This is a genomic window from Rhizobium sp. NRK18 (genome assembly GCF_024385575.1).
In the GTDB taxonomy this organism is placed as follows: domain Bacteria; phylum Pseudomonadota; class Alphaproteobacteria; order Rhizobiales; family Rhizobiaceae; genus JANFMV01.
This window is the reverse complement of the sequence record NZ_JANFMV010000001.1, coordinates 1993757-2107351: the sequence shown is the minus strand read 5'-3', so window position 1 is coordinate 2107351 and position 113595 is coordinate 1993757. Positions and strand designations below refer to the sequence as shown.

Here is a 113595-nt window from a genome sequence, read left to right as displayed (position 1 = left end):
CCTGAGAGGAACAGGCAAGGCAGAATCCTCCGGGTTTCTGCCTTGTTTCTTTTCAAGCCTTTCCCGATCACGGACCAGCACCAGCTCACCGATGTCGCCTTTCGACCAGAACAACAGACAATCGCCCGGCCTTCTCGCCTGGGCCATCTTCGTCGCCGTGCCGATCTTCTTTTCGAGCAATCTGATCTTCGGCCGCGGGATCATCGGCGACATTGCGCCGTTCATCACGGCCTTCATCCGCTGGGCCGGATCGGCGCTGATCATGCTGCCCTTCATGCTGGCCGACCGACGCGCGGCGATCGCATTCGTGCGCGGCCATGTCGGCCTCTGGCTGCTGCTCGGCATTCTCGGAATGGGCATCTGCGGCGGCTTCGTCTATTGGTCGCTCACAAGAACGACGGCCTCCAACGCGACGCTGATCTACACCACCTCATCGCTGTTCATCATCCTGTTCCAGTGGCTGTTTGCCGGCGGCAAGATCAGCAGCCGCGAACTGGCCGGCATGGTCGTCGCCTTCGCCGGTGTCGTCGCCATCGTCCTCAAAGGCGAGCCGCAGGCCCTGCTCCACATGCAGTTCAACATCGGCGATCTCGGCATTCTTGGCGCGGCGATCTCGTTTGCGGTCTACTCGCTGCTGTTGCGCCATCCGGCCGTGCGGACCGTCAAGCCGCTGACGCTCTTCGGGCTGATCGCCACATCCGGTGCGATCGTGCTGCTGCCGCCGGCGATCATCGAAACCGTGGCGGGCGGCAATCTGCCGGATTCCGGCAGCGATTTCCTCAAGCTTGCCGGCATCATCTTCTTCGCCTCGCTCGCCGCCTTCTACTGCTTCCAGCACACGGTCCACGTCTTCGGTCCGGCTATCGCCGGCATCACTCTCTACATGATGCCGCCGATCTCGATCGTCATGGCCGTCCTGTTTCTTGGCGAGACCTTCGAGACCTATCATGCCTACGGAATCGTGCTGGTGACGGGCGGCGTGATGCTGGCGACCGCACCGGCCGCGCTTTTCAACAGGAGATCGTGATCTCACGGCGGTGTCAGGCGCCAGACCCTTGATATCATGGCCTGTCCAACCCAAATATTTGAGGGAAAGGACAAAGCCCATGAAGATCCAAAACGCCAAGTACAATATCGGAGATGTCGTGCGTCACCGGATATTTCCCTTCCGGGGCGTTATCTTCGACGTCGATCCCGAATTCGCCAATTCGGAAGAATGGTGGAATTCCATTCCGGCCGAAATCCGGCCGCGCAAGGACCAGCCCTTCTACCATCTGTTGGCGGAAAACGATGAGTCCGAATACGTGGCCTACGTGTCGGAGCAGAACATCGTGGTCGACGACAGCGGCACGCCGCTGCGCAATCCCAATATCGCGCAGATCTTTGATCGCGAGCCCTCAGGATCGCTGAGGTCCAAGCTGATCATGGCACACTGACGAGACGCGAACGGCCCGGTTTCCGGGCCGTTTGGTTGTTTCAGGCGAAAACAGCGCGCGGGACGTAGAACGAGACGACCCAGTTCGGCGCATCCACGATCTCGGAAATTCGCAAGTCCCCACAAACCGAGCAGAGCATGTAGGCATCCTCGGCGCTCATCTTCCGGCTCCGCCCCAGAAGGTCGATCATGCCGGACACGGCATCGCGGCATGCCGTCATCAGATCGGGTCCTATTCCGGTGGTGACATCATAGCCGGCGCAATCGATATGGCGCGTCACCGGACCTGCAGTTTCGAACCGCGGAAAGCGTAGAGGCTGGTCCTTGATCAGGTCGATCTTGACGGTGACGGACATCGCGCTCTCGATCGCCGTACCACACACCTCGCCGTCGCCCTGCGCGGCATGCGTATCGCCGATCGACAGCAACGCACCCTCCACCTCCACCGGCAGATAGAGCACGGAACCGGCCGACAGGTCGCGGATATCCATGTTGCCGCCGACCCGGCGCGGCGGGATGACCGAGTGCGTTCCGGGCTCGGCGGGCGCCACGCCGATCGTGCCGGTGAAGGGTTTCAGCGGCACGCGGGCATGGTTGCCGAACATCGCCGGCACCGTCAGGTCCCGCTCGTAGTTCCACAGGTGCAGGCGGGCATCCTGGAACTGGTCAGCGAGAAGCCCGAAGCCCGGAATGATTGCCGTCCAGCCGAAGCCGCTCGGCGCGAAACTCTCGAGCGTGATCTTCAGCACGTCGCCGGGCTTGGCGCCATCGACGATGATCGGCCCCGTGACGGGATTGATGGTCGCCGGGTCCTGTCCGCCGACATCGGCCGAGGTGCTGTCCGCGGTGTAGTATCCGCCGGAGGCGTCCTTGCATTCGAATGTCAGCGTCTGGCCCGGTTCCGCCGTATGGGCTGGCGGAAAGGCGTTGTTCCAGCCGCAATGACAGTTCCGGCTGTGGATCGTGTAAGACGGACAGGTCATGATGTCTCCTTTTGCGATCATTTAGGGCACAACGACGACCGCTGTCCAACGGCACCATGCAGACGGTGCGAAAGGCTTGTCTGATTGTCGGTCGCCGAGGCCCTTTTTTCACCGCCCGCCGCCTTCATTTCCGCCGCGCTTTGCTTTAAGGAACGTTCACAAAAATGTTTCCTGTGCCCGAAAAAGCAAACGGGTGCAGCATTGTATGACGAGGAAGACACCGGATGTTCCAGTTACTGAGACGCGCGTCGCAGACATGGTTGGCGAAACTGCTGATGATCGTGCTGGTGGGCTCGTTCGGCATATGGGGCGTCTCGACCTCGCTGCTTGCACCGACATCGAACACGGTCATCACCGTCGGCGACCAGAAGGTCTCGGTCTCCGACCTGCACTTCGCGTTTCAGCGCCAGATGGCGGCCCTCAGCCGGCAGTTCGGCACGCAGTTGACGCTGGAGCAGGCCAAGGCCTTCGGCGTCGACCGTCAGGTCTACGCACAGCTTTCCGCCGGCGCGGCTCTCGACCAGCTCGCTGACGACATGGACCTCGGCCTTTCGCAGGATCGCCTCGCCGGCTTGATTGCCGACGATCCGGCCTTCAAGTCGCTGAACGGCTCTTTCGACCGGCAGCAGTTCACCGCGCTGCTCCGCAATGCCGGCATCCGCGAACAGGACTACATCAACGAGCGCAGCAATGTCGCCGTCCGCAGCCAGATCATCGACGCCGTGGGCAGCGGCTTCACGCCGCCGCCGGTGCTGATCGACGCGCTCAAGCAGTATCGATACGAGACCCGCTCGGTCGATTACCTGCTTCTGACCGATGCCAATATCGAGCCGATCAAGGCGCCTGCGGACGACGTGCTGCAGAAGTGGTTTGACACCGTCAAGGCCCGCTACCATGCGCCGGAATTCCGCAAGATCGCCTATGTCAAGCTGGAGCCGTCCGACATCGCCGATCCGAGCGCCGTCACCGACGATGCCGTCAAGCAGGATTACGAGGCGCACAAGGACCGCTATACGACCGCCGCCAGCCGGACGATCGAGCAGCTGACCTTTGCCGACGAGGCCAAGGCCGAGGCCGCCGCCAAGGAACTCCAGGACGGCAAGAGCTTTGATGATCTGATCAAGGAACAGGGCAAGACGGAAAATGACGTCACGCTCGGCACCTTCACCAAGGATCGGGTTCCGGATGCGGCGATTGCCGATGCCGCCTTCGCTCTCGACACGGACGGCGCGACCTCCGGTGTCGTCAAGGGCGCATTCGGTCCGGTGATCCTGCGCGTCAAGGATATCAAGCCGGCGGTGACCAAGACCCTCGACGAAGTGAAGGATCAGGTTCGCAAGGACCTGGCGCTGAACAACGCGCTCGACGAAATCCAGTCGGTTCATGACCGCTACGAAGACCTTCGCGGCGGCGGCTCGTCGCTGGCCGATGCGGCCAAGGAACTCGGCCTGAAGGTCGTCACCATCGACGCGATCGATGCCGACGGCAATGGACCGGACGGCAAGCCGATCGCAGATGTGCCGACCGGCAAGGATCTGGTCTCCGAAGCATTCCAGACGGATGTCGGCGTGGAAAACCTGCCGATCAACGTCGGTCGCAACGGCTATCTCTGGTATGAGGTCACCGATATCACGCCGGATCGTGACCGTACCCTCGACGAGGTGAAGGCCCAGGCGACACAGGACTGGACCGAAGAGCAGCAGCGGGAGGCCCTCGGGGCGCTGGCGGAAAAGCTCAAGCAGCGCGTCGAAAAGGGCGAGACGCTGCAGGCGATCGCCGACGAGCTAAAGATTGCCGTCGAGCAGAAGACCGGCCTGACCCGCCATTCCAACGATGCGATCATCGGTTCCTCTGCCATCCAGGAAGCCTTCTCCGGCCCCGTGGGGACGGTTGCCACCGGCGCGACCAGCGACGGCAGCAATCAGGTCCTCCTGAAGGTCACCGCGGATGATCCGAAGCCCGCGACGACCGCACTCGACAACCAGGACCAGACGATCGACCAGATGGCTAAGGCCGCCGGCGACGACATCCTCGACGAGATGGTGAGTGAGCTGCAGGCGAAGTACGGCGTATCGATCAATCAGCAGCTCGCCGAACAGGCGCTGGTCCGGTAATCCGGAACAAGGGGAGCTTTCAGGCGATGGCAGAACTCAAACCCTTTATCGCCAAGGCGGCCGCCGGCGACGCCCTGAACCGCGAGGAAGCCCGTCAGGCCTTCGATATCCTGATGTCGGGCGAGGCAACGCCGTCGCAGATCGGCGGCTTCCTGATGGCGCTCAGGGTGCGTGGCGAGACGATCGACGAGATCGTCGGCGCGGTTACCACCATGCGCTCCAAGATGCTGACCGTCGAAGCGCCGGCCAATGCCGTCGATATCGTCGGCACGGGCGGCGACGGCACCGGCACCTACAACATTTCGACGCTCGCCGCGATCATCACGGCGGGCGCCGGCGTTCCTGTCGCCAAGCACGGCAACAAGGCGCTGAGCTCCAAGTCCGGGGCGGCCGACAGCCTGTCGGCACTCGGCGTCAAGCTGGATATCGGCCCGGAGATCATCGCCCGCTGCATCGCGGATGCCGGCATCGGTTTCATGTTCGCCCAGCTGCATCATTCCGCCATGCGCTATGTCGGCCCGACACGGGTTGAGCTAGGCACGCGGACGATCTTCAACCTTCTCGGCCCCCTCTCCAACCCGGCCGGCGTGAAGCACCAGCTGCTCGGCGTCTTCGCGCCGCAATGGCTGCGCCCGCTGACGGAATCGCTGAAAGACATGGGCTCGACGACGGTCTGGACGGTGTTCGGCGACGGCATGGATGAAATCACCACGACCGGTGTCACCAATGTCGTGGCGCTGGAAGACGGCAAGATCCGCGAATTCGAGCTGACCCCCAAGGATTTCGGCGTCGCGCCGGCGGCACTCGCCGATCTCAAGGGCGGCGACGGCATTGCCAACGCCAAGGCGCTGCGCGAGGTGCTGATGGGCAAGAAGAACGCCTATCGCGATGTCGCGCTCTGCAATGCCGCGGCCGCGCTGGTCGTCGCCGGCAAGGGCGAGACGCTGGCCGATGCCATGAAGATCGCTACGCATTCGCTCGAAGACGGCGGCGCATCGTCTGCGCTCGAAAAGCTGGTCGCCGTTTCCAACAGCGGCGAATGAGGATAGGCTAGAGACATGACCGACATTCTGCGCAAGATCGAGGCCTACAAGCGCGACGAGATCGCCGCGGCGGAATCGGCCGTGCCGCTTGCGGAGCTGAAGGCCATGGCTGCCGACCAGGCGCCACCGCGCGGCTTCTACAAGGCGCTTGCCGCCCGCAAGGCAGATGGCACCTTCGGCCTCATCGCCGAGATCAAGAAGGCAAGCCCGTCCAAGGGCCTGATCCGTCCCGACTTCGATCCCCCGGCCTTAGCCAGGGCTTACGAAGACGGTGGTGCGGCCTGTCTGTCCGTCCTCACGGATACACCAAGCTTCCAGGGTGCGCCGGAATTCCTGACGAAGGCCAGAGAAGCCTGCGCGCTGCCGGCGCTGCGCAAGGATTTCATGTTCGAAACCTATCAGGTCCATGAAGCGCGCGCCTGGGGCGCCGATTGCATTCTGTTGATCATGGCGTCGCTCTCGGACGATGACGCGCGGCGTCTGGAAGACGAGGCCCTTGGCCTCGGAATGGATGTTCTCATCGAGGTCCATGACGCGCCCGAGATGGAAAGAGCACTCCGGCTCTCCTCCCCGCTCGTCGGCATAAACAACCGCAACCTGCGCACCTTTGAGGTCAGCCTGACCGTCAGCGAGGCGCTGGCGCCGATGGTGCCGGACGACCGCCTGCTCGTCGGCGAAAGCGGGATATTCACGCATGCCGATTGCGAGCGGCTGAAGGCTGCCGGCATCTCGACCTTCCTCGTTGGCGAAAGCCTGATGCGGCAGGACGACGTCACCGCGGCGACCCGGCTCCTGCTGAACGGTGCCTCGGGCGCGATGGCAGCCGAATGACGGCCGAGAAGGCCGGCCTGACCCACATCGGCGCGTCCGGCGAAGCGCACATGGTCGATGTCGGCAGCAAGGCCGAGACCGAGCGTGTCGCTGTTGCCGAAGGCTATGTCCGCATGCGTGCGGAAACACTGGCGCTGATCGCAGAGGGCAACGCCAAGAAGGGCGACGTGATCGGCACGGCGCGCATCGCCGGCATCATGGCCGCCAAGCAGACAGCCAATCTGATACCGCTCTGCCATCCGCTGATGCTGACCAAAGTCACCGTCGACATCGTCGAAGATTACGGCCTGCCCGGTCTGCGCGTCACTGCAACCGCCAAGCTGACTGGAAAGACCGGTGTGGAGATGGAAGCGCTGACGGCCGTCTCCGTGACCTGCCTGACGATCTACGACATGGCCAAGGCGGCCGACAAGGAAATGGAGATCGGCGGAATCCGTCTGATGGAAAAGACAGGCGGCAAGTCCGGTCACTTCCGCAACCAGAAGGCCTGATGACATGAGCCTGCTCCCGGTCGAAGATGCCCTTGAACGCCTTCTGCGTGCGGCGAGCGCCGTCACGGCAACGGAAGCACTTCCTCTCGATATGGCAAGCGGACGCGTTCTGGCGAACGATCTCGCGGCCCGCCTGACCCAACCGCCCTTCGACGCCTCCGCCATGGACGGCTATGCCGTAAGGGCCGAAGACATCAAGGCAATCGGCACAGAGCTCTCCGTAATCGGTACATCCTCGGCCGGCCACGCCTTCGACGGCGAGCTCGGCAAGAACGAGGCAGTGCGCATCTTTACCGGCGCACCTGTGCCCGCCGGTGCCGATACCGTGCTGATCCAGGAAGATGCCGAGATCACCGGTGAAGGACGTATCCGCGCCAATTTCCAGCCCGAAGAGGGACGGCATGTCCGTCCCCGCGGTCAGGATTTCACCGAGGGCGAGGTCATTCTTCAACGTGGCACGGCGCTGGACTTCACCAAGCTGACGGTCGCAGCCGCAATGAACCACGACCGGCTGACCGTTTTCCGCAAGCCGGTGGTCGCCATCCTTGCCACCGGTGACGAACTGCTGACACCCGGCTCGACGCCCGGCCCGAGCCAGATCATCGCCTCCAATACCTTCGGCGTCGGTGCACTATTGCGCGGCGCCGGTGCGGACATCCTCGATCTGGGAATTGTCCCGGACGACGAGGCGGCGATCGCCGCTGCCATCGGTCAGGCGCAGGCCGCCAATGCGGATGTCCTGGTGACGCTCGGCGGCGCCTCGGTCGGCGACCACGATCTCGTGCAGAAGACCCTGAAGAATTGCGGCATGGAGCTCGACTTCTGGAAGATCGCCATGCGCCCCGGCAAGCCGCTGATGGTTGGCCGGCTGGGTGCAATGCAGGTGCTGGGTCTCCCCGGCAACCCCGCATCGAGCCTCGTCTGCGCGCTGCTTTTTGCCGAGCCGCTGATCCGAAAGCTCGCCCACCTGCCGGCGCTCCACCGCAAGGCGACCGTCCTCTCGGCAAGCTCGCTCCCGGCCAACGGCCAGCGCCAGGACTACATGCGCGCGCGACTCATCAGGGACAGCAGCGGCCATCTGTTGGCCGAGCCCTTCGGCAAGCAGGATTCGTCGATGATGAAGGTTTTTGCCGAGGCCGACTGCCTGATCGTCCGTCCACCGCATGCGCCGGAACTTCCTGCCGCCGCCCCCTGCCCGGTCATCCTTCTCCGTCCTGAACTTGCCTGACAATGAAAAACCCGGCCTTTTGAGCCGGGTTTTGTAATATTGTTGTGCGTCCGCGACCGTCGCGGCTTCAGACCAGGCGGCTCTGCTCCAGCGCCGCCTCGACGAAGCTTGCAAACAGCGGATGCGGTTCCAGCGGCCGGCTCTTCAGTTCCGGATGATACTGGACGCCGATGAACCACGGATGGTCCGGATACTCGACCGTTTCCGGCAGCAGGCCGTCAGGCGACATGCCGGCGAATTCCAGACCGCAGCTTTCCAGCCGGTCCTTGTATTCGGCATTGACCTCATAACGGTGACGATGGCGCTCGGAAATCTCCGTCGAGCCGTAGATGTCGGCGATCTTGGAGCCCTTCTTGAGCGCCGCGCGATAGGCGCCGAGGCGCATCGTGCCGCCGAGGTCGCCGGAGGTAGACCGCTTTTCCAGCTGATTGCCGCGCATCCATTCCGTCATCAGGCCGACCACCGGTTCCGATGTCGGGCCGAATTCGGTCGACGATGCCTTCTCGATGCCGGCCAGATGCCGGGCCGCCTCGACAACGGCCATCTGCATGCCGAAGCAGATGCCGAAATACGGCACCTTGCGCTCGCGGGCGAACTTGGCCGCCTGGATCTTGCCTTCCGACCCGCGCTCGCCGAAGCCGCCGGGAACCAGAATACCATGCACCTTCTCGAGAAAGGGCGCCGGGTCCTTTTCCTCGAAGATCGAGGATTCGATCCACTCGATGTTGACCTTCACCTGATTGGCGATGCCGCCATGGTGCAGCGCCTCGATCAGTGACTTGTAGGCGTCCTTGAGCTCCGTGTACTTGCCGACGACGGCAATGGTCACTTCGCCTTCCGGATTGTGGATGCGGTCGGCGACCTGCTCCCACGCCGCCATGCGCGGCTTCGGTGCCGGTTCGATGCCGAATGCGGCCAGAACCTCGTTGTCGAGGCCTTCGCGATGATAGGCCATCGGCACGTCGTAGATATTGGCGACGTCGAGCGCCTGGATAACGGCGGACGGGCGAACGTTGCAGAACAGCGACAGCTTGCGGCGTTCCGCTTCCGGGATCTCCCGGTCCGCACGCACCAGCAGGATGTCCGGATGGATGCCCAGCGCCTGCAGTTCCTTCACCGAATGCTGTGTCGGCTTGGTCTTCAGTTCGCCGGCTGCCGGAATATACGGCATCAGAGTCAGGTGAACGTAGACGGCAGTGCCACGCGGCAGATCGTTGCCGAGCTGGCGGATCGCCTCCATGAACGGCATCGCCTCGATGTCGCCCACAGTGCCGCCGATTTCGCACAGGACGAAATCATAGTCGTCATTGCCTTCGAGAACGAAGTCCTTGATCTCGTTGGTGACGTGGGGAATGACCTGCACCGTCGCGCCGAGATAGTCGCCGCGCCGTTCCTTGTCGATGATGTTCTTGTAGATGCGACCCGTGGTGATGTTGTCGGTCTTGGTCGCCGAACGGCCGGTAAAGCGTTCGTAGTGACCGAGATCGAGGTCCGTCTCCGCGCCGTCGTCGGTCACGAACACTTCCCCATGCTGGGTCGGGCTCATGGTGCCTGGATCGACGTTGAGATAGGGGTCGAGTTTGCGAAGCCTGACTCTGTAGCCACGGGCCTGCAGGAGTGCTCCAAGAGCTGCGGCCGCAATTCCCTTACCAAGGGAGGAAACCACGCCGCCGGTGATGAATACATATCGCGCCATGGGATTCACCGGATACCGTTTCAAAACTGATTCCGCTAGCCCCTAAATTCCGCTTCCCGAAATTTTAGGTGGACAAGCAAAATACGCACAAAAGAAAACCGGCAGGTCATTGACCTGCCGGAGAGTGATGCTGGTGACTGGCCCTTACTGACCGGTCGGGACGCCCGAATTATCGGCCGGAGGGGTCTGTGCCGGGGCTGTGGAGCCCTGCGCAGGCGTTTCAGCGCCCGCAGCCGGAGCTGTGGTCGACGGAGCCGTCGTTGCCGGCGCAGTGGCGGCCGGAGCCTGCGTCGTGCCGTTGGCGGCAGGCGTCTGGCTGTTGACCGAACCACCCAGCTTGTCGAGAACGCCGGCGCCGTTCCCGGTGCCATCCGTCGAGGTCGACTGCGGAATGCGGTCGAGAATGTCGGTCGGATCGCCCTGATAGCGGGCCAGGATGCTCATGCCCAGCGACGTGATGAAGAACAGCGTCGCGAGAATGGCGGTCGTGCGGGTCAGCGCATTGGCCGTGCCGCGGGCCGACATGAAGCCGGAGCCACCACCGATGCCGAGGCCGCCGCCTTCGGAACGCTGTATCAGCACCAGCCCGACCAGCGCGAGCACGATCATCAGATGGATTACGATAAGAACAGTCTGCATGATTTTCCGGTCCTGCCCGCGAATGGTCTCGGGCATACGAAATGATTGGATTGCGGCTCTTTACATGAGCCGCGCTCGCATTCCAAGCCCTTTGACGCGGTCTATTGCCGCATTTCAGGCGGTGAGTTCCTCATAGACCGACCATATGGCGAGGAAGTCACTGGCTTTCAAGCTGGCGCCGCCGATCAGCGCACCGTCGACATTGGCGACCCCCATCAGCTCCTTGGCGTTGCCTGGCTTCACCGAACCGCCATAGAGAATGCGCATCGACATGCCTTCCGCGCCAAAGCGCGCCGTCAGTTCGGCTCGCATGAAGGCGTGCGCCTCGGCAACGTCGCCGAGCGTCGGAGTAAGGCCGCTGCCGATCGCCCAGACCGGCTCATAGGCAATCACCGTGTTTTCGGCGGTCGCACTTGCCGGCACCGAGCCGGAGAGCTGACGCTTGAGGATGTCGAGCGTCTGGCCGGCTTCGCGTTCGGCCTGCGTTTCGCCGATGCAGATGATCGCTGTCAGACCGGCGCCATAGGCCGCCTCTGCCTTTGCGCAGACGAGATGATCGGTTTCGGCATGGTCCGTGCGGCGCTCGGAATGGCCGACGATCGCATGGGTGCCGAAGCAGTCCGCGACCATTTCGGCGGAAATATCGCCGGTATGGGCGCCTGAAACGTTCTGGTGGCAATCCTGCGACCCGATCGCCAGCGGACTGTCGGTCGCCAGCGAGGTCGCGACATAAAGCAGTGTCGCCGGCGGGCAGATCAGGCTGTCGACCTTGTCGGACAGCGGCGTGTTCACGCCGGCTGCGATCGCCTTGATCTGGTCAAGCGAAGCGCGCGTTCCATTCATCTTCCAGTTACCCGCAACAAGCGGTCGGACATTCGGGGTCATCCGCAAATACCATCCTTAAATTTGTGGGGCAGTAACAACATGATGCCAGGACAGGCGCTGCGCCATCGATCCGAAGGGTTTCAGCGCAGCTGATGCCTGGTGAATGAGAGGCCCCGCCCTTCCCTCTTCTTCAACCGGAGACGGGCATCCGTCCGCACCCAACTCCATCATCAAACTTATTAAAGGAGCCGGCCCGGAATGCAAAGCTGAGGAAAGCGGTTTGCTTTAAATTTTTCGCCAAATTTGCAAATTTCTTTCGCGTTTCACCACCAAGGCGCGAAAAATCCCACGTCACCGCGCGGTGACGAGCCAGTTGAGGATGCGTTTCCAGTCACTCATGCGAACCGGCGTGCCATGCGAGCCCGTGTTGAACAGATCGAAGCGCGTCGGATACCCCTTGCCGTGCAGCGCCTCGTAGAGTGCGACCTGATCCTTCGCCGCATAGACCGGATCATTGCCGCCATGGGTGAAATAGATCGGCAGCTTCGACGTGTAGGCCACGCTCTTTGAAAAATCGGGGTCGGTCGCGCCACCGAGGATGGCCATGCCTTTCAATTCGGAAACGGACGTCGGATCCTTGGCGACCGCCCAGCAGAGAAAGCTCCCCATCGAGGCGCAGCTGAGGATGACCGGCGATGCGGGGGCCCGCTTCTTGGCATAGTCTATGAGCGCCGTGACGCGATCGACGCCGGACTGATCGAAGACAGGAATGCTCGGAGCGTAATATGTGCCACCGTTGCGGTCGGCGAGGTTCTTCAGGCGATTGAAATTGCCGCCGAAGGAGTTGTCGTTCATTCCGAGCCGCCGGTCGCCGCCCCGGCCATGGATGAAGATCACCGTGAACCGCTGGCCGCCGTCCGGCCCCACCCGTCCGACATCGAGCTTGATGTTGCCAAGATCGAGTGTTTCCATGACCTGCTTGCGTCTAACGCCGAGAGACTGGTATTCGGACTTCACATAGCGTTCGGGTATGCGGTCGCGACCGTTGATGTCGCGCATTTCCTGATAGTCGATCACGCGGAAATCGCCATTGTCGCGGCTTTCGAGCACGGCTTGATCAGAAAAGAGCGTGTCCTTGTAGGGTCCGACGAGATCGGCGGCCATGGCCGTTTCGGCCGAAAGCGCCAGCAGGATGCCGACACCGGCCCGAAGAATGAAATGAACTGTGGACATTGGCATGCAGCCGCGCTCCCTACCCCTTATTGCCTTGCCATCGGGTCCGCGCGAAAGCAAACCTTGAACGAAAAACGTGCCGGGAATCGCGCGCATCCGCGCTTTCTGGCAGAATTGAGTTGATTCGCATCCGAGTTGCAAAATGCGACTGAAATATGGGATGCGGGTGCTTCTCTCACAGACAGAGCCTGGAATTCGAACGGTCATATGGACGACAGCAACGATCTCTTTTCGACCCTCGCACCCGGAACACCGGCCAGAAGCGACGAGGCAATCCCGCCTGCCCCCAAGGCAGCGGAAGTGAAGCCGCGCCCTGCACCGGCCGCGCCGCCCGCTCCCGTGCCTGTCAGCGCCTCGTCCGACAACTACGACGCCTCCGCCATCCGCGTTCTGGAGGGTCTCGAGCCGGTGCGTATGCGCCCGGGCATGTATATCGGCGGCACGGACGAAAAGGCGCTGCACCATCTGTTCGCCGAAGTCATCGACAACTCGATGGACGAAGCCGTCGCCGGACATGCCAATTTCATCGAGGTCCACCTCGATGCGGAAGGCTTCCTGACGGTGACCGACAACGGCCGCGGTATTCCTGTCGAGAACCATCCGCAGGTGCCGGGCAAGTCGACGCTCGAAGTCATCCTCACCAAGCTGCACGCAGGTGGCAAGTTCGACGGCAAGGCCTACGAGACTTCCGGCGGTCTGCATGGCGTCGGCGTCTCGGTCGTCAACGCGCTGTCCGACAGTCTCGAGGTCGAAGTGGCACGCAACCGGCGTCTCTATCGCCAGCGCTTCTCCAGAGGCGTGCCGCTCGGCGGCATCGAAGACCTCGGTGACGTGCACAATCGGCGCGGTACGAGGGTCCGGTTTCATCCCGACGCAGAGATTTTCGGAGCGGCCGCGAAGTTCGATCCGGCCCGCATCTTCCGCATGGCCCGCTCGAAGGCCTATCTCTTCGGCGGCGTGGAGATCCGCTGGGCCTGCGACCCCGGTGTGCTGCCGGAAGGCTCGGACATCCCCGACAAGGCGGTGTTCCACTTCCCAGACGGCCTGAAGGACTATCTGAAGGCGACGCTCGGCAAAGACTTCACCGTCACCCGCGAAATCTTTGCCGGCAAGACGGAAAAGACCGGCGGTCACGGCGCGGTCGAATGGGCGGTCACCTGGTACGGCGGCGACGCGCAGCTGCATTCCTATTGCAACACCATCCCGACACCCGAAGGCGGCACGCACGAGGCGGGTCTCCGCATGGCGCTGCTGCGTGGCCTGAAGAACTACGCCGAACTGACGCAGAACAAGCGCGCCGCCCAGATCACCACGGACGACGTGATGATCTCCGCCGTCGGCATGCTCTCGGTCTTCATCCGCGAGCCGGAATTCGTCGGCCAGACAAAGGACAGGCTGGCGACGATCGAGGCGCAGCGCATCGTCGAAAACGTCCTGCGCGATCCCTTCGACCACTTCCTGACCGACAATCCGGCCGAAGCCGAAAAGCTGCTCGACTGGGTGATCGAACGTGCCGAGGAGCGTCTTCGCCGCCGCAAGGAACGCGAGGTCAATCGCAAGACGGCCGTGCGCAAACTGCGCCTGCCGGGCAAGCTTGCCGACTGCTCGCAGAACGTCGCCCAGGGCGCCGAACTGTTCATCGTCGAAGGCGATTCTGCCGGTGGCTCCGCCAAGCAGGCGCGCAACCGCGCCAATCAGGCGATCCTGCCTTTGCGCGGCAAGATCCTCAACGTCGCCAGCGCCGGTCGCGAGAAGCTGACCGCCAACCAGCAGCTGGCCGATCTCATCCAGGCACTCGGCTGCGGCACACGGTCGAAATACCGGGAAGAGGACCTGCGCTACGAACGCATCATCGTCATGACCGATGCCGACGTCGACGGCGCGCATATCGCCTCCCTGCTGATCACGTTCTTCTATCAGGAAATGCCGGAGCTCATCCGTCAGGGCCACCTGTTCCTCGCCGTGCCGCCGCTCTACCGTCTGTCGCAAGGCGGCAAGACGCTTTATGCGCGCGACGATGCGCACCGCGCTGAGCTCATGGAGACGGTTTTCAAGGGCAAGAAGGTCGAAATCGGCCGCTTCAAGGGTCTTGGCGAAATGCTACCGGGACAGCTCAAGGAAACCACCATGGATCCGGAGAAGCGCACGCTGCTGCGCGTCGACATCGACGAGGTGGATTTCGAGGGCACGCGCGATGCGGTTGACAGCCTGATGGGAACGAAGCCGGAGGCCCGTTTCCGCTTCATTCAGGAGCGGGCCGAGTTCGCCGACAATCTGGATATCTGATGCCGGAGCCCAGGCCGGACGTCAGGACAGCCTCTTTTCCATGAACAGGCTCAGCGGATCAGGGGAATAGTCCGCAAAGGGCTCGATCTCGACATAGCCGAAGCGACGGTAGAGCCCGATCGCTTCCGGCTGGTGGATGCCGGTTTCGAGCCTCAGAACCGGCAGCCCCGCCTCGATTGCCAGTCGCTCGATTGTTTCCAGCAAGCGGACGCCGATCTTCAATCCGCGGGCGTCCGGGTCGACGAACATGCGCTTGATTTCGCCGTAACCGTCATGGGCGACATATCCGCCGCAGCCGAGCACCTTCCCGTCTCCCCGCGCCACAAGGAAGGTCACCTTCGGACGCTCCAGCGTCGCGATGTCGAGAAGATGGTTGCTCTCCGGCGGATAGAGAGACGCCATGTAGGCGTCCGACAGCGCGATGAGGCGCAGGATGTCCGCCTGACGCGGCGGTTCGGTTGCTATCGTTATCTGCACGTCGTGATTCCCGCTGGCTTAACGGCCAAATATGATTCCAGATTTTACATTGCCCGCCTTGGTTTTGCGGCAATGTCTCCCCTATAAGCAATAGCAACACGGCAACCAAAGAAAAAAGGTCGGCAGTCATGCAACCTGCAGCATTGGTGATCATGACCATCCTTGGATGTGACGACACCGCCACCAAGTGCAACTACATCGCCACGGCGAACCAGCAATGGACGACGGTGGCCGCCTGCGATCAGGACACGGCGAATATCCTCGACGGCTATTCCGACGCCGAATTCCCGATGGTGATTGCAGTCTGCCAGGCGGACGAACCCGGCTCCATGCAGGCAGCCGCTGCCGCCGCCAAGGCCAGTTCCGAAGCAGCACCGGCCGCGACCACTCAAAAACCTGCCGTGCCGGGCGCAACGCCTAAGCAGCAGACCGCAACGGCTCTGCCGTCACAGGTTCCCGTTCCGACGCCGGCGCCGGAACCAAAGGCAGACGCGGTTGCGAGCGCAGGCTCTCAGGCCGCCCCGCAGGCAGGCGACACGCCGCCGGCAGCCCCTGCTCCGGTCGTCGTGCCGATGCCGCCGGAAGAGGAAGATCCAGGCTTCGCCGCCCGTGCGATGACGCGAATCAAGAAAATTCTCCCCAGCGGCAAGGATTTCAAGAAGATCGTCGAAGCGCCGGTCCATGTCGTCACCGACAGCTATTCCTGGGTCGCGCGCAAGGTCACCAAGAACGACAATCCATGACGGATTGCATCGCCGTCACTGACTGATCGCCTCCAGCACGGAAATGATCGTCTGCTTGCGGTCGAGATTGTAAGCATCGGCAACGGTCAGCTGTTCGTTGACGGCGCTCGTCAGCGTCGCATACCGCTCCGCTGCCGCGAGATCGCCCGAATGCGCCGCATGACGGGCCCGTTCCATCAGCTCCGCGCCGATATGCGCCGTGAAAAACGTATAGATCGTGTCCGCGCCTTTCTGCGACAGCGCATCCGCCAGCCGATGCATCGCTTGGCGTGCGGCCGGTCCTTTCTGCGCCAGTACGTCCTGATAGGCCGAGATGATGTCGCCACCGCCGTAGTTCAGAAGCTTCAGGGCTTCCGATACGCTGCCCTTGGCAGCCGCCAGAAGGCCGCCGGTAGCGCCCGGCTCCACACGCACCTGCAGGTGGTCCAGAGCCTTCTGCAAGGCCATGTCATCGAGCGGTGACAGGCGAAGCGACAGGCAGCGCGACCGGATGGTCGGCAACAGCTTGCCCGGCGCATGCGACAGCACCAGGAACAGCGCCCGCTTCGGCGGCTCTTCGAGAATTTTCAGGATGGCGTTGGCGGCGCTCCGGTTGAGGTCGTCGGCCGGGTCGAGAATGATGATCCGCCAGTTGCCGCTGCCCGATGTCTGGGCGAAGAACTTGCCGGCCCGCCGGACCTCGTCGACCGTGATAGCGGTCTTGAACCGTCCGCTCTTCTCGTCGTAGGGCCGCTCGAGATGCAGGAGATTGTGCGACGCGCCGCTGGCAAGCTGACGGCTCACCGGACTGTCGGGATCGGGATCGGAGATGTGATCCGGTGCATTTTCCGGTTCGGGGTGAGTGAGAATGTGGTTGGCGAACCGGTAGGCGAGCGTCGCCTTGCCGATGCCTTCCGGCCCCTCGATCAGGATGGCATGGTGCCCCTTGCCGGACCGATAGGACTGCGCCAGGAATCGCTCTGCATCCTCATGGCCGAACAGCTTCGTGTTGCGCGCCGGCGCGATCGCACCGTCGAGAATACGCTCGCTCTCTTCGCTCATTGCACGGTTTCCGTATGGGGCGCGGCAGCCGGGGTTACCGCACCGAGCAGCGGCTCGACGATGTCGCGGACGTCGCCGGCGATCTGCTCCTCGCTTCTTTGCGCGTCGACCACGCGGCAGCGCTCCGGCTCGTTGTAGGCAATCTCGAGAAAGGCCTCGCGGCGCTTCTCGTGGGTGTCGATCTTCTCGCGTTCGAACCGGTCCGGCTCCACCGGCAGGCTGCCCGCCGCCGCGTCCGCCCGCTTGCGGGCCCGCTCCAGCCCGATCGATGCGGGGATATCGAAGATAATGGTGCAGTCGGGAACGGTGCCGTTGACGGCAACGCGCTCCAGCGATTCGATGAATTCGGGCTCGAGATTGCCGGTGACACCCTGATAGACGCGCGAGGAGTCCATGAACCGGTCGCAGAGCACGATGACGCCGCGTTTCAGCGCCGGCCGGATGACCTGCTCGACATGATCGGAGCGCGCGGCGGCAAACAGGACGGCTTCCATGCGCACGCCGTAATTCTCGGCGGCGCCGGAAAGAAGCACATGGCGCACCGCCTCCGCCCCCGGGGAACCGCCCGGCTCGCGCGTCGTCAGGACGTCAAAGCCGCGCGACCGCAGCCAGTCGGCAAGCCGGCGAATCTGTGTCGACTTGCCGGCGCCTTCGCCGCCTTCGAAGCTGATGAATAATCCTGGTTCGTTCGCCAATGCGCATTTCCCGTCGTTGGGCTATCCTTATCGTCAATCGCGATCGCGTCGCAACCGTCCTGCACGCAATCCCGCCCTGACCGCCGAAGAAAACGACCGGTTTCTACATCCAAAAGAATATGAGCGATTTCGCGGCATCCATGGCCCGGCTTTCCAGCGAACCGCGGCGCACAGCCTGTCCGGCCAGAAGCGGCACCTCGCCGAGCACCTGGTCGCCGGAGATAATCTGCAGCGACGCCACCTCCCCGCCTTCGTCGACCGGTGCCTTCAGCGGCCATTTGTAATCGATCTTGCCACGGATGCCGGCGCTTTCGGCGACGGGGACGTAAAGATCAAGGGGCTTCGCGACTTTCAGCGCCACAGTTGGCTGAACGCCGCCATAGACGTTTGCCTGACCAACGACTTCGCCGCCATCGAACATGTGCCGTGGCTTGAAGGCGGTCATGCCCCAATTGAACAGCGCCTCCGCCTCGCTTGCCCTGTCCTTCTCGCTCGCCACGCCGCTGAACGCAAGATAAAGCTGGCGTCCGTCGCGCTGCATGGAGCCCACATAGGCGTAGCCATAGCCGTCGGAATAGCCGAGCCCGAGCCCATCGACGCCGCTATCGAGCCGGATCAGAGGATTCTTGTTGCGCTGGAAAATACCGTTCCATTCGAAGGATTCCTCCGAATAGTAGCGATAGTATTCGGGATAGGTCTTCTTCAGATATTCGGCGAGCCTGACCAGATCGCTGATGGTCGTCCGGTTGCCGGGATGCGGCAGGCCCGTCGGATTGGAGAAGAAGGTATTCTTGAGACCGATGGCGGCGGCCCGGCGGGTCATCCGCTCGGCGAACTTTTCCTCCGATCCCTCCATCCCTTCCGCAAGGATGATGCACGCGTCGTTGGCGAGTTGGATCGTTGCCCCACGGATGAGGTCTTCCACCCGGATCTGGGACTTGATCGCCGCGAACATGGTGGTCGTGTGCGACGGCGCCCCACCCGTCCGCCAGGCGTGCTCGGAAACCGGAAACTGGGTGTCGAGCGTGATCTCGCCCTTCTTCAGGGCGTCGAACACCACCTCCATCGTCATCAGCTTGGCAAGCGAGGCCGGCGGCAGTGGACTGTCCGCATTGCGCGACAGGAGAACCGTGCCGGTATTCGCTTCGACCAGCAAAACCCGGTCGGCTTTCGTCTCGAAATTCTGGGAAAGCCCAATGCCTGGCAACACCGCAAGTCCGGCAAGAACGGTCATCAACCGGCAAATCTGTCTAATGCACCATCGTCGCATGATTGTTCAGCTTACGCCCTGCCCCCGTATTCGTGAGGCAGAATGCGGGCTGCAGCCGAAGACGTCAATTGCCGGCGTCTGCGTTTTGCGTCTTGTTGTAAAAGGCGATGATCGAGGCCGGCGTCAGACCGGGCTGCGAGCGCATGACCGCATCAAACGGTGCTTCGGATGACGTTGACGATGATTCGTCCTGATAGCCGGCAACCATGCTGCTGCCGGATGTCGTCATCGCCATGTAGCCGCCGGGACGGGCAAGCGGAATGGGGCCTTCCTCCGGCAGGAGCACGAATTCGTCGAATGCGCTCGTCGGCTCGGCGCTCGGCACCGGCACGTCGCCGCTGTAACCGCCGGTCGGCGTCGGACCCGCATAGGCGGTCTGCGTGTAGAGGCTGGAGGCAGTCGCATCAAACGACGGCTGAGCCGCCGGCAGACGGGCACCCTTCAACGAGGGAACGGGCGTCGGAACCGGCACGTTCTCGCTGTGCGTCAGCGAATTCGGCAGGATCTTGTTGGCGGCCATCATGATGCCGCCGGCCAGATTGCCCGGGAAGCCGTCCTGCGGAACCCGGCCGCCCTTCTTGACGTACGAGGCCATCATGTAGGGCATGTCGTTGCCGTTCAGAGGCGCACGGCCGACATATTCCACCTTCACCTTGGCGGTGCCGGCCTGCTTCATGTCGAGAAGCTCGGCGGCCTTGCCGGATACGTCGATGATACGGCCCGGATGGTACGGCCCGCGATCGTTCACACGGACGATCAGCGAAGAACCGTTTTCAAGATTGGTGACGCGGGCATAGCTCGGCAGCGGGAAGGTCGGGTGAGCCGCGGAAATGAACTGCTGGTCGTAGATTTCGCCGTTGGCGGTCAGGCGGCCGTGGAACGCGGAGCCGTACCAGGAGGCAAGACCGGTCTTGGCGTAGTTCTCGTCTTCCGAGGGGAAGTACCATTTGCCGCGAACCTGATAGGGCTGGCCGACAAGCGCCCGTCCGCCGCCGCGCGGGATTTTCGCCGAAGCGGTCGTTACGCGAGGGCTCGCCTTGACGCCATATTCCTTCTCGGAAAAATACTCTTTCGTCGCGGCGGTCTTGACCGGCTTGGTCTCCGTCGTCGTGCACGAAGCAGCCGCAGCACACATAGCTACCACCGCCAGCCATCGCGCATGCGCGCCGCCTTTAACCCCGCCGATCCGCAATGCTATCTGTCCCCTGCCGCGAAATTCTCTTTTCCGATCAGGTGCTTCACCCGCATGGCGCGTTCGATCGAAAGCTCAGTTTGCAAGACTCGATTACAATATGCAATCACGATATGTAACGCCTTATAACATGGCAAAATTGAGAACGGAACGCCCAAATTGCCGACCATGAATTCCGTTATGGTTAGCGCCTGGTTAACGCGTTCCGACGGCAATATTTTTCATGGTTTCATGACTATTCTTGAATATACATGCGCGAGGCTTGTGCCTATCGTCGCGCCATGGCCGAAACGCTGATCGCTACCCCCGATGACGTGATGATTCCGGTGACGTTGCATTGCCGTGACGGCGTGCGGTTGGCGGGGCATGAATGGCCTGCCCGGACGGGCGCAAACGCCGGCTATGTCATCATCAATCCGGCCACCGGGGTCCAGGCGCGCTACTATCATCGCTATGCCCGGTTTCTGGCCGAAAGCGGCTTCAATGTCCTGACCTACGACTATCGCGGCATCGGCCTCTCCCGGCCGAAAGACCTGCGCGGCTGCGGCTATCGCTGGCGCGAATGGGGAGAACAGGATTTCGACGCCGCCTTGCGACATGTCATCGGCGCCAGAGCGGACGGACCGATCCTGGTCGTCGGCCACAGCATCGGCGGATTCCTGCCGGGCCTGTCGCAAGACGCCGCAGCCATCGACCGCATGCTGACCATGGGCGCGCAATACGCCTGGTGGGGCGACTATGCGGCGCGCCGGCGCCTCGCCTTGTTCTGGAAGTGGCATGTGGTGATGCCGGTTGCCACCGCACTCCTCGGCTACTTCCCGGGAAAGCGGTTCGGCTGGCTGGACGACCTGCCGGCCGGCGTTGCCAATGAATGGTCGTTCCGGGGCCCCCGATTCGAGCGCAGCCATCCGGCGACGGAGCGTGAGGCGGTACTGTCACGCATGGCAGCGGTGAAGGCTCCCATCCTTGCCGTCGCCATGGCCGATGACGAACTCGGCACCCTGCCCGCCATCCGCCGGACGCTCGCCTATTACACGTCTGCGGACCGCCGGATTGCCCACCTCTCGCCCGCCGACTACGGCCGCCGGGCGATCGGTCACTTCAACCTCTTCCACGACAGCCACAGGGACGGCTTCTGGACAGATACGCTGGCTTGGCTGAAGGACGGGCGCAATCCTTGGCCGGAGAAGACAGTGGGGTTTAAGAGGGAACGCAGGTCGCTGCCACACATATATAGAGGATTGAGAAAGTATCCTTAGCCGACTGGACCTAATCGTCGCCTATACAAAAATTACCCTTGCCTGCATTTCCTATTATTTTCTACTCTCTAGCCGTTGCCGCGACCCGTGGGGCTAAATTTTGTCCGCAGCAAATATAGAAGTTACGAAAATTGGACAGTACGCAGCATGGTTTACTCTGGCGTGCTGCGCATCAGGCGTTTCATACGTTATAACATTCAATTATTTATTTTATATCCACGCTTTTTCGCCATTCAAGGCCGCAGACTATTTTGAGATTGGCTTGTCTTTGAAGTCCATTTTTCTAGCAATGTTTCTATTGCTATTTGCAAACACCGCTCTCATAGACGAAGGTGAGGCAATAGAAATTGCCAGAAAAGAAACAATTATCACATTGATAATAATAGTAATATTATCAATTTTTATATTTATAATTGGAAGATATGTATTATATATTTTTCTCGATGAAAATGGGGAGATTAGGACTGGATTCATAACGCTGTTGGGATATTATATACCAGTGGTTTTCATGACTGCACTGCGTCTTTTTGGAATTCAACGCAATCCAAATGGATATGCGCTAATATTCGTCCTTTTGATGGCGTTTTCGGGCGTTCAGACAGCATTTTTCGACCACCAGATCGCAACCAATGGCACCTCGACAGAAGATGTGCATTTTGAACTGTCCGAAAGAATACCATCGGCTGCTAGGTATATCAGATCAAGTGTGGATTATTTAATCTTCTATGACACTTCCAGCCATCGCGTGACCATGATTCCCAAATCGTCGATTCTGCAGGTTAGAAAAGAGCCGTAAGGCAGAATACGATGGCTACGGTCGAAGGCGTCATACTTAAAAAGATGTGAGCTGCTAAATCTAAAGCATTATTGGCGGATGGGGTGGGATTCGAACCCACGGTACGGTCTCCCGCACGCCGGTTTTCAAGACCGGTTCCTTAAACCACTCGGACACCCATCCAATGGCTGCCTTATGAACAATGGCCGGGCGCTTTGCAAGCCGGACATTGAGAGCACAGAATATTTTCGACCGTCAGCGCAGACCGGACAAGACCTTGTCGCCGATGGTGACCCCTGCCCGCTTCGCCGCACCGCCATTGATCTCCAGCACGTAGGCGACCGGCTCACCGGATGGAATGATCGTGTCGGAATACGGTTCGGTGTTCTCGGCAATGGTCCGGATGCTGCCGTCCTTGTCGATAAACAGCATGTCGAGCGGCAGCGGCGTGTCGTGCATCCACATCGAGACCATCCGCGTCGTGCCGAAATCGAAGAGCATGCCGGCGCTCTCGTCGAGCGTCTTGCGTTCCATCAGGCCCCTTTCACGCTCGGCCTGGGTGGCGGCGATCTCGACCTGGAACGTCACCGTACCGCCGCCGGCGCGGGCAATCTTAAGCGCCCGCGTGCCGCCGGCGCTGGCCGTGAAGTTCGAAGCGACCAGCACAAATGAAAACAGCGCCATGACGGCGCTGAAATGCAGAAGCGTTCTGGACAGGAGCCGCATCAGTGCGCGCGGCTGCCCGGATTGGGCATGTCCGGATGGATTTCGGCAGCCATCAGACCCTTGTCGCCGTCGCCGAAGCGCACCAGCACCACCTGGCCCGGACGCAATTCGGTGAGACCGAAGCGGCGCAGCGTCTCCATGTGGATAAAGATGTCCTCGGTGCCCTCGCCGCGCGTCAGGAAACCGAAACCCTTGGTGCGGTTGAACCACTTGACGATCGCCCGTTCGAGGCCGCTCGTCGGCGTGACCTGCACATGCGTCTTGACCGGCGGCAACTGCGAAGGATGCACCGCCGTCGACTGGTCCATGGAGAGAATGCGGAAGGCCTGGAAGCCGCGGTCGCGCTTCTGGATCAGCGCCACGATGCGCGTGCCTTCGAGGATCGTCTGGTAGCCGTCCCGTCTGAGGCAGCTCACATGCAGGAGAATGTCCTGCATGCCGTTGTCCGGGATGATGAAGCCGTATCCCTTGGCGACGTCGAACCATTTAACGACGCCGGTGATTTCGATGAGGTCTACCGGTTCGCCCGCAAGATCTTCAAGCTGCGGTATCCCTTTGGATGAAATCCTGTCAGCCATGCCTTAGTCAGCCCCTCGAATACGCGTTACCACAATAAAGGATACGTGCAATTTTGATTCTTGCAGACGAGATTAACATCCGGTTAACCATAGGGCGCAAGCCCCAGATTGCAATTATCCCATGGGCTTTTTATGGACCATGCCTTGCCTGAAGCTGATTTGCGACCAAATATGCGTTGCAACGAACAAAGGGAGAGGTCATGCGCTATCTGCACACAATGGTCCGGGTCAAGGATGTCGACGCATCAATGCGTTTCTACTGCGAGCTGTTCGGGCTCGAGGAAGTCCGCCGGATCGAAAACGAAAAGGGCCGTTTCACGCTGATTTTCCTCGCCGCGCCGGGTGACGTGCCCGCCGCCAAGGAAAACAAGGCGCCTTGCCTGGAGCTCACCTACAACTGGGATCCGGAAGACTACACCGGCGGCCGCAATTTCGGTCACCTCGCCTATGAGGTCGATAACATCTATGACTTCTGCCAGAAGCTGATGGACAATGGCGTGACGATCAATCGCCCGCCGCGCGACGGCCACATGGCGTTCGTCCGCTCGCCGGACGGCATTTCGATCGAGATCCTGCAGAAGACGGAAGCCCTGCCTTCCCAGGAACCCTGGGCTTCCATGCCGAACACCGGCAGCTGGTAACAATCGCTCGCATCGGCGCTTGCCGAGACGAACCGCTTCAAACCGCACAGTTTAACGCAAGCCCTGCATGCTCAACTGCATTGGCCGCCTTCATATCCGGCAAGGAATGGAGGCGGCCATGTGTTGTTTTGCGGGGATTTCTTCAAGGTGCGGCCGAATCCAGTTTCCATTCCGACCCGTCGCCCTCTGCTTGGCGGCCTGGCGATCCTGATGTCGATTGCGCCCTTGAGCGCCTGCACGACATCCGGCAAGACTGACGTCGATTCGGTGCTGTCGCAGGCCGCAGACGCCGACGCGGCCGAGACGGGCAGCAGCGCCGACGTCACCAAAAACGCCGAGAATGCCGCTCGGCTGCAGACGCCGAATCTGGCCGGGACAGAGGCCGCAACCGACACGCTCCAGACAGCGTCCGTACCGGCTGCGGCCCCCGATCGGGCGCCGTCGTTCCAGGAGGTGGTCATGCAGCCGACCGCGATCAACGCCTCCGCCATGAGCATATTCGCCAACGCACGACCGGGCGCGCAGCCGGTGCAGGCGGCCTCCTATGCGCCCGAAACCGGCACCCGATCCTTCTTCGCTCAGGTCTACTCCATGCCGGAGCATGCCTATGCCAGCTCTCCCGGCCTCTATCAGAGCCTGCAGATCGAATCGCCGAAGGAAACCCATCCGGAACTCTCGACCCGCCTGGCGGTCGATGAGGATTCGGAGGAGGACGACAAGCCGCGCGGCCTCGCCCGCCTGGTTTCGCTGTCCGGCATGACGCGGATCGCCGCCAACGGCCTGGCCATCCAGACGCCGGATATCGATGTCTCCTGTTTCAAGCCGGAATTGATGGGCATGATCCACGACATCGAAAACCATTTCGGCAAGAAAGTGCTGGTGACCTCCGGCTATCGCGACAAGGAAAGGAATCGCCGCGTCGGCGGTGTCGAAGGCTCGCTGCATACCCATTGCGACGCCGCCGACATTCAGGTGAAGGGCGTGTCAAACTGGGATCTCGCCACATATGCCCGCGCCCTGCCCAATCGCGGTGGCGTCGGCACCTATTGCCACACCAAGTCCATTCACATCGACACCGGACGGCCGCGGGACTGGAACTGGACCTGCGACGTCGCTTCGCGAAAGTAGCTTTGACGAAGGCATCTTTTGGGAACCATTAATTCACTGAATTCTCTGTATTTTCTCCGGAATTTCACAAGCGCCTTAGAGGCTGTCATCTTTTTGCAAAAAAATCGGAAATCCCGCTTGCGGGAATCCCGAGACCTGACTATAAGGGCGCCACGTCGCGACGCCCGGCAAGGGTGCAAGCGACCACGGCATGCGCCCTTCGTCTATCGGTTAGGACGTCAGATTTTCATTCTGAAAAGAGGGGTTCGACTCCCCTAGGGCGTGCCACTCCTCCCCCTCAGTATTTGACTTTAACGAACGGCTCTACGGCGCTGATATCTTGGCGTTATCGACGCCTGAAATTCGTCATCGGAAATCTCCGAAAAAATGCGTTTGAGCCGAATTTTTCCCCTTGCGGCGCAGCAAAGCCCTGACTATAAGGGCGCCACACCGCAAGACGCCGATGGTTCGGCGCCTCCGCGGAACGGCATGCGCCCTTCGTCTATCGGTTAGGACGTCAGATTTTCATTCTGAAAAGAGGGGTTCGACTCCCCTAGGGCGTGCCACCCGATTCTCCCTGAAATGACTGATCTCAGAGCGGCCGCGCCGCATCGACGACACGCATCTGCACGCGTCGCGATCCCTGCCATTGATCGGCCGACAGCGAGCCGGCGAGATGCATCTGCGTTCCCCGACCGTTCAGCAGGAACTGCCCGAGCGGCGTCTCAGCCGCGCGGAAGGCAATACCGTCGATCCGGCTGCCGTCGGCGGCCGCAGCGCTGATCTTCACATGGTTCGTGCCGACGACCCGGACATCGGTGATGCGGTGGGACGGAAGCGCGAAAATCGGCTGCGGATGACCCGATCCATAGGGACCGCCGGTCTCGAGCCGGTCCACAAGTTCCAGCGTCGCACCGGATGCAGAGAGCGCGCCGTCCACCTTGAGGGTGCGGTTGTCGGTCAGTGTCGGGACGACCTTTTGCGCGCGCTCGTCGAAGAACTGGCGGAGCTTGCCGAGATTGCTTCGTTCCACCGTCAATCCCGCCGCCATCGCATGGCCTCCGCCCTTGACGAGCAGGCCCTCGTCGACCGCGGCGCGCACCATGCGACCGAGATCGAAGCCGGCAATAGAACGTCCGGAGCCGGTTCCCTTCCCGGACGGATCGAAGGCGATAGCGAAAGCCGGCCGGTGGAAACGGTCCTTCAGCCGCGACGACAGTAGGCCGACTATACCCGGATGCCAGTTGTCGCGCGCCGTGATGATCACCGATGCGGCGGAGCCGTCGCCGTATTCTGCCAGCGCTTCCGCCTCCGCCTCCTCCAGCATCACCGCCTCCATGGCCTGACGCTCGCGATTGAGTTCATCGAGCTCGCCCGCAACCTCTTCCGCGGCAATCGGATCGTCGAGCGTCAGAAGCCGGCTGCCGAGCGCGGCGTCGCCGATGCGTCCGCCGGCATTGATCCGCGGGCCGATCAGGAAGCCGAGATGATAGGGCGTCACGGGACCATTGACGCCCGCCTTGCGAAACAGCGCGGCCAGCCCGGGGTTGGACATCAGCCGGGCGGCCAGCATGCCCTTGACCACATAGGCGCGATTGAGCCCCTTCAGCGGCACGACATCGCAGACCGTGGCGAGCGCCACGAGGTCGAGCAAGGCGAGAAGGTCGAAGCTGCCGATCCGCTTGTCACCGCGCTCGCGCAGGAGCCGCATGCAGGCGACGAGGACGAGGAAGACGACGCCTGCCGCGCAGAGATGCCCCTGCCCCGAGAGGTCGTCCTCCCGGTTCGGATTGACCAGCGCATGGCAGACCGGCAGGTCGTGATTGACCTGGTGGTGATCGATGACGACGACGTCGATGCCGCGCTTGGCGGCTGCTTCCAAGGATGCCTGGCTCGTCGAGCCGCAATCGACGGTGACGATGAGTTGGGCGCCCTCGTCGATCAGCTGGTTGATCGCCTGCGGGTTGGGGCCGTAGCCTTCGAAGATACGGTCGGGAATATAGATATGCGCCTTGACGCCGAAATGGGTCAGGAACCGGTAGAGCAGCGCCGACGAGGCCGCACCGTCGACGTCGTAGTCCCCGAAGATCGCCACATGTTCGCCGCGCTGGATCGCGTCGACGATGCGTTCGGCCGCCTTGTTGCAGTCGGTCAACGTCGAAGGGTCGGGCATCAGGTTGCGAATGGTCGGATCGAGAAAGGCCGGCGCCTCGTCGATCCCGACACCCCGTCCCGCCAGCACCCGGGCGATCAGTTCCGGGATACCGTGCACCTGCGCGATCGCCAGCGCGCGGTTCTGCGCCGCCTGGTCAAGGCGGGAGACCCAGCGCTGGCCGCTGGCCGACTTTTCGACGTTGAGAAAGGCCCGTTGCACGGGATCGGCGGGTTCGTTCATGGCTTTCGTCATATCTGCCCTTCGCTTGACCTTCCTTGTGCTGTTTCCTGGCCCGCCGTCAACACCAACGACGAGAGAAAGATCAGCGGGCAAGGGCCGCGACGGGATCGAGCCGCGAGGCGTTACGCGCCGGAAGGAAGCCAAAGGCGACGCCGATCAGGCAGGAGCAGGCGAAGGCCAGCACGATCGACGACGTCGAAAACACCAGGCTGAAGCTTGGTACGACGGCGTTGAACACGGCGCCGAAGCCGAGCGCCGTGCCTATGCCCAAGGCTCCGCCGATCAGGCAGACGAGAACGGCCTCGATCAAAAACTGCTGCAGGATGTCGTAGCGCCGGGCGCCGACCGCCATGCGCACGCCGATTTCGCCGACCCGCTCCGAAACGGACACCAGCATGATGTTCATCACCCCGATCCCGCCGACGATCAGCGAAATGACGGCGATCGCCGCCACCAGAAGCGTCAGCGTCTCGGTCGTCGATGTGATCGTCTGGCGAATGTCGTCGGTATTGAGGATGAAAAAGTCCTTGGTTCCGTGACGGGCCGTCATGAAATCGGTGACGGCCTTCTCGGCCACGCTCGTGTCCGTATTGTCGGCGACGCGGACTGTGATGCTGCGCAGCGACATGCTGCCGAGGAAGCGCGCCTGCACGCTCCTGTAGGGCAGATAGATGGAGAGATTGTTGCGCCCGCCGAAACCGCTCTGGTCTGCCGCCATCACCCCGATGATCCGGCAGGGCACGTCGCCGATGAACACGACTTGGCCCAACGGATCGACGTTGCTGTCGGCGAAAAGCGCCTTGGCGGTGTCCTCATCGATCACGGCGTTCTGCGACATGGCATTGACATCGCTCTGGTCGAAGAACCGGCCATCGACGAGCTTGGATCCCTTGACCGAGAAATACTGGGCGCCCACACCGTTGACGAGCGCATTGGCGACCGTCGATCGAAAACGCACCGTGCTGCTGGTCGACACCGTCGGGGTCACCGCCGCCACATAGGACAGCTGGGCCAGCGCATCCGCATCCGAGACGACCAGCGTCGTCACCCGGCCGGACCGCACGTCACCGAAGCCGGAGCCTGGAAAGACTTCCAGCGTGTTGGTTCCGAGGCTGGCGATATTCTCCAGCACCTTGCGCTGCGATCCCTCGCCGAGCGCCACGACGCAAACGACCGATGCGATGCCGATGATGATGCCAAGCATCGTCAGGAAGGTGCGCAGGCGATGCGCCTTCAGCGCCAGAAGCGCCATGAAGAAGGCCTCCCGGAACCGGTCCAGCGTGGCGCCGAACGCCGAGCGCGCGCCGCTTGCCCAGGCCTTCTGCGGCCGTTTTGTCTCCGCGGCAGCCGCATCCGCCGCCTTGCGGCTGTCGCCGATGATGACCCCGTCGGCGATCTCGATGATGCGATTGGCGCGGCGGGCGACATTCATGTCATGCGTGACGATGATCACCGTCCGGCCATCGCGGTTGAGTTCGTCGAGGATTTTCAGAACCTCGTCACCGCTGGCCTGATCGAGCGCGCCGGTCGGTTCGTCCGCCAGGATGACGTCGCCGTCGTTCATCAGCGCGCGGGCAATCGAGACACGCTGCTGCTGTCCGCCGGAGAGCTGCCCCGGCCGATGATCGAGCCGTTCGTGCATGCCAAGGCGGTCGAGAAGCTGACCCGCCCGCGATAGCCGATCTCGCCGCGCCCGGCCGGCATAGATCGCCGGGACCTCGACATTGCCGATGGCCGACAGTTCGCCGAGAAGGTGATAGCGCTGGAAGATGAAACCGAAATGTTCACGCCGTAGCGCGGACCGCTCGTCCGGGTCGAGAAGGCTCGTCTCCTTGCCGGACACCTGATAGCTGCCCGACGTCGGCCGGTCGAGCAGTCCGATGATGTTCATCAGCGTCGATTTGCCGGAGCCCGAAGGCCCGACGATCGCGACCATCTCACCGCGTTCGATCTCCAGATCGACATCGTTGAGGACCGTCAGAACCTGATCGCCCGCCGGATATTCGCGACGCACGCTCTTGAGGCGGATGATTGCGTCCGACATCGATCAGAGCCCCATCGGTCCCGGTGGACCACGCCGCGTCGACGACGATCCCGACGCGCCCGTCCCCTCGCCGATGACGACGCGTTCGCCTTCGGTCAGTCCGGATTTCACTTCGACGAGCGTCTTGTTGTTGAGCCCCGTCTCGATCTGCCGTCGTTCGAGAGTGCCGTCCTTGCCAACCACCTGCACGCTGTACTTGCCGTCCTTCCCGGCCGTACCGAGCGCGGAGGACGGGATCACCAGCACGTCTTTCGCCTCGGCAAGGACAACCTTGACCTCCGCCGTCATGTAGGTGCGGAACTTGCGGTCCTTGTTGTCGATGTCGAACACACCGATGTAGTAGACCGCCGATGTGGAGGATGAGGACGACGAACTGGAACTCGAGGACGTCGTGACGGCACTGTCGCTGGTGATCGATTCCGGTGCAGGTTCGATCGAGGCCAGCGTCGCCTCGTGTTCCTGGTCAGGCTCTCCGAGAATGTTGAAGTAGACCTTCTGTCCGGGCTCGACATTGACGATGTCAGCCTCCGAAATCTCCGCTCTGACGGTCATCGTGCTGAGATCGCCCAGGATGACGATCGTCGGCGCGGATTGAGACGCGTTGACGGTGCGCCCCTCCTGATTGACGACGGCAAGAACCGTTCCGTCGATCGGCGCGGAAATGCGTGTGTAGCCGATATTGACCTTGGCGGTATCGACGGCAACCTGGGACTCGACGATCTGCGCATCAATGGCCGCGACCTGCGCCTTGGCGGCCTCCAAATTGGCCTGGGCCGTTTCGAGATCCGCCTGCGAGCCGGCCTTTTGAGTGTAGATCGATTGCTGGCGCGCGAGCGTCAGTTCCGCGCTGCGAAGATCCGCCGCCTTTTCGTTTCGCTGGGCCTTGGCGTAGTCGAGCTGCGCCTGGCTGGTCTTCAGGTTGTTTTCCTGCGTCGCGGAATCGATCTCGGCAATCAGGTCACCCTTCTTGACGTCGTCGCCGGGAGCGACCTTGACGGATGTGATGCGGCCGGAAACCTGCGCGCCGACAGCAACCAGCTGTTTCGGCTTGATGATGCCGGTCGCCAGAACGGTTTGCGAGATCGTGCCCTTGTGGACGTCGGCAGCAATGTAGCGCGGCGTTTCTGCACCAAAATAGCGGCTGTTGACCCAGTAACCGCCGCCGATGACAGCAAGGAGGCCGAGACCGGCGAAGATGAAATGGGATGTCTTCATATATGTCCACGCGCCACGGTGGGCCTGGCTAAAACAACTGATTCTGAAAAATTCGGACGATGTCCGACGCACCTCTCTGACCGATACCAGAGTTGCACAGTCAACAAAACTTAAAGTTTAGAAAGGTTTGACGGACCGCAAGAGTTGCCGGCCCGAATGCAGACGGCCCGCGGCGGGACACGCCACGGGCCGAAACGGCAATGCCGTCGGTCTCGATCAGGGACGCTCGATGCGGATGACCTGCGGTTCGCCGCGCAGGTAGCCTTCCTTCTGGATCGCCGCGACCGCCTGACGGACAGACTCTTCCATCGTCGCGTGCGTCACCAGGATGATCGTCTTGTCGCCGGCCGAATTGACCGGTTCCTTGGAGTGCTGGACGATCGATTCGAGCGAAATCCGGTTCTCGGCCATGCGCGTGGCGATCGAGGCGAAGACGCCGGTGCGATCCTCGACCGTCAGACGGATGAAATAGCCGCCCTCATGGCTGCGCATCTCCGCCCGCTTGTAAGGCGAAAGCAGCGCGGCCGGCCGGCCGAGCGACGGCACGGTCTGTGCTCCGGGCTGGCTCTTGGCAATGTCGGCGATGTCGCCGAGCACGGCCGAGGCCGTCGCATCGCCGCCGGCACCGGGGCCGACCATCAGCAGTTCGCCGAGAATGTCGGCTTCAAGTGCCACGGCATTGGTCACGCCATCGACCTGGGCAATCACCGAATCGCGCGGAACCATGGTCGGGTGGACGCGCTGTTCGATGCCCGTCTCCGTCTTCTGCGCCACACCGAGAAGCTTGATCCGGTAACCGAGATCGGCCGCCGCATTGATGTCCTCGATGGTGATGTTGGTGATGCCTTCGAGATAGATCTCGTCTGCGGCAATCTCGGTGCCGAAGGCGAGCGTCGTCAGGATCGCCAGCTTGTGCGCCGTGTCGTTGCCTTCGATGTCGAACGCCGGTTCGGCTTCGGCATAGCCGAGACGCTGGGCCTCGGCGAGGCAGGCTTCGAACGACAGGCCTTCCTTCTCCATCCGGGTCAGGATGTAATTGCAGGTGCCGTTCATGATCCCGTAGATGCGGGAGATGTTGTTGCCGGTCAGCGATTCGCGCAGCGCCTTGATGACCGGAATGCCACCGGCGACGGCGGCCTCGAAATTGAGAAGCGCACCCTGCTCTTCAGCGAGTCTTGCCAGCGCCACGCCATGGCGGGCCAGCAGTGCCTTGTTGGCTGTCACCACGTGGAGACCCCGCGCAAGTGCGGCCTCGACGGAGGCATGGGCCGAACCGCCCTCGCCGCCCATCAGCTCGACGAAGACGTCGATATCGGCGTCCTTTGCCATCGTGACCGGGTCGTCGAACCAGCTGTACGTCGAAATGTCGATGCCGCGGTCCCTGTCGCGCGTGCGGGCCGAGACTGCCGTGATCGTGATCGGACGACCACAGGTTACGGCAAGCTGGTTGGCACGGTTTTGGAGGATTCGGACAAGCGCGACACCGACGGTGCCGAGGCCCGCAATGCCGATCTTCAGGGCATCTGCCATTGGGTATTCCTGACGTTTGGGCTGAAGGGCGGCCGGACGGCCGCCCGTCGGAGGGTGGTGGACTTAGCGGTGGGCGTTCAGCGAGACGACATTGTGCAACGTGTCGTCCGCCGTCGACAGGAAGCGCTTGATGTTGCGCGCCGCCTGGCGAATGCGATGTTCGTTTTCGACGAGCGCGATGCGGACGTGCTCATCGCCCTGCTCGCCGAAGCCGATGCCGGGCGCGACGGCGACATCCGCCTTCTCGACGAGCAGCTTGGAGAACTCCAGCGAGCCGAGATGGCGGAATTTTTCCGGGATCTTCGCCCAGGCGAACATGGTGGCAGCCGGCGGCGGCACCTCGAAGCCGGCCTTGCCGAAGCTGTCGACCAGCACATCGCGGCGCTTCTTGTAGATCGAACGCACCTCGGCGATGTCGCTGCCGTCGCCGTTGAGCGCGTGGGTGGCCGCAACCTGGATCGGCGTGAAGGCGCCGTAGTCGAGATAGGACTTCACGCGGGTCAGCGCCGAAATCAGCCGCTCGTTGCCGACGGCAAAGCCCATGCGCCAGCCGGGCATGGAGAAGGTCTTCGACATGGAGGTGAATTCGACGGTGATGTCGATTGCGCCGGGCACTTCCAGAACCGACGGCGGCGGATTGCCGTCGAAGTAGATTTCCGAATAGGCCAGATCCGAGAGCACGATGATATCGTGCTTCTTGGCGAACGCGATGACGTCCTTGTAGAAGTCGAGCGTCGCGACATAGGCCGTCGGGTTGGACGGATAGTTGAGGATGAGCGCCAACGGCTTCGGGATGGAGTGGCGCACGGCGCGCTCCAGAGGTCCGAAGAAGCTCTCGTCCGGCTCGACGGAGAGCGAACGGATGACGCCGCCCGCCATCAGGAAGCCGAAGGCATGAATCGGATAGGTCGGATTGGGGCAGAGAATGACATCGCCGGGCGCCGTGATCGCCTGCGCCATGTTGGCGAAGCCTTCCTTGGAACCGAGCGTGGCGACGACCTGCGTATCCGGATTGAGCTTCACGCCGAAACGGCTGGCATAGTAGCTCGCCTGCGCACGGCGAAGGCCGGGAATGCCCTTCGAGGCGGAATAGCGGTGCGTGCGCGGGTCCTGGACAACTTCGCAGAGCTTGTCGACAATCGCCTTCGGGGTCGGAAGATCCGGATTGCCCATGCCGAGGTCGATGATGTCCGCTCCGCCCGCTCGCGCGCTCGCTTTCAAACGGTTGACCTGTTCGAAAACGTAGGGCGGCAGACGCCGGACTTTATGAAATTCTTCCATCATCGTTCCTCATGGAAATCTGCGGCTCAGCCGGCCGCCGGCGATCCCCGTTTTCCTTTCCTTCTCGACGCTACCCGGCAACGGGGTTCAAAAACAGGGTAGCATGAAGTGCATTCGAACGCATCGACGCTGGCGAATTTGTGGCCCGCGCCGCTTTTCGGCACAGTGCTTTGCGGCGAAAATGTCTGAAACGCAAGACCCGTGGCGCATGCGAACGAGAAATCTTGCCTACTGCTGGATCTGGCTTTCCATATTCGTGCCGTGCGTCTGCGCCAGCTTGCGCAGTTCGGCAACTTTCGCCTGGTACTGCGCCTCGCTCAAGGTGCCGGCCTTGCGCTGCTGGCCAAGCGCAGACAGTTGCGCCTGCAGGGCCGCGGCGTCGCCGTCGGTCATCTGCGAATTGGCGGCCACCAGAGGTGTCGAAATGTTGGGATAACCGTCCTTGTCCATCACGGCCGCCTGTTGCGCCGAACGGGCCGAAATGGTCGGCGGTGGCGGCTTGCGCAATGCAAGATCTTCCAGCGGAAAGGCGCTGCAGCCGCTGATCAGCCCGAAACCCAGGACTGCAACGGGCAAAAATCTGGCCCCGAGTGACATCGAACGGTAGGTCACAGAAATTCCTTCAACATCGATTCCGGTGCACCCCCGCACCACCCTGTTGATGTCTATTAGCGAAAAGACGCGGGCAACTGCAATGGCGGGATGCCTAGCGCTTGTATTCTTTTTCATGCAGAATGTAAAAAGCCAAAAGAAAATGCGTTGTTCGGGAGGAATCGGGATTGGCTGATGGAGGGCGCACTGCGCGAGGTGAAAACGGTGACCGAGAGGCTCCCGGCTCCATCGACATAGAGCCTTTTGTCGTCAAGGACCCCGAAGGCATGGCGATGAACATCGCCCGCGCGCTGCAAAATCTGGGTGAAGCCGCAACCGAATGGATCGGCCCGCGCGAGCGTGGCGAGGTCGCCGACGTCGTCGCCGAACCGATGGCCGACATGGTCAAGACCCTGTCCAAGGTCGTCGAATACTGGGTTGCCGACCCGAAGCGGACGCTTGAAGCCCAGACCATGCTGATGAACAGTTTCTTTGGCATCTGGATGCAGACGATGCAGCGCATGCAGGGTCAGGAAACGGCCCCGCCCGCTCCGTCCAAGGACAAGCGCTTTGCTTTCGACGACTGGTACTCCAATCCCTTCTACAGCTTCCTGCGCGAAGCGTATCAACTGGTGTCCAACTGGGCAGCGAAGCTCGTCACCGATGCCGAAGGACTGGACGAGCACACCCGCCACAAGGCGCAGTTCTATGTGGCGCAGATCGTTGCGGCGCTGTCTCCGGCCAATTTCTCCGTCACCAATCCGGAAGTCTACCGCGAGACGGTGGCCTCCAGCGGCATGAACCTCGTCAAGGGCATGAAGATGTTCGCCGAGGACATCAAGGCCGGCAAGGGCGACCTGCGCATGCGGCAGACGGATGCCAGCAAGTTCGCGGTCGGCGAGAACATGGCCCTGACGCCCGGACAGGTGATCGCGCAGAGCGATGTCTGCCAGGTGATCCAGTACAATCCTTCGACCGAGACGGTGCTGAAGCGACCGCTGCTGATCGTGCCGCCATGGATCAACAAGTTCTACATTCTAGACCTCAATCCGCAGAAATCCTTCATCAAGTGGTGTGTCGACCAGGGCCATACGGTCTTCGTCATTTCTTGGGTCAATCCGGACGAACGCCACGCGCAGAAGAACTGGGAATCCTACATCCGCGAAGGCATCGATTTCGCGCTGGAGGCTGTCGAAACGTCGACCGGCGAAAAGGGCGTCAACGCCATCGGCTACTGCGTCGGCGGTACGCTGCTGGCGGCGACCCTTGCCCTGCATGCCCGCGAGAAGAACACCCGCATCAAGACGGTAACGCTGTTCACCACTCAGGTCGACTTCACCTATGCCGGCGACCTGAAGGTGTTCGTTGACGAGGAGCAGCTCGAAACCATCGAGACGCAGATGATGGCGAACGGCTATCTGGACGGCTCGAAGATGGCGATGGCGTTCAACATGCTGCGTTCGCAGGAGCTGATCTGGCCCTATTTCGTCAACAACTACCTGCGCGGCCAGGAACCGACGCCATTCGACCTGCTCTACTGGAATTCCGATTCCACCCGCATGGCGGCTGCCAACCATTCCTACTATCTGCGCAACTGCTACCTCGACAACACGCTTGCCAACGACAAGATGGTGCTGGCCGGCTACAAGCTGTCGCTGAAGGACGTGAAGATTCCGGTCTACAATCTGGCGACCAAGGAAGATCATATCGCGCCGCCGAAATCCGTCTTCCATGGCTGCCAGTTCTTCGGCGGGCCGGTCGAATACGTACTGTCGGGTTCCGGCCATATCGCCGGCGTGGTCAATCCGCCCGACAAGAAGAAGTACCAGTACTGGACGAACGGCGAACCGGTCGGCGATCTCGAAGCTTGGCTCGCCAACGCCAAGGAGACGCCCGGATCCTGGTGGCCGCATTGGGATAGCTGGATCAGGAGCCACAACGACAAGCAGGTGCCGGCGCGCCAGCCCGGCGGCGGCCACATGAACGCGATCGAGGAAGCACCCGGCTCCTACGTCCGCGCCCGCATCTAGGCCGACGCCGTTCCCGATGCAGTTCCCCTCGCCTCTTGTCCCGGCAATTCTGGTGCGTCGCTACAAGCGCTTCCTGTTCGATGCCATTCTGGACACAGGCGAAGCGATCACCGGCTCCTGCCCCAATACCGGCTCCATGCTCGGCCTGACGACGCCCGGTTCGCGGATCTGGCTCTCCGAGCATGACCTGGCCGGCGGCCGCAAATACCGCCACCGCTTCGAGATGATCGAAGCCGACGGCACGACGGTCGGCGTCAATACCGGCCTGCCCAACCGGCTCTCCGAAGAGGCGATCCGTAAGGGCATGATTGCCGATCTCGGCGACTACACGTCGATCCTGCGTGAACGGAAATACGGCCGCAATTCGCGGATCGACCTGCTTCTCAAGGCGGACGGCCGGCCGGACGCATATGTCGAAGTCAAGAACGTCCACTTTATTCGAAAGCCCGGACTTGCCGAGTTCCCGGATACGGTAACGGAGCGGGGCGCCAAGCATCTGCAGGAACTCTCAGACATGGTGCAGGAGGGTCACCGTGCGGTGATGGTCTACCTCATCCAGCGCGACGACTGTGACAGGTTCTCGATCTGCGGCGACCTCGACACGGCCTATGAGGCTGCGTTCAGGCACGCACAAGCGATCGGGGTCGAGGCCTATGCCGTCAAATGCCTTGCCACACCGGAGGCGATCACGCCCGTGAAGGCCGTGCCGTTCGTCGACTGATCTTCCTCACAGAGCCAGGAAATAGATCAGCGAGCCGCTGATCGCCGTCAGCGCCAGAATCGACAGACAGCCTGCTGCCAGAACCCGTCCGCCGGAGGCGAAGACGGAACGGATGTCGACGGCAAGACCCAGGGCGGCCATCGACAGGATCGTCAGAAGGGTTGCCACTTCCCGCATCGGAGCGACGGTCCATTGCGGCAGGAGATTGGCCGTGCGCAGCAGCATCATGGCGAAAAAGCCGACGATGAACCACGGAACCAGATGGCGGATCTTCAGCGACCCGGTGGTTCTCGTGCCGCTGCTCAGACCCAGCACCAGAATGACCGGGCCGAGCATCAGCACCCGCATCAGCTTGACGACGGTGCCGAGTTGCACGCTGATCGCACCGACCGGCACGGTGGCGGCGAGCACCTGCGGTACGGCGTAGACCGTCATGCCGGCCAGAATGCCGTAGCTGTGCTGGCCGATATCGAACATCCTGGCGCCGAGCGGCAGCAGAAGCACGACGGCAATGCCCAGCGCCGCCGTGAAGGCGATCGATGCCGCGACATCGTCGGACTCGGCCTCGATGACCGGGGCCGCAGCGACGATCGCCGAGTTGCCGCAGATAGAATTGCCGCAGGCGACCAGAAGCGCCAATTGCCTGTGCAGGCCGAGAGACCGGCCGATCGCATAGCTGACCAAGATCGCCACGACCACCACGCCGGCGACGACCGCGACCAGCAGGCCGCCCATGCCGGTGATGACCGAAAGGCTGAGCGACGCGCCGAGAAAGACGATGGCCAGTTCGAGGAGTGTCTTGGCGGAAAAATGAACGCCGCGATGGAAGCGTGGATGGAGGCCCGCAATGCTGTGATAGGCCGTGCCAAGCAGGATCGCGAAGACGAGAGCGTCGATGAACCTCTGCCCCGTCAGATGCACCTCGAGCCATTCGGCGCCATACGAGATGGCGGCGATGGCTGCGCAGAGCAGAACTCCGGGAAGGACATCCTTGGCAAATTGAATCTTCTTCATGTCGGCCTCTTTTGTTGACCTGACATTGGCATTGAATTTCATGCAGAAAAATCGAATAATAATGCATGTTCCATGCAATAGGATTGCACGTTTAACATGACATTCGAGCAATTGACCATCTTTGTCGCCGTCGCAGAACGCCAGCATGTGACCAGGGCCGCCGATGCTCTCGGCCTCACCCCATCCGCCGTCAGCGCGGCGATCAAGGCACTGGAAAACTTCTACAATGTCAGCCTGTTCGACCGTGTGGGCCGCGGTATTCGTCTGACCCGGGCGGGCGTGATTTTCCTGCAGGAGGCGCGTGAGACGCTGGCGCGGGCGAAGGCGGCATCGCTGGTGCTGAGCGAGCTCGGCGGGCTGAAGCGCGGCACGCTGGAGGTGCAGGCCAGCCAGACGGTCGCAAGCTACTGGCTGCCGCCACGCCTCATGCGCTTTCACGAACGCTATCCGGAGATCGACATCCGGCTGCAGGTTGGCAACACGGACACCGTCAGCCGGGCGATTCGCGACGGCGCCGCCGACATGGGCTTCATCGAAGGAGAGATCGACGAGCCAGCGCTCAGCAAGATCATGGTCGGCAGCGACGAGATCGGGATCATCGTGGATGCGGCCAGCCCGCTCGCCACCCTTCCAGCCGGGGAGGCAATCGACGAACTGAGGAAGACGCGCTGGATCATGCGTGAAAAGGGCTCAGGCACCCGCTCCGTCTTCGAAAGTGCGATCGCCACACTCGGCCTCGAAAGCGACCGAATGAGCATCGCTCTGATATTGCCGTCGAATGAAAGCATCCTGACGGCGCTGATCGGCAGTTCGTGCGCGGCGGCCGTCTCCAAGGCGGCGGCGGAGCCTTTCGTCGCCACCGGCCGGCTGCGGCTTCTCGATCTTGCCTTGCCGCCCCGCCGCTTCTACGCGCTCTGCCACAAGGAGCGGCATCTGAGCCGCGCCGCGCACGAATTTCTGCATCTGTGCGGCGGAAATCTCGGCTGAGCCGGTCACAAAACGCCTTTGCACCGGGCAGCCCATGGACGAGACCCGTTCGACTGCTTTATGTATTGAAAAAACACATCGGGAATACAACCAAATGGTGAACTACATCGAAGCGGCCGGCGCGCCGCTGAAGAACACCGGCGCGATCCGGCTCTATGGCCCTGAGGCTTTCGAGGGAATGCGCGCCGCCTGCCAGCTGACCGCACGCTGCCTCGACGCACTCGTCGACATCGTCAAGCCGGGCGTGACCACCGACGAGATCGACCGCTTCATCCTGGCCTTCGGGCTCGATCACGGTGCCCTGCCCGCGACGCTCAATTACCGCGGCTACACGAAATCGTCCTGCACCTCGATCAACCATGTTGTCTGCCACGGCATCCCCAACGACAAGCCGCTGCGCGAAGGCGACGTCGTCAACATCGACGTCACCTTCATTCTCAACGGCTGGCATGGCGATGCGAGCCGGATGTATCCCGTGGGCAGCATAAAGCGGGCGGCGGAACGTCTCCTGGAAGTGACATATGAGTGCCTGATGCTGGGCATTGCCGCCGTCAAGCCGGGCGCGCGCACCGGCGCGATCGGAGAAGCCATCCAGACCTTCGCCGAGGCCGAGCGCTGCTCGGTCGTCCGCGACTTTTGCGGCCATGGTGTCGGTCAGCTTTTCCACGACACGCCGAACATCCTCCATTACGGACGCGCCAACGAAGGCCCGGAAATTCGCGAAGGCATGATCTTCACCATCGAGCCGATGATCAATCTCGGCCGCCCGCATGTGAAGGTCCTGGCGGACGGCTGGACGGCCGTCACCCGCGATCGTTCGCTTTCAGCGCAATACGAGCACACCGTCGGCGTGACCGCGGACGGATGCGAGATCTTCACCCTGTCTCCGGCGGGCCTTGATCGCCCCGGCCTCGGATCGAACACATAGAGGATGCGACATGGCAACACGCTCCGGCCATTCAGGGAACAGCGGGAAAGGCAATAGCCTCTCCGGCTTTGCTGAAGGGTCGGAAGATGCGTTGCCAGATGACGAACGCGGCTTCTTCGCCGAACAGGCGCAGAAGCGCGGCGGGATGCCCGCCGGAGCGGCGATCGGGGCTGGCGGCAACGCGAAGGCCTCGCATTTCCACGGTCATCGCGACCGCCTGCGCACCCGCTACCGGGAAAACGGCGACGGCGCGCTCGCCGACTACGAACTGCTGGAACTCTTTCTCTTCCGTTTGATCCCGCGCCGAGACACCAAGCCGATCGCCAAGGCGCTGATCGAGCGCTTCGGCTCGCTAGCCGAAGTTTTCGGCGCCTCGCCGGCGCTCCTGCAGGAGGTGAGCGGCGTGGGAGAAACGGTGGCGCTCGATATCAAGCTCGTTTCCAGCATCTCCCAGCGCATGTTGAAGAGCGAGTTAAAAGGCCGGCAGATCCTCGGCTCGTGGTCGGCGGTGATCGACTACTGCCATACCGCCATGGCGCATGAAGCCCGCGAACAGTTCCGCATTCTCTTTCTCGACAAGCGCAACGCGCTGATTGCCGACGAGGTGCAGGGCAGAGGGACGGTCGACCACACGCCGGTCTACCCGCGCGAAGTGGTGCGCCGCGCGCTGGAACTGTCGGCCACGGCGGTAATCCTGGTCCACAACCATCCGTCAGGCGACCCGACGCCCTCGCGCGCCGACATCGACATGACGCGGATGATCATCGACACGGCCAAACCGCTCGGCATCACGGTCCACGACCACATCATCATCGGCAAGCAGGGCCATGCGAGCCTCAAGGGCCTGCGGCTGATCTGAAAACGCCGTCGCCATCACGCTTCGGTGTCGTAGGCCGCCCTGCCCTCGTAGATCGCGAAGATATCGTCGCGGTGGCAGAGTTCGGTGCCGGGTGTCATCGCCGCCGCCGCACCTGCGGCAACCCCGAAACGGAAGGCCTCTTCCATCGTGCCGCCATTGGACAGCAGCCACACCAAGGCGCCGACGAAACTGTCGCCCGCGCCAACCGCCGACTTGACCGGGACGTGAATGGCGGGCACGCGCAGAACACCGTTCGGGCCGGCAAGGATCGCCCCCTCGCGCCCCAGGGTGACGGCAACATATTGCGAGCGGCCCTCTCTCACGAGCTTCATGGCCTCGTCGCGCAGGCCGGCTTCGTCGAGCTTGCGCCCGGCAAGGGTTTCCAGTTCGCCGAGGCTCGGCTTGACCAGAAAGACCTGGCCCTTCTCAAGCGTGGCGCGCAGCGGTGCGCCCGACGTGTCGAGCACGAAACGGACGCCGTTGGCGGCGGCAATATCGGACATCCTGGCATAGGTATCATCCGGCGCCCCACGCGGAAGCGAGCCGCTGGCAACGATATAGTCGCCTCGAAACTTGGCCACCGCCGCCATCGCCTTTTCGACTTCATCTGCGGTAATGTCCGCCCCCTCCGGCACGAAACGGTATTCCTGCCCAGTATCCCTTTCATAGACCATGAAGGCGATGCGCGTTGAGCCGCCGACATGGACCGTTCTCAGCGTGATCGGAAGGTCTGCCAAAATTTCCTCGAGAAGAGCGCCGGTCGCCCCGCCGGAGAGAATCAGAAGCTCCGGCCGACCGCCAAGCTTGGCGATCACTCGCGCGACATTGACGCCGCCACCGCCGGCATGACGCTCCTGCAGCGACGTGCGCATCTTGTGGGTGGGCTGCACATGCTGCACCTCGCTGGATATGTCGATCGTGGGATTGAGGGCGACTGCGAGAATGGTCATGGATGCTCAACTCCTGTGGATGAGGCCGGTTCGTCATGCGCATGCGAGATGCTGTTGGCGAGAGCAACAATGGCGCGCACCACCTTGTCCACCGGCCGATCCGCGTCGATGCGGACCCAATCGTTGTCGCCGGCGCCGCGCTCCAACTGGCGCTCCAGGACATCGACGGTGGCGTCCGACGAGCCGCCACTGCGCGCACCGACCCTTTCGCGGAGGCGCTGCGGTACGACATCCAGCCAGACACCGCAGCACGGCACACCTGCCGCCGCCGCGCTTTCGGCAATTCCAGCCCGCATCGTCGGCAGGTCAAAGACCGCGTTTGCGAGGACCGCCGCACCCTCCGCGAGGGTGGCCTGACTGTGGGCAAATATCTGCCCGTAGACCTGTTCCGAGACCTCGGGGCGATAGGCGTCCGGAGGCAGAGTCGTGTCACGCGACACGCCGTGCATACCCTTGCGAATGGTATCGCTTTCGAGAATGCGGGCACCCGGCGCCGGGCCGACCTGATCCGCAAGTTGCGCCGAGACGGTGCTCTTGCCCGAGCCGCTGAAACCGCCGACCGCCAGAAGCAGAGACGGACAGGGCTTCAGAAGATCCATGGACAGATCAAAATAGCTGAGGGCCATCTCCTCAAGAACTGTTCTGTCGCCGTCACGTTCCTCCCCGGCTGTCGCAGTGACATGGGCGCGGACGGCGGCGCGGATCGCCATCAGGAACGACAGCAGGCCAAAGCCGTCCGCTTCGCCGGTCAGGTCGAAATAACGATTGGCGACAAGATTGGCGTGAGCCCTCAGGTCCCGGTGCCAGAGATCCATCAGCAGGAAGGCGAGGTCATAGAGCACATCGGTCGTGGCGATCCGGTCGTTGAATTCGATGCAGTCGAACAGGCGTGGCGCGCCATCCAGCCAGCAGATGTTGCGCAGATGCAGATCGCCATGGCAGCGCCGGATTTTTCCCGCGGAGGCTCTTGCGTCCAGATGCCCGGCATGGCGTGCCAGATGCTCGCGAAACAGCGCATTGAGGCGGGCGACCTCGTCGCGATCGAAGATCCGGCTGGTGGCAAAGGCGCGTTCATTGATGTCGAGCACGGCGGCGATATTGGCGGAACCACCCTCGCCGGGCACGACCGGCGCGTCGCGGTGAAAAGCGGCAATGGTCCTGGCGACCTCATCGACATGATCCATCGTCAACTGGCCGGCTTCCGCCATGGCGTCCATGAGCGCGGATTGCTCGAAGCGACGCATGACGACGACAGCGTCGACAAGTTCGCCCGCTCCGCCGAAGCCGAGGCTGCCGTCTGCCGTGCGGACAATCGGCTCGACACCGCGATAGAGACCTGGGGCGGTCCGGCTATTGAGCGCGACTTCCTTCTCGCAGGCCGCCAGCCGTTTTTCTGCCGTCGAGAAATCGACATAGGGCAAAGCAACCGCCCGCTTCAGCTTGAAGACCCGGTCCGGCGCCAGGAATATCCTTGAAATATGCGTCTCGATCTCGCAGCAGCGTGCACCCCCCGCCGCTTGTCGCAGGAAGTCGGTCACGCCCTTCTGGTCCTCGGTGATCATCCCGCGCCATCCCTTCATGCCGGAGGCAGACGAATACCAGACTTTTCTACATCGAGGCGACCACAACGGCTTTGACAAGTATCAAGAGGACGGATGGGGGCCGGGAAATGAAAAAGGCGGGGGTCGCTCCCCGCCTTCTCTGATGGAATGCTGGCCTGAAATCAGGCGGCGCTCTCGACGCCCTTGACGAACCAGTCGATGACCGCGAGCTGATCGAGGGTCATGACTTCACCTTCCTTGACCTTCAGATTGCCGTCCTGGTCGTAGATCGGGCCCTTGAAGATGTCGTAGCTGCCGTCCTTGTAGCCGGCCTGGACGTCGTCAGCGAGCTTGCGGACGTCTTCCGGAATGGCTTCGTTGTACGGCGCAATGGCGACGGTGCCTTCCTTGAAGCCGTCCCAGGTGTCCTTGGACTTCCAGGTGCCGTCGACGATCGCCTGTGCGCGTTCGATATAATACGGACCCCAGATGTCTTCGATGGCGGTCAGATGGGCCTTCGGTGCGAAGGACGACATGTCTGCGCCCTGGCCGAAGCCGTAGAGCCCCTTCTGCTCGAGGATCTGCAGGGCAGCCGGGCTGTCGGTGTGCGTGGTGACGATATCGCAGCCGAGGTTGATGAGGGTTTCGGTCGCGGCCGCTTCCTTCGGCGGGTCGAACCAGCTGTCGATCATGACGAGCTTGACCTTGGCATCCGGGTTCTGCTTCTGGGCGGACAGGCAGAACGAGTTCACGCCGAGCACCACTTCCGGAACCTTGAACGAGCCGAGGTAGCCGAGCGTGCCGGACTTCGACATCTTGCCGGAGATCGTGCCGAGAACGGCGCGGCCTTCATGGAACTTCGAGTTGTAGGTCGATACGTTGTCGGCGCGCTTGAAGCCCGTGCAATGTTCGAACATCACATCCGGGAATTCCTTGGCGACTTCGATGGTCTGGTCCATGTAGCCGTAGGACGTCGTGAAGATGAGCTTGCAGCCCTGCTGCGCCAGGTCGCGGATGACCGGGATGGCCGACGCATCTTCCGGCACGTTCTCGACATAGACGGTCTCGACCTTGTCACCGAGCGCTTCGTCCACGGCCAGGCGGCCCTTGTTATGCGCCCAGGTCCAGCCGTAGTCGCCGATCGGGCCGAGGAAGATGAAGCCGATCTTGACCTTGTCAGCGGTGAAGGCGGCGCGGCCGAGGAGCGGCAGGGCCGCAGCGGCACCGGCTGCCTTGAGCATTGTGCGACGATTGATAATTCCCATGGAGGTCTCCTGTTTATGATGTTCAGGTTGAGGGTAGGAAAGGCTTGCCGAGGCAGGCGGGCGCGCTTCCCCCGGCATTCTTGCGGGCGGATATGACCGCCAGCGCGACAACGGTCATCAGATAGGGCATGGCGGCCCAGAACTGCGACGGAAGGAAGGAGAAGCCGGCGGCCTTGGCGTAGAGTTCAAGCGCCATCAGGATGCCGAAGAAATAAGCGCCAACCAGAAGACGGCCTGTACGCCAGCCGGCGAAGACGACGAGCGCGAGCGCGATCCAGCCCCTGCCCGCGGTCATCTTTTCCGCCCACATCGGCGTGATCACCATCGAGAAGTAGGCGCCACCAATGCCTGCCATCGCACCGCCAAAGGCGATCGCGGCATAGCGCACGCCGATGACGGAATAGCCGATGGAATGGGCCGAGTGGTCGTTCTCACCGACGGCGCGCAGGATGAGACCGGCCCGGGTCGATTTCAGGAACCAGGCCACCACCGGCACCATGATCAGCGCGAAATAGACGATCGGCGAATAGCCGAAGATGACCTTGAGGATCGGGTCGCGGGCCAGGAAGTCCGGAAAGATGGAGCCGAACGGCATGACGATGCGGCCGACGAAGGACAGACCGAGGAGCGACGACAGGCCGGTTCCGAAAATGGTCAGCGCCAGGCCGGTCGCCACCTGGTTGGAATTTAGCTGCAGCACCAGAACGGCAAACAGCATGGACGACAGCGCGCCGCCGGCGGCCGCTCCCAGAATGCCGATCCACGGATTGAAGGTCATGACCGTGACGCCGAAGCCGGAGATCGCGCCCATCAGCATCATGCCTTCGACGCCGAGATTGAGAACGCCGGATTTCTCGACGACCAGTTCGCCGAGGCCCGCAAGCAGAATGGGCGTCGTCAGGCCGACGACGGTGATGATCGCAGCGATGATGAAATCGAGGCTCATGCGTTACTCTCCCGCTGCCGGCACTGCGGCGGCCTTGTGGCTTGGCACGATGCGCACGCGGTAGCGCACCAGGATATCACTCGCCAGGATGAAGAACAGCATCATCGCCTGGAAGATGCCCGCTGTCGAATTGGGAATGTGGACGGTCGTCTGCGCCACCTGCCCGCCGACATAGGTGACGGCAAGCACGATGCCGGCCAGAAGGCAGCCGATCGGATGCAGCCGTCCGAGGAAGGAGACGATGATCGCCGTAAAGCCATAGCCGGACGGAAAGCCAAGATTGACGGTCTTCAGCGCTCCGGCAAATTCCAGAGAGCCGGCAAGCCCGGCCATCGCACCACCGATCAGGAGCGTGACCCATATCGTCTGCTTTGCGTCGAAGCCGCCGTGACGGGCCGCCTGCGGCGCACTGCCGACCACACGGATCTGGAAGCCGAAAACGGAACGCGACATGATCAGCCAGAAGACGAAGGGCAGGATGACGGCGATCGCGACACCCAGGTGGATCGTCGTGCCGGGAAACAGGATCGGCAGGGTCTGGTCGGGCGACAGCGGTGCGGTTGCCGGAAAATTGCGGCCGTTCGGATCCTTCCACGGGCCTCCGACGAGATAACCCAGCACCTGCAGCGCCACATAGGTGAACATCAGCGTCGACAGGATTTCGTTGACGTTGAACCGGGTGCGCAGGAAGGCGGGAACGGCGGCCCAAAGCGTGCCGCCGATGATGCCGGCGATGATCATCGCGATCATCACGGGCGCGCCGCCCGCGTCGCCTGCGGCAATGCCGACGCCGGCCGCGCACAGTGCACCGATGATGTACTGGCCTTCCGCCCCGATGTTCCACACCTGCGCCCGGTTGCCGAGCGACAGGCCGAGCGCGATGATGATCAGCGGCGCGGCCTTCACGGCCACGTCCTGCCACTTGTAGGAGGCCAGCAGCGGCGTCAGGAAGATGTCGATGACCGCCTGAAGCCCCTTCACGCCGATGGCGTCGAAGACGATTATGCCGATCAGCATGGTCGCCAGCACCGAGGCGATCGGCGTGACGACCAACATCAGCCGACTGGGCTCGGGGCGTTTTTCCAGTTTAATGCGCATGGGCGGGCTCCGCCTTGGTCTGTGTTGCGGACGCGTGGCTCTCGCCGTGTATGCCGCCCATCAGCAATCCGATTTCCTCGATATCCGCATCGACGACGCGCATCGACTTCGACAGCCGGCCCTCGTTGATGACCGCGAGCGTGTCGCAGAGCGACAGCAGTTCGTCCAGGTCCTGGCTGATCACGACGATGGCAGAGCCGGCGGCAGCAAGATCGACCAGCGCCTGATGGATTGCCGCGGCCGCTCCGGCATCGACGCCCCATGTCGGCTGGCTGACCACGAGCACGGTCGGCTTCTGCATGATCTCGCGGCCCATGATGTATTTCTGCAGGTTGCCACCCGACAGGGAACCGGCCATCGAACCGGGACCGAGCGCCTTGACCGAAAACGAGGTGATGACCTCGCCGGCATAGGTCCGCGCGACACCGGAATCGATGAGGCCCATCCTCACCATGCCGAGCCGGTCACGAGCCGTCAGAACAGCATTGTCGGAGAGCGTGAAGTCCGGAACGGCCGCGTGACCGTTGCGCTCTTCCGGAACCGTCGCCATGCCGGAGAGGCGGCGCTGCTTTGCCGTCATCTTTCCGATGCGGGCACCGTCGACGGTAATGTGATCTGCCCCGAGCGAGGGCGTTTCGCCGGACAGGGCCAGCAGCAGTTCGTTCTGGCCGTTGCCGGCGACGCCGGCAATACCGAAGATCTCGCCGGCCTTCACGGTGAAGGTGACGTCCTTCAGCGACGTGCCGAAAGCCTCGGTCGACGGCATGTCCATCTTGTTGACGATCAGCATGTCCTGACCGAATGAGCGGTCGGCGGCCTTCTGGATGTCCTTCAACCCGCCACCGATCATCTTTTCGGCCATCGACCGCGAGGTTTCGACCTTCGGGTCGCAGGTATCGACCAGCTTGCCACCGCGCAGGATGGTCGCGGTATCGCAGAGCGCCTTGATCTCATGCAGCTTGTGGGAAATGTAGAGGATCGAACAGCCTTCCTTGGCGAGCTGGCGCAAGACGACGAACAACTGTTCGACTTCCTGCGGCGTCAGCACCGAGGTGGGCTCGTCCATGATCAGCAGGCTCGGATTGAGCAGCAGCGCCCGCACGATCTCGATGCGCTGGCGTTCGCCGACAGACAGCGTGGACACGATGCGATGCGGTTCCAGCTTCAGCCCGTACTGCTTCATCACGTCGAGAATACGCGCTTCCAGTTCGCGCGCCGGAATTTTAGCATCCATGCCGAGCGCGATGTTCTCCAGCACCGTCATCGCTTCGAACAGCGAGAAGTGCTGGAACACCATGCCGATGCCGAGCTTGCGGGCAGCCTTCGGATTGGCAACCGTCATTGGCTGGCCGTTCCAGCGGATTTCGCCCTCGTCCGGCTGCATGATGCCGTAGATCATCTTGACCAGCGTCGACTTGCCGGCGCCGTTTTCGCCGAGAAGGGCATGAATCTCACCGGGCAGAACCGAGAAACTGACGTGATCGTTCGCCAGAACGCCGGGAAACCGCTTGGTAATTCCCGTCAGTTCAAGGCGAGGTAAAGGCTTGTTTTCCATCGTGTCCCCTGCTCAACCCGAAGCCGTCGAAGCAAATGTCGGTTGCGCGCCATTGCGAGTGACCGCACCGGCGACCGGCTTATTTCGATGTGCTGAATTGCAGGAAATGACCAAACGGATATGTGCCGGTGCCATACTGTCACCGGCCGTATTCGGATGCGCTACCGACGCATGCCGACCTACTGCCAAATCACCCAGTTCCACTCATGTCCCCTTGCATTCTTATAACCGGTAGTTGGTGACGCTTTTGCAGCGCACACAAGCATATTGTTTCGAGCGGTGCGTTGCAAAAAACGCAACACGGACGTTAGACCGCTTTGCTGTGGTAAGGCAAGGCTTCCATGCGCTCCTTCAAGAGATGAATGATCGCCTGCACGGCGGCGCTCGGAGCATGCGTGCTGCGGGTGACGAGCGACAATTCCTCATATGGCATCTGCCGCCCTGAAACCGCCAGAAAGCGCAGCCGGTTCTCCTTGAGTTCCTGCATGATGTTGACCGGGCCGAGGAAGGCGATGTGCCGATCGTCGCCGACCAGAAGCTTCAAAAGGCTGCTGGAATTCGTGACCAGACTGGGGATCGCGCGGAAATTCGCCGCCTCCAGCGCGCGGTCGATGAGTTTGCGCGAGGCCAGCGTCGCGTCCGGCAGGATATAGGGGAAATCCATGCAGTCGCTCAGATGCACGCTGGAGCGTGCCGCCAGCGGATGGTCCGGCGACACGACGATCCCGGCCGGCACCTGGAAGGTCACCAGCTTGCGGATATAGGGAAGATCCGCGACGTTGAAACATATGGCGATATCGAGTTCGCTCGCCTGCAGCTTCTCGATGATATGCGCAGTACCGCCAATGAACACATCCAGCGTGAATCGTGAGAATTTCTGTTGCACGGTCTCGAACATGTCGCGGGCGAAATCGCCGGCAAGACATTCCATAAGGCCGACTGCCAGATGGCCGCGACGCAGGCCCTGCATCTCCTGTAGCCGAACCCGCGAACGATCCTGTTCGGCCCGCCACCGGCGGATGTCGGCAATCAGCACCTCCCCGGCGGACGTCAGGCGAACGCCGCGCGGCAGCCGCTCGAAAAGCTTCACCCCGTATTCGGCTTCGAGATTGAGAATCCGACGATTGAGCGCCGACGGCGATACGTTCAGATGCTCGGCCGCCCGCCGGATCGAGCCGATCCGTGCCACTTCATCGAAAAGCATCGCGGCGGGAGAAATCAGGGACACCGGGCAAACCTCCGAACGTGCGAACAATTCGCACGATGCATATCAATAGATGCACTTGAAAAGAGCAGCGATCAAGGCGAGTTTCAGCACCATTGCAGAGAGTGAAACAGGAGCGAATACCGTGGCAATCATGTGCGAAGAACTCGACCACGAGGCGCTGTTGCGCCAGTCCATCGACGAATCGGCCAAGGCGAAGGCCGCCGGCGTCCATCCCTTCGCATCGATACTGGTCGGCCCCGACAGCAAGGTGCTGATGACCCAGCACAACGCCTACATGCCGGATCACGACATGACGGGCCACGCCGAACGCGTGTTGATGACTCGGGCGTCGACGACGCTGCCGATGGAGCTTCTGAAAGAATGCACCATCTATACGTCCGCCGAACCCTGCGCCATGTGCGCCGGAGCCATCTACTGGACCGGTTTGAAGCGCGTCGTCTATGGCCTCTCCGAATCGAAGCTGAAGACGATCACCGGCAACCACCCTGAGAACCCGACGCTCGACCTCCCCTGCCGTACGGTCTTTGCAGCGGGACAGCGGCAGGTGGAAGTCATCGGCCCCATGCTCGAGGACGAGGCTGCAGCCATCCATGAGGGCGTGTGGGGCTGACGGACCACGGGCGTTGCGAACCTCTTGCGGCAAGGCCTTAATGTTGATATCAACATAAAAGGATCTTCGCTTTGGTCCGGAGGGGGCAATGCAGCAGTCACCGTATCGCTGGGTCATGGTTGCGGCCGGCGGCCTGATGGGCTGCATCGCGATGGGAACGCTGTTCTCGTTGCCCGTCCTCCTCAATCCGATGACAACAGCCACCGGCTGGTCACGGACCGGCATTTCCGCGGCGATGACTATCGCCTTCCTGGCGATGGCCTTCAGCTCAATGATCTGGGGTGCGCTGTCGGACCGTTACGGTGCGCGTGCAGTCGTGCTCGTCGGTGCCAGCCTGTATGCGGCAAGCGTCTGGCTGGCCGCGCATGCCTCGTCCCTGCTCGCCTTCCAGCTGACGTTCGGCATCTTGATGGGCGGCACCGTCGCGGCCTTCTTCGCCCCGATGATGGCGACCGTCGTCGGCTGGTTCCGCACGGGCCGCGGCCTTGCGGTCTCCCTGGTCTCCGCCGGCATGGGGCTGGCCCCCGTCACCATGTCTCCGCTCGCCGCAAGGCTTGCCGAAACGCGCGACTGGCAGCAGGTGCTGATGATCCTCGCAGTCGTCGTAGCGGTCACCACCATCCCGACAGCGCTTCTGCTTCGCCGCCCGCCCGTCATGACGGCCGCCGCGGGCGGCAATGCCGGGCCGACTGCCGACGACCCGAACCCGGCCATGACCGTGCGCGAGGCCGTGACCTCGCCGCAGTTCATCTGCCTTGTGCTGACCAACTTCTTCTGCTGCGCCACCCATTCCGGACCGATCTTCCACACCGTGAGCTACGCCGAAATCTGCGGCATTTCGGCCATCGCCGCCGTTTCCATCTATTCCGTCGAGGGCATTGCCGGCATGGGCGGGCGCATCGGCTTCGGCCTGATGGGCGACCGCTTCGGCGCCAAGCGCGTGCTGGTTGCCGGGCTGCTTGCGCAGGCGATAGGCGCCATGGGCTATTACTTCGCCCGCGAATTGTTCCAGTTCTATCTGGTCGCCGCCATCTTCGGCTTCATCTATGCCGGCATCATGCCGCTCTATGCCGTGCTGGTTCGCGAAAACTTCCCGATGAAGATGATGGGCACGATCATGGGCGGCACGGGCATGGCCGGCGGCCTCGGCATGGCGACCGGCCCGGTGCTCGGCGGCTGGATCTACGATACGACCGGCAGCTACGGCCTGATGTACATCACCTGCTCTGTCCTCGGTCTCGGCGCCTTCGCGGTCGCCATAACCTTCCGGCCCTTTCCGCGGCCGCAGGAACCGTCGGCTCAACCGGCCTGATCAGGCTTTCGGCGCGTAGGCGGAAGCATCCACCGAGCCTGGCCTGCCGGCCAGGAAGATGTCGCTGACGCGCGGCGCGGACCGCGCAATCAGCTTGCCGCCCTTGATCACCGCGAGCCTATTCGCCTTCAACCGCAGCGCCTCCTGCGGATCGCGCGCCTGCAGGATCACGAGGTCGGCATTGCAGCCCTTGGCGAGACCATAGCCCTCAAGGCCCATCGTCTTCGCCGAATTGACTGTGATCGCTTCGAAAATCTTCCGCTTGTCCTCGATGCCGGCCATCTGCGACACATGGATCGCCATGTGTCCGACCTCCAGCATGTCGCCGGAGCCCATGGAATACCAGGGGTCCATCACGCAGTCATGGCCGAAGGAGACATTGAGCCCGGCCTCCATCAGCTCCTTCACACGCGTCATGCCGCGCCGCTTCGGGTAGGTGTCGTGCCGCCCCTGCAGCATGATGTTGATCAGCGGATTGGGGATGACGTTGATCTGAGCCTCCGCCATAAGCGGGATGAGCTTGGAGACGTAGTAGTTGTCCATCGAGTGCATGGAGGTCAGGTGAGAACCGGCCACCCTGCCCTGCAGCCCGAACCGCACCGTTTCCGCCGCCAGCGTCTCGATGTGGCGGGACATCGGATCGTCGGTCTCGTCGCAATGCATGTCGACCGGCAGGCCGCGTTCGGCCGCAATCCGGCACAATGCCTCCACCGATTGACGGCCCTCGTCCATGGTCCGCTCGAAATGCGGAATACCGCCGACGATGTCGACGCCCATGTCCAGCGCGCGATTGAGCGATTCGACGCCATCCTTGGCGCGGAAATATCCGTCTTGCGGAAAAGCGACGAGCTGCAGGTCGATATAGGGCCTTACCTTCTCCTTCACCTCCAGCATGGCCTCGACCGTCACCAGTCGCGGATCGGACGTATCGACGTGACTGCGGATGAACAGGAGCCCCTGCGAAACGGCAAGATCGCAGTAGCGCAGCGCGCGCTCCACCAACGCCTCGCGCGTCAGGATCGGCCGCAGCTCTCCCCAAAGCGCGATTCCTTCGAGAAGCGTGCCCGACACGTTCATTCGCGGCAGGCCGAGCGACAGTGTGGCATCCATGTGAAAATGCGGATCGACGAAGGGTGGCGAGACCAGCCGCCCCGTCGCATCGATGACCTCGGCGCCGTCCGCTTCGATGCCGGCCTCGACAGCCGCGATCCGGCCCTGCGCAATGCCGATGTCGATCCCTGTGCGGCCGTCGGGAAGATTGGTGTTCTTGATGATCAGGTCAAGCATGGAATGTCCTGGAAGAGTGGGCGGTGTGAAAGGGAATGGAACGCGATCCTTTCCAATTCTGCCCTGCCCGTCAAGCAATGCGCCGGCCGGCATCAGCCAGTCTATGCACAAGCTCAAATTGCTATTGCAGCGCGGAAACGAAACGTGTATCCCCGCTTCGTTGGTCAAACGGAGTGTAGCGCAGCCTGGTAGCGCATCTGGTTTGGGACCAGAGGGTCGGGAGTTCGAATCTCTCCACTCCGACCAGCCGCCTTGAACGGAATGGAAAGACATTCGGTTCAAATTGTGGAACAATATCGTCGGAACCTTCATTCGGAGCGTGTTCGAACCATGTCTGCCAAGATCTACCGTCCCGCCAAGACCGCCATGCAGTCCGGAAAGGCAAAGACGCATCTCTGGGTACTCGAATTCGATCAGAGCGTTGCCCGCAAGATCGATCCGATCATGGGCTACACTTCGTCATCGGACATGCTGCAGCAGGTCAAGCTGACCTTCGAAACGCAGGAAGAAGCCGAAGCCTACGCCAAGCGCAAGGGGATCGAATACCGGGTGATCCAGCCCAAGGAAGCGACCCGCAAGTCGCTATCCTACACGGACAATTTCCGCTACAGCCGCACTCAGCCCTGGACCCATTGAGGCCCGGCGGGCGACTATCGCCATTTGACCGCTTTTCCAGGCAAACGGCCCCTTAGCTCAGCTGGATAGAGCACCGGCCTTCTAAGCCGATGGTCGCAGGTTCGAATCCTGCAGGGGTCGCCACTTGCCAACTCCCTCAAAAATTCAGACGCCAGCCTGCCCCGGCAAGGTCAGCGCATAATAGGTGTAGACCGCGGCAATGCCGAGGATAATGCCGGCGATGATCAGCATCTTCTGCATGCGCGGCGACATAGGCCGCTTTTCCTTCGGCTTCTTCGGGCGCTCGAATTTGATGACGTTGTTGTTCATGGCAATTCCAGTTCGGCAGTGAGACGGCGGGGCTGTGGCCTGCGCCCTTCATACAACAAAAAACCCGGCTCGAGAGCCGGGTCCATTGATGAAATGCGCGTGCGCGGCGATCCGATCAGTTGTTTTCGGACTGCTTGGCGGCGTTCTGCGCGTCTTCAAGCTTCTTGCGGGCCTCTTCGGCCTTCTTCTGCATGCTTTCCTCAAGGCTGCGCTGGGTTTCGGCAAGCTTCGATTCCGACATCGGCTCGCCATCATAGGCCGCCGTGAAACCGCTGAGGCTGACCTTGATCGGGTTCGGCGCGCGGCGGAAGTTGATCGAGGTGAAGACGACCTCGCCACCCTTTTTCAAGGAAGCGATCATCGCGTCGGTCAGCGGAACCTCGGCCGTGCAACGGTCCGGAAGGCAGACGGCATAGGGAACCTGCTGGCCCTGGCCGCCGTCGATCTGCATCTGCACACCCGGTTGGATCAGGCGGGCGGACGGAACCGACACCTGCAAGAGCTTGCGGTTCACCTTGCCTTCGACGCTGATCAGCGCAACGGCGGTCAGCATCTGGCCGTTATTGGCGCGAACGATGTTCTGGACGAGGCAGATGTCGTTGTCTTCCTGCTTGTTGCAGGTCTTGAACCAGCCAAGCGGCGGCTGGCCGGCGGCAGGCGCGTCCTGGGCGACAGCCGGCAGCGCGCCGTAGCCAGTGCCCAGAGCAAGCGTAGCTGCAATGGCCGGAAGAATTTTACGCGCGATTGAGATCATAACGAATTCCATCTCCTGAAATTGAAACGGTGGCGGCTTCCTGCCGGCCTTCCGCGTCTCGGGTCACATGAGGTGATCACCTGTCTCCCAAATAAGGCAATTGGATGACCCCGGTCTTTCCGCTCATCCTGTTACATTGCCACAATCGCGATATCCAGTATTTCTTTCGGATTTTTTGATCTCCGGCCCAACAAAGGCCGCTTCCGCAAGGTCAAAGGTTGGAAATGCCGCAGCCCATGGTAACGTCCTGGGGAATCGTCCGCACACTATGGGATACCGTGAAATGCGCCGCCTTCTCCTCTGCCTTTCCATGCTTCTGGCTCCCGCTCTTGGCCATGCCGAGCCAGTCCACGGCATCGCGATGCATGGCGATCCGGCGCTGCCATCCGACTTCAAGAACTTCCCTTACGTCAATCCGGATGTGAAGAAGGGCGGCGAGATCACCTATGGCGTCGTCGGCACGTTCGACAGCCTGAACTCCTTCGTCCTGAAGGGAATGCGCACAACCGCCCGCGGCATCTGGGACCCGGAATACGGCAATCTCTTCTACGAATCGCTGATGACGCGGTCTTCCGACGAGCCCTTCAGCCTCTACGGACTTCTGGCAGAAAGCGTCGAGTGGGACGACGACCGCACCTATATCCAATTCAACCTCAATCCCAAGGCGCATTGGCAGGACGGACAGCCGGTCACCGCGGACGATGTGATCTTCTCGTTCAACCTGCTCGCCGAGAAGGGTCGCCCGCCCTACAACAACCGGCTGAAGACAGTCGAGAAGATGGAGAAGGTCGGCGAGAACAGTGTCCGTTTCACCTTCAACGACAAGGCGAACCGCGAGACGCCACTGATCATCGCCATGTCGCCGATCCTGCCGAAGCATGCGGTCAACGCCGACACGTTCGAGCAGACATCGCTCGACATTCCGGTCGGATCCGGGCCCTACAAGATCAAGTCGATCACGCCGGGCGAGCAGATCGTCTACGAACGCGACCCGAATTACTGGGGCAAGGACATTCCCGCAAAGGTCGGTTTCGACAATTACGACAAGATCACCGTCAAATACTTCCTGCAGCAGGCGACCCTGTTCGAGGCCTTCAAGAAGGGCAACGTCAACGTCTATCCGGAAGGTGACGCCACCCACTGGGCCCGCGCCTATGATTTCCCGGCCGTCCAGAATGGCGACGTGGTCAAGGAGACCGTCAAGCCCGGCCTGCCATCCGGCATGCTCGGCTTCGTCTTCAATCTCCGCCGCCCGCTCTTCCAGAACGAGACGCTGCGCGAGGCGCTGACCTGGGCGCTCGATTTCGAGTGGATGAACAAGAACCTCTACGGCAACCAGTTCCATCGCACGGAAAGCTTCTGGCAGAATTCCGATCTTGGCGCCTATGGCCACGCAGCCGATGAACGCGAATTGAAGCTGCTCGGCCCGGCCAAGGACAAGATGGATCCCGCCATTCTCGCCGGCACCTATGAAATGCCAGTCACGGACGGCTCGGGCAGCGACCGAAAGGTGCTGCGCAAGGCCGTCGACCTCTTCAAGCAGGCAGGCTACACGATCCAGGGCCGGCAGATGGTCGGACCGGACGGCAAACCGCTCGCCTTCGAGGTGATGACGCAGAACGCCGACCAGGAAAAGATGGCGCTCGCCTACCAGCGGACGCTGAAGCTGATCGGCATCAACATGGCGATCCGCACCGTCGACGACGCGCAATACCAGAGCCGTTCCAACAGCTACGACTACGACGTCATCATCAAGGCCTATCCGTCCTCCCTCTCGCCCGGCGCCGAGCAGCTTTACCGCTGGGGCTCGGTTTCGAAGGACATGGAGGGCACGTTCAACTATGCCGGCGTGGCCGATCCGGATATCGACCGGATGATCGACGCGATGTTGCAGGCGCGCAGCCAGGAAGATTTCACCGCCGCAGTGCGCGCCTATGACCGCCTTCTGGTCGCCGGCCATTACGTGATCCCGCTCTATTACGTCGGCGAACAATGGGTTGCGCGCTGGAAGTTCATAGACCATGTCGAAAAGGCACCGCTCTACGGCTATCAGCTCGAGACATGGTGGGACGCCCGGGCGCAGTAGCAGGAAGACGGGTGGTTACCTTGGGGTAACGCCTTGAAGTTCGATGCCTTCCGGCCTAGGTCTGGCAGAACGCCAAAGCCGGAAGGACCCCGTTCATGGAAAAGCTCGTCATCGATGTCGTCTCTGACGTCGTCTGCCCTTGGTGCTACCTCGGCAAGGCCCGGCTGGAAAAGGCACTCGCCGAAGTCGAACCGCAGGGCATCGCCGCGGACGTCACCTTCCGTCCCTTCCAGCTCAATCCCGACTTCCCGCCGGAAGGCGTCGATCAGCGCGCGCATCTGGCCGCGAAGTTCGGCGGCGAGGAAGCCCTTGACCGCGCCCATGCCCAGCTGACGGAGCTCGGCAAGGAAGACGGGCTCGACTACCACTTCGACAAAATCAAGATCGGCCCGAATACGCTCGATGCCCATCGCCTCATCCACTGGGCGATGCAGGAAGGCAACGACGTTCATCTCAGGGCCGTCGATCTGCTGTTCAAGGCGAATTTCGAGGAAGGCCGCAATGTCGGCGATCCGGCCGTCCTTCTCGATATCGGGCAGCAAGCCGGCCTCGACCGCGCCGTCGTCGAGCGTCTTCTCTACTCGGACGCCGACAAGGACACCATAAAGCAGGAGATTGAGCAGGCGCAGAAGATGGGCGTCAGCGGCGTTCCCTTCATCATCATCGACCAGAAATACGCCGTCAGCGGTGCCCAGCCCGCACAGGTGCTCGCCAACGCCTTTCGGCAGATTGCCGCCGAGAAGGAACGCGGCAGCGCGAATCTGAATTGACGCAACAGGCTCGCGGTCTTAGAGCAGATCTTGTCTGAGCGCTTTCGCCACACAGGATGCGGCGGCCAGGTTTGACATCCTGCTGGTATGGTGCGGCGTATGCCGCAGGGAGGAGCCGGCGAATGTCGAGGACCGCCGGCTGACGGATCACGGATGCGCCCGACCGACTGAACGTCTCAACCTCCCGTTTCCAAGTGACCGTGAACCATGCGCAATGATTTTGTCCTCAAGGGCGTGCTGATCGCTTTCGGCTCGTTTGCCGCCTTCTCCTTCAGCGATGCCTCTGTAAAGCTGATCGAAGGCCGCATCCCGCCTTACGAATCGGCCTTCTTCGGCGCGCTGCTCTCGCTGCTTGCCCTGCCCTTCTTGAAGAAGCGGACGGATCGCTGGCTGGATACGGTGCGCAGCGTCAACCGGCCGCTCTGGCTGTTGCGCTTCGTCTGTTCGGCGATCGGCGCCATCACCAGCGTCACGGCGTTTACGCATCTCTCCATGGCGGAAGCCTTCTCGCTGATCTTCCTGCTGCCGTCCTTCGTCACCATCATGTCGGTCATCTTCCTCAAGGAAGAAGTCGGAATCCGTCGATGGAGCGCCGTCATTCTCGGCTTCATCGGCGTTCTGGTCGTCCTGCGCCCCGGCTTTCGAGAGCTCGGCATCGGTCACGTCGCCGCCCTCGTCGCCGGTCTGGCCGCCGCGATCAACATCGTCATCATGCGTGGCATCGGCCCGGCGGAAAAGAGCATCTCGCTGTTTGGGGCCGGCTCGCTCGGCGCGCTGATCATCTGCGCCGGCGTGATGGCGCCGACCTTCACTATGCCGGGCGGGAACGAATGGCTGCTGCTGCTCGGCTACGGCATCCTCGGAGCGCTAGGCAACGTGCTCCTGATGTATGCGACCTTCTATGCACCGGCCGCTGTCGTCAGCCCGATCCAGTACAGCCAGATGATCTGGGCGATCATTCTCGGCTACCTGATCTTCGGAGACGGCGTCGACGCGCCGATGCTGCTCGGTATCGGCCTGATCGTCGGCTCCGGACTGATCACGCTGGTGCGCGAGCGCAAGCGTGGCGTCGCCATGCCGCCGCCGGTTGCTCCCAACACGCAGGCCGCCGTCGCCATCAGCGACGACGCCCTGACAAATCCTGACGACAGGAACGCTACTTCAGCAGCCCCGCCAGCTGGGTCATGATGACGCCGGCGCCGGCAAGGCGCTTTTCCGGGGTCGGCAGGTCGCGCAGGAAGAACACGCTCTGATCCGGACGGATCTTCGCCATCGAACCCTGCTTGGCGATGAAGCCGACAAGGCTGGCCGGATCCGGGAATTCCTTGTTGCGGAACTGCACAACGATGCCCTTCGGCCCCGCTTCCAGCTTCTCGACATTGGCCTTGCGGCAGAGCGCCTTGATGTAGACGATCTTCAGGAGGTGCTGGACCTCGATCGGCAGGGGCCCGAAGCGGTCGATCATCTCCGCGCCGAACGCGTCGATTTCCTGCAGGTCCCGGATTTCGCCGAGACGGCGATAGAGGCCGAGACGCAGGTGCAGGTCCGGCACGTATTCGTCCGGGATCATCACCGGCGTGCCAACGGAAATCTGCGGCGACCAGCCGCTGTCGTGGATTTCTTCCTCGCCCTTCACCTCGGCGACGGCCTCTTCCAGCATCTGCTGGTAAAGCTCGAAGCCGACTTCCTTGATATGGCCGGACTGCTCTTCGCCGAGCAGGTTGCCGGCGCCGCGGATATCGAGATCGTGTGAGGCAAGCTGGAAGCCGGCGCCCAGCGTATCAAGCGATTGCAGCACCTTCAGGCGTCGCTCGGCGGTCGCCGTCAGCGTCTTGTTGGCCGGCAACGTGAACAGCGCGAACGCACGCACCTTGGAACGGCCGACGCGGCCGCGCAGCTGGTAAAGCTGGGCGAGGCCAAACATGTCGGCGCGATGGACGATCAGCGTGTTGGCGGTCGGCACGTCGAGGCCGGATTCGACGATGGTCGTCGACAGAAGCACGTCGTAGCGCCCGTCATAGAAGGCGTTCATGATGTCCTCGAGCTCGCCCGCCACCATCTGGCCATGGGCGACGGCTACCTTCAGCTCGGGGCAGTCCGACTGCAGGAAGGCATGGATATCGGCAAGGTCGGCAAGACGCGGGCAGACATAGAAGCTCTGGCCGCCACGATAATGCTCGCGCATCAGCGTCTCGCGGATCACCAGCGGATCGAACGGCGAGATGAAGGTGCGCACCGCCATACGGTCGACCGGCGGCGTTGTGATCAGCGACAGTTCGCGCACGCCGGTCATGGCCAGTTGCAGCGTGCGCGGGATCGGCGTTGCCGACAGCGTCACCACATGCACGTCGGACTTCAGTTCCTTCAGCCGCTCCTTGTGCTTGACGCCGAAATGCTGCTCCTCGTCGATGATCAGGAGGCCGAGATTGGCAAACTTGATGCCGGAGCCGAGCAGTGCATGGGTTCCGACGACGATGTCGGTCTTGCCTTCGGACACTTCCTTCTTGGTCAGCGCCAGTTCCTTGGCGCCGACAAGGCGGGACGCCTGCTGCACGCGGATCGGAAGTCCGCGGAAGCGTTCGGAGAAGGTCTTGAAATGCTGGCGGGCGAGCAGCGTCGTCGGCACGACGACCGCCACCTGGACGCCGTTCATTGCGGCAATGAAGGCCGCGCGCAATGCCACTTCCGTCTTGCCGAAGCCGACATCGCCGCAGATCAGACGGTCCATCGGCTTTCCGGCGCCGAGATCCTCGCGCACCGCCTCGATGGCGTTTAACTGGTCTTCCGTCTCGTCATAGGGGAAGCGGGCCGCGAACTCGTCGTAAATGCCATCCGGCGCAACGAGCGCCGGCGCATGACGCGTCACCCGTTCCGCTGCGATGCGGATCAATGCGCCCGCCATGTCGAGGAGCCGCTTCTTCAGCTTCGCCTTGCGCGCCTGCCACGCGACGCCACCGAGCTTGTCGAGCTGCGCATCCGACCCGTCCGACGAGCCGTAGCGCGACAGAAGTTCGATATTTTCGACCGGCAGATAGAGCTTGGCCTCGTCGGCATAGTGCAAGAGCAGGCAGGCATGCGGCGCGCCGGCGGCCTGGATGGTTTCCAGCCCCACGAAGCGGCCGATGCCGTGCTGGGCGTGGACGACGAGCGCGCCCTCCTCCAGCCCCGCCACCTCGGAGATGAAGTCCGCGCCGCGCTTGCGCCGCTTGGAGCGGCGCACCATGCGGTCGCCGAGAATATCCTGCTCGCCGATGATGGCGACGTCGCCCACCTCGAAACCGGATTCAAGGCTCAGAACGGTCGAGGCCGCCTCACCCTTCTTCAGCTGCCCGAGTTCCTTGAAGCTCTCGATCGGCTTGATCTTCTCGAGCCCATGCTCGTCCAGCACCTGCAGCAGACGATCGAGGGAGCCTTCCGACCAGCCGGCGATAAGCACCTTCGAACCCTTGGCGCGCTTGTCGGCGATATGCTTGACGGCGATGTCGAAGACATTGACGCGGTCGGTTTCCGCTTTCGCTTCCAGAGCCGAGGTTGCCCAGCGCGGTCCGGCATGGGCGTCGAGATTGACGACGGGCCGCGTTTCGCCCTCATGCTCGTTGAAGGGCGACAGGCGGATGGCGCCAAAGGCGTCCAGACCGGCCTTGAACTGATCGGCACCGAGATAAAGCATGTCCGGCGGCACCGGCTTGTAAGGCGTGCCTTGCGAAAAGCCGGCCTTGCCGGAATCGCCGGTCGTCCGCCGCGCGTCGTAATAGTCCTCGATCAGCTTGAAGCGCTCCTCGGCCGCCTGCAACGCCGTATGATCGGTGACGATGCGGAAGCCGGAAAGGTAATCAAAGACTGTCGAAAGCTCGTCGTGGAACAGCGGCAGCCAATGCTCCATGCCGGCATATCGTCGCCCTTCGGAGATCGCCGCATAGAGCGCATCGTCGCGGGTGGCCGCGCCGAACAGGCTCAGATAATTCTTCCGGAAGCGGCTGATCGTCTCCGGCGTCAGGCTCACTTCGCTCATCGGGTTGAGGTCGAGCGACTTTGCCTGGCCGGTGGTACGCTGGCTGGCCGGATCGAAGGAGCGGATCGATTCCAGCGTATCGCCGAAGAAGTCGAGCCGCACCGGCTCGTCCGCGCCCGGCACATAGACGTCGAGAATGCCGCCGCGCACGGCGAATTCGCCGACCTCGCGCACCGTCGGCACGCGCTCGAAGCCGTTCGCCGCCAGCCGGTCGGCAATCGCTTCCATCCGGATCTGATTTCCGGGTCTTGCCGAGAAGGTCAGGCTCTCGATCACCGGCGCCGGCGTCAGACGCTGCAGCATGGCATTGACGGTGACCAGCACGATCGCCGCATGCGGCTTCTTCTGATGCGCCACGAGCCCGGCCAGTGCGGACAGACGGCGGGCAGACGTGTCAGCGCTCGGTGACACCCGGTCGTAGGGCAGACAGTCCCAGGCCGGCAGACTCAGGATAGGAATTTCCGGCGCAAAGAAGCCGAGCATCTGTTCGAGATCGCTGACCACCTGTCCGTCGGAGACGACATAGGCCACGGGCTTGCCGGTGCGCGCCAGTTCGGCGATCAGCAGCGGCTCCATGCCGGAAGGCACATTGCCGACGGTCAGGGCGGAGGCGTCTTCCGCCAGTCTCTTGGCATCAAAACCGGGTATCATGGGACCTTACGGAAATTCTCAAGGGGCTGTCTTCGGATCGAAATCCGGAACATAGGAACAGATTTTGGAAAACAAGGGCGTCAGCATCCGTTCGGGCGTCGCCTCCGCGCCGGTCACCCATTTCACCAGATCATTGTCCTCCTCCTTCATGATCACCTCGAGCTCGTCGAGCTGATCGTCGGAGAGGTCGCCAATGTTCTCTTCGGCAAACTGGCCGAGCACCAGATCCATTTCGCGAATGCCGCGGTGCCAGCAGCGAAACAGGATGCGGCGGCGGCGGGGATCGAGATCGGCGCTGGTGCGGGAGAGACCGGTCATGAGCGGAACCTTTCGTTTGACGCTTCTATAGACGGTGATTTCGCAAATGTCAGCCTTGCAAATGGCGCGAATGTCGTCTCTTTTCGTGCCATGCGCCCGGCCCTCCTCGACCCCCTCTTTGCTTCCGTTTCATCGCTTGCCGGCGTCGGCCCGAAACTCGCCGACACGCTGGCGCGGCTGTTCGGCCGTGAGGATGCAGACGACTGCCGCGTCATCGACGTGCTGTTTCACGCGCCCTACGCCCTCATCGACCGGCGCAAGCAGCCGGGAATCGCGCTGGCGCCGCAAGGCGCGATCGTCACGGTGACGGGGCGCGTCGACCGTCATCAGCCGCCGCCGAACAGCCGCTCGAACGTGCCCTACCGCGTCTATCTGCACGACGACACCGGCGAACTGACGCTCGTCTTCTTCCATGCCAAGTCCTCCTGGCTGGAAAAGTCTCTGCCCGAGGGCGAAACGGTCATCGTCTCCGGCAAGATCGACTGGTTCAACGGCCGCGCCTCCATGGTCCACCCGGACCATATGGTCACCGAGGACCGCGCCGGCGAACTGCCACTCGTCGAACCGGTCTATCCTCTCACTGCCGGCCTCTCGCCAAAGGTGCTTCGTCGTGCCATCGAACAGAGCCTGGAACGCCTGCCCGATCTGCCGGAATGGCTGGATGCGGCGTTCACCGGCAAGCAGCGCTTTCCATCGCTCAAAGAGGCCTTCGACTGCCTCCACAATCCGCGCGACGAGGCCGACATCGATCCGCAATCGCCGTCCCGCCGGCGGCTTGCCTATGACGAGTTCCTGGCCGGGCAGCTGTCCCTGGCATTGGTTCGCCAACGCATCCGCAAGGTCGCCGGGCGCCCGGTTCAGGACAAGGGCGTGCTGCGCGAAAAGATTGCCGCGTCCCTGCCCTTCTCGCTGACAAACAGCCAGACGCTGGCCATCGCCGACATCCTCAAGGACATGGCGGGCACGGACCGGATGCTGCGCCTGCTGCAGGGCGATGTTGGCGCCGGCAAGACGCTGGTGGCGCTGATGGCGATGGCGGCGGCGGTCGAAAGCGGCGGCCAGGCCGTTCTGATGGCGCCGACGGAAATTCTCGCCCGCCAGCATCTGGCGACGATCACGCCGCTGGCCACAGCCGCCGGGATCACCGTGGAAATCCTCACCGGCAAGATGAAGGCCGCCGAGCGCCGCGAAGCGCTGGAGCGGATTGCCAGCGGCGAGGCACAGATCATTCTCGGCACACACGCTCTTTTCCAGGACAGTGTCGTTTATCAAAACCTCCTGCTTGCCGTCGTCGACGAACAGCACCGCTTCGGCGTCCACCAGCGGCTGCGGCTGACCGCCAAGGGTATCTCGCCCCACATGCTCGTCATGACCGCCACCCCCATTCCCCGGACGCTGGTGCTTGCCGCCTTCGGCGACATGGACGTCTCCAAGCTCACCGAAAAGCCCGCCGGGCGGAAACCCGTTCAGACCGTCACAGTCCCGATGGAACGGATCGCCGATATCATTAGCCGACTAAAGACAGCGATCGCCGAGGGCAAGAAAGCCTACTGGATCTGCCCTCTGGTCGAGGAATCCGATGTCTCCGACCTCATGTCGGCAGAAGAACGCCACGCCGTCCTGACCCGGGAACTTGGCCCCGGCGTCGGTCTCGTCCATGGCCGCATGTCGGGTCTCGAAAAGGACGAGGTCATGGGCGGTTTCAAGGCCGGCGACCTGCGGCTGCTGGTGGCAACGACCGTAGTAGAGGTCGGCGTCGACGTGCCCGATGCGACGATCATGGTCATCGAGCATGCCGAACGCTTCGGGCTTGCCCAGTTGCACCAGCTGCGCGGCCGCGTCGGCCGTGGCGCGGAGGCATCCAGCTGCATCCTGCTCTACAAGGGCCCGCTCGGCGACACGGGCCACGCCCGGCTGTCGATCATGCGCGACACCGAGGACGGCTTCGTTATCGCCGAGGAAGACCTACGCCTGCGCGGCGAAGGCGAGCTTTTGGGTACCCGCCAGTCCGGCACGCCGGGTTTCCGCTTCGCGAGCCTTGAGGCGCATGGAGACTTGCTGGAAACCGCCCGCCGCGACGCGTCCTACATGATCGACAAGGACCCCGACCTTCTGTCACCACGCGGTGATGCACTCAGAACCCTGCTCTATTTCCACCGCCGCGACGAAGCCGTGCGCTTCCTGAGCGCCGGCTGATCAGGCTTCTTCGGGTGTCTTTACGAGCTTCGATTTGTATTCGGGCGTAATGATGCCGCCGGAGATCAGAAGCTTCGTCGCATCCTCCGGCGACATGTCGAGCGGCACGATCTTGTCCTTCTGCACATAGAGCAGGAAGCCTGCGGTCGGCACTGGCGTCGGGGGCACGAAGACGGCCACCATTTCCTGTCCGATCGTGCCGAATTTCTCCGCAAGTTCGCCCTGCGGTTCCGACGAGATGAAGGCGATCACCCAGGTGCCCGGTGTCGGAAACTCGATCAGCCCGACCTTGCGGAAGGATGTCGACTGCTCTTTCAGGACGGTCTCGAAAATCTGCTTCAGGCTCTTGTACAGCGTCCGGACCAACGGCATCCGGTGCAGGATCGATTCACCGAAACTGAAGATCGACCGTCCGATCAGGTTCTTGCCGAGAAAGCCGATCAGCGTGATGATGATCATCGCAATCAAGAGACCGAGGCCGGGAATGGCGATCGGCAGATATTTCTCCGGATTGTAGTAGGGCGGAATATAGGGCGTCACCCAGCTGTCGGCCCAGCGGATGAAGGAAAGCGTCAGCCAGATCGTGATGGCGATCGGGGCGCAGATGACAAGCCCGGCGAGGAAATTGTTCCGCAATCTGGAGGCAAAGGAATCGCGTTTCAGCTCTTCGGACATAGCAATCAATCGGTTTTAAGGAGGATGGGCGGGCAGCCTTCAAGACAATGCCGGAAGCGACCGGGCATTACAACAGCTATGTCGACGCAGGCCTCCAAAAGCTTCAGTCCATGACCATCCTGAACATGCCCTGCATCTCCGCTATGCGCGGAAAGTCGCGCTGCTCGGGAACGATGAAAACGGCCATTCTGTCGGTACGCTGCTGGGGCGGAAGAATCTCTTCGACAATGTGGTAGTAGGGCCTGTAGGCATAGTCGTCGAAGAGGATCACGGTGCCCGGGTCGGCATTCTTCAGGCATGTCAGGAAACACGCGACGCGAAATCTGCCGTCGATCAGGACCACTTGTGGCTTGGCATCACATTTCCAGATTGCCTCGAGATAGCCGTCGAAGGAATCCCGCCTGGCGTAACTGTCCGGCCGCCCCCATTCACCGACGGGACCGACGTCCACGTACCGGAGCTGAAGACGGTCTGACGGGCCGACAGCATCTTCCACTGTCGACAGCCACTGCGCATTCGTATCAACGGAGATGATCTCTGCAGAGGTATTCCGGTGAACCCAGATCGTCGACTTGCCGGCGCCGTATTCTCCATAGATTTCGGCGGCACCGGCCATTGCCTCGAACAGAGCGCTCGACGATTCGAATGACAGCGCCGGTTCCTCGGCCGAGGCCTTCCGGTGGCCCTCGCCCTGCCCTCCTTTTGGACGCCGCCATGTGCTCCGCAACCGTCTCCAGACAGAGGACAAGACGCCCAAAATATGTTCCCCGCATTGGCAGCAGCAGTCGTTGACGAATCGGCAAAAAGCGCAGGACGTCGTTCCGCCGGACGATGTCTCTTATTCCACCGTGACCGACTTGGCGAGGTTGCGTGGCTGGTCGACGTCCGTGCCCATGAAGACGGCGGTATGGTAGGCGATCAGCTGGATCGGCAGCGAGAAGACCATCGGCGCGATGATCTCGTTGACATTCGGCAGGACGATCGTCGCCATGGTCGGCAGGTTGGATGCCGCAGCGCCCTTTTCGTCGGTGATGAAGATGATCCTGCCGCCGCGCGCCGCGACCTCCTGCATGTTGGAGACGGTCTTCTCGAAGAACCGGTCATGCGGCGCGATCACGATCACCGGCATGTTTTCGTCGATCAGTGCGATCGGACCATGCTTCAATTCGCCAGCGGCATAGCCCTCGGCGTGGATGTAGGAGATTTCCTTGAGCTTCAGCGCGCCTTCCATGGCCAGCGGATAGCTCGTGCCGCGGCCGAGATAGAGCACGTCCCGGCAGCGGGACAGTTCGCGCGCCAGCGATTCCATCTGCGGCTGGATGAGGTTCAGAACCCGCGACATGATGCGCGGCATTTCGGCGAGGTGCTTGACCATGGCCTGTTCGTCCGCCGCATCGATCGTGCCGCGCGCCTTGGCCGCCGCGATCGCCAGCGACGCCAGTACGCCGAGCTGGCAGGTGAACGCCTTGGTGGAGGCGACCCCGATCTCCGGGCCGGCAAGCGTCGGGAAGATGGCGTCCGCCTCACGGGCAATCGTCGATTCGGTCACGTTGACGACCGCACCGATCTTCAGCCCTTGCTCGCGGCAATAGCGCAGCGACGCCAGCGTATCGGCCGTCTCGCCGGACTGCGAAATGAAGAGCGCCGCCTGCGAGGGCGAAAGCGGCATCTCGCGGTAGCGGAACTCCGACGCAACGTCGATTTCGACCGGCAAGCGCGCATAACGCTCGAACCAGTACTTGCCGATCAATCCGGCGAGATAGGCCGTGCCACAGGCGGAAATCGCCAGACCCGTCGCGGAAGCGAAGTCGATCCCTTCGGCAACCTTCGAGACGCGATTGGTGGAGAAGTCTACGTAGTGTCCGAGCGCATGCGAGATCACCTCGGGCTGCTCGTAGATTTCCTTCTCCATGAAATGCTTGTGGTTGCCCTTGTCGACGACATAGGCAGTCGCCTGCGAGATCTGCCGCGCACGGCTGACCGGCTTGCCGGAGAAGTCGATGATCTCCGCATCCTCGGCCGTGATCACAGCGCAGTCGCCGTCGGCGAGATAGGTAATCTCGCTGGTGAACGGCGAGAGCGCGATCGCGTCGGAACCGAGGAACATCTCGCCCCGCCCATAGCCGATGGCAAGCGGCGGACCGGAGCGCGCACCGATGATGGTGCCGGGATCATTGCGGAACATCACCGCCAGCGCGAACGCGCCGGTCACCCGCCCGAGCGTCGCCAGAACCGCCTCGCGGTTGGACATGCCGGCTTTGAGATAGTGCGCCACCAGATGCGCGACGACTTCGGTGTCGGTCTGCGTCGAGAAGACGGCGCCGGCGGCGGTGAGTTCATCCCGCAGTTCGGAAAAGTTCTCGATGATGCCGTTGTGGACCACGGCAACACCGTCGACGAAATGCGGATGCGCATTGGTCTCGTTGGGAACGCCATGCGTCGCCCAGCGGGTGTGCGCAATGCCCGTAAGACCAGCCAGCGGCTCGCCATCGAGCTTCTTTTCCAGGTTGAAGAGCTTGCCGGGCGCCCGCCGCCGATCCATTACGCCGTCATGAACGGTCGCAACGCCAGCGGAATCATAACCGCGATATTCCAGACGCTTCAGCGCATCGACCAGCCGTTCCGCGACCGGCGACTTGCCGACAATTCCAACAATTCCGCACATGCAACAACCCTGCGCTTTTCACTCGGTTGCCGCACTCCTAACCATTCCGGCGCAATACGCAATACTTGCCGATTCACATTGAATTTCGGCAGGTTAATGGACAAATTGCCTCCGTCACTGCTGACCTTAGCGGCCGGCATCCTTCGCGGCTTTCTTGGCGGCCTTGATGGCAAGGTTGCGCTCGCGGATCACGGTCGCCCGACCCGGCTTCACCTCCTGGCGGGCGCGGCCGAGCGCGAGCGCTTCGTCGGGAACGTTCTCCGTGATCACGCTGCCCGAAGCGACAAGCGCATTCGCGCCGATATTGACCGGGGCGACAAGCGCGGAGTTGGACCCTATGAATGCCCCTGCCCCGATATCCGTATGGTGCTTGTTCACCCCGTCGTAATTGCAGGTGATTGTGCCGGCGCCGATATTCGCATCGGCCCCGACGGACGCGTCGCCGATATAGCTCAGGTGGTTGACCTTGGCGCCCTTGCCGATATCGGCATTCTTCACCTCGCAGAAATTTCCGACCTTCGACCCTTCCGCCAGATCCGCGCCCGGCCGCAACCGCGCAAACGGCCCGACCGACGCCCCGGCCGAAACATGTGCGCCCTCGATATGCGAGAATGCATGGATCACCGCGCCGCCATCGATCGTCACACCCGGGCCGAACACGACGTTGGGCTCGATCAGCGCGTCCTGGCCGATCTCGGTGTCATAGGCGAGAAACACGGTTTCCGGGGCAATCATCGTCACGCCGGAGACCATGAGTTCATGGCGACGGCGCTCCTGCCAGAAGCGTTCGATCATCGCCAGTTCGGCGCGGTTGTTGCAGCCGGCGAGCTCTGCCTCCGGCGCATCGACCACCGATGTCCGGCCGCCGAGTGAGCGGGCGATCTCGACGAGGTCCGTCAGGTAATACTCACCCTTGGCGTTCTGGTTACCTATCCGGCTGAGAAGTTCAATCGCCTTCCGGCCGTTGATCGCCATCAGGCCGCTGTTGCAGCGGGTGATCTTTCGCTCCTCGTCGGTCGCATCCTTTTCCTCGCGGATCGCCAGAAGCTCACCCTTTTCGACGATCAGCCGGCCATAGCCGGTCGGCTTGGCCGTCTCGAATCCGATGACGACGACGTCATTGCCGGCGGCAAGCCCCTCGCGGGCTGCGAGAAACGGCGCGGCAGTCACCAGCGGCACGTCGCCATAGGTCACGAGAATATCGTCATAGCCACGCGCGATCGCGTCGCGTGCCGAAAGCACAGCATGTCCGGTTCCAAGCCGCTCGGTCTGCAGGAACGCCTCGACGGACAAGCCTTCGACCGAGGCTGCCTTGGTCACCTCATCGGCATTGCGGCCGACCACCAGAGCCGCATCCGCAATCCCGGTGGCGGCCACTGCGGCCATCACATGGGCAATCATCGGGCGCCCGGCAATCGGATGCAGGACCTTCGATTTGCTCGATTTCATCCGCGTGCTGTCGCCGGCGGCAAGGACGATCGCGAGACAGGTACGGTCGTTCATTCTCTCTTCTCCGAATTGATCGTTCGCCACATGCCCGTGGGCGGGATGAAACCCGACAGTCATTCGACAGGCCGCCGGGATTGATAGCAACAGAATTAGGTTGTCGCTAAGGGAATTCTAAGGTGACGACTGGACCGCTGAGGCGATTGCCGCACGTCAGTGCGGCATCTCGCCTTCCACGCCCTGGACCAGGAAATTCAGCCCCAGAAGCGTGCGGTCGTCTGCCGTCTCGCCATCCGGAAGCCAGAGACTGCCATCCTGCTTGTGGATAGGCCCGCTGAAAGGCTTGAGCTCCCCGGACTTGATCTTCTTCTCGGTCGCCTCGGCCATCGCCTTCACGTCGTCCGGCATGTTGGTGTAGGGCGCCATCGTCAGAATACCGTCGGCCAACCCTTCCCAGCTCCGCTGCGCCTCCCACTTGCCGTCGAGAAAGGCCTGGACGCGGCGGATATAATAGGCGCCCCAGGTGTCCATGATCGCCGACAGCTGCGCATGCGGACCGACCGAGATCATGTCGGAGGCCTGGCCGAACGCCTTGACGCCCATTTCCTCGGCCACCTGCATCGGCGCGGCGCTATCGGTGTGCTGGGTGATGACGTCGGCGCCCTCGGATATCAGCGCCTTGGTCACATCGGCCTCGACGCCGGGATCGAACCAAGCATTGGCCCAGCCGACTTTCAGCTTGAACTCAGGATTGACGGAACGGGCGCCGAGAAGGAACGCATCGATCCCGCGGATGACCTCGGGAATCGGAAAGGACGCGACATAGCCTGCGACACCGCTCTTCGAAACCTTGGCCGCTATCTGGCCGGCGATGTAGCGCCCCTCGTAGAAACGCGAGGTATAGGTGGCGACATTGCCTGAGACCTTGTAGCCGCTGGCATACTCGAACCTTACGTCCGGAAAGTCCGCAGCCACCTTCAAGACCGGCTCCATGAAGCCGAATGAGGTTGCGAAGATCATCTGGCAGTCGGAAGCGGCCTGCTTCTGAATGACGCCCTCGGCCTCCGGACCCTCGAGAATGTTCTCCAGGTAGGTCGTCTCGATCTTGTCGCCGAACTTCTCCTGCAGCGCCTGCCGACCCTGCTCGTGGGCCTGGCTCCAGGCACCGTCGGTCTTGGACCCGGCATAGATGAAACAGATCTTCGGCTTGTCATCGGCCCGTGCCGCCGTCATCCCCAAGCTCCCGCAAGCAAGGACCAGCAGCGTGACAATTATCTTCCTCATACCCTCTCCCGCTAGCGTCTGCGGTCGGCGGAATATCCCGCCATACAATCGGAATCTCGCAACAAACTAAGCATTATCAGTGTGGCGAGAAGTGGTTTTTCCTGGTCTAGACTGACTTTTTCCCGAGATTCGGAAAGAATTGCAGTACCGCTCCGATCACGTAGAGGTAGATACCACAAGCGATGAACAACCACACCATCCAGGATGCCATTTCGAAATGCCTGAGAAGCGATATGCCGCCCAACAGGCACCAGAGCAGGAATATGCCGAGATTGAGCGGCCGGAGCCGCTCGACCCGAACGGGATGCAGGAAGTTGATCGGCAGGAAGGTCAGGATCACCGAGACGAAGATCACCACCATGGCGGCATTCTCGCTGGCATCCACCACGAACAGCGAAAAGATGACCATGTTCCACACGACCGGGAAGCCGGAGAAGAAATTCTCCTCGGTCTTCATGCCCATGTCGGCGTAATAGATTGCGCTCGACATGACGATCGCGCCGGCTGCCACGAAGGACCAGGGTTCGCCGATCATGTGCTTCTGGTAGAGCGCGAAGGCCGGCAGCAGCACATAGGTGACGTAGTCGATGACGTTGTCCAGCATCGTGCCCGACCAGTTCGGCAGGACCTCCTTCACCTTCAGCTTGCGGGCGATCGGTCCGTCGATGCCGTCGACAGCGAGCGCCAGCCCGAGCCACCAGAACATGTCGATGAAGCGCAGTTCCGCCGCCGCCACGACGCCGAGAAAGGCCAGAAACGAGCCGGACGCCGTCAGGATATGGACGGAGAACGCCCGGATTTCCGCATAGGGCACCCGCCTGTAGTTGAAGATCTTCATGTTCGCCGTTCCCACCCTTTTTCGGCCGGCACTTCGAGGACAGGGCCCCGAAGTCCACACATGTGAGTCCTGATACTGTATTTGCCTGTAACGTACAGCACAAAAATGAATCGGGCCAAGGGGATACAATCTGACGGCTGCGCCGTTCCGCCCCATGGATTTGCGCACCGGCCGGCGCTAAATAGAGGCAATATGCGGAAGAGACGAAAGTGACAGGTGGCGGTCATGAGCGATTATGAAATCGGTGTTATCGGAGCCGGCCCGGCGGGTTCGCTGGCAGCGCTGGCGTTGGCCAGGGCGGGCCGCAAGGTGGCGTTCGTTGCGCCGCCGGCGAACCGGGATGACAGGCGCACCACGGCGCTCATGGACCAGTCCATTGCCTTCATCGACCGTCTCGGCATCTGGCAGGACCTGAAGGCGCAGTCCGCCGGTCTCAAGCACATGCGGATCATCGACGGCACGGACCGTCTCCTGCGCGCACCGGTCGTTTCCTTCCGTGCCGGCGACATCGATCTTGAGGCATTCGGGTACAATTTCCCCAACAGCGCGCTCAACGCCATCCTTGAAACGGCGATCGCCGCCGAGCCCAATATCGAGCGGCTGACGGCGAAGGCGCAGGCGATCGACATCACCGATGCGGCCGTGGCCGTCACCCTTGACGACGGAAGTGCGTTCGTGGCCGACTTCGTCGTCGGCGCCGACGGCCGCAATTCGCTGGTTCGCACCAGCGCCGGCATAGGCAGCCGCACATGGTCCTACCCGCAATCGGCAATCGTGCTGAATTTCGCCCACGATCGGCCGCATGAAAACATCTCGACGGAATTTCACACCGAAACGGGACCATTCACGCAGGTTCCCCTGCCCGGCGGCAAGCGATCGAGCCTTGTCTGGGTGGTGAAGCCCGAGCAGGCGGACGATCTGATGGCTCTTCCGCTGGATGCACTCAGCCGCAAGGTCGAAGACCGCATGCAATCGCTGCTCGGACGCGTGTACGTCGAAGACGGCGTCCAGGCCTGGCCGCTCTCGGGCCTGATGGCCGACCGATTCGGCAAGGGCCGCATCGCGCTTGTCGGCGAAGCCTCCCACGTCTTTCCGCCGATCGGCGCCCAGGGCCTCAACCTCAGCCTGCGTGATGTGATCGCGCTGACCGACGCTCTGGCACCGTCTGGCAACAAGCCGGTTACCGCCGACGCCGGTACCCGTTTCGACTGGAAGCGCCGCGCCGACATCATGAGCCGGACCGCCAGCGTCGATCTCCTCAATCGCACTCTTCTCTCCGGTTTCCTGCCGGTACAGATGCTGCGCGCGGCCGGACTGCACGTGCTTGACACGGTTTCGCCGCTGCGCCACCTCGTGATGCGCGAAGGCGTACAGCCGGGCGGCGGGATATTCTCGCTTCCGAGAGCGTTACGGGAAAAGCTCGGGCGGTAACAGGCCGCTGTCGATCACGTAGAGCAGCGCCGTGACGCTGACGATCGAGAGCGTCGTAGTGATCAATACCGTCGCCGACGCCCGCTCCTGCCAGACCCCATATTGCTGGCCGATGACGAAGACATTGGTTGCCGTCGGCAGGGCGGCCAGAAGAACCGCCGAATAGATCCACGCCGGGTCGAAACCGCCGACGCTGGCGAGTGCCAGATAGACGACGATCGGATGCAGGATCAGCTTGGCCGGCACGATATAGTAGATTTCCGCAGGCACGCGCTTGACCGGCCTCAGCGCCAAGGTCACGCCCATGGCAAACAGCGCGCAGGGTGCGGCCGCCTGGGCGAGATAATTGACGAAATTCTGGAACGCGGCCGGCACCTGCAGACCGGAGGCCGCAACGACGAAGCCTGCGGCAGCCGACAGGATGAACGGGTGCAGGAAAACCTTCTGCGCGATCGCCACGACCAGTTGCAGCGGACCGCGCTTGTCATCGCCGGCCATCGCCATCATCGCCGGCGCCACGACGAAATGCAGCGCATTTTCAAAGCAGACGATCAGCGCCACGGGAACGGCCGCCTTTTCGCCGAATGCCAGCAGCGCGATCCCGGGCCCCATGTAGCCGATATTGCCGTAAGCCCCGGCAAACGACTGGATGGTGCAGTCGGCCAGTGAATTGCGCCGGATGATATAGCCGACGGCGAAGACCAGGATGAAGATCAGATAGGTCGCGCCGAGATCGGTCAGGATGAAGTCGAAACGCGTCAGCTCTTCGATCGGTGTGCCCGAAACCAGCTTGAAGAACAGCGCTGGCAGCGCGGCATAGATGATGAACGTGTTCATCCAGCCGAGCGCAGCCTGATCCTGCCTGGTGATCCGGGCCGCCACGAAGCCGACGATGATCAACCCGAAAAAAGGCGCCAGTAGTCCGACAATATTCCCCATGCGCTCGTCTTGCCTGCAATCATTCCGCGATCAACGGTAAGCAGTTAGCCGATTTGCGACAGGATTGGAAAGGTCGATTGGAACCAGATCGCCAGATCGCTGATATATCCGAGCATGAAGGCAAGGCCCGTGAGCACCAGGAGCGCGCCCATGACCTTCTCGACGAGGCCGAGATGCTTGCGGAAACGCGACAGGAACCGCATGAAGGCGCCCGAGAAGCTGGCTGCAATCCAGAACGGAATGGCAAGGCCAAGCGAATAGACGGCAAGCAGGAAGGCACCGTCGCCGACGGTGTCGCGCGAGGCGGCGACCCCGAGGATGGCACCGAGAACCGGCCCAATGCAGGGCGTCCAGCCGAAGGCGAACGCCAGTCCCATGATATAGGCGCCCGACAGCGTCGCCGGCTTGCCACCGCCCTGGAACCGTGCCTCACGCGCCAGGAAACCGAGCCGGAAGACACCGAGGAAATTCAGACCCATCACGACGATGATCAGACCGCCGATCTTGGCGAGGACATCGAGATGCTGGCGCAACAGCTGGCCGATGGTCGACGCCCCTGCCCCGAGCGCAACGAAGACCGTCGCAAATCCGAGCGTGAAGAACAGCGCCGACAGCATCACGGTGCGGCGCGTGGCCGATGCGGTCCCGTTCGCACCGCCGCGAAAATCCTCGACCGAAACGCCTGCCATGTAGCAGAGATACGGCGGCACCAGCGGCAGCACGCAGGGCGACAGGAAGGACAGAGCGCCGGCGAGGAGCGCACTCAGGAGCGAAATTTCAGCAATCGACACGGTAACCGGCTCCGGCAGTTCAGGCATTCACAATCCGGCCCGCTTCAAACAGGCCACGTCAAAGGCCTCAATAAAGCGTCGGACGATCACATGCCAGTCAACTTATTGCCACAGGCAAGAGGCCCAAAATGACCTTTGATTTTCGCCAGGCAAAATGCAATTTTATGGGTTGACCATATACCACCTCGCCAATATGTTCCGCGCCATTCCAGCGGGGGCCAGAATCCTTCGCCTTGGGAGCGCGTAGCTCAGCCGGTAGAGCAACTGACTTTTAATCAGTAGGTCCAGGGTTCGAATCCCTGCGCGCTCACCATTTCATGAATTTCTGCTTGAGATGTCCGGCGATGAGGGGATCGTCGCCGAAACTCGTTCAGCATCCACGTCGTCATATCTCGAGCGGTCACGAGGTCGTCTTGTTTGGAATGCGGAATTTGCGGCGGCTTTCGAACAGTTTCGCACGCCTTCTGTTTAATGCCGTCGTCAGGCAGCATTCCGGGTCCGCGGATGAGGAAGGGTTTCAAAGAACATGGAAAACCCTCCAGAAATTCGAGCTGTTCAAGTTCTGTCTTCGCCACAGCCTGTTCACCGACAGACAAAGCACACTGCAGACCCAGATAATGGGCATGTACTCGAGGTACGCGCCCCATCTCTATGGTCAGGCCAGGAGCATGTCCTCGCCGACCATTGAGGAAATCCTGAGGGCAAATCGACCTCTGTTGATCGTGGACTTTCACCAGGGACATCCAGGCGTCACCAAAAGCCTGTGCGAGGCGGGCGTGGAACATTACAGGGTCGTGGCCGACCCCGACTATGTGCGGTCCAAAGCCCGCAGCATCGGCCTTGATGAAACCCTCATTCATTCGGTACGAAGGAACGCCGGCAGCCTCGTCTTTCTCAGGAGCGCGGCAAGGAACAAGCGGGTAATTTGCTGTTCTATCGATTTCAAATGGCAAGACGAATACAAATTCGTCAGCCCCGCAGTCTTGGAGGTTGCCCGCCTGAACGCCATACCCGTCGTCTTTCTCAAGTCTCATGTCGATGAAGATGGGCGGATGCACCTGCTCCATTCTGCGGTCATGCAGATCGACGATGCGGTTGCAGCTGCGGAGGCGATGATCGAATTCTTCAATACGGCAGCCGGCGACAGACGATCCATGAGCGTTGCGAAATATCGCAAGCAAAAGCGCAACAAGCGGTCAAGCATCTCCAACCCGCCGCCGGCGCATTTTCTCGACTCCGACTTCAGATGAAGGCGCATCGGCGCCGCCTGCAGGAGTGGGACGTTCCCTCCACCCCTGACCGTGCCCTCCCCTGTGATCCGCCCATGATCAGCGGCTCAAGCAACACAAGTTCGGCGGAAGGCATGGCGATTAGATCGGGTATCTACCCAATAATGGTCCCATTGGCTGACCCAAATTTTATGCTTTAATATCTTAATCCTTTTAATATTGAATATCTGCGTTCGAAGATTTCGACCGGCGCCGAAACCGTCTGCTTCTTTCTTTCGTGACAGGAATAGCATCTGATGATTTCATTGGACGCATATAAATTCATTAATATGGCCATTGCCGCTCGGCCACCGATTGTCACAGACAAAATTCAAGACGGATCAGAAGAACATGCCGTCTTTGCAGGCGGCAACGAACGCATCATCGTCATTCGCAGTGAACGGTTATGCCGCGCCGTCTTGACCAGTCACGCCTTCCACCAGCCGCGTATAGCCGGTGCAATTGCCCAGGTATTGAAGTCTGAAGAGGCATCCATTTCGATCGTCGAGCATTTTCTGAATCAAAATCCGATGCAGAAGGACGGTAAAGAACATTCGGTACCGCGTCAGACGTTCATGGCAGCCCTGACAGAAGCGGAGGCAGCAGTCGCTCCCCTTCTGTCCGATCTCGCGCAACAGATATTTGCGACGGCATCTGCAAAGCCGGAGAAGCTGTCCCTTCAATACCTCGCTGGAGATTATGTTGACGGGGCAATCGCGTTGATCATTCGACATCATTTGGGCGAAGATCTGAGGCCGGACACCTGGAGCGGGAGCGCTTCAAGCATAATGGAATTCTTCCATTCCCGGTCGCAGCTCAAGGAGAAGGAAATACAGGTCAAAAACCTCGTGCGGGAAATAGCCCGGACCGGGAAAGAGGACATAACCCCACTTCTCCTGAGCTACGTTCTCCAAGGGCGCGACCCGCTCATCGGCACGCTGTCGGCATTCAGTCTCTGGCTTGCGTCGCTACCGACTGACGAAAGAGCCAGCCAGATAAGATCCCTCGGTCCCCGCCAGATGTTCGCCAGATCGGCGCCGGTCAATTACATCAGCCGGATTGCCGTTGCCGGGACGAAAATCGGAGACATCGAAATTCTCCCCGGCGACCAGATTATTCTGATGCTTCCGTGGACGGTCGATTACGCCGCCACCAAGTCAGGAAGGAGCCTGGTGTTCGGAGCGGGGAAACATATTTGCGCCGGCCAGGCTCTGTCTCTCCAGCTTGCGAGCCACTGGATCACGGCCGTTCAGTCAGCCCACGAAAACATCAACTGGGGCAACTTGCCCAGACCTGAAATGCTCCCATCGGTTTTCCTGCAATTCAAAGGTGCAACGTGACCGCCACCAAGAGTGAATTCGACTCGTTTCTGCAGACCTATCTCAATGCGTCGGAGATACGCATGGACATTTCCAAGCCGCTGAAATCCTCAGGAATGGACTCCCTGGAACTTGTGGAGTTCATCATGTTGGTTGAAGAAGAATTCAACGTCACCATAGACGTCAACAAGATCGACAAGGACAAGGATATCAGCCAATTTCATGAATTGCTGAGTTCATAGACAGCAGGCTGTCACCTCTGGAATTTTGATATCGTGAAACTCCGCCTGTCCCCCGGGGTGGAATTGAAAAAGCGGATTGCCGAGGCCAGGGATTGCTCCGCATCCTGACCATTGGGGCACATCATGTAGTTGAGATGAATTACCCCATCCTCCGTGACATGGGTCTTGCAAAAGACGACCGGGATCGAAATTCGTTCCATCACAACCACCATTGCGGGGCTGAGATACTCGTACTTGCCGCTCGACTTGAAATCGACCGAGCAGCAGACAACATTGCGCTGCAGTGCGAGTGTCCTCAGTTGAGCGAGGCTGGCGACAGATCGTTCCACGAAATGAACCACGGACAAATCGAATCCCAGAGAGCGCACTTTCTGCTCCATCTGCGGCACGTTTGCGACCAGCCGATAATGCTCAATGCCCAGAGAACAAAGGCACTTGGTCACGCCGGTATGCCGTTGATGGAAATCCATGACGGCAAGAGGTCCGCCGCCGGCGAGAAGCGAAATCAGCTCCGCAGGAACGACGGTCTTGACCGACGCGTACAATCCTGGGGCAAAATCGCAGTACATGCCCATCAGGTCCGTCCGGATACAGGACCCGCGCTGAGCATAATACCCGTTTCTCAATGCCCAGAGAAACGGCCTTGTCTTGAGGAGAAGGAACCATGTGCGCTCAAACGCAACTCGCGGTTCCCGGTGACGCTGGGTGAAAATAACGAGGCGAAACACATGCCGTGTCAGGCTGCTTAGCAGGCGGCGAAGTTTTCGTTCCAGGTTCACAGCCGTTCCGTCGTCCTGCGGTTACAGAGGGCAACCGTTGCACCAATGGCATGCAGCAGAATAGCCGGGATTAAGCCCCGGCCCCTTCCCGCTGGCGTGCCAGTTCGGCGAGGTCGGCGGCCTTCAGTTCGACGGATTCGCCGCAGCCGCAGGCGGACCTCTGGTTGGGGTTGCGGAAGGTGAATCCGGAGCGGAGCGTCGTGACTTCATAGTCCATCTCGGTGCCGAGCAGGTAGAGGACGGCAGACGGATCGATCCAGACGCTGGCGCCGTTGCGGCTGACCTTGTCGTCCTTCGGATCGGGCTCGCGCACGAGATCAACCGAATACTCCATCCCGGCACAGCCGCCCTTCTTGATGGAAACGCGGATGCCCTTGGCGTCGGGGCCGCTGTTGCCGACGATCGCGTTCACACGGTCGGCTGCCGCATCGGTCAGGGTGATGACTTCGAATGCCATTCTGTCTGCTCCTTCCACGACCGGGTTCAAGGCCCGGTGCTTCCGTTTCAAGATGTAGGCGTCGGCCGGCGGTGGATCAATACCAGCCGAGCGCGACCTGCGCCTCTTCCGACATGCGGTCCGGCGACCACGGCGGATCGAACGTCATTTCCACTTCAACGCCCGAAACGCCTTCGACGGCGCCAACGGCGTTTTCCACCCAGCCGGGCATTTCGCCGGCGACCGGGCAGCCGGGCGCCGTCAGCGTCATGACGATCTTGACCATGCGGTCATCTTCGATGTCGACCTTGTAGATCAGCCCGAGTTCGAAGATGTCGGCCGGGATTTCCGGATCATAGACCGTCTTCAGCGCCGCGATTATGTCATCGGACAGCCTGGCGATCTCCTCCGAAGGGATCGTCGAGGTCACGATGCCGTCGCGGGCATCCCATTTTTCTTCCGTTCCGGTCTCACTCATCAACATCACCTCAGGCGAAGAAATTGCGGGCATATTCGAGCGCCTCGGCCAGCGCGTCGACCTCCGCCCTTGTATTGTAGAGGCCAAACGAGGCCCGGCAAGTGGATGTCACGCCGAAGCGCTTCAGCAAGGGCTGGGCACAATGGGTGCCGGCGCGAACGGCGACGCCCCGCCGGTCGATCACCATCGACACATCATGGGCGTGAATGCCTTCGAGCTCAAAGGAGAATATTCCGCCCTTGTCCGGCGCCGTGCCAAATATTTTCAGCGAGTTGATCGCCGACAGCTGGCTCTGTGCGTAGGCGGCCAGATCGGCCTCATGCGCGGCGATCGACGCACGGCCGATCGATTCCATGTAATCGAGCGCATAGCCGAGACCGATCGCCTGCACGATCGGCGGCGTTCCGGCCTCGAAACGGTGCGGCGGCTCGTTGTAGCTCACGGCACCTTCCGAGACGTCGAGGATCATCTCGCCGCCGCCCTGGAACGGCCGCATGGCGGCAAGCCGCTCCTTCTTGCCATAGAGCACGCCGATGCCCGACGGACCGTAAAGCTTGTGGCCGGTCATCACATACCAGTCGCAATCGATATCGCGAACGTCGACCGGCATGTGGACGGCGCCCTGCGAGCCGTCGATCAGAACCGGAATGCCGCGCTCATGGGCGATGCGGCAGATTTCCTTGACCGGAACGATGGTTCCCAGTGCATTGGACATGTGGGTGATCGCGACGAGCTTGGTCTTCTCCGTCAGCGACTTCTCGAAATCCTCGATATGGAAGGCGCCCGCTTCATCCACCGGCACCCAGACGAGCCTGGCGCCCTGTCGCTCGCGGATGAAATGCCACGGCACGATGTTGGAATGGTGTTCCATGATCGAGATGACGATCTCGTCGCCTTCGCCGATATTCGGCATGCCATAGCCATAGGCGACGGTGTTGATCGCTTCCGTCGAGGACTTGGTGAAAACGATCTCGTCGACCGATGAGGCATTCAGGAAGCGGCGCACCTTTTCGCGCGCCGCCTCATAGGCGTCGGTCGCGGCATTGGAGAGAAAATGCAGCCCGCGGTGCACGTTCGCATATTCGTCCGAATAGGCGTGCGAGATCGCGTCGATCACGACTTTCGGCTTCTGGGCCGATGCGCCGTTGTCGAGATAGACCAGCGGCTTGCCGTAGACCGTCTTAGAGAGGATCGGAAAATCCTTCCGGATCGCCTCGACGTCGTAAGGTCCGCTCATGGGTGCCATCTGGTCCATCCTGCTTATCGCTTCCTCAGGCCCGCTGTTCCAGCCAGCTGTCGATGACGCCTTCCAGCGCCTCGACGATGGCCTCGTCTTCCAGTTCCTCGACGATCTCGGCGACGAACGCCTTGATCAGCAGGCCGCGCGCCTTCGCTTCGGAGATGCCGCGGGCCATGAGGTAGAAGAGATGCGTGTGGTCGATGTCGGCAACGGTGGCGCCATGTGCGCACTGCACGTCGTCGGCGAAGATCTCGAGCTCCGGCTTGACCGAAAACTCGCCGTCATCCGACATGAGCAGCGTGTTGCAGGCCATGCGGGCATCGGTCTTCTGCGCATCCGGCGCAACGCGGATCTGGCCCTGGAAAACGCCGCGAGCATTGTCGAACACCACGTTGCGGATGACTTCCGTCGAGGTCGTGTTCGGCAGGTCATGACCGAGCGTCAGCGTCACGTCCGTATGGGTGGCATCGCCGAGCAGGTTGACGCCGCGCAGCTTCAGGTCGGCGCCCTCGCCGGTCGTCACGCCATGGATTTCCTGGCGCACGAGCTTGCCGCCCACATTCAGCACGAACAGAAACAGCTTGGAATCCTTGCCGAGATCTATGTTGATCTGGCCGAGATGGGTGTCGTCAGCGCCCTGCGCCTGGACGATGATCCAGGTGACCTCGGCGCCGTCTTCGAGCTTGATGTCACTGACCGATGACACGAGGGCCGCAGACGCTCCATCGGCCGAGATGTGACGCTCTACAACGGTCGCCTTGGCGCCGGCACCAAAGGTCGCGGCGATCCGGCCGTGAACCTGGCCGCCGGCATGCACCGACTGCAGCTCGATCGGCTGATCGACTTCCGCACCGGCTGCGACGTCGACGATCAGTCCGTCACGGACGAAAGCACCATTGATCCGGCCAATCGCGTCATCTGCGTCAGAGACGGAAAGCGCTTCGGCGGCCGAGCCGCTTGCCAGCGCCGCGGCATAGGCCTTGATGGCCACGCCGTCGATCGCACCGTCGAGTGCGGCCTTGCCCTGAACGATCGCCTGCACCGAGGCTCCGGCGACCAGCGGCGCGGCCACGGCAGCACTTTCGTCGCCGGCACTTGCCGGGACGGACTTCAGCAGCGTCTTCAGGTCGGTATAATGCCAGGCCTCGATCCGGCGGGTCGGCAGACCGGCCAGCTTCAGCTCGTGCATCAGCCGGTCACGCGTCGACGTCACCGCGCCGTCGCCCGGCAGCTGGCCGAACAGACCGCCATAGGCTTCGATCAGCGCCGTTTCGGCGGCCGTCAGCCTGGTCTGAGCTTGCATGTTCATGATCAAAATCCTTGTACCGTTTCCGCTCGGGCCTCAGGCCGCCTCAATGATGTCGGCGTAGCCGTTGGCTTCCAGATCGTGGGCCAGCGTCTTGTCGCCGGACTTGATGATCTGCCCCTTGTAGAGAACGTGGACGGTGTCCGGCACGATGTAGTCGAGCAGGCGCTGGTAGTGGGTGATGACGATCACGGCGCGGTCGGGCGAACGCAGTGCGTTGACGCCGTCGGCGACGATCTTCAGGGCGTCGATGTCGAGACCGGAATCGGTTTCGTCCAGCACGCAGAGCTTCGGCTCAAGCAGAGCCATCTGCAGGATTTCAGCACGCTTCTTCTCACCGCCGGAGAAACCGACGTTCAGCGGACGGCGCAGCATTTCCGGCGCGATCTTGAGCTCTGCCGAAGCTTCCTTGACGCGGCGCATGAAGTCCGGCGTCGAAAGTTCCTCTTCGCCGCGCGCCTTGCGCTGCTCGTTCATTGCCACCTTCAGGAACTGCATGGTGGCGACACCGGGAATTTCGACCGGATACTGGAAGGCGAGGAAGATACCCTTGGCGGCGCGTTCGGCCGGGTCGAGTTCGAGAATGCTCTCGCCGTTGTAGAGAATGTCGCCATCGGTGACTTCATAGTCTTCGCGGCCCGAAAGGATGTAGGACAGCGTCGACTTGCCGGAGCCGTTCGGGCCCATAATGGCGGCCACTTCGCCAGCCTTGACCGTCAGGTTCAGGCCGCGGATGATTTCGGTGCCGTCTTCGGCGATGCGTGCGTGCAGGTTCTTGATTTCAAGCATGGTTGTTTCCTGTCTTCATGCGCGAGCAGGCTCAGCGCGATCTTCAGTTCAAATTCACAAAACGGTTCGAATGAAAGGGAGAATAGAGGCGGAGATGGCTCCGACCGCCAGCCCGACAACCAGGCGCATCATCCTTCCCGGAATTCTCTCCAGGAGAACGGCGAGACCGCCGCAGACAATCGCGTAGTATGTCAGGCCGACCGAATCCATTACCCCACGCTCCCCTCCAGAGAGATGCCGATCAGCTTCTGCGCCTCGACGGCGAATTCCATCGGCAGTTCCTGGATGACTTCGCGCACGAAGCCGTTGACGATCAGCGCGATCGCCGCTTCTTCCGGAATGCCGCGCTGCAGGCAGTAGAACAGCTGGTCTTCGGAGATCTTCGACGTGGTCGCCTCGTGCTCGAACTGCGCCGTCGAGTTCTTCGCCTCGATATAGGGCACGGTGTGAGCGCCGCACTTGTCGCCGATCAGAAGACTGTCGCACTGGGTGAAGTTGCGGGCGTTCTCCGCCTTGCGGTGGGCCGACACCTGACCGCGATAGGTGTTCTGCGAGACGCCAGCGGAAATGCCCTTGGAGATGATGCGGCTCGACGTGTTCTTGCCGAGGTGGATCATCTTGGTGCCGCTGTCGACCTGCTGATGGCCGTTCGAAACGGCGATCGAGTAGAACTCGCCGCGCGAACCGTCGCCGCGCAGGATGCAGGACGGATACTTCCAAGTGATCGCCGAACCGGTTTCCACCTGCGTCCAGGAAATCTTGGAGTTCTTGCCGCGGCAATCGCCACGCTTGGTGACGAAGTTGTAGATGCCGCCCTTGCCGTCCTTGTCGCCAGGGAACCAGTTCTGGACGGTGGAATACTTGATCTCCGCATCATCCAGCGCAACGAGCTCGACGACAGCGGCATGCAGCTGGTTTTCGTCACGCTGCGGCGCTGTGCAGCCTTCCAGATAGGAGACGTAGGCGCCTTCTTCCGCGATGATGAGCGTGCGCTCGAACTGGCCGGTGTTCTTCTCGTTGATGCGGAAATAGGTGGAAAGCTCCATCGGGCAACGAACGCCCTTCGGCACGTACACGAAGGAACCGTCGGTGAAGACCGCCGAATTCAACGTCGCATAATAGTTGTCGGATACCGGCACGACGGTGCCGAGATACTTCTTCACCAGCTCGGGATGCTCGCGCATGGCTTCCGAGATCGACATGAAGATCACGCCGGCCTTCTTCAGCTCTTCCTTGAAAGTGGTGACGACCGAGACCGAATCGAAGACGGCATCGACCGCGATCTTCGACTTCTGCACGCCAGCGAGAATTTCCTGCTCTCTCAGCGGAATGCCGAGCTTCTCGTAGGTCGCCAGCAGCTCCGGATCGACTTCGTCGAGCGACTTCGGGCCGGCGGCCGATTTCGGCGCGGCATAGTAGTAGATGTCGTTGAAGTCGATCTTCGGATAATTGACGCGCGCCCAAGTGGGCTCTTCCATCGTCAGCCAGCGCTGATAGGCGGCAAGGCGCCATTCCAGCATCCACTCCGGCTCCTGCTTCTTGGCGGAAATGAAGCGGATGACGTCTTCCGACAGACCCTTGGGGGCCTTGTCGACTTCGATAAGTGTCTCAAAACCGTATTTGTACTGGTCGACATCGATCCGGCGCACCTGATCGATCGTTTCCTGAACGGCTACCATTCTCGTTCTCCAATCTCGCCGGGTCCAAGGTCCGGCAGCTTGTCAACGTTTGACGGCAGATGTGGCGATCTGCCCTCTATCTATTGTTCCGATACCGAGATTTCACCCTCTTGGGTGGAAGAAATCTGGCAATTCTCAATTTTTCTGCGTGCTGCCCTCAGGCCGCCTGCCCGGCCGGCTTGCGCCGCCCGGCGATTTTGCGAAAGGCGGCGAGCGCCGCCTCGATATCCTCGTCGGTGGTCGACGGACCGATGGAAAGACGCAGGGCGCCAAGGCGCGCATCCTTTCCCATGGCCACGAGCACGTGGCTCTCGCCGACTTTTCCCGACGAGCAGGCCGATCCGGCCGAAAGCGCAACGCCTTCGAGGTCGAATGCAATCTGCCCCGTCTCCGACTTCAGACCCGGTAAAGTAAAGAAGCTGGTATTGGCAACCCTTGTCTCGTCCTGACCGTGAATGATCACATCATTTGCCGCGTCGCGCATGCCGGCCTCGAGCCGATCACGCAACAGGCCGATGCGTTGATTGCGCTCGGTCAATTCGGCCCTGTTCTCTCTTGCGGCAACGCCGAAGCCGATGATGGCGGTCGAATTCTCCGTCCCCGAGCGGTGACCCTTTTCCTGGCCGCCGCCACGGATCAACGGCGCCGGCATCAGGATTTCGCCGCGCGTGACGAGCGCCCCCGCCCCCTTGGGGCCGCCGATCTTGTGCGACGACAGGATCAGGAAATCGGCGCCGAGGTCTGCCATGTCGACCGGAATACGGCCGACCGCCTGCACCGCATCAACGACAAGCATGCCGCCATGCGCCTTGACGATCTCGCTTGCCCGGGCGACCGGCTGCACGATACCTGTCTCATTGTTGACCAGCATCAACGCGACCAGCGGCAGCCCTTCCGCCTTGTCGTGAGCGGCAAGCAGATTTTCCAGCGCTTCGAGATCGATGACACCAGAAGACGTCACCGGCACTTCCGTCATCGCGCCCTTGGCAAAACGCCCACCCTCACCGATCGCCGGATGCTCGATTGCCGAGAAATAAAGCCGCCCTGCCTTCAAGGGTGTGCGCCCCATGCGAAAGTCGGGCGTCAGCACGAGATTGGCGGCCTCCGTAGCACCGCTCGTAAACGTCACATGCGCGGGTTCGGCGCCGACAAGTGCGGCCACCTGCCGACGCGCAGCTTCGATCGAAGCCCGCACCGCCCGGCCTTCGCCATGAACGGACGACGGGTTGGCGAACTGGGAAAGCGCCGCAACGACGGCGTCACGCGCTGCCGGCAACATCGGCGCGGTGGCGTTCCAGTCGAAATAATGCCGCGGGGCGACCATGGCTACACTTCCAGCGTTTAGACATTAACAGGCAAGACGGCGCATTTTTCTTGAATTTTCTGCAACGCTTGCCTTATGACACCTCAAAACCCGTTCTTGTGGCGGGAGAACAAGTTTCGAATGGTTCTAAACTAGCTTCTAGAAAAGTTGACTGACTTCGTCAAGTCAACTTTCGTCTGCGACGCCGGTTTTTGGATCGTGATTATGAAGCCGGAGTACAAATGCCTGAAGTAATTTTCAACGGCCCCGCCGGCCGTCTTGAAGGCCGCTACCAACCCTCCAAGGAAAAGAACGCCCCGATCGCCATCATCCTGCACCCGCACCCCCAGTTCGGCGGCACGATGAACAACCAGATCGTATACCAGCTGTTCTACATGTTCCAGAAGCGCGGCTTCACCACGCTCCGCTTCAACTTTCGGGGAATCGGCCGCAGCCAGGGCGAATTCGACCATGGCGCCGGCGAGCTCTCGGACGCCGCCTCGGCGCTCGACTGGGTGCAGAGCCTGCACCCGGATTCCAAGAGCTGCTGGGTCGCCGGCTACTCCTTCGGTTCCTGGATCGGCATGCAGCTTCTGATGCGCCGTCCAGAAATCGAGGGCTTCATGTCGATCGCACCGCAGCCCAACAGCTACGACTTCTCGTTCCTGGCGCCCTGCCCGTCGTCCGGCCTGATCATCAACGGCACGGCCGACAAGGTGGCGCCCGAGAAGGACGTCATCGGTCTCGTCGAGAAGCTGAAGGCGCAGAAGGGTATTCTGATCACCCACCGCACCGTCGAAGGCGCCAACCATTTCTTCAAGGACCGCGTCGATCAGCTGATGGCCGAATGCGAGGACTATCTCGACCGTCGCCTCGACGGCGAGCTGGTGCCGGAACCGGCGGCCAAGCGCATCCGCTAAGCCAATTGCATCGGAAGCGGCCGGCCGGGTAAAGACACCCCGCGCCGGCCGTTTTCATTTCATCACGGCTTGTCCTCGGCCGGCGAAACAGGTGCACATTTCAAAAAACAATGCTAAAGCCGCGCTCGTTTTCAGCCAAAAGCGCGACACCCAGTCACGAAAGAACCACGTTATGTCCGAGTTCAAGTCCGATTTTCTCCGCACCCTCTCCGAACGCGGCTTCATTCATCAGATTTCCGATGAAACTGGCCTCGACGATTTGCTCTGCAAGGAAACCGTGACCGCCTATATCGGCTTCGACCCGACGGCATCGAGCCTGCATGCAGGTTCTCTCATCCAGATCATGATGCTGCATTGGTTCCAGGCTACCGGCCACCGCGCCATATCCCTGATGGGCGGCGGAACCGGCATGGTCGGCGACCCGTCCTTCAAAGACGAGGCGCGGCAGCTGATGACGGTCGACATGATCGAGAACAACATCGCGTCCATCAAGCGCGTCTTCTCGAACTACCTGACCTACGGCGACGGCCCGAAAGACGCGTTGATGATCAACAACGCCGAATGGCTGCGCCCGCTGAATTACCTTGAATTCCTGCGCGATGTCGGCCGCCACTTCTCGGTCAACCGCATGCTCTCCTTCGACAGCGTCAAGACGCGACTCGACCGCGAGCAGTCGCTGTCCTTCCTCGAATTCAACTACATGATTCTGCAGGCCTACGACTTCGTCGAGTTGAGCAAGCGCTACGAATGCCGGCTGCAGATGGGCGGTTCGGACCAGTGGGGCAACATCGTCAACGGTATCGATCTCGGTCATCGCATGGGCACGCCGCAACTCTACGCCCTCACCTCGCCGCTCCTGACGACCTCTTCTGGCGCCAAGATGGGCAAGTCCGCGACGGGCGCCGTCTGGCTGAACCCGGACATGCTTTCGGCCTACGACTTCTGGCAATACTGGCGCAACACGGAAGATGCAGACGTCAGCCGCTTCCTCAAGCTCTACACCACCTTGCCGATGGACGAGGTTGCCCGGCTGTCGCAGCTAGGCGGCTCCGAAATCAACGAGGTGAAGAAGATCCTGGCGACGGAAGTCACGGCAATCCTGCACGGCCGCGCCGCCGCCGAAGAAGCAGCCGAAACCGCCCGCAAGACCTTCGAGGAAGGCGCGCTTGCCGACAACCTGCCGTCGATCGACGTGCCGGCGGCAGAGCTTGACGGCGGTCTCGGCATCCTGACGCTGCTGGTGCGCGCCGGCCTCGCCGGCTCCAACGGCGAAGCCCGCCGCCATATCCAGGGCGGCGCCGTCCGCATCAACGACAATCCGGTCAGCGACGACCGGATGACTGTCGGCTCGGCGGAAGTGACCGCAGATGGCGTGATCAAGGTCTCGCTCGGCAAGAAGAAGCACATTCTCGTCCGGCCGGCCTGATCCGCAGGATCACCGACGGCAGAAGATCATGACCCCGCCCCGGTGGCGGGGTTTTTCATTGGAACTCGAAGATCTGCCGGAAGATACCGGGTGCGATGATCGACAGCGGATTGATCAAGAGATCGGGGTGATCGAAACTGCCGGTCAGCTTGAAGGTTATCCCGATCACGCCCTGGTCGTTGCCGTTGCCGAGAATGAGCCCGATGATCGGCAGCCCGGTGAACAGCCGGTTGAGCCCATAGGCCGGCATGAACGTGCCGGTCATCGACATCTGCCCCTTCTTGTCGCGCAGAACGCCCTGGAAGGTTGCACCGATCTGGTCGCCGCGCACCACGCCATTCTCGATCGTCAGCACACCCTTGTTCGAATTGATCCGCGCAAAGCCACGCTGGAACCGCTCGCTGCTGACGTCGATGTTGCGCTTGACGGCGCTGTTGAGGCTCTGTCCGTCCTTGCCGGCCGGCGTCGAGACGAGCTTCTGCAGACGCTTCTCGTCCACGATCCGGAACTTGCGGATGTCGATCGCCCCGCTCCAGTTGTCCGTCCGCATGCCCCTGATCTTGATGTTGAGCAGCCCCTCTTGCATTTGCCTATACAGATCGGCGAAGCGCGCTATGGCACCCGCGTCGCCGCTGGTGATCTGCACGAAGGGCCCGCTGGCATCAGACGCAGTCTGGATGACGAAGGCGGCACCGGTATCGGTCACCGCGGATCCCGATATCGACTTGATTGTCGTTCCCTCGGCCGAGTACTTGAAATTCGCAGCGCTCAGCACCTCCCCGTTGAAGCCGATGAGCTTGCTGAGATTGGCCGTGATGCTGAGCCCCAGTTCGCCTTGCGCCGTCGATTCCTCGCCGGTCTTCAGCTTCTGCAGCACCGAGCGCATGTCGGCGCTCTCACCATCGACCCGCACATCGTAGCCACCGCTCACGCGCTTGACTGTCAGCGCGTACCGGTCGTCCTGGGAGAGCCGGACATTGCCGAAGTCGGCGGAAATCAGGCCGGACTTCCCGACGCTCAGATCGCCGGTGATGCGGAAGCCATCGCCGTTCAGATCGAAATTGCCGATATCGCTGCGCGCACCGTCCTGCTTGAGGTCGAATGTCGCCACAGCCTTGATGCCGCGCCCCTTGATCCAGTCAATCCACGGCAGGATCAGAGCGGCCTTGGTGATGTCAACGGAAACCGCCTGTCTGCCTTCGCTGCTTTGATCGATGTTGATCTTCAACGGTCCGTCGATCAGTTCCCCCAGCCCGGGCAGCAGCCGATTGCGATCGTCATTGTCGAGCGTCAGCTCGATATTGCGGCTTCGCTGAACCTTGGAGTTTGGTTCGACCGGCTCGAGTGCGGTCAGTTGCATCGGCGCCCCGTCGAGATTGCCCTTGGCGTCCACCTTGGCTGCCTCCGGCGTGATGTCGAGCGTGCCATCGAGATCCGTCAGCCAGTGACCGTTGAATTCCTTTTCCAGGTCGACACCATTGAGCGTCATCACCGTATGCCATTGCGGCGGCGGCGGGTTCTGGTCCGGAATGAGCCCGAAGGCCGCATCGACCTTGGCGCTGATCTTGCCGGAGAAATCCGACGGCACGAAACCGGTCCGCTCCAAAGCGCCGATGGGCTTGTAGGTTGCCAGTTCCGCGACCCCGTCGGCAGCACCGGACACATTGATGTGCATGTCTGCCATCAGCGGCTTTTCGTAGGTGTTGGCGATGATGAACTGGCCGCCGTCGAGCGATACCGAGCGTCCTGAGGGGAAATAGGACGTGCCGTGATCGATATCGACCACCATCTTTGGTCCCCGCAGACTGAAATGACCGGCGGTATCACGGATCGGCGGAATATTGCCGGCGATGTTCATTCGGACATTGTCGACGTCGAAGCTGATCCTCAGTTCATTCTCGTCGAGATCCAGCGGCTCCGGATAGATCGACATCCGGCCCGCAGGAATGAAAACGGACAGCGACGCATTGGTGACATTGCCGCCGAATAGGTTTTTGTGGACCCAGTCCCGTGCTTTCGACGCCATCCAGAACGGCCACAGCTGCTTGACCACCGAGGAATGCAGGCGCGCCGCGCGCATGCCGAAGGAGACTTGGGGCGAGCCCTCGCCGAACACCATCTTCAGTGATCCTGCCGCCGCGCCCCGCGCCGTCGAAACGACGATCTGGTCGGCCGTCAGCTCATTGGTCTGCGTCAGAAACTGGCCGGCGAACTTGGCGTCGAACGGCACCGGCGGCTCACCCGCCGTTTCCGTATCCGCACTCGCACCGGAAAACAGGAAGTCGAAACCGAAGCCGCTGCGGCCGTCATCGTCCAGCCGGTCGAGATCAATGATCCCACCGCTGAACGGCAGTGTCGTATCGCCAAAGACACCCTTCGAGGGCTGCACTTCCAGCGTATGCTTTTCGTTGTCATAGGCCGCATTGATCGTCAACTGCGGCACGTCGACGGGCTCCCAGCGCATGTAGAAGCGACCGTCGTCAACCTTGGCAGACATCTGGACCTGTGCTTCCCCACCGCTCTGGCCGCGCACCGCCGTCAATTGCGCCGTCAGCTTGCCGGTCGCGCCCTTGACGATCTCGCCCTGGTCATCGAGCAAAGTCATCAGCGGACCGAGGGCGGCGCCTTCCAGGCTGGCCTTGAGGCGCTCGGCCCTGCCCTTGGTGGTGTCGGCAAGAATCGACAGCGTCGCTTCATGCCCACCGACATCGAACGTACCGTTGAGCTCCACGTCACCCGGTTCCGGCTCCCTGAGACTGAGCTCGGACATGATGACCGCTTGCGGCCTGCCGCCAAGCGCCTTCATCATGATGGTCACGTCGGAGATCCGCAGGACCGAAAGCCCGCCCCGACGCTTGACCGCCAGAAGCGCGTCGAGCTTGCTGAAGAGTTCCTCGGTCAACTTGGGAATGCCGTCGACCCTCAGCTTCGCCCAGTCGATCTTGCCATCGCTCTGCCAAAGCGAATTTCCGACAACGATCCCGCTCGCATCGATCGATGAGACGCTCAATTGACCGCGGGCGAGCCTCAACGGGTCGAGCACCAGCCGCACCGTGCCGATCTTCGAGGCGGCATCGTCTGCCGGCTCTCCGCTGTCCCCCTTTGTCAGCGTCACATCCCGCGCTTCGAGCGCAAGGCGCCCTTCCGACGTGAAACGCAGCGCCGTGCTGCCGATGGCGACGGCATCCGTCGTGCCGACCGCCTGCTGCAACAGCTTCTGAACACGTTCGTTCAGGCTCTTGTCGAGAACGCCATTCTCCAGTGCGAGAAAAAGCGATGTCAGACCGATGCAGATGAGCGCGATAAGGATCAGTAACCCGCGCACCGCCCATGCAAGCCGGCGTCGCTTTCTCCGGACCGGCAAAGGGTCTCCGCCGCGCCCGACGGAACTCTCGGGAAGCACGTCCAAGATGTCTGCCTCCCGATGCGGCTCTTCGCGAAAAGCGTTCTGGTCATGGAGCTGGCCCATCCCGACCGAGCACCTCCCAATTATGTGCTTAAGTGTCACTCGTTCGTATGGACGAATACCATAGCATGCCTATATCACCGGAAAGAACTCCCATCACAATAGCGGCTTGAAGAAAGGTTGGCGTCAGTGACACTCGAAACTGGAAATACCGCCCCGAATTTCACCCTTCCTGCGACCGGAGGAAGTCCACTGACGCTGTCAAGTTTCCGTGGAAAACCCGTCGTCCTGTTCTTCTACCCCAAGGACGACACCTCGGGCTGCACCACCGAATCGAAGGACTTCTCCGCGCTGCTGCCGAAATTCAGGGCGGCCGGAGCCGAGGTAGTCGGCATTTCGCCCGACTCGCTTCAAAGCCATGAGAAGTTTGCCAAGAAACACGACCTTTCAGTGACGCTCGCATCGGATGAAGCCCAGGACGTGCTCAATGCCTACGGCGTCTGGCAGGAAAAGAGCATGTACGGCAAAAAATACATGGGCGTCGTGCGCACGACCGTTCTCGTTGCGCCGGACGGCACGGTTGCCAGGATCTGGCCGAAGGTGAAAGTCGCCGGTCACGCCGAGGAAGTGCTTGAAGCCATCCACGCGTTAAGTGCCTGATCCCCAGACAGACAGATGCAGGAACTGCCGAAAATCTCCACACTGCGCCAGGGCGCGACTGCTGCCATCATGGCGGCAGACCTGGATGTGAAGACGGAACTGGCGCAGCGGACAGCCACGCTCTGGCGACAGCGGCGGCTGTCGCTGCGATCGCCGCTCGACCCCTCCATTCCCGATCGACCGGGTCGTCCGGCCAAACCCGATCTCGTGCCGCCGACGCAGATGAAGAAGCGGTCGCTGCATTCCAATCATGGCCGCATCGCCCTTCTGCATGCGATCGCCCATATCGAACTCAATGCCGTCGATCTGGCGCTCGACATCGTCGCCCGCTTTGCGACAGAGAAGGTTCCGCACTCGTTTTTCGACGGCTGGATGCAGGTCGCATTCGAGGAGGCCAAGCATTTCCGGATGGTTCGCGAACGGCTCCGCGCGATTGGCGGAGACTATGGCGACCTCCCCGCCCACGACGGTCTCTGGCAGGCGGCGCATGCGACGAAGACCGACCTCACCGCACGGCTGGCCGTGGTGCCGCTGATCCTCGAAGCGCGCGGGCTCGACGTCACGCCGTCTTTGCAGGAAAAGATGCGCGAGACCGGAGACGTAGAAAGCGCAGCCGTTCTCGACGTCATCTACAATGACGAGAAAGGCCACGTCGCGATCGGCGCCAAGTGGTTCCGCTTTCTCTGCGCCCGGCAATCCAGGGATCCCGCCAGAACCTTCCACGAGCTCGTGCGGGCCAATTTCCGCGGCCCGCTAAAGGCGCCCTTCAACGATATCGCCCGCGCAGAGGCTGGTCTGACGCCATCCTTCTACCGCTCGCTGTCCTCCACCAGCCACGCCTGATCACACCGCAAAGCCAGCCCGCAAACACGCCGGGCAAGGCTTTATTAACCTTAACGGTGTGTAATTGGCACAGGCTCGAGATGAGGAATCAGCAGTCGGTGCGGGAGTATCAGCCAGTGGCAAGCGGCGCAAAAGACCAGGTCTTCGGCAAGCGAAGCAAGCAGCACGTGCTTATCCTGGCAAGCGGCAATGACATTCGTCACATGACCATCAGGCCATGGATGCTGGCTCTTGGCGTTTCCTTTGCCGGCGTCATGGCCATCGGTTATCTTGCCGCGACATCCTATCTCGTTTTCCGGGACGATCTGATCGGCGCATCCACTGCCCGGCAGGCACGCATCCAGCACGCCTATGAAGACCGCATTGCGGCGCTCCGCGCGCAGGTGGACCGCATCACATCCCGCCAGCTTCTCGACCAGCAGGTGGTGGAAGAAAAGGTCGACAAGCTTCTGAAGCGCCAGCAGGCATTGACCAGCCGCCATGGCAAGCTCGACCTGCTCCTGGAGCGGGCCTCCGCCGACTTGCCGTCCAGCAATACCGTGCCAGTCCCGACCGTGAACCCTCGCCTTCCTCAAAAACAGGCAGCGGCGACCGGTGCGGACGCCATCAATAGCCTGCTCGGCCTGAAGACGGACGAGGTGCCTCCGGCACAGAAGGCGCTCGGTTACGCACCCTTGCGCGAAAGCATGGCGGAAAAGGCGGATCAGGCCTTCTCGACCGTCTCCCTTTCGTTGAAGACCATCGAGAGCGAGCAGCTCGAAAGCATCCGGACGCTGACCGCCGGAGCTTCCGAGACGGCCAATGCCATAGCCGGCATCCTCAAGAAGACGGGAATTCCGGTGAAAGGCGCCTATGCAAATGGCTCGGACGCAGCGATCGGCGGCCCCTACATACCTGCCAGCGGCCAGATGAACTTCGAGAATTCGCTGAACGCCCTCGACGGCGCCCTCGCCCGGCTTGAAACGATGCGCGATACGGCCCGCGGAATCCCCTTCGCCAATCCCGAACCCGGACGTCCGATCACCAGCCGCTTCGGCACGCGCAAGGATCCCTTCCTCGGGACGATGGCGCTGCATGCCGGCGTCGATTTCCAGGCGCCGACCGGAACGCCTATTCATCCGACGGCACCTGGCCGCGTCATTGCCGCAGGCTGGGCCGGCGGATACGGCCAACGCGTCGAAATCGATCATGGCAACGGCATCACCACGCGCTACGGCCACATGTCGAAAATCCTGGCCCATGTCGGCCAGATCGTCGATGTCAACGATGTCATCGGCCAGGTCGGTTCCACGGGCCGTTCCACCGGCTCGCACCTGCATTACGAGATCCGCAAGAGCGGCCAGGCCGTCGATCCGATGCCCTTCATCGTTGCCGGGCGCGAACTGAAAAGCTACCTCGACTGATCGAAGAAACGCTGCCCGCGCGCGCCATTGCCAAGGCACGACAATGTACGCCTTCGTACGCTTCGCAACGTAAATTTCCGTAACGTGAAGTGTAATATCAACCAAATGCGGTGTTAACCGCCCAAAACCGCCCCGTTTCCTTGACTTCCGGGCTTTTTCGGACTATTCCGCCGACACATATCTGGCATAGACGCCTGATAAAGACACATCCGTGTTCTTAACAACCGAACGGAAAAAGCTTCCATTGACCTCATTTGACGATCTTGGCCTCAGCCAAAAAGTACTCGGCGCGGTCGCCGACGCAGGATATTCCACTCCCACTCCGATCCAGGAAGGTGCCATCCCGCATGCGCTGCTGCGCCGGGATATCTGCGGTATCGCGCAGACCGGTACGGGGAAGACGGCATCCTTCGTCCTGCCGATGCTGACGCTGCTGGAAAAGGGCCGGGCTCGCGCGCGCATGCCGCGGACGCTGATTCTCGAGCCGACCCGCGAGCTCGCCGCCCAGGTTGCCGAGAACTTCGAAAAATACGGCAAGAATCACAAGCTCAACATCGCGCTCCTGATCGGTGGCGTGTCGTTCGATGAACAGGACCGCAAGCTGGAGCGCGGTGCCGACGTGCTGATCTGCACGCCCGGCCGCCTGCTCGACCACGCCGAGCGCGGCAAGCTGTTGATGACCGGCGTCGAAATCCTGGTCATCGACGAAGCCGACCGCATGCTCGACATGGGCTTTATTCCCGACATCGAGCGCATCGCCAAGATGATCCCGTTCACCCGTCAGACGCTGTTCTTCTCGGCCACCATGCCGCCGGAAATCCAGAAGCTGGCAGACAACTTCCTGCAGAATCCGGTCCGTGTCGAAGTCGCCCCGCCGTCTTCGACGGCGAAGACCGTGACGCAGCGCCTGGTCGCCTCCGGCTCCAAGGACTACGACAAGCGTGCCCGTCTGCGCGACCTGATCCGCGCCCAGGACGAACTGAAGAACGGCATCATCTTCTGCAATCGCAAGAAGAGCGTCGCCGACCTGTTCCGTTCGCTCGAGCGTCATGGCTTCGATGTCGGCGCCCTGCACGGCGACATGGACCAGCGTTCGCGCACGACCATGCTGGCCAACTTCAAGGACAACCGCATAAAGCTGCTGGTTGCCTCCGACGTTGCCGCACGCGGTCTCGATATTCCCGACGTCAGCCACGTCTTCAATTTCGACGTGCCGATCCATGCGGAAGACTATGTACACCGGATTGGCCGCACCGGCCGCGCCGGAAGAAGCGGCAGCGCTTTCACGCTTGTCACCAAGGCCGACTCCAAGTATCTCGACGCGATCGAGAAGCTGATCTCCCAAAAGATCGAATGGCTGGATGGCGACCTTACCACCGTCGTGGCGTCTTCGGACGATGCTGACGAAAGCAAGGGCCGCGGCCGCGATCGTGATCGCCGCGGCAAGGGTCGCCGTCAGGCGGCCGAGACCACTTCCACCACCGAAACGTCCAACGGCAAGAAGGCTGAAAACGTGAAACAGGCTCGCAACACCGAAAATACGACGGAATCCGCAGCCCGCAATTCGCGACCGCGGCCCGCCAACGACGACCACCGCACCCGTCGCGGCCGCAACCGCGACAACGACGATGGTCCGACGCCGGTCGGCTTCGGCGACGATATCCCGGCCTTCATGCTGGTCGCCGCCAAGGCCTGATCATGCTCGGCAGGCCCGGCATCGATTTTCCCGGATTGGGAGCCGGACTGGCCATTTTGCGCGACAACAAGATCCTGCTTTACCGGCGCCTCAGGGCGCCGGAGGCTGGTTATTGGAACATCGTCGGCGGCAAGATAGACCACATGGAACCGGCCGGCATCGCGGCCATTCGTGAGGCAGAGGAAGAGACCGGTCTTGCCATCGGCGAGATCGAACACCTGCTGACAACCGAGCAGATCCTTCCCGACGACCAGCAGCATTGGGTGTCGCTGATTTATGTCAGCCGCAACAGTCGGGGCGAACCGCAGCTGACGGAACCCGACAAGCTGAGCGACTTCGGCTGGTACGATCTTGATGATCTGCCGCGCCCCCTCTCCGCCTTCGCCACGGCGGCAGTCGCAGCACTGCGTAAATCCTGACGACATGAAAAGCCGCACCGGTCAGACCGATGCGGCTTGTTTCGTCATAAAAAATGGAATGTGTCGTCTCGGGAGAAAATAATCGATCGCTTAAAATTGCTGCGATGCACAAACTTTATAGCGTCGTATGGCCAAGAGGTCAACAAATAATCACCTCTGGAAAACTAACATTCCCATTAGTGAATTCTCTCCCGCGTAAGCCGGCGGGCGAAAATTCCTATTTGCGGGCCCGCAACGCCGCCTCATAGGCCAGCCGCACCCACTTCGCCATGATGTCGGGATCGTCATAGGCATCTTCCGGTATCGTCCAGTAGGGCATGGCGACAGGCTTGCGGCTTCTGTTGGACTCGTAGATCCATTGCTCCGCGCCGGCGGCCTCGAACTCGTGTTTCGTCTCGGCATCCGCCTTCAGCAGGACCGCACCGTCGAGCTCGATCGCGAAGATCTCGCCGGCGTGATAAATGCCCTTCCCGCCGAACATGCGCTTGATGGTGATAGGCGAAAGGGAGACGAACATGTCTTCAATGTCGGCATTATCCATGAGTGATTTCCCTCAATTCTCCGCCTGCGGCAACCAGCGCTTCCGGCGTGTCGACGTCCTGCAGCGCTGCCGGTCCGATGTCGACAAGATGCACCGGCAGGCCGCCTGCGGCAATCACCCGCCTCGCCCCTTCATCACCGGCAAGTGACATGATCGGCGCGAACAGCGATTTCGGCAGCACAACCGGATTTCCGGGCCTGTCACCGTCGGCAGCACGGATCACCGCATGCCCGTTGTGAACGAGGAACTGGTCGCGCAACTGCCGGAGCGCCATTGCCCCGACAGTCGGCATGTCCGCCAGCATGACGATCAAGCCATCGACCGCCTGCAGGGCCGGATGCGTCAGCCCCACCTGCAGCGAGCTGGCCATGCCATCCGCATGCCTCGGATTGACGACGAACTCCAGCGGCAGCCCGGCAAGCGCCGCCTCGACATCCTGGGCGCGAAAGCCGGTGACGACAACCACAGGCCCGATCGCGCTCTCAATGGCCTCCGTGCACACACGCCGGACAAGCGGAATGCCTGCGAAGCTGCAGAGCAGCTTGTAGGGCGCGCCCTCACCCATGCGGCGCCCCTCGCCGGCCGCGAGAACCAGTATGCCGACCGTCAAGGTCAGCGCCCCCGTCGCTGGCGCAGGCGGGCAATGATCTCCGCCATGATAGAGACGGCGATCTCGCCCGGATTGGCCGCGCCGATATCGAGCCCGATCGGAGCGTGAATGCGCGCCGTTTGGTCCGTCGAAAGTCCCTCGGCGGCAAACCGTTCCAGCCGTTTCGCATGGGTCTTGCGGCTGCCAAGCGCACCGACATAGAAGCAGCCGACATCGAGCGCCTGGCGTATCGGTTCGTCGTCGATCCGCGGGTCATGGCTGAGCGCGACCAGGGCCGTATATCGATCCAGCGGGTGCCGGGACAAAGCCTCCTCCGGCCACTCGGCAAGGAGTTCGACACCGGAAAAGCGTTCGGGCGTGGCAAATGCCGTGCGCGGATCGATGACTGTCAGCGGAAACCCGGCGGCCGCAGCAATCGGGGCAAGCCGTTGGCTGATGTGAACCGCGCCGATCGCCACAAGCCGGATCGGCGGCATATGCACATTGAGGAAGAACGGGCGGCCATCGATTTCGACGGCCTTTGAATTCCCGGACCGGAACGCCTCGTCGATGGCATGGCCGAGGTCGCCGGTCACCTCGTCACCGTGGACGACCACGCGATCGCGCCCGTCTTCAAGATCGGTGACGAGGACGGCTGCAACGCGGCCGCGCCGCGCCGCGTTCAGCTTCTTCAGGTTGACGGGATCCATATGCCTCAGCCGAGCCTTTCGAGATAAACACGGATGCGGCCGCCACAGGAAAGGCCAGCGCGCCAGGCCGTCTCGTCGGCCACGCCGAATTCGAGAATCTTGGGTTCGCCATGACGGATGACGTCGAGCGCCTCGGCAATCACGTCACCTTCGACACAGCCACCCGAAACCGAACCATGAAATTCACCCGCCGAATCGATGACGAGATGGCTGCCGGCCGGCCGCGGCGCGGAACCCCAGGTCTCGACGACGGTGGCAATCGCCACTTCGCGGCCCTGCCCCATCCATGTTTCGGCAATCATCAACGGATCGTCGCTGTTCACGCCCTGCATAGCCGGCCCCGCACACTGTCGTCTGAAAGCGACAGCCTACAAGGTGTGGTAACCGCGGTCCAGATAGATCAGCGCCTTGTCCTTCTCGCCGAAATGCACGTCCAGAACCTCGCCGAACAGCACGGTGTGGGTTGCAAATGACTTCATGTCGGTGAGCCGGCAATCAAAGGCGACGAGCGGGTCTTTCAAGACAGGCGCGCCGCTTTCCCGCACGATCCATTCGGCTCTGGCAAAGCGTTCCTCGCTTTCCAGCTTTTCCCGGCCGGAAAAGGCATCCGCCAGGCTCTGATGACGCGCGGCCAGTGTGTTGAGCGCGAAGACGCCGCTCTCGAAAAAGATGCGGTTGCTGGGATTTCCGTTGTTGAGGCAAACGAGAACGCTCGCCGGATTGTCGGAGACCGAACAGGCGGCCGTGACCGTCACGCCGCGACGGCTGCCGTCATGCGCTGTTGTCACGATCTGCACGTGGCCGGCATACTGGCTCATCGCGTCCCGATAGAGAACCGGATCCAGTTTCTGTCTGTCCAACACACGCCTCTCCTTGGCTGTCAAATCGACGCTCCCATACATAAGTCGCCGAAGTATGGGGTCAAAGGGTTACATTTTCCACAACACACCATGCCGATAGCGCATTGCCGGGCAAGGGCTGAGCCGCTATGTCTTGCACATGCAAGCCGGGTTCCCTGCCCTTTGACAAAGCCCTTGATGAACATACGGGAATTGCCTGCCAATGGGCCGATTGTTGCACATTCATGCCGCGCTGCTGCTCACCGTTTGCGGCACAGCCGATGCATCCGCCGCCGTCATCGGCGTGGTGGCGCCGCAGTCCGGGACATTCGCCGTTCTGGGCCAGCAGATCACCAGTGGCGCCAAGTCCGCAGCCGGACTTGCCGGCAACAGCGTCATCGTCATCGATGAACCCTGTGACACCAACGCCAAGCCGCAGATTGCCGAAAAGCTGGCAGCTGCAAAGGCGGAAATTGCCATTGGCTTCCTCTGCGGCGAGACGATCACTGAAGCGATGCCCGGCATGAAGGACAGGGGCATTCCCGCCATCACCGTCTCCGTACGCTCCGAAATCGCCATGGAAGATGCGATGCGCGATGGCTGGCCACTGTTCAGGCTGGCGCCCTCCGACAGGCAGGAAGCCGACGCGATCACCGGCGCCATACTCGAGCGCTGGGCCGATGAGGCCATCGCGCTGGTCGACGACGGCACCATTCGCAGCCGCGAACTGACCGCGGCCGTTCGCGCCGCGCTGGAGAAGAACGGTCTCGATCCGATCTTTACCGACACCTATCGACCCGGTGAGGACAAGCAGGTCGCCCTCGTGCGGCGGCTGAAGAAAGTCGGCGCCACACATGTGTTCGTCGCCGGCGACCGCTCGGACATCGCCATCATTGCCAATGACGCCAAGGCCGACAATATCGTCATGACCTTCTTCGGCGGCGACGCCATGCGGGCCGCCGACGGCCAGACGCCACTTCCGGACGGCGTCCTGGGCGTCGTCCTGCCGAACTATTCGAGCCTTCCGGAAGCCTCCAAAGCCGCTGCGGCGATCCGCGACAATGGCAGCGAACCGGAAGGTTACGCGCTTCCAGCTTATGCCGCCGCAGAGATCGCATCCGCGGCGCTGTCCGATTCCGAAGGCAACAAGCGACCGGTCGCGGATGCACTCCTCAACACGAGTTTCAGCACGGCAATCGGCAAGGTCGGCTTTGCAGACGATCACAATCTGGCGGAAAATCCCTTCCGCCTTCAGGTCTGGAAGGACGGGGCCTTCCGCGATCTGACGCCCTGACGGTCCTTTTCAGTTTCCGCGTCACCCCTGCGCCGCGACCTTCACAAGCCAGCGGCGGATGATGGCTTCTTCGTCGGCGTCGAAACCGTCGAGCAGGTCCGCCTCCACGGCATAGACCCGTTTCTTGGCTTCGGAGAGCAGCTTGCGTCCCGCCGCCGTCAGCTCCAGCACTCGTATCCGGCCATGCGCCTCGTGCGACCTCTTCTCGATCGCGCCAGCCTTTTCGAGATTCCCGATCGTGACACTGACCGTCTGAGGCGTCAGCAGCGCCAGACGGGCGAGATCAGCGTTGTAAAGACCCGGATAGGCTTCCAGCATGGTCATCAGCACGAACTGCGGCATGGTGATATCGAGGTCCGACAGCGCCGCCTCGACCCGGTTGCGATGGACATGCGCCGCCTGCCGGAGCAGATAGCCCGGATGACCGTCCTCCCCGCGTTTGCCTTCACCCGGTTTGGGAAGCTTTGCCACGGATATCCCCTTGAATGTTGTCAGTACACTGATATGTTATTCGAACCCTGATATCATTGCAAACTGCCGAGGACGATCCGATGTCGCACCATGCCGAACACGTCTCCTACAAGACATTCACCACCACCGCGAAGGACGCCTATGCCGGCCTTTCCGCGCTCTCGAAGGCGGTCAACGATGCCGGCATGGACAAGGCGCTGACGGAACTGGTCAAGATCAGGGTCTCGCAGATCAATGGTTGCGCCTTCTGCCTGCAGTTCCACATCACGCTTGCCCGCAAGCTCGGTGTCGATCAGCGCAAGCTCGACCTCGTCGCGGTCTGGAAGGAAGCGGGCATCTTCTCGGCCCGCGAGATGGCGGCGCTTGCCTGGGCCGAACAGTTGACGGCGATCGCCAGCGGCCCGGTCCCGGCGGATGCCTATGACGCCATGCGGCAGGAGTTCTCGGAACAGGAAGGCATCTTTCTGACCGTGTCGATTGCCACCATCAACGCCTGGAACCGCATCGGCGCCGGCCTCGCCTTCGCCCCTCCGGCGCCGTAACGCCGGTCAGGCGTCATCCGGTGTAGCGCCGCAACCGCTCGGCAAGCGTGCCGGTGTGCAGTTCGAACAGATGATTGTCGTGGTCATGGAAATAGATCGACCGCCCTTCGCCTTCGACCCGCGGCCGGCTTTCGCGTAACTCAAGACCAAGCTTGTTGATCCGATCGAGGCAATCATCATATTCGGCCTCGGCGATCTTGAAGGCGATGTGATTGTAGCTGCGCGACGGCAGAGGATCACCTTCCATGGTGGCGATCCACAGCGCTCCTTCGCCTTCGCCGACCAGGAAGAACCGCTCTTTCGACAGCGAAAAGGTCTTCTCGCCACTGTCATAGACCCTGCGCGCGCCGAGCACGGTGACCAGCACCTCCTCCATCCGGTCGAGATCGGCGACGATGAAGGTCATGTGGCTGAGGCCTTCGATTGCGGGCGTATTGCGTTCCATCCCTGCACCTTTCCATGTGGGGAAGACGCCGGACAAGCGTCAGACCGGCATTGCCCGCCGTTTCAGGCGGTGATATGGCACCGGCACATGCGTTACGGAGGATTTTCGCGCCGATGAGCACTCAGGTTCGCCTTGCACCGTCCATTCTCGCCGCCGACTTTTCGCGTCTGGGCGAGGAAGTCAAGAATGTCTGCGATGCGGGCGCCGACTGGGTCCATCTCGACGTCATGGACGGCCACTTCGTGCCGAACATCTCCTTCGGACCCGCCGTCATCCAGTCGCTTCGGCCCTACACGGACAAGGTCTTCGACTGCCACCTGATGATCGCCCCCGCCGACCCGTATCTCGAAGCCTTCGCCAAGGCCGGCTGCGACTACATCACCGTTCACGCCGAAGCCGGGCCGCACCTGCACCGCTCGCTGCAGACGATCCGCGCGCTCGGCAAGAAGGCCGGCGTCTCGCTCAATCCCGCGACGCCGCTGTCGGCGATCGAGCATGTGATGGACGACCTCGATCTCATCCTGATCATGAGCGTCAATCCGGGCTTCGGCGGCCAGAAATACATTCCGGCGATGACCGACAAGATCCGCATGGCAAAGTCACTGATCGGTGACCGGCCGATCCACCTCGAAGTCGACGGCGGCATCACGGCCGAGACGGCGCCGATCGCGACCGCAGCCGGTGCCGACGTCCTCGTTGCCGGCTCGGCGATCTTCAAGGGCACCTCGGTTGACGACTATCGCAAAACGGTCGACACTCTTCGCAAAGCCGCAGAGGAAGCTGTCGCACGATCATGAGAAAACTCCGCACCGCCTTTCTGTCCGCCGCGTTGTCATTCCTGACGGCGCCGGCTTTCGGCGGTGATTTCTCGCACTTCCAACTGATCGGCTTTTCCGAGGATGGCGGCATCTTCGCCTTCGAGGAATACGGCGTTCAGGACGGATCGGGCCTCCCCTATTCCAACATCTTCTTCATCGACACCGCCAAGGACCAGTATCTGCCGGAAACGCCTTACCGCGTGCAGATGAAGGAAGGTGACGACACCAGCCTCGCCAGCGCGCGAAGCCAGGCCTATGCGCAGGCATCCGCGCTGATCGTCGAACACGGCATGACCGGCCATACCGGCGCAATCGTCGCCTTCAATCCGCAAAGCGAGCTCGGCACCGACGGCAAGGAGATCCGCTACCGGCCCTTTTCGTCCGATCCGCCGATCGACACGACCTATGCGATGAAGATCGAGGACGTCGGCCTGCCGCCCTATTCGAGCTGCAAGGATATCACGCCGGACAATGCCGCCGGCTTCCGCCTCACGCTGACCGAGCGCGCTGGCAAGCCGACGTCCGAGGTCATCCACGAGGACGACCGTATTCCCGAAAGCCGCAAATGCCCGGTCGGCTACAGGCTCGGCGGTGTCGTCAGCTATTATCCGCCGTCCCGCGACCTGTTGAACATCGCACTCGTCCAGGTTCTGAGCTACGGCTTCGAGGGCCGCGACGGCCGCTGGATTGCAGTCCCGGTTCGCCGCTGAATGGGAAAAAATGCGAGCCCGGCCGCGATCAGCTCGGTGACTGCAGGCGAAATATTTGCGGGCCAGCTCCTTTGGGCAATAGCCATGACAGCAACCGTCATGCTTGGGGTATATCTGCGCAACCGCCTGGAAACGCCTGACCTCCTCGCAATCCTGATTGTCGCCTTTTTCGGTGCGATGCCGGGATGGCTGACAACGGTTATTATTTGCCGCGGGATCTTTTTCAGATTGGGGCAGACAGGCAGGTTGGCCGCAGCCTTCATACTGCTTGGCGGCGCGACAATCGCGTGGACAGCGTTCTTCTTCGCCATGCAGTATCGCCTCTTCTACGCGCAATGGCACGATCCGCTGACGACCGTGCGCGGCCTCTACCAGTTCAGCTTCACGACGGCGGCCGCCGTCTACCAGTTCCTAGTCCTCGGCACGCCGCTCTACCTGCCTGCCGGAATCCTGTGCCTTGCCGCCGCCAGCCTGCTGATCGCGCGTCGCAAGCGTTGAGAAATCCGGGAGCCTTTGCTAAAGCGGCACTCAACTGACGTTAGAACAGAAAGCCGAACCCCAATGATCCCGCGTTACTCCCGTCCCGACATGGTCGCCATCTGGTCGCCGGAAACGAAATTCCGCATCTGGTTCGAGATCGAGGCGCATGCCTGCGACGCATTGGCCGAGCTCGGCGTCATTCCGAAGGAATCCGCCAGGACGATCTGGGAAAAGGGTGGCGCCGCGGAATTCGACGTCGCCCGCATCGACGAGATCGAGGCCGTCACCAAGCACGATGTCATCGCCTTCCTGACGCACCTCGCCGAATTCATCGGCCCGGACAGCCGCTTCGTCCACCAGGGCATGACCTCGTCCGACGTGCTCGACACCACGCTCAACATCCAGCTGACCCGCGCCGCCGACATTCTGCTCGCCGACATGGACAAGCTGCTGGCGGCGCTGAAGAAGCGCGCCTTTGAGCACAAGGATACCGTCCGCATCGGCCGCAGCCACGGCATCCATGCCGAGCCGACGACCATGGGCATCACCTTTGCCCGCTTTTATGCAGAAATGGACCGCAACAAGGCCCGTCTGGAAGGCGCCCGCGCCGAAATCGCCACCGGCGCCATTTCCGGTGCCGTCGGCACCTTCGCCAATATCGATCCCCGCGTCGAGGAACATGTCTGCGAAAAGCTCGGCCTGAAGCCGGAGCCGGTCTCCACCCAGGTCATCCCGCGCGATCGCCACGCCATGTTCTTCGCCACCCTCGGCGTCATCGCCTCGTCGATCGAAAACGTCGCGATCGAAATCCGCCACATGCAGCGCACCGAGGTACTGGAAGCCGAAGAGTTCTTCTCGCCGGGCCAGAAGGGCTCCTCGGCCATGCCGCACAAGCGCAATCCGGTGCTGACCGAGAACCTGACCGGTCTTGCCCGCCTCGTGCGCATGTCGGTCACGCCGGCACTCGAAAACGTGGCCCTCTGGCACGAGCGCGACATCAGCCATTCGAGCGTCGAGCGCGCCATCGGCCCGGATACCACCATCACGCTCGATTTCGCCCTCAACCGCCTGGCCGGCGTCATCGAAAAGCTGGTGATATACCCTGAGAACATGCTGGCCAACATGAACAAGTTCAAAGGCCTGGTGATGAGCCAGCGCGTGCTTCTGGCCCTGACGCAGGCCGGCGTGTCGCGCGAGGACAGCTACCGCCTGGTCCAGCGCAACGCAATGAAGGTCTGGGAAAAGGGCGCAGACTTCCTGGAAGAACTGCTCGCCGACGAAGAAGTCCGGGCGGCACTTTCTGAAGAAGACATCCGCGAAAAATTCGACCTGGGCTATCACACCAAGCATGTCGACACGATCTTCAAGCGCGTCTTCGGGGAATAAGCTTCGAGTTAGATGACAAGTCGAGGGCGCCCCATTGCGGGCGCCCTTTTCGTATCCATCGTCCCGCAATAGCCCGTTTCCGAGCGGCAACCGCTCAGATCAGCGCCGAAATTGCCCTGTTTTCCGGCCTCTCCTCTTGACAATCGGGCATGCCGATTTCACATCCCGCCATCATGAAAGCATCAGAAGCAGACATTCTCATCGTACCCGGGTTCAAGAACTCCGGACCGGATCACTGGCAGAGCCGCTGGGAAGAAAAGCTCAGCACGGCGCGCCGCATCCGCGAGGTCGAATGGCACAAGCCCGTCCGCGAGGACTGGGTGCAGTCTGTCGTCGATTCCGTCAACGATGCCGAGAAGCCGGTCGTGCTGGTGGCCCATTCGCTTGGCGTCGCCGCCGCCATCCATGCGATCCCGCAGCTGCGCAAGCCGGTTGTCGGCGCCTTCTTCGTCGCCCCACCGGATGTCACCAATCCGGACATCCGCCCGAAACACCTGATGACCTTCGGTCCCTATCCGCGCGAACCGCTGCCTTTCCCGGCCATCACCGTCGCCAGCCGCAACGATCCGTTCGGCTCCTACGAGCACGCTGATGACATCACGTCTGCCTGGGGATCGCTGCTGATCGATGCCGGTGAAGCCGGCCACATCAATGCCGAATCCGGTCACGGCCCATGGCCGGAAGGCACGATGGTCTTCGCGCAGTTCCTGAGCCGGCTAAAAGCCCCGCACTGACTGCTTCAAAACAGAGTCATCTGCGCGGACGGCTCCTTGAGCCGCACGCCTTCGTGCTTTAGCAGGAAAGTCTTGCGTGGCAGGCCGCCGCCGAAACCGGTAAGCGAACGGTCGGCGCCGATTACCCTGTGACACGGGATGACGATCGGCAGCGGGTTGGCGCCATTGGCCGCCCCCACAGCCCGGCTGGCGAGCTTGGTCTCGCCGATCCGCTCGGCCAGTTCGCCGTAGGAAATCGTCTCGCCGAACGGAATGGCCTGCAGTTCCTGCCAGACCCGGTTCTGGAACTCTGTCCCGTCGAAATGCAGATCGAGCTCAAACCGTCGCAAACTTCCTGAAAAATAGGCGGCAAGCTGCGACGTCACCTCGCGGAGACAAGTCTCATCCTCCGTCCAGCCGTCGAGCGGCGCCACGGCACGGCTGCCGGAGGGAAACGCGATCAGATGGACCTCCTCGTCCCTGCCGGCGAGAAGCAGCGACCCGACGGGGCTCTCGAGGTAGCGGTAGCAGAGATCGCGCCGCCGGACGGGCTTGAACTCAACCATGGGCAGCCTCGACAGAAGACACGCTTTCCGGCATCCGCCGGCGCAATGCTGTCGGCGGACGACGATAAATCTCGGAAAAGGCTGCATTGAAGCGCCTGAGACTGCCGAACCCGGCGGCCCTGGCGACAGCGGCCATCGACATGGCCGTCTCGTCGATCAACCGCTTCGCGCGCTGGATGCGGTTTGAGCGGGCAAATTGCACCGGGCTCGCGCCGAGATGCCGGGCAAAGAGCCGCGTCAACTGCCGCGGCCCAATGCCAAGCTTCTCCGCCAGCGCCTCCACAGTGCCTTCGCCATCGAGCGCGCCGTCGGCAATCAGCTTCATCGCCCGCTCCACCGTGGTGCGCGTGCCGTTCCAGGCCGGGCAGAACGGCGCGGTTTCCGGCCGACACCTGAGGCATGGGCGAAAACCAGCCTTCTCCGCCGCCGCAGCGCTCGGATGAAAGGTGACATTCTTCGTCAGCGGCTGGCGCACCGGGCAAACGGGCCGGCAGTAGATGCCGGTCGTCTTCACACCGATGAAGAAGCGTCCGTCGTAATCCGGGTCGCGCCGCAGCCGCGCGGCATTGCATTCGTCGAAATCAAGCATGAAGAGATGCTAGCCCGCCCGCAAAAGCGCGTCGAGGGTATAGTCGATGATGAGGTCCGGAAACGGCGAACAGCGTTTATTGACCTGCCTGGATATCCGCCATCGCGGCAATCAGCAGTGCATCGAACTTCGCCCGCAATGCCTCTTCTCCGGGATGCACGCCGGCCGCCCTGAGGTCGCGATCGATCAAGGCCAGCGCGCCATTGTCAGAGCCTTGCGAGAACCCCGCCTCGACGACCTGCAACGCATAGGCCTCCCGCTCATCTTCCGGTAGGCCCAGGATCTCCGCGGCCCATAGCCCGGCCAGCCGATTGCACCGCGCCACGGCCTTGAACTTCATCTCCTCGTCATGGGCGAACTTGCTCTCGTAAGCCCGCTCGCGCTCCTCCATCGCATCCATCGGTATCCCTCCCGTGATCGCGAATGCCGACGTGGAGAATCGCACATTCAGGCAGTGGTGGAAAGCCAAACGGTCCATTTCCCTAACGCCATCGAAAGTGCTAGATTCATGCTTATCTTAAAGCGTTGAGTCCGCCGCCTTCCGCAAAGGCCCCCGAGTCTATGAAAACCAGGGAAGGAATGTCAGCCGGATTGTGAAATCGAATCTTTTCGGATATGGACCGCTTGAGATTTCAATCGTGCGCCCGCTCCCAGGAGACGCACTAGAAAAGAGTATATCATATGAACCGTCGCCGCCGTATCTACGAAGGCAAGGCAAAGATCCTCTACGAAGGACCGGAGCCGGGCACGCTGGTCCAGTTCTTCAAGGATGACGCCACTGCCTTCAACAAGAAGAAGCATGAAGTCATCGATGGCAAGGGTGTGCTCAACAACCGCATTTCCGAGTACATCTACTCGCATCTGAACAAGATCGGCATTCCGACCCACTTCATCCGCCGCCTCAACATGCGCGAGCAGCTGATCAAGGAAGTGGAGATCATTCCGCTCGAGATCGTCGTGCGCAATGTTGCTGCCGGTTCGCTGTCCGAACGCCTGGGCATTGAGGAAGGTGTGGTCCTGCCGCGCTCGATCATCGAGTTCTACTACAAGTCTGACGCGCTTGCCGATCCGATTGTCTCCGAAGAGCACATCACCGCGTTCGGCTGGGCCAACCCCGCCGAACTCGACGATATCATGGCGCTCGCCATCCGCATCAACGACTTCCTGAGCGGCCTGTTCCTCGGCGTCGGCATTCAGCTCGTCGACTTCAAGATCGAATGCGGGCGCCTCTACGAAGGCGACATGATGCGCATCATCCTGGCCGACGAAATCTCGCCGGACAGCTGCCGTCTGTGGGATATCGAGACCAAGGAGCGGATGGACAAGGATCGCTTCCGCCGCGACATGGGCGGGCTTCTGGAAGCCTATCAGGAAGTCGCACGCCGTCTCGGCATCATGAATGAAAACGAGCCCGTGCGCGGTACGGGTCCGGTGCTCGTCAAGTAAGCGAGGAAAGAGGGAAAGTGATCAAGGCACGCGTAACCGTAACGCTGAAGAACGGCGTTCTCGACCCGCAGGGCAAGGCCATCGAAGGCGCGCTCGGCGCGCTCGGCTTCGAAGGCATCGGCCATGTCCGCCAGGGCAAGGTGTTCGATCTCGAAATCGACAACACCACGAAGGAAGAAGCCGAGGCCGACCTGAAGGCCATGTGCGAAAAGCTTCTCGCCAACACGGTCATCGAGAACTACTCGATCGCCATCGACTGATCTATAGATCTGCCTGCGGCTTGGTGCGCAGGCATTGCCAAAAGGTGCAAGACCGATGAAATCTGCCGTCGTCCAGCTTCCCGGCCTCAATCGCGACCGTGACATGATCGCCGCCCTGACCAAGATTTCCGGCCAGGCACCGGTCACCGTCTGGCAGACGGAAACGGACATTCCGGACGTCGACCTGATCGTCATCCCCGGCGGCTTTTCCTACGGCGACTACCTGCGTTGCGGCGCCATTGCCGCCCGCATGCCGGTCATGCAGGCGATCCTGAAGAAGGCCGAAGCAGGCGTGAAGGTGATCGGCGTGTGCAACGGCTTCCAGATCCTCGTCGAAGCCGGTCTGCTGCCGGGCGCGCTGATGCGAAACGCCTCGCTGAAATTCGTCTGCCGGGAGATCAAGCTCGAGGTTGCCAACGCCGACAGCGACTTTACCCGTGCCTACGACAAGGGCCAGATCATCCGCTGCCCGGTCGCCCATCATGACGGCAACTATTTCGCCGATGCAGAGACGCTGAAGGCGATCGAAGGCAACGGTCAGGTGCTGTTCCGCTATGCCGACGGCACCAACCCGAACGGTTCGGTCAACGACATCGCCGGCATTGTCAATGCCAAGGGCAATGTTCTCGGCATGATGCCGCATCCGGAAAACCTCATCGAGGCAGCCCATGGCGGCAATGACGGGCGCGGCATCTTCGCCTCCGCCCTCGACGTCATCGCAGCCTGATCGACAGAACCGCCTGAAGGCACCCATGAAAAACCCGACACTGCGTCTCGCCGCACAGGCAGCTTCCTCCCTCCTGCTGGCGCTGGCGCTTGCCGCGTGCCAGAGCAAGCCGCCGGCGCCTGTCGGCGGGTCGTCGGCGCTGTCGATGATGGAGCGCGTGGCTGTCGCCGCCAACGCCTGCTGGTTCAAGTCCAAAGACCCGGCCTTCGCGCCCTACCGTCTGGCGCCGGAGCTCAATTCCTTCTCCGGCCGTCCGCGCATTCTGGTCGTCAACAAGCACAAGCCCGAATCCCTGCCCCTGCTCGTCGTGCAGGCGGAAGGATCCCCGGCCAGGCTCAGCGCCTTCGGACCGCTTCTGGCGGAATCCTCGGGCGGTCGGATCACTGCCGACGTCAACCGCTGGGCCAGCGGCCAGACGAACTGCTAAGAGAATAACGCTCCCAAATGACCGCATGAAAAAAGCCCGCACACCGCCGTTGGGATAGCGGATGCGGGCTTGAAACGGGACCATGGACGTGGCCCCGGGGGAACTTGCGTCTCGATCAGGCGATGAAGCGCGACTTCGCGGCTTCGCGATCGGCCATCCGGCGGGTAATGCCAACGTCACGCAGCTGCTCATCGCTCAGTTCCAGGAGGCTCTGGCGTGTCCGGCGCAGCTGCAGCCAGGACTTGACGCTGTCCGCATGGGAGCCGAAGCGGCCCGACAGCACATCCATCAGCAGTTCAACACCCGACGGCTTTCGCACGGCATTGTCCGTCTTCGCGGAAGCACCGATTGTATCCATTGCACCGTCAAGGAATTGTACCCGTCTCATGATTGCACCTGTCTGCCTTTCTCTGTTCAAAAATGCTCTTGCATGACGGCGGTATACAATTGACTCGGGAGGGGTGACAATGTATAGAATTGTCACCATGACAACTTGGCTTCCCGATATTTCCAAGGGCTCCGGCCCGCTTTACGTCCGCCTCGCGGACCGGATCGAAGACGCGATCGTCGACGGCACTTTGCCGCCAGGGACGAAGCTTCCGCCCCAGCGAAATCTCGCTTTCGACATAGGGGTGACAATAGGGACAATTGGCCGAGCCTATTCCCTCATCCATGAGCGCGGACTGGTCAGCGGCGAGGTCGGCCGCGGCACCTATGTCCTCGAACAGGCGGAAGCCGGTGAGGAAATCCAGCAGGCGACGCCGCCGGCGATGACAATGCAGGGCACGCGGCCGGACGTCGCGCCGAGCGGCGCGTTGCGCTTCGATACCACCGCCGCACCCGACAGCGGCCAGGCCGCCACCATCGGCCGGCTGACGGGCGAGATCATCAACGAACATCCGGCCGAGATCGCCAGCTACACCCGCACCTTCCCGCGCCATTGGTTCGAGGCCGGCGCGCAATGGCTGACGCGCGGCGCCTTCGTCCCGGAAGCCGAAAACGTCGTGCCGACGCTCGGCGCGCATGCCGCCATCATGGCCGTGCTAACGGTCGCCACCTCACCCGGCGACAAGATCGTCTTCGAACACCTCACCTATTCGCAGATCGCCCGCAGCGCCAATCTGATCGGCCGCCGCACGGTGCTCGCCAATATCGACGAACACGGCATGATCCCGGAGGATTTCGAAAGCGTCTGCGCCCAGCAGCACCCGAAGATCGCCTTCCTGATGCCGGCCGCCCACAATCCGACCGCCGTCGTCATGCCGGTCGAACGGCGCCGGCAGATCGCCGAGATCGCCCGCAAGTACAATGTCTGGCTGATCGAGGATGACCTCTATGGCTCGCTCTGCCGGGACGAGACGCCGCGTCTTGTCGAATTCGCGCCGGAACGCACCTTCCTGATTGGCGGCCTGTCGAAATCGGTCGCCGCCGGCGTGCGCGGCGGCTGGGTCGCCTGCCCTCCGCATTACGCCCACCGCGTGCGCATCGCCCACAAGATGATCACCGGCGGCATGCCGTTCCTGTTCGCCGAGCTCTGCGCCCGACTCGTCCTGTCGGGCGAAGCTGCGGACCTGAAGGCGACCAGCATCGCCAAGATCATGGACCGACAGAAGCTGCTCGAGACCCATTTCCCGGACTTCGACTACGCCGCTCTGCCCGGCCTGCCCTTTTTCTGGCTGAAATTGCCGGAGCCCTGGCTCTCCGGCACGTTCAAGAACGCCGTCTTCAACGAAGGCATTCTGGTCGACGACGAGGACGAGTTCAAACCCGGCCGCTCCGACCGCGTCTGGCACCGCATCCGCGTCGGCTTCTCCTCGGTCAAGGACGATGCCGAAGTCGAACGCGGCTTCAAGCTCCTGCGCCAGATCCTGGAAAACGGCACGAGCAGCTACGACAGTTATTCGTGACCATGGCGGGTGACCTGCAACAGGTACAGAAACCGGCAAAACCCTTGTTGAGACGACGAATTTCCTGTCGCACTTGCCTGTGACATGGGATAAAGAGACCGAAAACCTCTCCCATCGCGCACGGACACGTCTGGACACATGACCATCTCGAATACCATCGCCATCACCCCGGAGCTCATCGCCGCCCATGGCCTGAAGCCGGATGAATACGATCGCATTCTGGAATTGATCGGCCGCGAACCGACCTTCACCGAACTCGGCATCTTCTCGGCCATGTGGAACGAGCACTGCTCCTACAAGTCGTCCAAGAAGTGGCTGCGCACCCTGCCGACAACCGGCGCGCGCGTCATCCAGGGCCCCGGCGAAAATGCTGGCGTGGTCGACATCGATGACGGCGACGTCGTCGTCTTCAAGATGGAAAGCCACAACCACCCGTCCTACATCGAACCCTATCAGGGGGCTGCGACCGGCGTCGGCGGCATCCTGCGCGACGTCTTCACCATGGGCGCCCGTCCGGTCGCCGCCATGAACGCGCTGCGCTTCGGCGAACCGGATCATCCGAAGACCCGTCACCTGGTGTCAGGCGTCGTGTCGGGCGTCGGCGGCTACGGCAATTCCTTCGGCGTTCCGACCGTCGGCGGCGAGGTCGAATTCGACGCCCGCTACAACGGCAACATCCTCGTCAACGCCTTTGCCGCCGGTCTCGCAAAGTCCGATGCGATCTTCTACTCGAAGGCCGAGGGCGTCGGCCTCCCCGTCGTCTATCTCGGCGCCAAGACCGGCCGTGATGGCGTCGGTGGCGCCACCATGGCTTCGGCCGAATTCGACGAGACGATCGAGGAAAAGCGCCCGACCGTGCAGGTCGGCGATCCCTTCACCGAAAAGTGCCTGCTGGAAGCCTGCCTCGAACTGATGCAGACCGGCGCCGTCATCGCCATCCAGGACATGGGTGCAGCTGGCCTCACCTGTTCGGCCGTCGAAATGGGCGCCAAGGGCGACCTCGGCATCGAACTCAACCTCGACCAGGTGCCGGTCCGCGAAGAGCAGATGACAGCCTATGAAATGATGCTGTCGGAGAGCCAGGAGCGCATGCTCATGGTGCTGAGCCCGGAGAAGGAAGAGGAAGCCAAGGCGATCTTCGTCAAGTGGGGCCTCGACTTCGCAATCGTCGGCAAGACCACCGACGACCTGCGCTTCCGCGTCCTGCACCAGGGCGAGGAAGTCGCCAACCTGCCGATCAAGGAACTCGGCGACGAGGCGCCGGAATATGATCGCCCGTGGCGCGAACCGACCGTCCCGGCCGTTCTTCCGGCCAATCTGGTGGCGGAGCCCGAAGACTACAACGCAGCCCTGCTGACGCTGGTGGGCTCGCCCAACCAGTCGAGCCGCCGCTGGGTCTACGAACAGTACGACACGCTGATCCAGGGCAATTCGCTGCAGCTGCCGGGCGGCGACGCCGGCGTCATCCGCGTTGACGGCCATCCGACCAAGGCACTCGCCTTCTCCTCGGACGTCACGCCGCGCTATGTCGAGGCCAACCCCTATGAAGGCGGCAAGCAGGCCGTCGCCGAATGCTGGCGCAACATCACCGCCACAGGTGCCGAGCCGCTGGCGTCGACCGACAACCTGAATTTCGGCAATCCCGAAAAGCCGGAAATCATGGGCCAGTTGGTCAAGGCGATCGAAGGCATCGGCGAAGCCTGCCGCGCGCTCGACTTCCCGATCGTCTCGGGCAACGTCTCCCTCTACAACGAGACCCATGGCGAGGCGATCCTGCCCACCCCGACCATTGCCGGCGTCGGCCTCCTGCCCGACTGGTCGAAGATGGCCAAGATCGGCGGCGCCAACAATGGCGACCACCTGATCCTGATCGGCGGCGACGGCAGCCATCTCGGCTCGTCGGTCTACCTGCGCGACGTGCTCGGCATCATCGACGGACCGGCGCCGGAAGTCGATCTGGTCGCCGAAAGGCGCAATGGCGACTTCGTCCGTTCGGCGATCCGCAACGGCCAGATCACCGCCTGCCA

At 61.9% G+C, this 113595-nt stretch carries 108 protein-coding genes and 6 tRNA genes (1 of these 114 running past the window's edge); 54 read left to right on the top strand and 60 right to left on the bottom strand.

All coding sequences use genetic code 11. The features are described from left to right. Positions 1-91: 91 nt before the first annotated feature. Together NN662_RS09760 and hspQ are read left to right on the top strand one after the other, a co-directional pair. Entirely contained in the window at positions 92-1027 is a 936-nt protein-coding gene (locus NN662_RS09760) for a DMT family transporter (protein WP_261930082.1), read from the top strand. Positions 1028-1106: 79 nt separating this feature from the next. Further along, positions 1107-1436, top strand: coding sequence for a heat shock protein HspQ (gene hspQ, locus NN662_RS09755; RefSeq protein WP_261930081.1), 330 nt, complete (start codon positions 1107-1109; stop codon positions 1434-1436). Positions 1437-1476: 40 nt separating this feature from the next. Here hspQ and NN662_RS09750 read toward each other — a convergent pair whose 3' ends face one another. Beyond that, a complete protein-coding gene (locus NN662_RS09750; RefSeq protein ID WP_261930080.1) occupies positions 1477-2418 on the bottom strand; it encodes an acetamidase/formamidase family protein in 942 nt (313 codons plus the stop codon). Between the two features lie 224 nt (positions 2419-2642). Here NN662_RS09750 and NN662_RS09745 point away from each other — a divergent pair, with 224 nt between their 5' ends. From NN662_RS09745 to glp, 5 genes are read left to right on the top strand one after another with little or no spacing between them, the layout of a single operon-like run. Beyond that, positions 2643-4532 carry a peptidyl-prolyl cis-trans isomerase gene (locus NN662_RS09745; protein WP_261930079.1) on the top strand — a complete coding sequence of 630 codons (1890 nt, stop codon included), beginning with the start codon at positions 2643-2645 and terminating at the stop codon, positions 4530-4532. Positions 4533-4558: 26 nt separating this feature from the next. Beyond that, the gene (gene trpD, locus NN662_RS09740; RefSeq protein WP_261930078.1) at positions 4559-5575 is read left to right on the top strand and encodes an anthranilate phosphoribosyltransferase; all 1017 of its coding nucleotides are present in this window, start codon (positions 4559-4561) and stop codon (positions 5573-5575) included. A 15-nt stretch (positions 5576-5590) separates the two neighbouring features. Then, a complete protein-coding gene (gene trpC / locus NN662_RS09735) occupies positions 5591-6406 on the top strand; it encodes an indole-3-glycerol phosphate synthase TrpC (protein WP_261930077.1) in 816 nt (271 codons plus the stop codon). Further along, positions 6403-6897, top strand: coding sequence for a cyclic pyranopterin monophosphate synthase MoaC (gene moaC, locus NN662_RS09730; protein WP_261930076.1), 495 nt, complete (start codon positions 6403-6405; stop codon positions 6895-6897). Before trpC ends, moaC begins: the two co-directional genes overlap by 4 nt. A gap of 4 nt (positions 6898-6901) precedes the next feature. Further along, complete coding sequence (gene glp, locus NN662_RS09725; protein WP_261930075.1) at positions 6902-8125, top strand: gephyrin-like molybdotransferase Glp; 1224 nt, start codon at positions 6902-6904, stop codon at positions 8123-8125. Positions 8126-8192: 67 nt separating this feature from the next. On the opposite strand, the gene NN662_RS09720 is transcribed toward glp, so the two are convergent. The 4 genes from NN662_RS09720 to NN662_RS09705 form a co-directional block, all read right to left on the bottom strand. Further along, positions 8193-9830 (bottom strand): CTP synthase, encoded by a 1638-nt coding sequence (locus tag NN662_RS09720; protein WP_315972611.1) that lies wholly within the window; start codon positions 9828-9830, stop codon positions 8193-8195. Between the two features lie 135 nt (positions 9831-9965). Beyond that, on the bottom strand, positions 9966-10460 hold the full coding sequence (gene secG, locus NN662_RS09715; RefSeq protein ID WP_261930073.1) for a preprotein translocase subunit SecG: 495 nt from the start codon (positions 10458-10460) through the stop codon (positions 9966-9968). A 114-nt stretch (positions 10461-10574) separates the two neighbouring features. Beyond that, positions 10575-11345 (bottom strand): triose-phosphate isomerase, encoded by a 771-nt coding sequence (gene tpiA / locus NN662_RS09710; RefSeq protein WP_261930072.1) that lies wholly within the window; start codon positions 11343-11345, stop codon positions 10575-10577. Between the two features lie 291 nt (positions 11346-11636). Further along, complete coding sequence (locus tag NN662_RS09705; RefSeq protein ID WP_261930071.1) at positions 11637-12524, bottom strand: dienelactone hydrolase family protein; 888 nt, start codon at positions 12522-12524, stop codon at positions 11637-11639. Positions 12525-12725: 201 nt separating this feature from the next. Here NN662_RS09705 and parE point away from each other — a divergent pair, with 201 nt between their 5' ends. After that, complete coding sequence (gene parE, locus NN662_RS09700; protein ID WP_261930070.1) at positions 12726-14804, top strand: DNA topoisomerase IV subunit B; 2079 nt, start codon at positions 12726-12728, stop codon at positions 14802-14804. Between the two features lie 21 nt (positions 14805-14825). Here the strand turns inward: parE and NN662_RS09695 are convergent, their stop codons facing one another. Beyond that, a complete protein-coding gene (locus NN662_RS09695) occupies positions 14826-15281 on the bottom strand; it encodes a GNAT family N-acetyltransferase (RefSeq protein WP_261930069.1) in 456 nt (151 codons plus the stop codon). Positions 15282-15433: 152 nt separating this feature from the next. Here NN662_RS09695 and NN662_RS09690 point away from each other — a divergent pair, with 152 nt between their 5' ends. Further along, entirely contained in the window at positions 15434-16024 is a 591-nt protein-coding gene (locus NN662_RS09690) for a hypothetical protein (RefSeq protein WP_261930068.1), read from the top strand. Positions 16025-16039: 15 nt separating this feature from the next. Here the strand turns inward: NN662_RS09690 and NN662_RS09685 are convergent, their stop codons facing one another. The 4 genes from NN662_RS09685 to NN662_RS09670 form a co-directional block, all read right to left on the bottom strand. Continuing rightward, positions 16040-17065, bottom strand: coding sequence for a DNA polymerase III subunit delta' (locus NN662_RS09685; protein WP_261930067.1), 1026 nt, complete (start codon positions 17063-17065; stop codon positions 16040-16042). Continuing rightward, positions 17062-17760, bottom strand: coding sequence for a dTMP kinase (tmk, locus tag NN662_RS09680; RefSeq protein WP_261930066.1), 699 nt, complete (start codon positions 17758-17760; stop codon positions 17062-17064). The genes NN662_RS09685 and tmk overlap by 4 nt, the downstream gene beginning before the upstream one ends. Positions 17761-17863: 103 nt before the next feature. After that, positions 17864-18994 carry a D-alanyl-D-alanine carboxypeptidase family protein gene (locus tag NN662_RS09675; protein ID WP_261930065.1) on the bottom strand — a complete coding sequence of 377 codons (1131 nt, stop codon included), beginning with the start codon at positions 18992-18994 and terminating at the stop codon, positions 17864-17866. Between the two features lie 100 nt (positions 18995-19094). Then, complete coding sequence (locus NN662_RS09670; protein ID WP_410010974.1) at positions 19095-20228, bottom strand: septal ring lytic transglycosylase RlpA family protein; 1134 nt, start codon at positions 20226-20228, stop codon at positions 19095-19097. 275 nt (positions 20229-20503) lie between these two features. On the opposite strand from NN662_RS09670, the gene NN662_RS09665 reads away from it, so the two are divergent. Together NN662_RS09665 and NN662_RS09660 are read left to right on the top strand one after the other, a co-directional pair. Beyond that, the gene (locus NN662_RS09665; RefSeq protein ID WP_261931923.1) at positions 20504-21481 is read left to right on the top strand and encodes an alpha/beta fold hydrolase; all 978 of its coding nucleotides are present in this window, start codon (positions 20504-20506) and stop codon (positions 21479-21481) included. A 100-nt stretch (positions 21482-21581) separates the two neighbouring features. Then, on the top strand, positions 21582-22277 hold the full coding sequence (locus tag NN662_RS09660) for a hypothetical protein (RefSeq protein ID WP_261930063.1): 696 nt from the start codon (positions 21582-21584) through the stop codon (positions 22275-22277). Positions 22278-22349: 72 nt separating this feature from the next. Here NN662_RS09660 and NN662_RS09655 read toward each other — a convergent pair. From NN662_RS09655 to NN662_RS09645, 3 genes are all read right to left on the bottom strand, one after another. After that, a tRNA-Ser gene (locus NN662_RS09655) sits at positions 22350-22439 on the bottom strand. Positions 22440-22511: 72 nt separating this feature from the next. Then, on the bottom strand, positions 22512-22982 hold the full coding sequence (locus NN662_RS09650) for a DUF192 domain-containing protein (RefSeq protein WP_261930062.1): 471 nt from the start codon (positions 22980-22982) through the stop codon (positions 22512-22514). Then, positions 22982-23560, bottom strand: a complete 579-nt coding sequence (locus tag NN662_RS09645) for a cold-shock protein (protein ID WP_261930061.1) — start codon at positions 23558-23560, stop codon at positions 22982-22984. The genes NN662_RS09650 and NN662_RS09645 overlap by 1 nt, the downstream gene beginning before the upstream one ends. 200 nt (positions 23561-23760) lie before the next feature. On the opposite strand from NN662_RS09645, the gene NN662_RS09640 reads away from it, so the two are divergent. The 4 genes from NN662_RS09640 to NN662_RS09625 all read left to right on the top strand — a co-directional run bounded on the left by NN662_RS09640 (position 23761) and on the right by NN662_RS09625 (position 25874). Then, the gene (locus NN662_RS09640; RefSeq protein WP_261930060.1) at positions 23761-24201 is read left to right on the top strand and encodes a VOC family protein; all 441 of its coding nucleotides are present in this window, start codon (positions 23761-23763) and stop codon (positions 24199-24201) included. Between the two features lie 147 nt (positions 24202-24348). Further along, complete coding sequence (locus NN662_RS09635) at positions 24349-25329, top strand: D-Ala-D-Ala carboxypeptidase family metallohydrolase (protein ID WP_261930059.1); 981 nt, start codon at positions 24349-24351, stop codon at positions 25327-25329. A gap of 192 nt (positions 25330-25521) precedes the next feature. Then, positions 25522-25596: transfer RNA gene (locus tag NN662_RS09630), tRNA-Glu, on the top strand. 203 nt (positions 25597-25799) lie between these two features. Continuing rightward, positions 25800-25874 (top strand) — tRNA-Glu (locus tag NN662_RS09625). A 26-nt stretch (positions 25875-25900) separates the two neighbouring features. On the opposite strand, the gene recJ is transcribed toward NN662_RS09625, so the two are convergent. The 6 genes from recJ to NN662_RS09595 all read right to left on the bottom strand — a co-directional run bounded on the left by recJ (position 25901) and on the right by NN662_RS09595 (position 34349). Then, complete coding sequence (gene recJ / locus NN662_RS09620; protein WP_261931922.1) at positions 25901-27703, bottom strand: single-stranded-DNA-specific exonuclease RecJ; 1803 nt, start codon at positions 27701-27703, stop codon at positions 25901-25903. 82 nt (positions 27704-27785) lie between these two features. Continuing rightward, positions 27786-29747, bottom strand: coding sequence for a MacB family efflux pump subunit (locus NN662_RS09615; protein WP_261930058.1), 1962 nt, complete (start codon positions 29745-29747; stop codon positions 27786-27788). A 3-nt stretch (positions 29748-29750) separates the two neighbouring features. Next, complete coding sequence (locus tag NN662_RS09610) at positions 29751-30962, bottom strand: efflux RND transporter periplasmic adaptor subunit (RefSeq protein ID WP_261930057.1); 1212 nt, start codon at positions 30960-30962, stop codon at positions 29751-29753. Between the two features lie 216 nt (positions 30963-31178). Continuing rightward, the gene (locus NN662_RS09605; protein WP_261930056.1) at positions 31179-32492 is read right to left on the bottom strand and encodes a homoserine dehydrogenase; all 1314 of its coding nucleotides are present in this window, start codon (positions 32490-32492) and stop codon (positions 31179-31181) included. Positions 32493-32555: 63 nt separating this feature from the next. Next, positions 32556-33773 carry an LL-diaminopimelate aminotransferase gene (locus NN662_RS09600; RefSeq protein ID WP_261931921.1) on the bottom strand — a complete coding sequence of 406 codons (1218 nt, stop codon included), beginning with the start codon at positions 33771-33773 and terminating at the stop codon, positions 32556-32558. A 228-nt stretch (positions 33774-34001) separates the two neighbouring features. Further along, a complete protein-coding gene (locus tag NN662_RS09595) occupies positions 34002-34349 on the bottom strand; it encodes a hypothetical protein (protein ID WP_261930055.1) in 348 nt (115 codons plus the stop codon). Between the two features lie 263 nt (positions 34350-34612). Between NN662_RS09595 and NN662_RS09590 the strand changes: the two genes are divergently transcribed. Both NN662_RS09590 and sfsA read left to right on the top strand, forming a co-directional pair. Next, positions 34613-36394 carry a class I poly(R)-hydroxyalkanoic acid synthase gene (locus tag NN662_RS09590; RefSeq protein WP_261931920.1) on the top strand — a complete coding sequence of 594 codons (1782 nt, stop codon included), beginning with the start codon at positions 34613-34615 and terminating at the stop codon, positions 36392-36394. Positions 36395-36410: 16 nt separating this feature from the next. After that, positions 36411-37115 carry a DNA/RNA nuclease SfsA gene (gene sfsA, locus NN662_RS09585; RefSeq protein ID WP_261930054.1) on the top strand — a complete coding sequence of 235 codons (705 nt, stop codon included), beginning with the start codon at positions 36411-36413 and terminating at the stop codon, positions 37113-37115. Between the two features lie 6 nt (positions 37116-37121). Here sfsA and NN662_RS09580 read toward each other — a convergent pair whose 3' ends face one another. After that, the gene (locus NN662_RS09580) at positions 37122-38129 is read right to left on the bottom strand and encodes a YeiH family protein (RefSeq protein WP_261930053.1); all 1008 of its coding nucleotides are present in this window, start codon (positions 38127-38129) and stop codon (positions 37122-37124) included. A 96-nt stretch (positions 38130-38225) separates the two neighbouring features. Between NN662_RS09580 and NN662_RS09575 the strand changes: the two genes are divergently transcribed. The 3 genes from NN662_RS09575 to radC all read left to right on the top strand — a co-directional run bounded on the left by NN662_RS09575 (position 38226) and on the right by radC (position 40903). After that, positions 38226-39116, top strand: coding sequence for a LysR substrate-binding domain-containing protein (locus tag NN662_RS09575; RefSeq protein WP_261930052.1), 891 nt, complete (start codon positions 38226-38228; stop codon positions 39114-39116). Between the two features lie 94 nt (positions 39117-39210). Then, positions 39211-40044: a type I methionyl aminopeptidase gene (map, locus tag NN662_RS09570; protein WP_261930051.1), complete on the top strand. Its 834-nt coding sequence runs from the start codon at positions 39211-39213 to the stop codon at positions 40042-40044. Positions 40045-40054: 10 nt separating this feature from the next. Next, positions 40055-40903 (top strand): RadC family protein, encoded by an 849-nt coding sequence (gene radC / locus NN662_RS09565; protein WP_261930050.1) that lies wholly within the window; start codon positions 40055-40057, stop codon positions 40901-40903. 14 nt (positions 40904-40917) lie between these two features. Here radC and NN662_RS09560 read toward each other — a convergent pair whose 3' ends face one another. The 7 genes from NN662_RS09560 to NN662_RS09530 all read right to left on the bottom strand — a co-directional run bounded on the left by NN662_RS09560 (position 40918) and on the right by NN662_RS09530 (position 49486). Continuing rightward, positions 40918-41853, bottom strand: a complete 936-nt coding sequence (locus NN662_RS09560) for a 1-phosphofructokinase family hexose kinase (protein ID WP_261930049.1) — start codon at positions 41851-41853, stop codon at positions 40918-40920. After that, complete coding sequence (locus NN662_RS09555; protein ID WP_261930048.1) at positions 41850-43415, bottom strand: AAA family ATPase; 1566 nt, start codon at positions 43413-43415, stop codon at positions 41850-41852. The genes NN662_RS09560 and NN662_RS09555 overlap by 4 nt, the downstream gene beginning before the upstream one ends. A gap of 161 nt (positions 43416-43576) precedes the next feature. Next, complete coding sequence (locus NN662_RS09550; protein ID WP_410010921.1) at positions 43577-44659, bottom strand: BMP family ABC transporter substrate-binding protein; 1083 nt, start codon at positions 44657-44659, stop codon at positions 43577-43579. Positions 44660-44681: 22 nt separating this feature from the next. Further along, positions 44682-45605 carry an ABC transporter permease gene (locus tag NN662_RS09545; RefSeq protein WP_261930047.1) on the bottom strand — a complete coding sequence of 308 codons (924 nt, stop codon included), beginning with the start codon at positions 45603-45605 and terminating at the stop codon, positions 44682-44684. Between the two features lie 3 nt (positions 45606-45608). Then, positions 45609-46703, bottom strand: a complete 1095-nt coding sequence (locus tag NN662_RS09540; protein ID WP_261930046.1) for an ABC transporter permease — start codon at positions 46701-46703, stop codon at positions 45609-45611. Further along, on the bottom strand, positions 46693-48258 hold the full coding sequence (locus NN662_RS09535; protein WP_261930045.1) for an ABC transporter ATP-binding protein: 1566 nt from the start codon (positions 48256-48258) through the stop codon (positions 46693-46695). The genes NN662_RS09540 and NN662_RS09535 overlap by 11 nt, the downstream gene beginning before the upstream one ends. 307 nt (positions 48259-48565) lie before the next feature. Beyond that, positions 48566-49486, bottom strand: a complete 921-nt coding sequence (locus NN662_RS09530) for a LysR family transcriptional regulator (protein WP_261930044.1) — start codon at positions 49484-49486, stop codon at positions 48566-48568. 130 nt (positions 49487-49616) lie between these two features. Between NN662_RS09530 and NN662_RS09525 the strand changes: the two genes are divergently transcribed. Both NN662_RS09525 and NN662_RS09520 read left to right on the top strand, forming a co-directional pair. Continuing rightward, positions 49617-50096, top strand: a complete 480-nt coding sequence (locus NN662_RS09525; protein ID WP_261931918.1) for a nucleoside deaminase — start codon at positions 49617-49619, stop codon at positions 50094-50096. An 88-nt stretch (positions 50097-50184) separates the two neighbouring features. Further along, positions 50185-51408 (top strand): MFS transporter, encoded by a 1224-nt coding sequence (locus NN662_RS09520; RefSeq protein ID WP_261930043.1) that lies wholly within the window; start codon positions 50185-50187, stop codon positions 51406-51408. Here the strand turns inward: NN662_RS09520 and NN662_RS09515 are convergent, their stop codons facing one another. After that, positions 51409-52695 (bottom strand): amidohydrolase family protein, encoded by a 1287-nt coding sequence (locus tag NN662_RS09515; protein WP_261930042.1) that lies wholly within the window; start codon positions 52693-52695, stop codon positions 51409-51411. A gap of 169 nt (positions 52696-52864) precedes the next feature. Here NN662_RS09515 and NN662_RS09510 point away from each other — a divergent pair. The 3 genes from NN662_RS09510 to NN662_RS09500 all read left to right on the top strand — a co-directional run bounded on the left by NN662_RS09510 (position 52865) and on the right by NN662_RS09500 (position 53454). Further along, positions 52865-52941, top strand: a tRNA-Pro gene (locus NN662_RS09510). Between the two features lie 84 nt (positions 52942-53025). After that, entirely contained in the window at positions 53026-53331 is a 306-nt protein-coding gene (locus tag NN662_RS09505; protein WP_261930041.1) for an ETC complex I subunit, read from the top strand. Positions 53332-53377: 46 nt separating this feature from the next. After that, positions 53378-53454: transfer RNA gene (locus NN662_RS09500), tRNA-Arg, on the top strand. 21 nt (positions 53455-53475) lie between these two features. On the opposite strand, the gene NN662_RS09495 is transcribed toward NN662_RS09500, so the two are convergent. Further along, on the bottom strand, positions 53476-53640 hold the full coding sequence (locus tag NN662_RS09495) for a hypothetical protein (RefSeq protein ID WP_261930040.1): 165 nt from the start codon (positions 53638-53640) through the stop codon (positions 53476-53478). Positions 53641-53755: 115 nt separating this feature from the next. Continuing rightward, on the bottom strand, positions 53756-54394 hold the full coding sequence (locus NN662_RS09490) for an invasion associated locus B family protein (protein WP_261930039.1): 639 nt from the start codon (positions 54392-54394) through the stop codon (positions 53756-53758). Between the two features lie 283 nt (positions 54395-54677). Here NN662_RS09490 and NN662_RS09485 point away from each other — a divergent pair, with 283 nt between their 5' ends. From NN662_RS09485 to NN662_RS09475, 3 genes are all read left to right on the top strand, one after another. After that, positions 54678-56480, top strand: coding sequence for an extracellular solute-binding protein (locus NN662_RS09485; RefSeq protein ID WP_261930038.1), 1803 nt, complete (start codon positions 54678-54680; stop codon positions 56478-56480). 95 nt (positions 56481-56575) lie between these two features. Continuing rightward, positions 56576-57250: a DsbA family oxidoreductase gene (locus NN662_RS09480; protein ID WP_261930037.1), complete on the top strand. Its 675-nt coding sequence runs from the start codon at positions 56576-56578 to the stop codon at positions 57248-57250. A 207-nt stretch (positions 57251-57457) separates the two neighbouring features. Continuing rightward, positions 57458-58438, top strand: a complete 981-nt coding sequence (locus NN662_RS09475) for a DMT family transporter (RefSeq protein ID WP_261930036.1) — start codon at positions 57458-57460, stop codon at positions 58436-58438. Here NN662_RS09475 and mfd read toward each other — a convergent pair. After that, positions 58407-61913, bottom strand: coding sequence for a transcription-repair coupling factor (gene mfd, locus NN662_RS09470; protein ID WP_261930035.1), 3507 nt, complete (start codon positions 61911-61913; stop codon positions 58407-58409). The two genes, NN662_RS09475 and mfd, sit on opposite strands and share 32 nt — an antisense overlap. Positions 61914-61931: 18 nt before the next feature. Next, entirely contained in the window at positions 61932-62231 is a 300-nt protein-coding gene (locus tag NN662_RS09465) for a succinate dehydrogenase assembly factor 2 (RefSeq protein ID WP_261930034.1), read from the bottom strand. 90 nt (positions 62232-62321) lie between these two features. Here NN662_RS09465 and recG point away from each other — a divergent pair, with 90 nt between their 5' ends. Then, positions 62322-64427 (top strand): ATP-dependent DNA helicase RecG, encoded by a 2106-nt coding sequence (recG, locus tag NN662_RS09460; RefSeq protein ID WP_261930033.1) that lies wholly within the window; start codon positions 62322-62324, stop codon positions 64425-64427. Here the strand turns inward: recG and NN662_RS09455 are convergent, their stop codons facing one another. From NN662_RS09455 to pcsA, 6 genes are all read right to left on the bottom strand, one after another. Continuing rightward, complete coding sequence (locus tag NN662_RS09455; RefSeq protein WP_261930032.1) at positions 64428-65102, bottom strand: DUF502 domain-containing protein; 675 nt, start codon at positions 65100-65102, stop codon at positions 64428-64430. A gap of 103 nt (positions 65103-65205) precedes the next feature. Continuing rightward, the gene (locus NN662_RS09450; protein ID WP_261930031.1) at positions 65206-65718 is read right to left on the bottom strand and encodes a class I SAM-dependent methyltransferase; all 513 of its coding nucleotides are present in this window, start codon (positions 65716-65718) and stop codon (positions 65206-65208) included. Positions 65719-65940: 222 nt separating this feature from the next. After that, positions 65941-67767 carry a glutamine--fructose-6-phosphate transaminase (isomerizing) gene (glmS, locus tag NN662_RS09445; protein ID WP_261930030.1) on the bottom strand — a complete coding sequence of 609 codons (1827 nt, stop codon included), beginning with the start codon at positions 67765-67767 and terminating at the stop codon, positions 65941-65943. Between the two features lie 126 nt (positions 67768-67893). Beyond that, on the bottom strand, positions 67894-69270 hold the full coding sequence (gene glmU / locus NN662_RS09440) for a bifunctional UDP-N-acetylglucosamine diphosphorylase/glucosamine-1-phosphate N-acetyltransferase GlmU (protein ID WP_261930029.1): 1377 nt from the start codon (positions 69268-69270) through the stop codon (positions 67894-67896). Positions 69271-69426: 156 nt separating this feature from the next. Further along, a complete protein-coding gene (locus NN662_RS09435; RefSeq protein ID WP_261930028.1) occupies positions 69427-70497 on the bottom strand; it encodes a BMP family ABC transporter substrate-binding protein in 1071 nt (356 codons plus the stop codon). A gap of 106 nt (positions 70498-70603) precedes the next feature. Beyond that, positions 70604-71335: a phosphatidylcholine synthase gene (gene pcsA, locus NN662_RS09430; RefSeq protein WP_261930027.1), complete on the bottom strand. Its 732-nt coding sequence runs from the start codon at positions 71333-71335 to the stop codon at positions 70604-70606. Positions 71336-71560: 225 nt separating this feature from the next. Between pcsA and NN662_RS09425 the strand changes: the two genes are divergently transcribed. Beyond that, complete coding sequence (locus NN662_RS09425; protein ID WP_261930026.1) at positions 71561-72766, top strand: UbiH/UbiF family hydroxylase; 1206 nt, start codon at positions 71561-71563, stop codon at positions 72764-72766. Here the strand turns inward: NN662_RS09425 and NN662_RS09420 are convergent. Next, complete coding sequence (locus NN662_RS09420) at positions 72743-73705, bottom strand: AEC family transporter (protein WP_261930025.1); 963 nt, start codon at positions 73703-73705, stop codon at positions 72743-72745. The genes NN662_RS09425 and NN662_RS09420 overlap by 24 nt on opposite strands. 44 nt (positions 73706-73749) lie before the next feature. Further along, a complete protein-coding gene (locus tag NN662_RS09415; protein ID WP_261931917.1) occupies positions 73750-74496 on the bottom strand; it encodes a cytochrome c biogenesis CcdA family protein in 747 nt (248 codons plus the stop codon). A 237-nt stretch (positions 74497-74733) separates the two neighbouring features. Between NN662_RS09415 and NN662_RS09410 the strand changes: the two genes are divergently transcribed. The 4 genes from NN662_RS09410 to NN662_RS09395 all read left to right on the top strand — a co-directional run bounded on the left by NN662_RS09410 (position 74734) and on the right by NN662_RS09395 (position 77325). After that, positions 74734-74809 (top strand) — tRNA-Lys (locus NN662_RS09410). A gap of 355 nt (positions 74810-75164) precedes the next feature. After that, positions 75165-75746 (top strand): hypothetical protein, encoded by a 582-nt coding sequence (locus NN662_RS09405; protein ID WP_261930024.1) that lies wholly within the window; start codon positions 75165-75167, stop codon positions 75744-75746. 275 nt (positions 75747-76021) lie between these two features. After that, positions 76022-77104 carry a cytochrome P450 gene (locus NN662_RS09400; RefSeq protein ID WP_261930023.1) on the top strand — a complete coding sequence of 361 codons (1083 nt, stop codon included), beginning with the start codon at positions 76022-76024 and terminating at the stop codon, positions 77102-77104. Then, the gene (locus NN662_RS09395; protein WP_261930022.1) at positions 77101-77325 is read left to right on the top strand and encodes a phosphopantetheine-binding protein; all 225 of its coding nucleotides are present in this window, start codon (positions 77101-77103) and stop codon (positions 77323-77325) included. Before NN662_RS09400 ends, NN662_RS09395 begins: the two co-directional genes overlap by 4 nt. 11 nt (positions 77326-77336) lie before the next feature. Here NN662_RS09395 and NN662_RS09390 read toward each other — a convergent pair whose 3' ends face one another. The 8 genes from NN662_RS09390 to NN662_RS09355 form a co-directional block, all read right to left on the bottom strand. Beyond that, the gene (locus NN662_RS09390) at positions 77337-77900 is read right to left on the bottom strand and encodes a hypothetical protein (RefSeq protein WP_261930021.1); all 564 of its coding nucleotides are present in this window, start codon (positions 77898-77900) and stop codon (positions 77337-77339) included. A 274-nt stretch (positions 77901-78174) separates the two neighbouring features. Then, positions 78175-78561 (bottom strand): Fe-S cluster assembly scaffold SufA, encoded by a 387-nt coding sequence (gene sufA / locus NN662_RS09385; protein ID WP_261930020.1) that lies wholly within the window; start codon positions 78559-78561, stop codon positions 78175-78177. A 76-nt stretch (positions 78562-78637) separates the two neighbouring features. Next, positions 78638-79018 (bottom strand): SUF system Fe-S cluster assembly protein, encoded by a 381-nt coding sequence (locus tag NN662_RS09380; RefSeq protein WP_261930019.1) that lies wholly within the window; start codon positions 79016-79018, stop codon positions 78638-78640. Positions 79019-79028: 10 nt separating this feature from the next. Then, positions 79029-80273: a cysteine desulfurase gene (locus tag NN662_RS09375; protein ID WP_261930018.1), complete on the bottom strand. Its 1245-nt coding sequence runs from the start codon at positions 80271-80273 to the stop codon at positions 79029-79031. A gap of 16 nt (positions 80274-80289) precedes the next feature. Further along, positions 80290-81567 carry a Fe-S cluster assembly protein SufD gene (gene sufD / locus NN662_RS09370; protein ID WP_261930017.1) on the bottom strand — a complete coding sequence of 426 codons (1278 nt, stop codon included), beginning with the start codon at positions 81565-81567 and terminating at the stop codon, positions 80290-80292. 33 nt (positions 81568-81600) lie between these two features. Continuing rightward, on the bottom strand, positions 81601-82353 hold the full coding sequence (sufC, locus tag NN662_RS09365) for a Fe-S cluster assembly ATPase SufC (protein ID WP_261930016.1): 753 nt from the start codon (positions 82351-82353) through the stop codon (positions 81601-81603). 209 nt (positions 82354-82562) lie between these two features. Next, positions 82563-84032 carry a Fe-S cluster assembly protein SufB gene (gene sufB / locus NN662_RS09360; protein ID WP_261930015.1) on the bottom strand — a complete coding sequence of 490 codons (1470 nt, stop codon included), beginning with the start codon at positions 84030-84032 and terminating at the stop codon, positions 82563-82565. 157 nt (positions 84033-84189) lie between these two features. Next, positions 84190-85356, bottom strand: coding sequence for a cysteine desulfurase family protein (locus tag NN662_RS09355; RefSeq protein ID WP_261930014.1), 1167 nt, complete (start codon positions 85354-85356; stop codon positions 84190-84192). Between the two features lie 221 nt (positions 85357-85577). Here NN662_RS09355 and NN662_RS09350 point away from each other — a divergent pair, with 221 nt between their 5' ends. Together NN662_RS09350 and tyrS are read left to right on the top strand one after the other, a co-directional pair. Continuing rightward, entirely contained in the window at positions 85578-86255 is a 678-nt protein-coding gene (locus NN662_RS09350; protein WP_261930013.1) for an alpha/beta hydrolase, read from the top strand. Positions 86256-86427: 172 nt separating this feature from the next. Continuing rightward, on the top strand, positions 86428-87681 hold the full coding sequence (gene tyrS / locus NN662_RS09345) for a tyrosine--tRNA ligase (protein WP_261930012.1): 1254 nt from the start codon (positions 86428-86430) through the stop codon (positions 87679-87681). A gap of 55 nt (positions 87682-87736) precedes the next feature. Here tyrS and NN662_RS09340 read toward each other — a convergent pair whose 3' ends face one another. Next, positions 87737-91006 (bottom strand): DUF3971 domain-containing protein, encoded by a 3270-nt coding sequence (locus NN662_RS09340; protein WP_261930011.1) that lies wholly within the window; start codon positions 91004-91006, stop codon positions 87737-87739. A 270-nt stretch (positions 91007-91276) separates the two neighbouring features. Here NN662_RS09340 and NN662_RS09335 point away from each other — a divergent pair, with 270 nt between their 5' ends. The 5 genes from NN662_RS09335 to NN662_RS09315 all read left to right on the top strand — a co-directional run bounded on the left by NN662_RS09335 (position 91277) and on the right by NN662_RS09315 (position 96108). Next, on the top strand, positions 91277-91747 hold the full coding sequence (locus tag NN662_RS09335) for a peroxiredoxin (protein WP_261930010.1): 471 nt from the start codon (positions 91277-91279) through the stop codon (positions 91745-91747). Between the two features lie 15 nt (positions 91748-91762). Further along, the gene (locus tag NN662_RS09330; protein WP_261930009.1) at positions 91763-92590 is read left to right on the top strand and encodes a ferritin-like domain-containing protein; all 828 of its coding nucleotides are present in this window, start codon (positions 91763-91765) and stop codon (positions 92588-92590) included. Between the two features lie 116 nt (positions 92591-92706). Beyond that, positions 92707-93993 carry a M23 family metallopeptidase gene (locus NN662_RS09325; RefSeq protein ID WP_261930008.1) on the top strand — a complete coding sequence of 429 codons (1287 nt, stop codon included), beginning with the start codon at positions 92707-92709 and terminating at the stop codon, positions 93991-93993. 244 nt (positions 93994-94237) lie between these two features. After that, a complete protein-coding gene (locus tag NN662_RS09320) occupies positions 94238-95689 on the top strand; it encodes a DEAD/DEAH box helicase (RefSeq protein ID WP_261930007.1) in 1452 nt (483 codons plus the stop codon). 2 nt (positions 95690-95691) lie between these two features. Beyond that, positions 95692-96108 carry an NUDIX domain-containing protein gene (locus tag NN662_RS09315; RefSeq protein ID WP_261930006.1) on the top strand — a complete coding sequence of 139 codons (417 nt, stop codon included), beginning with the start codon at positions 95692-95694 and terminating at the stop codon, positions 96106-96108. 217 nt (positions 96109-96325) lie between these two features. Here NN662_RS09315 and NN662_RS09310 read toward each other — a convergent pair whose 3' ends face one another. Genes NN662_RS09310 through NN662_RS09290 form a run of 5 tightly spaced genes read right to left on the bottom strand, consistent with a single transcriptional unit; the run spans position 96326 to position 98811 of the window. Next, a complete protein-coding gene (locus NN662_RS09310) occupies positions 96326-96649 on the bottom strand; it encodes a TfoX/Sxy family protein (RefSeq protein WP_261930005.1) in 324 nt (107 codons plus the stop codon). After that, the gene (locus NN662_RS09305) at positions 96642-97259 is read right to left on the bottom strand and encodes an NTP transferase domain-containing protein (RefSeq protein WP_261930004.1); all 618 of its coding nucleotides are present in this window, start codon (positions 97257-97259) and stop codon (positions 96642-96644) included. The genes NN662_RS09310 and NN662_RS09305 overlap by 8 nt, the downstream gene beginning before the upstream one ends. A gap of 2 nt (positions 97260-97261) precedes the next feature. After that, positions 97262-97948 (bottom strand): XdhC family protein, encoded by a 687-nt coding sequence (locus tag NN662_RS09300; RefSeq protein WP_261930003.1) that lies wholly within the window; start codon positions 97946-97948, stop codon positions 97262-97264. 5 nt (positions 97949-97953) lie between these two features. Next, complete coding sequence (locus NN662_RS09295) at positions 97954-98280, bottom strand: XdhC family protein (RefSeq protein WP_261930002.1); 327 nt, start codon at positions 98278-98280, stop codon at positions 97954-97956. A 36-nt stretch (positions 98281-98316) separates the two neighbouring features. Further along, positions 98317-98811, bottom strand: a complete 495-nt coding sequence (locus NN662_RS09290; protein ID WP_261930001.1) for a flavin reductase — start codon at positions 98809-98811, stop codon at positions 98317-98319. Positions 98812-99010: 199 nt separating this feature from the next. Here NN662_RS09290 and NN662_RS09285 point away from each other — a divergent pair, with 199 nt between their 5' ends. Continuing rightward, complete coding sequence (locus NN662_RS09285) at positions 99011-100081, top strand: ABC transporter substrate-binding protein (RefSeq protein WP_261930000.1); 1071 nt, start codon at positions 99011-99013, stop codon at positions 100079-100081. 21 nt (positions 100082-100102) lie between these two features. On the opposite strand, the gene NN662_RS09280 is transcribed toward NN662_RS09285, so the two are convergent. Beyond that, positions 100103-100552: a MarR family winged helix-turn-helix transcriptional regulator gene (locus NN662_RS09280; protein ID WP_261929999.1), complete on the bottom strand. Its 450-nt coding sequence runs from the start codon at positions 100550-100552 to the stop codon at positions 100103-100105. An 80-nt stretch (positions 100553-100632) separates the two neighbouring features. Here NN662_RS09280 and NN662_RS09275 point away from each other — a divergent pair, with 80 nt between their 5' ends. Further along, positions 100633-101094 carry a carboxymuconolactone decarboxylase family protein gene (locus NN662_RS09275; protein ID WP_261929998.1) on the top strand — a complete coding sequence of 154 codons (462 nt, stop codon included), beginning with the start codon at positions 100633-100635 and terminating at the stop codon, positions 101092-101094. A gap of 13 nt (positions 101095-101107) precedes the next feature. Here the strand turns inward: NN662_RS09275 and fosX are convergent, their stop codons facing one another. Next, on the bottom strand, positions 101108-101539 hold the full coding sequence (fosX, locus tag NN662_RS09270) for a FosX/FosE/FosI family fosfomycin resistance hydrolase (RefSeq protein ID WP_261929997.1): 432 nt from the start codon (positions 101537-101539) through the stop codon (positions 101108-101110). 113 nt (positions 101540-101652) lie between these two features. Here fosX and rpe point away from each other — a divergent pair, with 113 nt between their 5' ends. The 5 genes from rpe to NN662_RS09245 all read left to right on the top strand — a co-directional run bounded on the left by rpe (position 101653) and on the right by NN662_RS09245 (position 105667). Continuing rightward, positions 101653-102336: a ribulose-phosphate 3-epimerase gene (gene rpe / locus NN662_RS09265; RefSeq protein ID WP_261929996.1), complete on the top strand. Its 684-nt coding sequence runs from the start codon at positions 101653-101655 to the stop codon at positions 102334-102336. Then, positions 102333-103067 carry a DUF2259 domain-containing protein gene (locus NN662_RS09260; RefSeq protein ID WP_261929995.1) on the top strand — a complete coding sequence of 245 codons (735 nt, stop codon included), beginning with the start codon at positions 102333-102335 and terminating at the stop codon, positions 103065-103067. The genes rpe and NN662_RS09260 overlap by 4 nt, the downstream gene beginning before the upstream one ends. Positions 103068-103151: 84 nt before the next feature. After that, the gene (locus NN662_RS09255) at positions 103152-103565 is read left to right on the top strand and encodes a hypothetical protein (protein WP_261929994.1); all 414 of its coding nucleotides are present in this window, start codon (positions 103152-103154) and stop codon (positions 103563-103565) included. A gap of 63 nt (positions 103566-103628) precedes the next feature. Continuing rightward, complete coding sequence (gene purB, locus NN662_RS09250; protein ID WP_261929993.1) at positions 103629-104933, top strand: adenylosuccinate lyase; 1305 nt, start codon at positions 103629-103631, stop codon at positions 104931-104933. Between the two features lie 173 nt (positions 104934-105106). Further along, the gene (locus tag NN662_RS09245; RefSeq protein ID WP_261929992.1) at positions 105107-105667 is read left to right on the top strand and encodes an RBBP9/YdeN family alpha/beta hydrolase; all 561 of its coding nucleotides are present in this window, start codon (positions 105107-105109) and stop codon (positions 105665-105667) included. Between the two features lie 5 nt (positions 105668-105672). On the opposite strand, the gene NN662_RS09240 is transcribed toward NN662_RS09245, so the two are convergent. The 3 genes from NN662_RS09240 to NN662_RS09230 all read right to left on the bottom strand — a co-directional run bounded on the left by NN662_RS09240 (position 105673) and on the right by NN662_RS09230 (position 107201). Continuing rightward, positions 105673-106212: a methylated-DNA--[protein]-cysteine S-methyltransferase gene (locus NN662_RS09240; RefSeq protein WP_261929991.1), complete on the bottom strand. Its 540-nt coding sequence runs from the start codon at positions 106210-106212 to the stop codon at positions 105673-105675. Next, positions 106205-106801 carry a bifunctional transcriptional activator/DNA repair enzyme AdaA gene (locus tag NN662_RS09235; RefSeq protein ID WP_261929990.1) on the bottom strand — a complete coding sequence of 199 codons (597 nt, stop codon included), beginning with the start codon at positions 106799-106801 and terminating at the stop codon, positions 106205-106207. The genes NN662_RS09240 and NN662_RS09235 overlap by 8 nt, the downstream gene beginning before the upstream one ends. A 76-nt stretch (positions 106802-106877) precedes the next feature. After that, entirely contained in the window at positions 106878-107201 is a 324-nt protein-coding gene (locus NN662_RS09230; protein WP_261929989.1) for a DUF1476 domain-containing protein, read from the bottom strand. Between the two features lie 281 nt (positions 107202-107482). Between NN662_RS09230 and purC the strand changes: the two genes are divergently transcribed. The 4 genes from purC to NN662_RS09210 are packed head-to-tail and all read left to right on the top strand — an operon-like array spanning position 107483 to position 109661. After that, the gene (gene purC / locus NN662_RS09225) at positions 107483-108247 is read left to right on the top strand and encodes a phosphoribosylaminoimidazolesuccinocarboxamide synthase (protein WP_261929988.1); all 765 of its coding nucleotides are present in this window, start codon (positions 107483-107485) and stop codon (positions 108245-108247) included. Between the two features lie 17 nt (positions 108248-108264). Further along, positions 108265-108507 carry a phosphoribosylformylglycinamidine synthase subunit PurS gene (gene purS / locus NN662_RS09220; RefSeq protein WP_261929987.1) on the top strand — a complete coding sequence of 81 codons (243 nt, stop codon included), beginning with the start codon at positions 108265-108267 and terminating at the stop codon, positions 108505-108507. Positions 108508-108562: 55 nt separating this feature from the next. Continuing rightward, positions 108563-109234 carry a phosphoribosylformylglycinamidine synthase subunit PurQ gene (gene purQ / locus NN662_RS09215; RefSeq protein WP_261929986.1) on the top strand — a complete coding sequence of 224 codons (672 nt, stop codon included), beginning with the start codon at positions 108563-108565 and terminating at the stop codon, positions 109232-109234. A 25-nt stretch (positions 109235-109259) separates the two neighbouring features. Continuing rightward, positions 109260-109661 (top strand): hypothetical protein, encoded by a 402-nt coding sequence (locus NN662_RS09210; RefSeq protein ID WP_261929985.1) that lies wholly within the window; start codon positions 109260-109262, stop codon positions 109659-109661. Positions 109662-109776: 115 nt separating this feature from the next. Here the strand turns inward: NN662_RS09210 and NN662_RS09205 are convergent, their stop codons facing one another. Continuing rightward, positions 109777-110019, bottom strand: coding sequence for a DUF1127 domain-containing protein (locus tag NN662_RS09205; RefSeq protein WP_261929984.1), 243 nt, complete (start codon positions 110017-110019; stop codon positions 109777-109779). A 127-nt stretch (positions 110020-110146) separates the two neighbouring features. On the opposite strand from NN662_RS09205, the gene NN662_RS09200 reads away from it, so the two are divergent. Both NN662_RS09200 and purL read left to right on the top strand, forming a co-directional pair. Then, positions 110147-111568, top strand: a complete 1422-nt coding sequence (locus tag NN662_RS09200) for a PLP-dependent aminotransferase family protein (protein ID WP_261929983.1) — start codon at positions 110147-110149, stop codon at positions 111566-111568. A gap of 138 nt (positions 111569-111706) precedes the next feature. Then, positions 111707-113595, top strand: partial view of a phosphoribosylformylglycinamidine synthase subunit PurL gene (gene purL / locus NN662_RS09195; protein WP_261929982.1) — the 5' portion only. The gene runs 349 nt beyond the window's last position; 1889 of the gene's 2238 nt are visible here — the first part of the coding sequence; its start codon is at positions 111707-111709; the stop codon falls past the right edge of the window.

Excerpts from the sequence above, each read along its gene's own strand:
- NN662_RS09235 (WP_261929990.1), bottom strand. The coding sequence starts at position 106,801 with ATGCTTGATTTCGACGAATGCAATGCCGCGCGGCTGCGGCGCGACCCG.
- NN662_RS09505 (WP_261930041.1), top strand. The coding sequence starts at position 53,026 with ATGTCTGCCAAGATCTACCGTCCCGCCAAGACCGCCATGCAGTCCGGA.
- purB (WP_261929993.1), top strand. The coding sequence starts at position 103,629 with ATGATCCCGCGTTACTCCCGTCCCGACATGGTCGCCATCTGGTCGCCG.
- pcsA (WP_261930027.1), bottom strand. The coding sequence starts at position 71,335 with ATGAAGATCTTCAACTACAGGCGGGTGCCCTATGCGGAAATCCGGGCG.
- NN662_RS09330 (WP_261930009.1), top strand. The coding sequence starts at position 91,763 with ATGCAGGAACTGCCGAAAATCTCCACACTGCGCCAGGGCGCGACTGCT.
- sufB (WP_261930015.1), bottom strand. The coding sequence starts at position 84,032 with ATGGTAGCCGTTCAGGAAACGATCGATCAGGTGCGCCGGATCGATGTC.
- tpiA (WP_261930072.1), bottom strand. The coding sequence starts at position 11,345 with ATGACCCCGAATGTCCGACCGCTTGTTGCGGGTAACTGGAAGATGAAT.
- fosX (WP_261929997.1), bottom strand. The coding sequence starts at position 101,539 with ATGGAACGCAATACGCCCGCAATCGAAGGCCTCAGCCACATGACCTTC.
- recG (WP_261930033.1), top strand. The coding sequence starts at position 62,322 with ATGCGCCCGGCCCTCCTCGACCCCCTCTTTGCTTCCGTTTCATCGCTT.
- NN662_RS09245 (WP_261929992.1), top strand. The coding sequence starts at position 105,107 with ATGAAAGCATCAGAAGCAGACATTCTCATCGTACCCGGGTTCAAGAAC.
- NN662_RS09240 (WP_261929991.1), bottom strand. The coding sequence starts at position 106,212 with ATGGTTGAGTTCAAGCCCGTCCGGCGGCGCGATCTCTGCTACCGCTAC.
- hspQ (WP_261930081.1), top strand. The coding sequence starts at position 1,107 with ATGAAGATCCAAAACGCCAAGTACAATATCGGAGATGTCGTGCGTCAC.
- tyrS (WP_261930012.1), top strand. The coding sequence starts at position 86,428 with ATGTCCGAGTTCAAGTCCGATTTTCTCCGCACCCTCTCCGAACGCGGC.
- NN662_RS09255 (WP_261929994.1), top strand. The coding sequence starts at position 103,152 with ATGACAGCAACCGTCATGCTTGGGGTATATCTGCGCAACCGCCTGGAA.
- NN662_RS09425 (WP_261930026.1), top strand. The coding sequence starts at position 71,561 with ATGAGCGATTATGAAATCGGTGTTATCGGAGCCGGCCCGGCGGGTTCG.
- sufC (WP_261930016.1), bottom strand. The coding sequence starts at position 82,353 with ATGCTTGAAATCAAGAACCTGCACGCACGCATCGCCGAAGACGGCACC.
- NN662_RS09560 (WP_261930049.1), bottom strand. The coding sequence starts at position 41,853 with ATGACCATTCTCGCAGTCGCCCTCAATCCCACGATCGACATATCCAGC.
- NN662_RS09520 (WP_261930043.1), top strand. The coding sequence starts at position 50,185 with ATGCAGCAGTCACCGTATCGCTGGGTCATGGTTGCGGCCGGCGGCCTG.
- moaC (WP_261930076.1), top strand. The coding sequence starts at position 6,403 with ATGACGGCCGAGAAGGCCGGCCTGACCCACATCGGCGCGTCCGGCGAA.
- NN662_RS09355 (WP_261930014.1), bottom strand. The coding sequence starts at position 85,356 with ATGGTCGCCCCGCGGCATTATTTCGACTGGAACGCCACCGCGCCGATG.
- NN662_RS09285 (WP_261930000.1), top strand. The coding sequence starts at position 99,011 with ATGGGCCGATTGTTGCACATTCATGCCGCGCTGCTGCTCACCGTTTGC.
- NN662_RS09495 (WP_261930040.1), bottom strand. The coding sequence starts at position 53,640 with ATGAACAACAACGTCATCAAATTCGAGCGCCCGAAGAAGCCGAAGGAA.
- NN662_RS09705 (WP_261930071.1), bottom strand. The coding sequence starts at position 12,524 with ATGCCAATGTCCACAGTTCATTTCATTCTTCGGGCCGGTGTCGGCATC.
- glp (WP_261930075.1), top strand. The coding sequence starts at position 6,902 with ATGAGCCTGCTCCCGGTCGAAGATGCCCTTGAACGCCTTCTGCGTGCG.
- NN662_RS09550 (WP_410010921.1), bottom strand. The coding sequence starts at position 44,659 with ATGGGAATTATCAATCGTCGCACAATGCTCAAGGCAGCCGGTGCCGCT.
- glmU (WP_261930029.1), bottom strand. The coding sequence starts at position 69,270 with ATGAACGACCGTACCTGTCTCGCGATCGTCCTTGCCGCCGGCGACAGC.
- NN662_RS09485 (WP_261930038.1), top strand. The coding sequence starts at position 54,678 with ATGCGCCGCCTTCTCCTCTGCCTTTCCATGCTTCTGGCTCCCGCTCTT.
- NN662_RS09690 (WP_261930068.1), top strand. The coding sequence starts at position 15,434 with ATGACCATCCTTGGATGTGACGACACCGCCACCAAGTGCAACTACATC.
- NN662_RS09555 (WP_261930048.1), bottom strand. The coding sequence starts at position 43,415 with ATGATCACCGAGGACCAGAAGGGCGTGACCGACTTCCTGCGACAAGCG.
- NN662_RS09200 (WP_261929983.1), top strand. The coding sequence starts at position 110,147 with ATGACAACTTGGCTTCCCGATATTTCCAAGGGCTCCGGCCCGCTTTAC.
- NN662_RS09210 (WP_261929985.1), top strand. The coding sequence starts at position 109,260 with ATGAAAAACCCGACACTGCGTCTCGCCGCACAGGCAGCTTCCTCCCTC.
- glmS (WP_261930030.1), bottom strand. The coding sequence starts at position 67,767 with ATGTGCGGAATTGTTGGAATTGTCGGCAAGTCGCCGGTCGCGGAACGG.
- NN662_RS09300 (WP_261930003.1), bottom strand. The coding sequence starts at position 97,948 with ATGGATCCCGTCAACCTGAAGAAGCTGAACGCGGCGCGGCGCGGCCGC.
- NN662_RS09405 (WP_261930024.1), top strand. The coding sequence starts at position 75,165 with ATGTCCTCGCCGACCATTGAGGAAATCCTGAGGGCAAATCGACCTCTG.
- parE (WP_261930070.1), top strand. The coding sequence starts at position 12,726 with ATGGACGACAGCAACGATCTCTTTTCGACCCTCGCACCCGGAACACCG.
- NN662_RS09605 (WP_261930056.1), bottom strand. The coding sequence starts at position 32,492 with ATGGCAGATGCCCTGAAGATCGGCATTGCGGGCCTCGGCACCGTCGGT.
- NN662_RS09540 (WP_261930046.1), bottom strand. The coding sequence starts at position 46,703 with ATGCGCATTAAACTGGAAAAACGCCCCGAGCCCAGTCGGCTGATGTTG.
- NN662_RS09295 (WP_261930002.1), bottom strand. The coding sequence starts at position 98,280 with ATGCAGGGCGTGAACAGCGACGATCCGTTGATGATTGCCGAAACATGG.
- NN662_RS09650 (WP_261930062.1), bottom strand. The coding sequence starts at position 22,982 with ATGCGGCTCCTGTCCAGAACGCTTCTGCATTTCAGCGCCGTCATGGCG.
- radC (WP_261930050.1), top strand. The coding sequence starts at position 40,055 with ATGGCAACACGCTCCGGCCATTCAGGGAACAGCGGGAAAGGCAATAGC.
- NN662_RS09455 (WP_261930032.1), bottom strand. The coding sequence starts at position 65,102 with ATGTCCGAAGAGCTGAAACGCGATTCCTTTGCCTCCAGATTGCGGAAC.
- NN662_RS09665 (WP_261931923.1), top strand. The coding sequence starts at position 20,504 with ATGGCCGAAACGCTGATCGCTACCCCCGATGACGTGATGATTCCGGTG.
- NN662_RS09545 (WP_261930047.1), bottom strand. The coding sequence starts at position 45,605 with ATGAGCCTCGATTTCATCATCGCTGCGATCATCACCGTCGTCGGCCTG.
- NN662_RS09480 (WP_261930037.1), top strand. The coding sequence starts at position 56,576 with ATGGAAAAGCTCGTCATCGATGTCGTCTCTGACGTCGTCTGCCCTTGG.
- NN662_RS09315 (WP_261930006.1), top strand. The coding sequence starts at position 95,692 with ATGCTCGGCAGGCCCGGCATCGATTTTCCCGGATTGGGAGCCGGACTG.
- NN662_RS09490 (WP_261930039.1), bottom strand. The coding sequence starts at position 54,394 with ATGATCTCAATCGCGCGTAAAATTCTTCCGGCCATTGCAGCTACGCTT.
- NN662_RS09750 (WP_261930080.1), bottom strand. The coding sequence starts at position 2,418 with ATGACCTGTCCGTCTTACACGATCCACAGCCGGAACTGTCATTGCGGC.
- NN662_RS09615 (WP_261930058.1), bottom strand. The coding sequence starts at position 29,747 with ATGTCGGACGCAATCATCCGCCTCAAGAGCGTGCGTCGCGAATATCCG.
- NN662_RS09260 (WP_261929995.1), top strand. The coding sequence starts at position 102,333 with ATGAGAAAACTCCGCACCGCCTTTCTGTCCGCCGCGTTGTCATTCCTG.
- NN662_RS09310 (WP_261930005.1), bottom strand. The coding sequence starts at position 96,649 with ATGGATAATGCCGACATTGAAGACATGTTCGTCTCCCTTTCGCCTATC.
- NN662_RS09745 (WP_261930079.1), top strand. The coding sequence starts at position 2,643 with ATGTTCCAGTTACTGAGACGCGCGTCGCAGACATGGTTGGCGAAACTG.
- NN662_RS09640 (WP_261930060.1), top strand. The coding sequence starts at position 23,761 with ATGCGCTATCTGCACACAATGGTCCGGGTCAAGGATGTCGACGCATCA.
- NN662_RS09275 (WP_261929998.1), top strand. The coding sequence starts at position 100,633 with ATGTCGCACCATGCCGAACACGTCTCCTACAAGACATTCACCACCACC.
- sufA (WP_261930020.1), bottom strand. The coding sequence starts at position 78,561 with ATGGCATTCGAAGTCATCACCCTGACCGATGCGGCAGCCGACCGTGTG.
- trpD (WP_261930078.1), top strand. The coding sequence starts at position 4,559 with ATGGCAGAACTCAAACCCTTTATCGCCAAGGCGGCCGCCGGCGACGCC.
- NN662_RS09600 (WP_261931921.1), bottom strand. The coding sequence starts at position 33,773 with ATGGAAGAATTTCATAAAGTCCGGCGTCTGCCGCCCTACGTTTTCGAA.
- NN662_RS09230 (WP_261929989.1), bottom strand. The coding sequence starts at position 107,201 with ATGGATGCGATGGAGGAGCGCGAGCGGGCTTACGAGAGCAAGTTCGCC.
- NN662_RS09390 (WP_261930021.1), bottom strand. The coding sequence starts at position 77,900 with ATGGGCATGTACTGCGATTTTGCCCCAGGATTGTACGCGTCGGTCAAG.
- purC (WP_261929988.1), top strand. The coding sequence starts at position 107,483 with ATGAACCGTCGCCGCCGTATCTACGAAGGCAAGGCAAAGATCCTCTAC.
- NN662_RS09645 (WP_261930061.1), bottom strand. The coding sequence starts at position 23,560 with ATGGCTGACAGGATTTCATCCAAAGGGATACCGCAGCTTGAAGATCTT.
- map (WP_261930051.1), top strand. The coding sequence starts at position 39,211 with ATGGTGAACTACATCGAAGCGGCCGGCGCGCCGCTGAAGAACACCGGC.
- rpe (WP_261929996.1), top strand. The coding sequence starts at position 101,653 with ATGAGCACTCAGGTTCGCCTTGCACCGTCCATTCTCGCCGCCGACTTT.
- NN662_RS09400 (WP_261930023.1), top strand. The coding sequence starts at position 76,022 with ATGATTTCATTGGACGCATATAAATTCATTAATATGGCCATTGCCGCT.
- mfd (WP_261930035.1), bottom strand. The coding sequence starts at position 61,913 with ATGATACCCGGTTTTGATGCCAAGAGACTGGCGGAAGACGCCTCCGCC.
- NN662_RS09675 (WP_261930065.1), bottom strand. The coding sequence starts at position 18,994 with ATGACCGTTCTTGCCGGACTTGCGGTGTTGCCAGGCATTGGGCTTTCC.
- NN662_RS09435 (WP_261930028.1), bottom strand. The coding sequence starts at position 70,497 with ATGAGGAAGATAATTGTCACGCTGCTGGTCCTTGCTTGCGGGAGCTTG.
- NN662_RS09375 (WP_261930018.1), bottom strand. The coding sequence starts at position 80,273 with ATGGACCAGATGGCACCCATGAGCGGACCTTACGACGTCGAGGCGATC.
- NN662_RS09535 (WP_261930045.1), bottom strand. The coding sequence starts at position 48,258 with ATGGAAAACAAGCCTTTACCTCGCCTTGAACTGACGGGAATTACCAAG.
- NN662_RS09205 (WP_261929984.1), bottom strand. The coding sequence starts at position 110,019 with ATGGATACAATCGGTGCTTCCGCGAAGACGGACAATGCCGTGCGAAAG.
- trpC (WP_261930077.1), top strand. The coding sequence starts at position 5,591 with ATGACCGACATTCTGCGCAAGATCGAGGCCTACAAGCGCGACGAGATC.
- NN662_RS09685 (WP_261930067.1), bottom strand. The coding sequence starts at position 17,065 with ATGAGCGAAGAGAGCGAGCGTATTCTCGACGGTGCGATCGCGCCGGCG.
- NN662_RS09475 (WP_261930036.1), top strand. The coding sequence starts at position 57,458 with ATGCGCAATGATTTTGTCCTCAAGGGCGTGCTGATCGCTTTCGGCTCG.
- recJ (WP_261931922.1), bottom strand. The coding sequence starts at position 27,703 with ATGAACGAACCCGCCGATCCCGTGCAACGGGCCTTTCTCAACGTCGAA.
- NN662_RS09760 (WP_261930082.1), top strand. The coding sequence starts at position 92 with ATGTCGCCTTTCGACCAGAACAACAGACAATCGCCCGGCCTTCTCGCC.
- NN662_RS09610 (WP_261930057.1), bottom strand. The coding sequence starts at position 30,962 with ATGAAGACATCCCATTTCATCTTCGCCGGTCTCGGCCTCCTTGCTGTC.
- NN662_RS09515 (WP_261930042.1), bottom strand. The coding sequence starts at position 52,695 with ATGCTTGACCTGATCATCAAGAACACCAATCTTCCCGACGGCCGCACA.
- NN662_RS09420 (WP_261930025.1), bottom strand. The coding sequence starts at position 73,705 with ATGGGGAATATTGTCGGACTACTGGCGCCTTTTTTCGGGTTGATCATC.
- sfsA (WP_261930054.1), top strand. The coding sequence starts at position 36,411 with ATGCAGTTCCCCTCGCCTCTTGTCCCGGCAATTCTGGTGCGTCGCTAC.
- NN662_RS09580 (WP_261930053.1), bottom strand. The coding sequence starts at position 38,129 with ATGAAGAAGATTCAATTTGCCAAGGATGTCCTTCCCGGAGTTCTGCTC.
- NN662_RS09380 (WP_261930019.1), bottom strand. The coding sequence starts at position 79,018 with ATGAGTGAGACCGGAACGGAAGAAAAATGGGATGCCCGCGACGGCATC.
- NN662_RS09450 (WP_261930031.1), bottom strand. The coding sequence starts at position 65,718 with ATGGCCGGTGCCGCCGAAATCTATGGAGAATACGGCGCCGGCAAGTCG.
- NN662_RS09525 (WP_261931918.1), top strand. The coding sequence starts at position 49,617 with ATGTGCGAAGAACTCGACCACGAGGCGCTGTTGCGCCAGTCCATCGAC.
- NN662_RS09350 (WP_261930013.1), top strand. The coding sequence starts at position 85,578 with ATGCCTGAAGTAATTTTCAACGGCCCCGCCGGCCGTCTTGAAGGCCGC.
- secG (WP_261930073.1), bottom strand. The coding sequence starts at position 10,460 with ATGCAGACTGTTCTTATCGTAATCCATCTGATGATCGTGCTCGCGCTG.
- NN662_RS09465 (WP_261930034.1), bottom strand. The coding sequence starts at position 62,231 with ATGACCGGTCTCTCCCGCACCAGCGCCGATCTCGATCCCCGCCGCCGC.
- sufD (WP_261930017.1), bottom strand. The coding sequence starts at position 81,567 with ATGAACATGCAAGCTCAGACCAGGCTGACGGCCGCCGAAACGGCGCTG.
- NN662_RS09575 (WP_261930052.1), top strand. The coding sequence starts at position 38,226 with ATGACATTCGAGCAATTGACCATCTTTGTCGCCGTCGCAGAACGCCAG.
- purQ (WP_261929986.1), top strand. The coding sequence starts at position 108,563 with ATGAAATCTGCCGTCGTCCAGCTTCCCGGCCTCAATCGCGACCGTGAC.